Annotated in this window: 91 protein-coding genes and 2 pseudogenes (1 of these 93 running past the window's edge); 47 read left to right on the top strand and 46 right to left on the bottom strand. The window is 39.8% G+C overall.

Annotated elements, in window-relative coordinates; genetic code table 11:
• From R2Q66_RS23185 to R2Q66_RS23170, 4 genes are all read right to left on the bottom strand, one after another.
• Positions 1-4,455, bottom strand: the 5' portion of a protein-coding gene (locus R2Q66_RS23185) for a neuraminidase-like domain-containing protein (RefSeq protein ID WP_316753710.1). The gene continues 4,095 nt to the left of window position 1, outside the view; the window shows 4,455 of its 8,550 coding nt (coding positions 1-4,455); it begins with the start codon at positions 4,453-4,455; its stop codon lies off the left edge, out of view.
• A 21-nt stretch (positions 4,456-4,476) separates the two neighbouring features.
• Positions 4,477-5,277 (bottom strand): hypothetical protein, encoded by an 801-nt coding sequence (locus tag R2Q66_RS23180; RefSeq protein WP_316753709.1) that lies wholly within the window; start codon positions 5,275-5,277, stop codon positions 4,477-4,479.
• A 31-nt stretch (positions 5,278-5,308) separates the two neighbouring features.
• Positions 5,309-12,469, bottom strand: a complete 7,161-nt coding sequence (locus R2Q66_RS23175; protein ID WP_316753708.1) for a SpvB/TcaC N-terminal domain-containing protein — start codon at positions 12,467-12,469, stop codon at positions 5,309-5,311.
• Between the two features lie 882 nt (positions 12,470-13,351).
• Positions 13,352-17,305, bottom strand: a complete 3,954-nt coding sequence (locus tag R2Q66_RS23170) for a hypothetical protein (RefSeq protein WP_316753707.1) — start codon at positions 17,303-17,305, stop codon at positions 13,352-13,354.
• Positions 17,306-17,732: 427 nt separating this feature from the next.
• Here R2Q66_RS23170 and istA (R2Q66_RS23165) point away from each other — a divergent pair, with 427 nt between their 5' ends.
• The 7 genes and pseudogenes from istA (R2Q66_RS23165) to istB (R2Q66_RS23135) all read left to right on the top strand — a co-directional run bounded on the left by istA (R2Q66_RS23165) (position 17,733) and on the right by istB (R2Q66_RS23135) (position 25,947).
• Positions 17,733-19,289, top strand: a complete 1,557-nt coding sequence (gene istA / locus R2Q66_RS23165) for an IS21 family transposase (protein ID WP_316753706.1) — start codon at positions 17,733-17,735, stop codon at positions 19,287-19,289.
• Between the two features lie 10 nt (positions 19,290-19,299).
• Positions 19,300-20,031: an IS21-like element helper ATPase IstB gene (gene istB, locus R2Q66_RS23160; protein ID WP_111634349.1), complete on the top strand. Its 732-nt coding sequence runs from the start codon at positions 19,300-19,302 to the stop codon at positions 20,029-20,031.
• 661 nt (positions 20,032-20,692) lie between these two features.
• Positions 20,693-23,068: a P-loop NTPase fold protein gene (locus R2Q66_RS23155; protein WP_316753705.1), complete on the top strand. Its 2,376-nt coding sequence runs from the start codon at positions 20,693-20,695 to the stop codon at positions 23,066-23,068.
• A 575-nt stretch (positions 23,069-23,643) separates the two neighbouring features.
• Positions 23,644-23,916: a hypothetical protein gene (locus R2Q66_RS23150; protein ID WP_316753703.1), complete on the top strand. Its 273-nt coding sequence runs from the start codon at positions 23,644-23,646 to the stop codon at positions 23,914-23,916.
• Positions 23,865-24,560 (top strand): IS21 family transposase, encoded by a 696-nt coding sequence (gene istA, locus R2Q66_RS23145; protein ID WP_316753701.1) that lies wholly within the window; start codon positions 23,865-23,867, stop codon positions 24,558-24,560. Before R2Q66_RS23150 ends, istA (R2Q66_RS23145) begins: the two co-directional genes overlap by 52 nt.
• The gene (locus R2Q66_RS23140; protein WP_316753699.1) at positions 24,499-25,101 is read left to right on the top strand and encodes a Mu transposase domain-containing protein; all 603 of its coding nucleotides are present in this window, start codon (positions 24,499-24,501) and stop codon (positions 25,099-25,101) included. Before istA (R2Q66_RS23145) ends, R2Q66_RS23140 begins: the two co-directional genes overlap by 62 nt.
• Positions 25,102-25,194: 93 nt before the next feature.
• A pseudogene (gene istB, locus R2Q66_RS23135) lies at positions 25,195-25,947 on the top strand (IS21-like element helper ATPase IstB).
• A gap of 863 nt (positions 25,948-26,810) precedes the next feature.
• Here istB (R2Q66_RS23135) and R2Q66_RS23130 read toward each other — a convergent pair.
• Entirely contained in the window at positions 26,811-27,293 is a 483-nt protein-coding gene (locus R2Q66_RS23130; RefSeq protein WP_316753697.1) for a DUF1573 domain-containing protein, read from the bottom strand.
• A 400-nt stretch (positions 27,294-27,693) separates the two neighbouring features.
• On the opposite strand from R2Q66_RS23130, the gene R2Q66_RS23125 reads away from it, so the two are divergent.
• From R2Q66_RS23125 to lepB, 4 genes are all read left to right on the top strand, one after another.
• Entirely contained in the window at positions 27,694-27,990 is a 297-nt protein-coding gene (locus R2Q66_RS23125) for a hypothetical protein (protein ID WP_316753695.1), read from the top strand.
• Between the two features lie 55 nt (positions 27,991-28,045).
• Complete coding sequence (locus R2Q66_RS23120) at positions 28,046-28,342, top strand: hypothetical protein (RefSeq protein ID WP_316753693.1); 297 nt, start codon at positions 28,046-28,048, stop codon at positions 28,340-28,342.
• 112 nt (positions 28,343-28,454) lie between these two features.
• Positions 28,455-29,582 (top strand): BF3164 family lipoprotein, encoded by a 1,128-nt coding sequence (locus R2Q66_RS23115; RefSeq protein WP_316753691.1) that lies wholly within the window; start codon positions 28,455-28,457, stop codon positions 29,580-29,582.
• On the top strand, positions 29,575-30,477 hold the full coding sequence (gene lepB / locus R2Q66_RS23110) for a signal peptidase I (RefSeq protein ID WP_316753689.1): 903 nt from the start codon (positions 29,575-29,577) through the stop codon (positions 30,475-30,477). The genes R2Q66_RS23115 and lepB overlap by 8 nt, the downstream gene beginning before the upstream one ends.
• Positions 30,478-30,481: 4 nt before the next feature.
• Here the strand turns inward: lepB and R2Q66_RS23105 are convergent, their stop codons facing one another.
• The 14 genes from R2Q66_RS23105 to R2Q66_RS23040 all read right to left on the bottom strand — a co-directional run bounded on the left by R2Q66_RS23105 (position 30,482) and on the right by R2Q66_RS23040 (position 43,392).
• A complete protein-coding gene (locus tag R2Q66_RS23105; protein ID WP_316753686.1) occupies positions 30,482-31,270 on the bottom strand; it encodes a GLPGLI family protein in 789 nt (262 codons plus the stop codon).
• Positions 31,271-34,012 (bottom strand): outer membrane beta-barrel protein, encoded by a 2,742-nt coding sequence (locus R2Q66_RS23100; protein WP_316753683.1) that lies wholly within the window; start codon positions 34,010-34,012, stop codon positions 31,271-31,273. It lies immediately after the preceding gene.
• Positions 34,013-34,181: 169 nt separating this feature from the next.
• On the bottom strand, positions 34,182-35,078 hold the full coding sequence (locus R2Q66_RS23095; protein ID WP_316753680.1) for an HTTM domain-containing protein: 897 nt from the start codon (positions 35,076-35,078) through the stop codon (positions 34,182-34,184).
• Positions 35,079-35,088: 10 nt separating this feature from the next.
• Entirely contained in the window at positions 35,089-35,700 is a 612-nt protein-coding gene (locus R2Q66_RS23090) for a hypothetical protein (RefSeq protein ID WP_316753678.1), read from the bottom strand.
• 299 nt (positions 35,701-35,999) lie between these two features.
• Positions 36,000-36,401 (bottom strand): DUF393 domain-containing protein, encoded by a 402-nt coding sequence (locus tag R2Q66_RS23085; RefSeq protein WP_316753676.1) that lies wholly within the window; start codon positions 36,399-36,401, stop codon positions 36,000-36,002.
• A 1,266-nt stretch (positions 36,402-37,667) separates the two neighbouring features.
• Positions 37,668-37,979 (bottom strand): ATP-binding protein, encoded by a 312-nt coding sequence (locus R2Q66_RS23080; RefSeq protein ID WP_316753674.1) that lies wholly within the window; start codon positions 37,977-37,979, stop codon positions 37,668-37,670.
• A complete protein-coding gene (locus R2Q66_RS23075; protein ID WP_316753762.1) occupies positions 37,916-38,161 on the bottom strand; it encodes a helix-turn-helix domain-containing protein in 246 nt (81 codons plus the stop codon). The genes R2Q66_RS23080 and R2Q66_RS23075 overlap by 64 nt, the downstream gene beginning before the upstream one ends.
• A 152-nt stretch (positions 38,162-38,313) precedes the next feature.
• The gene (locus R2Q66_RS23070; RefSeq protein ID WP_316753672.1) at positions 38,314-38,940 is read right to left on the bottom strand and encodes a DUF5712 family protein; all 627 of its coding nucleotides are present in this window, start codon (positions 38,938-38,940) and stop codon (positions 38,314-38,316) included.
• Between the two features lie 12 nt (positions 38,941-38,952).
• Entirely contained in the window at positions 38,953-39,531 is a 579-nt protein-coding gene (locus R2Q66_RS23065; protein WP_316753670.1) for a BfmA/BtgA family mobilization protein, read from the bottom strand.
• 206 nt (positions 39,532-39,737) lie between these two features.
• A complete protein-coding gene (locus R2Q66_RS23060) occupies positions 39,738-40,100 on the bottom strand; it encodes a hypothetical protein (RefSeq protein WP_316753668.1) in 363 nt (120 codons plus the stop codon).
• Positions 40,101-40,220: 120 nt separating this feature from the next.
• Positions 40,221-40,919 (bottom strand): hypothetical protein, encoded by a 699-nt coding sequence (locus R2Q66_RS23055; RefSeq protein ID WP_316753666.1) that lies wholly within the window; start codon positions 40,917-40,919, stop codon positions 40,221-40,223.
• A gap of 290 nt (positions 40,920-41,209) precedes the next feature.
• Positions 41,210-41,560 carry a DUF6527 family protein gene (locus tag R2Q66_RS23050; protein WP_316753664.1) on the bottom strand — a complete coding sequence of 117 codons (351 nt, stop codon included), beginning with the start codon at positions 41,558-41,560 and terminating at the stop codon, positions 41,210-41,212.
• The gene (locus R2Q66_RS23045; RefSeq protein WP_316753662.1) at positions 41,541-42,722 is read right to left on the bottom strand and encodes a ThiF family adenylyltransferase; all 1,182 of its coding nucleotides are present in this window, start codon (positions 42,720-42,722) and stop codon (positions 41,541-41,543) included. Before R2Q66_RS23045 ends, R2Q66_RS23050 begins: the two co-directional genes overlap by 20 nt.
• Entirely contained in the window at positions 42,697-43,392 is a 696-nt protein-coding gene (locus R2Q66_RS23040; protein ID WP_316753660.1) for a multiubiquitin domain-containing protein, read from the bottom strand. Before R2Q66_RS23040 ends, R2Q66_RS23045 begins: the two co-directional genes overlap by 26 nt.
• A 403-nt stretch (positions 43,393-43,795) precedes the next feature.
• On the opposite strand from R2Q66_RS23040, the gene R2Q66_RS23035 reads away from it, so the two are divergent.
• Positions 43,796-44,149 (top strand): helix-turn-helix transcriptional regulator, encoded by a 354-nt coding sequence (locus tag R2Q66_RS23035; RefSeq protein WP_316753658.1) that lies wholly within the window; start codon positions 43,796-43,798, stop codon positions 44,147-44,149.
• 2 nt (positions 44,150-44,151) lie between these two features.
• Entirely contained in the window at positions 44,152-44,703 is a 552-nt protein-coding gene (locus tag R2Q66_RS23030; RefSeq protein ID WP_316753656.1) for an ImmA/IrrE family metallo-endopeptidase, read from the top strand.
• A 58-nt stretch (positions 44,704-44,761) separates the two neighbouring features.
• Here R2Q66_RS23030 and R2Q66_RS23025 read toward each other — a convergent pair.
• Positions 44,762-45,818: pseudogene (locus R2Q66_RS23025) on the bottom strand (DUF932 domain-containing protein).
• Positions 45,819-46,408: 590 nt separating this feature from the next.
• Here R2Q66_RS23025 and R2Q66_RS23020 point away from each other — a divergent pair.
• Positions 46,409-46,756, top strand: a complete 348-nt coding sequence (locus tag R2Q66_RS23020) for a helix-turn-helix domain-containing protein (RefSeq protein ID WP_062551086.1) — start codon at positions 46,409-46,411, stop codon at positions 46,754-46,756.
• A 188-nt stretch (positions 46,757-46,944) separates the two neighbouring features.
• Positions 46,945-47,313, top strand: coding sequence for a hypothetical protein (locus tag R2Q66_RS23015; RefSeq protein ID WP_316753653.1), 369 nt, complete (start codon positions 46,945-46,947; stop codon positions 47,311-47,313).
• Between the two features lie 15 nt (positions 47,314-47,328).
• Here the strand turns inward: R2Q66_RS23015 and R2Q66_RS23010 are convergent, their stop codons facing one another.
• The 4 genes from R2Q66_RS23010 to mnmE form a co-directional block, all read right to left on the bottom strand.
• Positions 47,329-47,559, bottom strand: a complete 231-nt coding sequence (locus tag R2Q66_RS23010; protein WP_316753650.1) for a hypothetical protein — start codon at positions 47,557-47,559, stop codon at positions 47,329-47,331.
• Between the two features lie 80 nt (positions 47,560-47,639).
• Complete coding sequence (locus R2Q66_RS23005) at positions 47,640-48,833, bottom strand: site-specific integrase (protein WP_316753647.1); 1,194 nt, start codon at positions 48,831-48,833, stop codon at positions 47,640-47,642.
• Between the two features lie 4 nt (positions 48,834-48,837).
• Positions 48,838-49,248, bottom strand: a complete 411-nt coding sequence (locus tag R2Q66_RS23000; RefSeq protein WP_316753645.1) for a helix-turn-helix domain-containing protein — start codon at positions 49,246-49,248, stop codon at positions 48,838-48,840.
• A gap of 478 nt (positions 49,249-49,726) precedes the next feature.
• Positions 49,727-51,094 (bottom strand): tRNA uridine-5-carboxymethylaminomethyl(34) synthesis GTPase MnmE, encoded by a 1,368-nt coding sequence (gene mnmE / locus R2Q66_RS22995; RefSeq protein ID WP_316753643.1) that lies wholly within the window; start codon positions 51,092-51,094, stop codon positions 49,727-49,729.
• A gap of 177 nt (positions 51,095-51,271) precedes the next feature.
• On the opposite strand from mnmE, the gene R2Q66_RS22990 reads away from it, so the two are divergent.
• On the top strand, positions 51,272-52,390 hold the full coding sequence (locus R2Q66_RS22990) for an AI-2E family transporter (RefSeq protein ID WP_316753642.1): 1,119 nt from the start codon (positions 51,272-51,274) through the stop codon (positions 52,388-52,390).
• Positions 52,391-52,485: 95 nt separating this feature from the next.
• Here the strand turns inward: R2Q66_RS22990 and argS are convergent, their stop codons facing one another.
• Both argS and R2Q66_RS22980 read right to left on the bottom strand, forming a co-directional pair.
• Positions 52,486-54,264, bottom strand: a complete 1,779-nt coding sequence (gene argS, locus R2Q66_RS22985; RefSeq protein WP_316753639.1) for an arginine--tRNA ligase — start codon at positions 54,262-54,264, stop codon at positions 52,486-52,488.
• 3 nt (positions 54,265-54,267) lie between these two features.
• Positions 54,268-55,218 carry an arginase gene (locus R2Q66_RS22980; RefSeq protein ID WP_182952596.1) on the bottom strand — a complete coding sequence of 317 codons (951 nt, stop codon included), beginning with the start codon at positions 55,216-55,218 and terminating at the stop codon, positions 54,268-54,270.
• Between the two features lie 102 nt (positions 55,219-55,320).
• On the opposite strand from R2Q66_RS22980, the gene R2Q66_RS22975 reads away from it, so the two are divergent.
• Positions 55,321-56,712, top strand: a complete 1,392-nt coding sequence (locus tag R2Q66_RS22975; RefSeq protein WP_316753636.1) for an arginine decarboxylase — start codon at positions 55,321-55,323, stop codon at positions 56,710-56,712.
• A 149-nt stretch (positions 56,713-56,861) separates the two neighbouring features.
• Here R2Q66_RS22975 and R2Q66_RS22970 read toward each other — a convergent pair whose 3' ends face one another.
• Positions 56,862-57,296, bottom strand: coding sequence for an Hsp20/alpha crystallin family protein (locus R2Q66_RS22970; RefSeq protein WP_316753634.1), 435 nt, complete (start codon positions 57,294-57,296; stop codon positions 56,862-56,864).
• A 75-nt stretch (positions 57,297-57,371) separates the two neighbouring features.
• Between R2Q66_RS22970 and R2Q66_RS22965 the strand changes: the two genes are divergently transcribed.
• Positions 57,372-57,863: an acyl-CoA thioesterase gene (locus R2Q66_RS22965; protein ID WP_316753632.1), complete on the top strand. Its 492-nt coding sequence runs from the start codon at positions 57,372-57,374 to the stop codon at positions 57,861-57,863.
• Positions 57,864-57,915: 52 nt separating this feature from the next.
• Here R2Q66_RS22965 and R2Q66_RS22960 read toward each other — a convergent pair whose 3' ends face one another.
• Entirely contained in the window at positions 57,916-59,313 is a 1,398-nt protein-coding gene (locus R2Q66_RS22960; protein WP_316753630.1) for an FAD-binding oxidoreductase, read from the bottom strand.
• Positions 59,314-59,372: 59 nt separating this feature from the next.
• Positions 59,373-59,750 (bottom strand): dihydroneopterin aldolase, encoded by a 378-nt coding sequence (locus R2Q66_RS22955; RefSeq protein WP_316753628.1) that lies wholly within the window; start codon positions 59,748-59,750, stop codon positions 59,373-59,375.
• Between the two features lie 117 nt (positions 59,751-59,867).
• Here R2Q66_RS22955 and R2Q66_RS22950 point away from each other — a divergent pair, with 117 nt between their 5' ends.
• Entirely contained in the window at positions 59,868-61,058 is a 1,191-nt protein-coding gene (locus R2Q66_RS22950; protein WP_316753626.1) for an acyl-CoA dehydrogenase family protein, read from the top strand.
• A 47-nt stretch (positions 61,059-61,105) separates the two neighbouring features.
• Positions 61,106-61,489 (top strand): SRPBCC domain-containing protein, encoded by a 384-nt coding sequence (locus tag R2Q66_RS22945; protein ID WP_316753624.1) that lies wholly within the window; start codon positions 61,106-61,108, stop codon positions 61,487-61,489.
• Between the two features lie 119 nt (positions 61,490-61,608).
• Here R2Q66_RS22945 and lysA read toward each other — a convergent pair whose 3' ends face one another.
• Both lysA and R2Q66_RS22935 read right to left on the bottom strand, forming a co-directional pair.
• A complete protein-coding gene (gene lysA, locus R2Q66_RS22940) occupies positions 61,609-62,766 on the bottom strand; it encodes a diaminopimelate decarboxylase (RefSeq protein ID WP_316753622.1) in 1,158 nt (385 codons plus the stop codon).
• A gap of 185 nt (positions 62,767-62,951) precedes the next feature.
• Complete coding sequence (locus tag R2Q66_RS22935) at positions 62,952-64,265, bottom strand: aspartate kinase (protein WP_316753620.1); 1,314 nt, start codon at positions 64,263-64,265, stop codon at positions 62,952-62,954.
• Between the two features lie 201 nt (positions 64,266-64,466).
• Between R2Q66_RS22935 and R2Q66_RS22930 the strand changes: the two genes are divergently transcribed.
• A complete protein-coding gene (locus R2Q66_RS22930) occupies positions 64,467-66,200 on the top strand; it encodes a phospho-sugar mutase (protein ID WP_316753618.1) in 1,734 nt (577 codons plus the stop codon).
• Positions 66,201-66,213: 13 nt separating this feature from the next.
• Here the strand turns inward: R2Q66_RS22930 and R2Q66_RS22925 are convergent, their stop codons facing one another.
• The 6 genes from R2Q66_RS22925 to R2Q66_RS22900 form a co-directional block, all read right to left on the bottom strand.
• Entirely contained in the window at positions 66,214-67,227 is a 1,014-nt protein-coding gene (locus R2Q66_RS22925) for a LacI family DNA-binding transcriptional regulator (RefSeq protein ID WP_316753616.1), read from the bottom strand.
• A 31-nt stretch (positions 67,228-67,258) separates the two neighbouring features.
• Positions 67,259-67,696, bottom strand: coding sequence for a response regulator (locus tag R2Q66_RS22920; protein ID WP_316753613.1), 438 nt, complete (start codon positions 67,694-67,696; stop codon positions 67,259-67,261).
• Positions 67,697-67,698: 2 nt separating this feature from the next.
• Positions 67,699-68,799 carry a sensor histidine kinase gene (locus R2Q66_RS22915; protein WP_316753611.1) on the bottom strand — a complete coding sequence of 367 codons (1,101 nt, stop codon included), beginning with the start codon at positions 68,797-68,799 and terminating at the stop codon, positions 67,699-67,701.
• 149 nt (positions 68,800-68,948) lie between these two features.
• A complete protein-coding gene (locus tag R2Q66_RS22910) occupies positions 68,949-70,199 on the bottom strand; it encodes a glutamate-5-semialdehyde dehydrogenase (RefSeq protein ID WP_316753609.1) in 1,251 nt (416 codons plus the stop codon).
• Positions 70,200-70,206: 7 nt separating this feature from the next.
• A complete protein-coding gene (gene proB, locus R2Q66_RS22905; RefSeq protein WP_316753607.1) occupies positions 70,207-71,241 on the bottom strand; it encodes a glutamate 5-kinase in 1,035 nt (344 codons plus the stop codon).
• Positions 71,242-71,449: 208 nt separating this feature from the next.
• Complete coding sequence (locus R2Q66_RS22900; RefSeq protein WP_316753605.1) at positions 71,450-71,860, bottom strand: OsmC family protein; 411 nt, start codon at positions 71,858-71,860, stop codon at positions 71,450-71,452.
• A 214-nt stretch (positions 71,861-72,074) separates the two neighbouring features.
• On the opposite strand from R2Q66_RS22900, the gene R2Q66_RS22895 reads away from it, so the two are divergent.
• Positions 72,075-72,611, top strand: a complete 537-nt coding sequence (locus R2Q66_RS22895) for a GNAT family N-acetyltransferase (RefSeq protein ID WP_316753603.1) — start codon at positions 72,075-72,077, stop codon at positions 72,609-72,611.
• On the opposite strand, the gene R2Q66_RS22890 is transcribed toward R2Q66_RS22895, so the two are convergent.
• The 6 genes from R2Q66_RS22890 to R2Q66_RS22865 all read right to left on the bottom strand — a co-directional run bounded on the left by R2Q66_RS22890 (position 72,608) and on the right by R2Q66_RS22865 (position 81,519).
• Positions 72,608-73,519, bottom strand: a complete 912-nt coding sequence (locus R2Q66_RS22890) for an SDR family oxidoreductase (protein WP_410479447.1) — start codon at positions 73,517-73,519, stop codon at positions 72,608-72,610. The two genes, R2Q66_RS22895 and R2Q66_RS22890, sit on opposite strands and share 4 nt — an antisense overlap.
• Positions 73,520-74,020: 501 nt before the next feature.
• On the bottom strand, positions 74,021-76,462 hold the full coding sequence (locus tag R2Q66_RS22885) for an AsmA-like C-terminal region-containing protein (RefSeq protein WP_316753599.1): 2,442 nt from the start codon (positions 76,460-76,462) through the stop codon (positions 74,021-74,023).
• A 117-nt stretch (positions 76,463-76,579) separates the two neighbouring features.
• Positions 76,580-77,626 (bottom strand): NAD(P)-dependent alcohol dehydrogenase, encoded by a 1,047-nt coding sequence (locus tag R2Q66_RS22880; protein ID WP_316753597.1) that lies wholly within the window; start codon positions 77,624-77,626, stop codon positions 76,580-76,582.
• A gap of 177 nt (positions 77,627-77,803) precedes the next feature.
• Positions 77,804-79,309 (bottom strand): malate:quinone oxidoreductase, encoded by a 1,506-nt coding sequence (locus R2Q66_RS22875; protein WP_316753595.1) that lies wholly within the window; start codon positions 79,307-79,309, stop codon positions 77,804-77,806.
• Between the two features lie 522 nt (positions 79,310-79,831).
• Entirely contained in the window at positions 79,832-80,203 is a 372-nt protein-coding gene (locus tag R2Q66_RS22870) for a nuclear transport factor 2 family protein (RefSeq protein ID WP_316753593.1), read from the bottom strand.
• 449 nt (positions 80,204-80,652) lie between these two features.
• Complete coding sequence (locus R2Q66_RS22865; protein WP_316753591.1) at positions 80,653-81,519, bottom strand: DUF808 domain-containing protein; 867 nt, start codon at positions 81,517-81,519, stop codon at positions 80,653-80,655.
• A 426-nt stretch (positions 81,520-81,945) separates the two neighbouring features.
• Between R2Q66_RS22865 and R2Q66_RS22860 the strand changes: the two genes are divergently transcribed.
• Both R2Q66_RS22860 and R2Q66_RS22855 read left to right on the top strand, forming a co-directional pair.
• Positions 81,946-82,779, top strand: coding sequence for a DUF6266 family protein (locus R2Q66_RS22860; protein ID WP_316753589.1), 834 nt, complete (start codon positions 81,946-81,948; stop codon positions 82,777-82,779).
• 164 nt (positions 82,780-82,943) lie between these two features.
• Positions 82,944-84,311, top strand: a complete 1,368-nt coding sequence (locus R2Q66_RS22855; RefSeq protein WP_316753587.1) for an NAD-dependent succinate-semialdehyde dehydrogenase — start codon at positions 82,944-82,946, stop codon at positions 84,309-84,311.
• 56 nt (positions 84,312-84,367) lie between these two features.
• Here R2Q66_RS22855 and R2Q66_RS22850 read toward each other — a convergent pair whose 3' ends face one another.
• Positions 84,368-84,799: a hypothetical protein gene (locus R2Q66_RS22850; protein ID WP_316753585.1), complete on the bottom strand. Its 432-nt coding sequence runs from the start codon at positions 84,797-84,799 to the stop codon at positions 84,368-84,370.
• A gap of 356 nt (positions 84,800-85,155) precedes the next feature.
• Here R2Q66_RS22850 and R2Q66_RS22845 point away from each other — a divergent pair, with 356 nt between their 5' ends.
• From R2Q66_RS22845 to R2Q66_RS22735, 23 genes are all read left to right on the top strand, one after another.
• Complete coding sequence (locus tag R2Q66_RS22845; RefSeq protein WP_316753583.1) at positions 85,156-85,914, top strand: polysaccharide biosynthesis/export family protein; 759 nt, start codon at positions 85,156-85,158, stop codon at positions 85,912-85,914.
• A 14-nt stretch (positions 85,915-85,928) separates the two neighbouring features.
• A complete protein-coding gene (locus tag R2Q66_RS22840) occupies positions 85,929-88,238 on the top strand; it encodes a GumC family protein (protein WP_316753581.1) in 2,310 nt (769 codons plus the stop codon).
• A gap of 94 nt (positions 88,239-88,332) precedes the next feature.
• Entirely contained in the window at positions 88,333-88,887 is a 555-nt protein-coding gene (locus R2Q66_RS22835) for a UpxY family transcription antiterminator (RefSeq protein ID WP_316753579.1), read from the top strand.
• Between the two features lie 7 nt (positions 88,888-88,894).
• Positions 88,895-90,373: a lipopolysaccharide biosynthesis protein gene (locus tag R2Q66_RS22830; protein WP_316753576.1), complete on the top strand. Its 1,479-nt coding sequence runs from the start codon at positions 88,895-88,897 to the stop codon at positions 90,371-90,373.
• Positions 90,370-91,539: a DegT/DnrJ/EryC1/StrS family aminotransferase gene (locus tag R2Q66_RS22825; RefSeq protein ID WP_316753574.1), complete on the top strand. Its 1,170-nt coding sequence runs from the start codon at positions 90,370-90,372 to the stop codon at positions 91,537-91,539. The genes R2Q66_RS22830 and R2Q66_RS22825 overlap by 4 nt, the downstream gene beginning before the upstream one ends.
• Before the next feature lie 56 nt (positions 91,540-91,595).
• Complete coding sequence (locus tag R2Q66_RS22820; RefSeq protein WP_316753572.1) at positions 91,596-92,453, top strand: glycosyltransferase family 2 protein; 858 nt, start codon at positions 91,596-91,598, stop codon at positions 92,451-92,453.
• Complete coding sequence (locus R2Q66_RS22815) at positions 92,447-93,559, top strand: glycosyltransferase (protein ID WP_316753570.1); 1,113 nt, start codon at positions 92,447-92,449, stop codon at positions 93,557-93,559. Before R2Q66_RS22820 ends, R2Q66_RS22815 begins: the two co-directional genes overlap by 7 nt.
• Positions 93,560-93,575: 16 nt before the next feature.
• The gene (locus tag R2Q66_RS22810; RefSeq protein ID WP_316753568.1) at positions 93,576-94,790 is read left to right on the top strand and encodes a DegT/DnrJ/EryC1/StrS family aminotransferase; all 1,215 of its coding nucleotides are present in this window, start codon (positions 93,576-93,578) and stop codon (positions 94,788-94,790) included.
• Positions 94,791-94,802: 12 nt separating this feature from the next.
• Positions 94,803-95,408 (top strand): sugar transferase, encoded by a 606-nt coding sequence (locus R2Q66_RS22805; RefSeq protein WP_316753566.1) that lies wholly within the window; start codon positions 94,803-94,805, stop codon positions 95,406-95,408.
• A complete protein-coding gene (locus R2Q66_RS22800) occupies positions 95,405-96,496 on the top strand; it encodes a glycosyltransferase family 1 protein (RefSeq protein WP_316753565.1) in 1,092 nt (363 codons plus the stop codon). Before R2Q66_RS22805 ends, R2Q66_RS22800 begins: the two co-directional genes overlap by 4 nt.
• 40 nt (positions 96,497-96,536) lie before the next feature.
• A complete protein-coding gene (locus tag R2Q66_RS22795; RefSeq protein WP_316753564.1) occupies positions 96,537-97,850 on the top strand; it encodes an O-antigen ligase family protein in 1,314 nt (437 codons plus the stop codon).
• Positions 97,847-99,010: a glycosyltransferase gene (locus tag R2Q66_RS22790; RefSeq protein ID WP_316753562.1), complete on the top strand. Its 1,164-nt coding sequence runs from the start codon at positions 97,847-97,849 to the stop codon at positions 99,008-99,010. Before R2Q66_RS22795 ends, R2Q66_RS22790 begins: the two co-directional genes overlap by 4 nt.
• 25 nt (positions 99,011-99,035) lie before the next feature.
• Entirely contained in the window at positions 99,036-100,106 is a 1,071-nt protein-coding gene (locus R2Q66_RS22785) for a glycosyltransferase (protein ID WP_316753560.1), read from the top strand.
• A gap of 22 nt (positions 100,107-100,128) precedes the next feature.
• Entirely contained in the window at positions 100,129-101,979 is a 1,851-nt protein-coding gene (gene asnB, locus R2Q66_RS22780) for an asparagine synthase (glutamine-hydrolyzing) (RefSeq protein WP_316753558.1), read from the top strand.
• 46 nt (positions 101,980-102,025) lie between these two features.
• Entirely contained in the window at positions 102,026-103,024 is a 999-nt protein-coding gene (locus tag R2Q66_RS22775; RefSeq protein ID WP_316753556.1) for an NAD-dependent epimerase/dehydratase family protein, read from the top strand.
• A gap of 12 nt (positions 103,025-103,036) precedes the next feature.
• Positions 103,037-104,005, top strand: coding sequence for a hypothetical protein (locus R2Q66_RS22770; protein ID WP_316753554.1), 969 nt, complete (start codon positions 103,037-103,039; stop codon positions 104,003-104,005).
• A gap of 77 nt (positions 104,006-104,082) precedes the next feature.
• Entirely contained in the window at positions 104,083-105,243 is a 1,161-nt protein-coding gene (locus R2Q66_RS22765) for a glycosyltransferase family 4 protein (protein WP_316753552.1), read from the top strand.
• A gap of 12 nt (positions 105,244-105,255) precedes the next feature.
• On the top strand, positions 105,256-106,281 hold the full coding sequence (locus tag R2Q66_RS22760; RefSeq protein WP_316753550.1) for a GNAT family N-acetyltransferase: 1,026 nt from the start codon (positions 105,256-105,258) through the stop codon (positions 106,279-106,281).
• Complete coding sequence (locus tag R2Q66_RS22755; protein ID WP_316753548.1) at positions 106,278-107,081, top strand: phytanoyl-CoA dioxygenase family protein; 804 nt, start codon at positions 106,278-106,280, stop codon at positions 107,079-107,081. The genes R2Q66_RS22760 and R2Q66_RS22755 overlap by 4 nt, the downstream gene beginning before the upstream one ends.
• A 25-nt stretch (positions 107,082-107,106) precedes the next feature.
• Positions 107,107-108,066: a hypothetical protein gene (locus tag R2Q66_RS22750; RefSeq protein WP_316753546.1), complete on the top strand. Its 960-nt coding sequence runs from the start codon at positions 107,107-107,109 to the stop codon at positions 108,064-108,066.
• Complete coding sequence (locus R2Q66_RS22745; RefSeq protein ID WP_316753544.1) at positions 108,063-109,094, top strand: GNAT family N-acetyltransferase; 1,032 nt, start codon at positions 108,063-108,065, stop codon at positions 109,092-109,094. Before R2Q66_RS22750 ends, R2Q66_RS22745 begins: the two co-directional genes overlap by 4 nt.
• A 10-nt stretch (positions 109,095-109,104) precedes the next feature.
• Positions 109,105-110,994 (top strand): nucleoside-diphosphate sugar epimerase/dehydratase, encoded by a 1,890-nt coding sequence (locus R2Q66_RS22740; RefSeq protein ID WP_316753542.1) that lies wholly within the window; start codon positions 109,105-109,107, stop codon positions 110,992-110,994.
• A 154-nt stretch (positions 110,995-111,148) separates the two neighbouring features.
• Positions 111,149-111,586, top strand: coding sequence for a hypothetical protein (locus R2Q66_RS22735; protein WP_316753539.1), 438 nt, complete (start codon positions 111,149-111,151; stop codon positions 111,584-111,586).
• Positions 111,587-111,608: 22 nt separating this feature from the next.
• Here R2Q66_RS22735 and R2Q66_RS22730 read toward each other — a convergent pair whose 3' ends face one another.
• Together R2Q66_RS22730 and R2Q66_RS22725 are read right to left on the bottom strand one after the other, a co-directional pair.
• A complete protein-coding gene (locus R2Q66_RS22730; protein WP_316753537.1) occupies positions 111,609-112,595 on the bottom strand; it encodes a type IX secretion system membrane protein PorP/SprF in 987 nt (328 codons plus the stop codon).
• The coding region (locus tag R2Q66_RS22725; protein WP_316753535.1) for a gliding motility-associated C-terminal domain-containing protein at positions 112,595-115,343 on the bottom strand (2,749 nt) is incomplete at its 5' end. The genes R2Q66_RS22725 and R2Q66_RS22730, both read right to left, overlap by 1 nt.

The following is a 115,343-nucleotide window of genomic DNA, read 5'->3' as shown; positions in this document are numbered from 1 at the left end:
AATGTTTGGCTTGATGAGTTCATCCTGTTTGAGCTCAGTTTCTAATTCAGTAAAGAATACTGATCTATTGTCTCTTAACTCAGGCTCTAACCAATTTTCTGGATAAAGAAGTACTTTTCTTCCCGCCTCCCAAACCCTATACAAACGCCTTAGGCTTTTCCAGGAGTCTACCGCTTCCTGATTCATAGGAATGGGTTTCGACACATCTCCTTTTAAGAATTCGAGATTCATCAGCACCCGGTCTAAAAATAGTTGTATACTACATATAGCTTGGCGAATGCGTGAGGTCATCACCATGGGCTTCATCTCCACATCGATGAGTAAATGTTCATATAGCCCATTGGCATCAGACCACATTTCTCTCTTTTGAGGATCTGCTTTATTGATGAGATAGCTAACGAGCCTAGCGCGCTGCCTTTCCCTTAATTCATTGCGAAGGGGTTTTATGGCATCAATCCATTCGTTTTGCCCGAACCTCGATTTTACAGCATTTCGAAGTGTTAAAATTGTTTCGGGAACGATATTACCATCAATTAATCTTTTTATGATCTCCGTTTGGGTTCCCAAAGTGGCAATTGCATTTATACAAGCAAATAGTCTTAGGATAAATTCTCCAGTCCTAAAATCAGATCCAAAGGTTACCTTCAATAATCCCGCATCATTTGCCTCATTACTATTGCCTATTAATAATTCGAGTATGGGTTCTTCCCAACCAGTTACTTCCAATAAAATAGCCATCCAGTCCTTCTTATTCTCTGCAGTGAAAACACTAAGAAATTTTTCTGAGACCGGGGCTACAGCGTTTCTAGCCTCGACTATTTTTAGCAAACTCATGAATCCGTTAAAGTCAGCACTCTTAATCGGATCTACGGGCAATGCCAATAAATCAATTATTTTCAGATAGTCTCTATTTTGCAAGATATTTTCAAGTTCTAATTCATTTATTTTAAGTCTATTAATAATATTACCAATCTTTACCATTAGGCTGTAAACTCGAAATAAGGCTGTTACCATTACCTCCTTATTTATGCGCGGTTTGATATCTACAAAAATAGGCTCAAACTCGATTTGCGTACCATAAAGAAAATATGTTTTCAGCAAATCAGAAGACAAATTAACCGAGACAAACTCTTCAATCAAAAACAGTTTACTTCCTGGCCTTTTATAGCTTTCTAAAAGCAGGCTTACAGAATGAAAAGTAAGACCGAGTTGTTCAGAAAATTTTTGAACAATTACTTTTTTTTGCGACTTTTCGCGCAAAGCATTTCCAGTCTCATTGTTCTCGGTCCCCTTTAATTCACCAGCCCGCAATGCCGTACGGAGTTCTGAGAGAAAGGTGCCGATAACGTCATTTGCTGAAGCGATGCCATTTGCTACAGTGGCATGATTAAGAAGGTAACTGACCTCCTTAAATGTAAATGTTGAAGCGGATATTGTATTAAACTGATGTAGAAAACTAAAAAGGAAAGCTGGACCTTTGAACAACTCCGCTCCTATGAGAGTTATAAAACCTATAAAATCATCTAAACTTAATCCTAACCACCTTGCCATGCTCACGTATCGATAAAGCAGGGAAACGTCTTTTAAAGACAACTTAGACCCAATATTTAAAGCTTGCACAAGGAATGTAAACTGCTTAAACGAAATTTCCAGCGCCCCCATTACAGAGGCGACGCTATGTTCATCACTGGCAGGTAAGCCTCTGATATCATTTCGTGTATCGACCAATGCGCGGTTTTTGAAGAGCTTTTCATATAGCGATGGGATTACAGGGTAACCTGAAGAAAAGTAATCAATATACGAACGGGTTCCAATATCGCTCCAAGCAGCAAGCAATTCATCAAGATTTGCTCTAAAAAGTTTCTGAAAGTAGAGGATCTGAGCAATCCTCTGCAGAAGTACCTTGTTCTGGGCCACGTCTCCATTCAGTGGCCCAAAAACTTTGAATAATTTATCCAGATCATACATGCTCAGACCAGACTGTCTATATATTCGAAGAAAACGGTGAATAACCTTTAAATCCACTTCCTCGAGTCCCTTCAGTTCAAGCAAGTTCAATTGACTGGTATCCGGGGGTACGGGTTTTCCATCTTCATCGATGATTTTCGCTACAATTGAAATTTTAGGAGCAGTACCCCTAACCGGATTTATACTCCCGCATAACAACATCGTAAGCATTTCCTTATAGGACATACCTGTTTGCTGAAGAAAAATATCTATCCTTCCGGAGAGTACCGTAACCCAATTGCCGCTAGTGATCGGTTGATTTGGTTTAATCGGGTCTTTAATTGCTTTAAAATTCTGTGGCTTATCAAATCCGTAAAAATTCCAAGAGCCACTAAAAGGTGTGTCATTTCCCGTTTTTTCACCCGTAATAATGCTTCCTTCCTCTGGGGAAAGCACCAGTCGCTCAATGCAATTTGCATAGTCATCAAAAGCGGCAGAATTATCTCGACTTGTGAAAAAGGCAGACATAAGAACGTGTCTAGGCAGTTCTAAATAATCCAGTACAATCCTGGATTCTTCCAAAAGATAGTTGAATGGTAAAGTTACAGGGTAAACTTGTTTTTTAAGCTCTTCATAAGCCGCGTAATTTATATGTTCCGGAGAGCCGGATAATTCAACCTGGCTCCATGTTGTCTGATAAGAAGAGGGTAATGGAACTGACGGATCTTTATGGAGCAATACCTGATTTTCCAAAGCTTCATTGACTAAATCAATATAGGGAAGTAAGGTTTCTGAATTTCCACAAGTAAGGTCGATTGTAAACAGATCCGGCCGACGACGTTTGAGCTCTTCATACAGCTCTCCAGACTTTTGATGGAGAAAGTTCAAGATATCTGCGTAATACGCAGATGGTCCAAGAACAGAGGAACAGTGCTTAGTCTCTATGCCGTCATAACGACCAAACATACTTACCAAATCAAAATCTGCTGAGCTCACCCTATTTATATTATCCGGAATCACGCCCAACGGTACGGAAAGATTGGCCTGATAACTCATCCACAACGCCAATGATTCGGTGTATATCGTACTAGCTTTTCGGTAGACATCTTCCGCAATAATACCTGAGCCTGAAACACCTGTATACCTAGATACAAAGTCACTCTTTGCCAACCCGGAAATAGCAAAAGCAGAATCTAGTCCGTCATATAAAAGCGCATCTATTAGCGTGAGGTCTTTATTCAAAGAAAATAAACGTCTCACCTGGTGAATGACCATTTGAAGAGGCTCATTCACCAAATTTGAGTCATCATCAAGGTGACTAGCTGTACTTTCAAAATCAAAGTAAGGATTTCTTTCGAGAAAGCTCAACAAATCAGCTCTTGTTTGCCCTTTAAAAAATGTTAAATCCTGTTCGGCTAACTGTGCATAAAAAACAGGTGTTGGATAAGAAGATCTCAAAATCGCCTGGACATTTAAGATGTATTTCGGAATTAGATCCACAGCATCCTGAGCTGTTATTTTCTTAATTTCGCTGTAAGTTGATGGCAACGCATGTTTATCCATCCATAAGGTCCATTTTTCTTTCGTCCATGAGGCTATTTCCCTTATTGGATTTCCACTTCTTGCTTTTCCTGCCTGGATCATCAATTGCTTTGTTAGAGTTGATATTCCCCCGGTTATCTTATCTAATTTAAATGCAAGCAGCAGGTCTTCCTTCTTAATGTCATCTATGCCTATAATTTTTAAAGCCTCCCAAAAATCAGTCATTGTGCTGGATTTAAGGTAGACTTTTAATAGTACACGCTGGGATTCGCGATCATCGACTACTAAGGAAAGTATCTTTGAGATATCACCTAGGGCAGCAGGCGCATCCAACCATTCAGTAAACCTATAATTTTCCCAATGGTTAAGATGTCGTTCAATTTCGTCGTCAGTCATTGCCGGAACCTCATTATATCTTATAGCTTCCAAAATACTATTTTTTAACTTGTCCCTATCAACAATTTCAAGCTCAGAAATGTCGCCTGGAAGTCCTCTGTTAAGCCATGCAAAGAAAAGCGCGGCTGGTAAACCAACCTTCGCCTCTAGCTTTTTCGAGCTTACATAACGATCAATTATAGGTATGTCTATCTCAGAAACGCCTTCAATATAAGCTTTGTCCGAATCCACTAATGTCGCCCAGGTATCCCAAGTCGACAGCTCTTTTAGTGCCTCGTGACATAATATGAAGAGAGGCTGTAGCTTATGAGCGTGAAGATCAATTACGTTAACGTTTGCGGCATTAAAGCGCAAATCTGTTGTCATTAAGACCTTACCATGTTCATCCTTAACCTCCAGGATATATGCAGGCAACATCTTTCTATCTTTCAGTTCTATGCTATACCTGCCTTCCCTGGCCTCAACATGACCGAGTTCTGCCATACTGCCAAGTTTTTTCTCATAAAGATGAACCTTAACAACACCACTTTGGATACCCTGATTTTTTAAACTGCCTTCGAATAACATCATATTAATACTGCTTATTTTAGTTTAATAAATAAAATCCACCGTTTGTACTTCAGGTAGAACTGACGCGGTTGGATCTATCAATTTCTGGGTAACTTGCCCATCAACTATCTTGTTTGTAAAAACCTCTTTACCTGGGTCTTCACGCAGTATTATTTCGAAGTCTTTTTGCAAATAGTTATTTGGATTGAACGTAAGAAGGTCTGCAAAACAAATATGCCCTAATGCAACTCCATTAGGATGCCCAGCCAATGCAAGAAAAAGATTTCCATCTATCGCAGGTGCAGGCGTATTCTCGAAATCTGAAAAGATATATTTAAGGATCGTAAAATACTCCGATTCCACTCTTCTGTAAAGTTCAATATTTGTCCGTGTCTGCGATATAATATACTTACAGCCTATCTGCTCTGTAGGGGGGGCATTGTCTTCACTATAGAACTGAGCCAATGACACGGGGAATCCCCCGGTGAATACAATTTCAGTATAAGCCCTCTGGGAAACTGGCAAACTTTGCATCACAGAGGATGCGAGTCCATATTGTTCGCTCCCTTCCAAATACTTGCGTTCATACCTTGATTCATCTGAAACATTGTGGGTTATGATTACTTTGTTCCCTTGGTAATGATATTCGCTAAACCCGTTCATGTCACCAGCGAATTCTGCGCTGGTAATTTTTCCATCTTCATCTCTGTTGACGAGAATTTCCATTATGGGCTCTGGTGGCCCCATATTAATATAAATTTTCTCCAATTCGCCAGAAGCATTATATGCAAACTCGCCAATTAACGTCTCTCCAGCAGTTTTTGTTATTGATTTAATGATCATTTTGTTACGTTTATTTGAAGTATGGAAATTGTTATCTCTGTGGAATTGTTCTCTGAATTTCATTCATTCGATTGTTCCAGTAGTCAAAAAATTGTCTGCGCGTGGCTATGCCAGATCCTCTCGGAATATTGGTTTGCTGCCTTTCTGTTAACGGAGCATTCGGTGCCGCTACGCTGTCGCGCAACAGACTTCGCATACCTCTCACTCCTTGTTGATGGGCCAGGTACATATTTGCCAAGTTGATTGGAACGTTGTTCGCCTCGAGTTCCCTTTGATTTAGTCTCCAGTACAATGCACCAGCCAGAGCATTATATTTCACATCATTTTGTACTCTTTCCCAGGTGATCCCTAGTTTTGACGCCTGTGGAGATCTTGCTAAAAGATCTGCAACCGCTGTCCTTCCCATCTGCATTAGACCAGTATACCCCAATCGGTTTGCACCCACGTTGGCCCTCCCCCCTGACTCTATAATAGCCATCACTGAAAGGTCGCTTACCAAAATGCCTGTAACACGGCTCGCATTCTCTATCGCTTCCCTCGTCTGACTGTCAGCCATCATTCGTTCATACTGGCTTTGTTTTGGTTTTGCAGCAGAATTACTATGAATATCGGTTCCCCCTTTCTCAGCTGACTGGGTTAAATTACCGGAGCCATCCCAAGAGAAATGTACGGTGGGGAAATAAACCATACCATCTACCTTTATAGGTACAGGGCTTTGAATAACATCAAATTTATTGTTCATAAACCTAATCGCATACCTGGTCCCATCCCCTGGCTCCACATGAATGAGTCCACGCTTATTAATGACATCGTAATCTCCACTTAATTCCAGCCTCTTATCCTTTCCAAATCTCTTAGCTAATGCGTCAAGCGCATTGTTAAATACATTTTGCGAATTTTTTAATGAAGTAGCAGGTTTGGTTTTCTTACCGGTGTCGTCAATTGATTTTAAAGGATTATTGTGCACGTATGTATAAGCATTCAGACCATCATTTATTCCGTCAGGATCGGTATTTGCCCAACGGCATAACCAAGGCAAATAGTATCTTGCTCCGTGATATGAAAAGCCGCTTTCCTCATCTCTTTCCTTTCCGGTATACCGATACCGTTTTGCATTTGTCTCCCGTGAAGCATCTGTAATATAAAATGTAGTAGTTCCAAAAGGTCCGTATTCTTCTCTGGAGATAATCTTTCCAGTTTCGTCTAACTCCAATGCTACTGAACCTAAGTGATCTCCATACTGATACCGAAAGAGGGGCTTACTTTGCGTTGCGTTGCGGAATATTAAGGGAATATCGACAATGAGAACAATCCGCTCACCTTCGCTGATTAACAAAGAGTGGCGCTCCGTGACCGTCTCTTCTAATTGATTGATTTCCTTGTAGACTTCAACCCCGCCTAAATAAAGCCTGATATTTTTCGATCCATCTTGTCGCTCGACGACCTTTCTGGTTCTTTGTCCACTTGCATCGTAGCTGTACCAAGCCTTTCCGCCCCCTCGCAAATCGACCTCTCTCAGCTGATCAAGAAAATCATATTTGGTATGACCAAGATGCCCATGGCCATACATATTCCCGTTATTATCAAAGGTATAATTAATCGCTCCGGAACCAGTGATACAACTCATTAACCTGTTTGCGTCTTTTCCATAATTGAAGGATCTCGTCCATCTATTACTTTTTGAGATATGCTGTATTTCCAGCATATTTCCAGCACCATCATATTTATAGTTTTCAACGTAATTGCAAAGCGCACTTGAATCATTCGGATCAATAGTTGAACTTGGAATGAACGGATAATTCCTGTACCCACCTTGTGATTGTCCATAGTTCAGGTTTGTCTGACCGGCATGCTTGCGCCCTGAAACCGAGATAACTTCATATATCGGATCGTAGGTGTATACTGTTCTGGCTCTTACGAGTTCGCCATTATAATGGAGGTCAGGTTGGGAAAAATCAGAACTTTCAATAAGGTTACCTTGAGGATCGTAGGTATACCTCAGATCCTGAAGGCATTCTGTACCATTATCACGAGTAGTAACCAATGATTTTAACCGCAGGCTTAAGTTGTCATATGTGTAAGTCGTTTTGGTGCCATTCGCCAGAAAAACCGATTTTTTTTGTCGTTTTGCATTATAAACTATCTTACTTATGTTTGTTATAGGTGCATTTGCACCTACAGCGAGTGTGAGGGCGTTCAGCAGGCCACCTTCATTATAGCTTACTTGATATTCATTTGGCTGCTCTCCCATTCTGTATGGCAATACCGTCTTAATGGGTCTATTCAAAGCGTCATAATCAGTATTACTATCAAACTGCTCAGGATCCAAAATCACAGCAGCAGTATCTCTCCAATCCACAATTGTGGTGTAATCCTTCACAAATTGTCTAACAGTTTTTAACAGATTATACTTAAAATCATATTCCTGGCAAGTAATGATCCCTGATTGATCAAAGTGCTTATAGACTTTTCCAAGTAGATTTTTCTGAAAAGCAACGTCATATGATAAGGATTCACCATACTGCGTTTTTTCAAAAATGACATCAGATCCCCCCAAATTCCTAAAACTTGAAGTTTCCTTTCGGCCCAAAGCATCATACTGGTATGAAATCCTATTCCCGAGATTATCCCATGAGACTAGTTTTCTTCCCACAGCATCATAGAGCCATCTTTTCCGACCACTATCAAAGCTGGTCTCCTCATATTTCATTCCTATCATGTCGAAAGTTGATCGGATGATTTTTACACCCCTGGCGTTATCACAGGAAAGTTCATTTCCTTGGATGTCATACTCTACAAGTGAGACCTGTTGGACATTGCCTCCCATAGTATCAATATGAGCAAAAGGTCTTCCCAAAGTATCCAGATGATCAATTGAAGGGGTATCATTATGGGCCATAGTTTTCTTAGCTGCCTCTACCTCAGCCGGAGTAGCTGTCGCCGGATCAGGATTGACTATACGCTGGTGATACCAGGAGCTTTCCGCTACCGTATCATTACGATCATAAAGCATTTGTTGCCAAGCGCCCAGATCGACCCTTGAAAACGTTCCGTTGGCATAGTCTGTTCTGATAACTCTACCAAGGGCATCGTATAGGAACTTGGTCTCAGCGCCAGATCTTGCTATTAAATGGTGGAAGTCAAATTCTGCTGCCGTGCTAAAATAAGGTTCATATGTTCGGACAATATTATTCTTGTTATTGACAACTAAGGTCCCTGACGAAAGCCACCTTATTGCTGGTGAGGTATCTGGAATCTTGGTATATGATCCATCCGCATTTGCCCGTAAGGCCTCACCTGGCTCCGCCATAGCCTTCTCCTGTATCGTATTGCCACTACCATCCAGCCAACTATAGATATCCAACCATTTGGCAACTGACGCAGGCCCGGCATGATAATGTGTTTCGCGGACTGATGTTATGTAAAAATCTGGTACTGATCCTGTACGAAACCATTCATTGAAGGTGTACAAAATCACACTTGATGGAAAATCAACGGCATCTTTTATCTCAACCTTACTATGGTCAAATTCATCGCCATTATCAATCTTTAGCTTTCCGAGTATAAATTTCCGGGTAATCCGGCCTATATCATCGAACCTTACGGCAGATAGATTTCCATTCATATCTTCAACCAGGTAAGGGCTGAGTGTCCTGTAATTGAATCTTCTAACAGTGACACTATTATTCAATGGGTCTATAACACGCTCCGGAAACAATGAATACTTATCATATTCGATCTTAGTAATGTTTCCCAATGCGTCAGTTACTTCTACAGGGATGAAGAATCTGTCTTTATCGAATTGTTGACTTCCAGATGAGATCCAGAAATACCCATCCTTCTGCAAATATCCTCCTCTGCTAAAATCCGTTAAAATTGCAACCAAATTATTGACACTTTCCAAATCGCCAAAGTTAGACATGAGAAAGTTTTCGTTAAATGTAGCTTTTATACTCCTATATATTAATCCTTTGGCAGCGATATTGCCAACTGGAAGCGGGGTACACCCATCATCATCGAGGTATTCATGTTCCAGTATTTCCAATACATTTTTATGCATCTGAAGTGAGGACATCGTAAAACAATCCACTTCCAAACTGTTTACAAAAAAAGCCTTAAGTTCCTCAATTGAATAATATTGATCTTCATATTTGAGGCCATTAAGAGAAAAGCCTTTTCGTTGATAGGGCATTGGTGTTCTATGACAGTTTTCGATTGAGATATGGTTGGTGAATCTACACTGTGTATAATGGATCAACAGCTGCTTTTGTGGATCGTGAATTACATCCCCAGCAATATTGCGCCTTGGGTAAGCAACATTCACTTGCAACAAGACGTTACCAAAGCTATCGAACTCTAGATTGGCTATCTGCGCGACCCTTGGATCATCTACTTTACGCTCGTACAAAAATGAGGTCTGGACAATATTTTGAAGTAAAAAAACTCCCTTGGAATATTGGGTACCCGCTACCAACAGTTCCACATTATACTGGAACTGTTCTATAGAGTAGGGAATCTGCTCATTTGGTGCGCCATCAAGGCCATAGACCTCTTTCCTCAAGAGGGATCCCTTTACTGCACGCATGGCATCGTATCGTTGATCAATTTCAATACTACGTGGTAGTTTTGTTCCCAAATCGGCAACCATACTAAATATATCGCGGTTAAAATATTCTTTTTTAAATGCAAAAACAATATCGACACCATCCACAATAGCTCCAGTATGAAACCATAACTTAGTAAGCACTGGCGCTTGGTCACCTAACAATCCTGCCCTATCAACCTCATTATCAATCTGATCCACTCGACCAAATCCACGAAACTCTTTACTAAAATGATCATAGTAGCCATGATGATATTTATACTCCGTTATTGTAGACGAATTTCTTACCTGATCAGTTGTTTTGATCTTAGATACGCATTGAACGGGGAAATGTAGATTAGTAACCCATGGATTATCATTCTTTTTATCTTCTAAGTAATAATATGTAGAAGGCTTATAGGAAATAACTACGTCTATGCCCCTATTATTCTTAAAATTGGTCAGTAAATAAGGTTGCTTTCCGGCGAGTGGGTTACTGTATTTTAGCGGTTCTTTGTTATTGATTGATCGTTTTTTATTAAATATGATACACGGCATACCTGTTCCAAGAAGGTCGGCAATAACTACATCATCTTGATTTGATGATATTCCCGAATGAGGAATATCAATCCCTTTTACAAATTCATTTCCGCTCCTATTTAACCATGTTAAGATAGCATCATTGCCTATGTATAAAAGATCGGCCGTACCCGATCCATCAAGATCATGCAAGATTATACGCGACGGATCAAATTCGTCACCTAGTCTGGGTGAGTTATCCATTAAAATTCCTTCCCCAAAATGACCATATCCCTTATTTGGCCAATAGCGAACCTCACCATCCCTTATTCTGATCAGATCAGTAAGTCCGTCCCCGGTCATATCGGAAAAAAAAGTTGACGATAGTGACTGACCATTACCAGGGGCGTCTTTCCAAGGACTAGTACCAAACCTTATTGATGTCGACCGTGGTGGAGCATATCCCGTTTTCCCCTCAGATGGATACCAGGTTATAATTCTATCGTTAAGCAGGAGAATATCTGGCCGGCCATCTCCGGTAAGATCAATCATTGCTTTTTGAGAAAATTTTTCGTCAACAATAGGGATTTTAGCAAAACTCCGGAAAGCTTCGAAGCCTTTAAGGGGATCTAACTTGAAAAAGCCAGACATATTCTTAGATAAGCTAACAACTTGTTTTTCTCCATTAGCTTCTAAATCGGCCAATTGGGTGTTCAGATTCTTTCCCTTCCCAGGGGATGGTTGTTTACTGAGTAATTCAGCGGGACCAAAATTGCCGTAGCCCCAATTACGCTTGTAATACCAAGCGCCGATCTCTTCTTTAAGCAAGCCTGGCAAACCTTCATTATAAAGATCCGAAAAAAGATCGAGTGACTGATCAAGTTCGTTTAGCTCATTGTTCCAATCATGGTTTTGATAAGTGAATTCTAACGGGGGTATATCTTCTGAACTATAACTTGAGTCGTCATGTTTTGTATAGCCGGTAACTATCACCTTCTCAAGCATATTCAAACCTGAGGCATTAGAATATCTGAATGACAATGACTTGGTCAGGCAAGCCCCTCCAGGTAGTTCGTCAAAATTGTGATAAAAAAGTACCCCCCTGCAAAGTCTAATTACCCTAATCTCAAATCCGGGTAGATAATTTGAAAAAGCATCCTCTCTAACTTTCCATTCGTTTTCTATATTAGACCAAGGTGAATTCATATCACGTTCTCCATAGTCAAATACCGTTTCGAACATCCATTTTTCAGGAATCGGCTTGCCAATTTCATATGGGATAAAATTACCATGGCAGATCCTCTTAAGATAGCTATTCGTAAATCGGCTTGTTCCGGTAATACGACCCGCATTATGCGTTTTTGTGGGGTCCAAACCGACCATATCCTCTTTTCGGTAATCAAAGGCTACGCATCTGCCCTTATCATCGTATGAAAACTCAGGTAGCCATTCAAATATTCGACCCGGTGTTTCGGGATCAATAATTTTAGCCGATTCTCCTTTACCGTAAATAGTTGTGTAGTTTTCATTGGAAATAACCCTCCAATGAAAATCTCCCGATAATTTTTCTGTCCATCTCTCAATCCTTGCAAATAGACCTTCTATTCTTGGCCGATATAATTGAATTTGGTATAGTCCATTAGTATCTTCATGTATATCTGGCAAGGAATTGCCCTTTGGTTCAAATAATATCTCTTCATCATTACCTTGTCGGACAGGAACTAAGTCTTCATATCCCGATAAAATGAAAATATCATTCTCCCCGTATTGCGGTATCCCCTCGGAGGTCTTACGCCTAATAGTTTTTACATCAAGCGACCAACCCATGCCAAAAACACCATTTCCATTGCCGGAATCATAATGAAGTGAAAATGACGGAGTACTTCCCCCAGCGCTGGAGAAAGGAAGGGGAATAGAGACTGAGGCGCTGCCTGTTACTGGATTAATAGATATTTTTTCATCTATTCCACGAATTGATCCACCTCCTTTTGGGATACCAATTGAAGGACTGGATATCTTAAAACCAGAAGACTCCGAACTTGGAGTTGATTTATTGGCTCTGGTAAGATTTGTTTTTGGCAGTTTGGTCATATTTGAGCATTTAGCAAATTAAATTCGCTAGTTGACGTATTTGCTAGCTAACATCAAATCATACTAACCGGAACGACAACCCTCCAATGCCCGCTATAATTCTCTCGTTCAATTCTTTACACAACTTTAAGTTATAAAAAATATTTTGACAATCAGCAAATTATATTCAATTTTAATTAAAATACCTATAAATGGTATATAAACCAATGCCAATTCTGAGAAATATTTGCTGCATCATAATTTGCTCAAAACTTTTCACCTCACATCTGAAAAAATACGATCATATTTGGGAAGCGTTGATTCGAGTCCAAACCTCCTCTTCTACTGTTAAAAAAAACTCAATGGTTATCTCACCCATTCTCAGCGTCATTTAATTGATATTAAGGTGATCTAAATGTAAGTTAAGTGCAGTAATTTAGCCCTATTTACTTAGGGTTATTGGCCTTAAAATCTACTCTAGAGGCGATACAAAAAACATAAAAACCTAGCTATCAAGCGCTCGTATTAATTGATTAACAAAACAGTTTCACCTTTTTTAATCTGTTATTATCTAACTAGTTATGTGGAAAAACTGCTTAATTATCATGTCCCTCTTTTCTATTTCTGTGCTCAGCTTCGAAGTCGAACCAGTGACTAAATGATTATGATTCTTACAATCTATCCCTCCAATATGGAAAAAAATGTCTTCATTTTTAATTTACAGAAACAATATTATCACTTTTCTGAAACTCCACAATTTGACTCAGTTACGTATTTGTAACGGTTTCCATATAAATTCTAAAGGCGTGAACCAGCAGTTATGCTTCGTCATATAGTTTTATAGCGTCATGTGTAATTCAAATAAACCAACTTGACTAATACCAAAAGCGAGAAATGAATTCATTACTTAGTAGTAGCAAGTAGTTTATCTACTCCACTTTCTTTAGCACATACGTAGTTTCTAATTAAGTTCATCATTGGGCTATAATTTAGATAATTATCTGGGAATTCATTTATAAGGAACAACAGTAATTCATCTACATGCTGAGAATCTTTAACAATATTTAGAACTTCTCGTATTGATCTTTTGAATCCCGCATTGGAGTGAATGTGTTTGTTGCATCTTAAAATGATTTTAACTTCCTTCAAATGTTGCTTATTAAAACCTTCATCCAACATCAAAATTAACGCTCTATACGGTTCAGTGTTATTAGAATCAGATAAAATTTCGCTAACAGGAATTGTATCTGGTGGTGTATGATTATAAAATTTAATTTGATATATTAAAAGTTGAAAGAAAGGGCCATATGACACACGCTTACTAGTAATTAACTGAAGGGTGATCAGTTTCTTAAACAAAGGGATAGCACCCAATACGGCCTTACTATATCCCTCTTCAATATAATCCAGATCATTAAATCGAATTCTTAAATCGTTTAAAAACGGGTTTTCATCGTAAAGATCTAGTAAACTGTTCACATCATAAAATTGGTAAAAATTGCTAATCTCAATTCGGAAACTATTTGATTTCCTACTCAAATTTTCAATAATTCCACTTTTTAGAACTTCTTTAAAACCCATCACTTTTGACAGCTTATCTCTCATATCAGCATCAATTTTCGGCCCATACCACGACAAGAAAACTGCCAGAAGTTCTCCACAAGTTTTCCCATGCGTTGGAATGATCTTGTCAGCAAACTCATTGACTCCATTACGGATATCGCTATCTACAAATGAAAAATCAGGTTTATAAAACTTACTTCCAAAAATTAAATCAAAATGATTTCCTTTAAAGCTTCTCATCGCAGATAAATTATTTTGATATTCAGAAAATATTTCTGCGTTTATATCCTCGTTTAGAAATACTTGATCCATTGTAGAATCGATTTTCGATAAATGTCTTCTAACACTCATCCCGTAATTCGGCTCCAAATGATTTATGTAAACATTTAGTTCATGGAAATTTGCATAGATTGGTTCAGATAAAAATCTAAAAATATGTGTCGTCAATTTATTTTCAAGCGAGATAGAAAATGAAAGTAAATCACCAACTAGGGAATTCTTACTTTTTTTAAATTGAGTAAAACTGGAAGAAAATCCATCTACAATTTCCAAATCTAATTCTATAATATCACGACTTAAGATACTGTACGGCCACTTATCTTCGCTTAAATGCAATCCAAATTGCTTAAGGAGATGATAATTATCTCTTAAACCTTGGGTATCTGATAGAATATTTACAATTATTAATTCCCAAATTTTTCCCTTTACATTTATATTCGCAGCAGTAATTACCTTACTGAGGAATCTTTCATAAACACCGTGCATGTAAAATTGTAATAATCTTACTTCTGAATAGGATGAAAACCTTTCAATAAAGTGTAAAACTAGCTCGTTCGGACATACTTTTCGAGAAACAATTCTCATTATATTTCCTAGTTCTTCATCTTGTTTACCAGCTAGCAGAGGGAGAAATTCATTTATTGATACTTTCTCCTGTTCAACTAATAAAGCTACCACTCTCCAACAAGAATCATCTTGTCGTAGCTGGATTCTTGTTTTCAATGCAGGTATTACCCACTTCAATATGATACGATTCGGCAACCTAATTAAGTCGCTATGGCGCATTGTAAATGGTAGTGAAAGTAGTGGTGGTAAAAATTGACTAAATCTATTTTCAATTCCCGGATCATCACGAAAGATACCTTCAATAAGGATATCTAGTGCTAGCCATGAACCTAGTAGACAGGCACTCTTTAATGTTCTTACACCGGGATCCTCATTTCCTCCATTTAGTTCATGGCATATCCCATGAATAGTATCTATCATGTATCCCTTATTTTGTGATATATGGCCAATAACAAATAGTAAAGTGTTACTCCAATAAGAGTTTGTTGAAATAGCTGAAATTCGACTTTTAACATCTTCATCTCTTACATCACGGATATAACCGTTTGCGGCGAAATATTCTTGCAACGACCTAATTGCGAACCCTATCTTTTCATCTTCTATCTGACTTATAAACACTAGCCTATCAATAGAAGCCATACGGATATCGTCAACAAATCCGTCGATCTCTGCTACTTCAATTCCCTTACCTGTTAAATATTCCCTCACGATCAATTCGAAATCGTCTAAACTTATGTTAGCAGCAGGATTTGTGCTTTTCTCAGATACCCTTTGTAAATGAAGTCCAAGTCTATAATGTATTTCTATTACATATCTCGTATTATTTCCCAAAATTTTGGATATATTACGTTGTTTTTCACGATTTAAAATTGTTTCAAAATATTGCTTAAATAAGTCGAATTTATTATTTGGGGGTTCTCCTCCACTGTTAACCAATATTACCATTATAGATGCCTGCAACGGTGATTTCATTACCCTGGAAATCTGCGAATCGTTTAGCGCCTTTTTTAGAATTTTTAACCGGGCCTCACGGGCAGAAAGATCATCGACGGTATTGAAGAGAAGTTTCGTTATATATTTTTCACAGGTTTCCGGATCTAGGTCAGCAATATTTAGATGTTTATATCTCGAATTATCAAACTCTATTGAATATCCTTGGGGACGTGTACTAGCAATAATAATAGCATCGATTTCGAGGCGCCTAACAATTACCTCATTAAAATGAGAAAGCTCACTTAATACTTGTGCCCTATTACTAGAGACAGGAACCTCATCTAGCCCATCAAAAATAAAAAGGCAAGGCAATTTCACAACTAACATTTCAAGTTCTTCAATCTTTAGAAAATCTGATCCTGTTTTTTTTCTAATCATTTGCCTTAAATAACACAAGACTGACACTGGTTCACTTGAATTTCTTTTTACCGTTTCAGAGATCCACGCAGCATAATCCTTGAGAATTATTTTGAATGGTAGACGTATCCAACTTGGTTGAATAGGAGCACTAGCCTTAAAGTCTTCTAAAAAATAATCTATTTCCGGAATTTGTGGCTTATTTTGATCATAGGAGTTTAAGAAATATGCACGATAAATTTGTGTTAGAAATTGAGTCAATGTTGATTTTCCCTGACCCGGACCAGCTTTTAAAACATACCGTCCTGTATATGCTATTTTTCTCCATTTAATTATTCGGTTTCCATCTTTGAGCATTCTATTAACAAAAAGGTCTTCTTCACTTTTCTTTTCATCATAGACTGCCAGATCAATAAACACTTTTTCAAGCATAACTTTGTCTGCAGTTAACTTGCCAGCTTGATCAAGCCTTGACTGGAGATCTTCTAGAAACTCGATTTCTAAATATCTCTGCATTGTTTCTCTAATAAATGAATTTCGATCATTCTTGTCGTTCAACAAATTCAACATCGAATAGAGTACATCACCTGGTAGTATGAATGGCCCATAAGATATGGCGATATCACGATGTCCATTCAGAAGATCTTGTAGATCATCAAATGATATAATTTTGATATTCTTAATTTTGTACTCTATTTGCATTTTTGCTAAAAGTGCAGCTAATTTATCTTGTCCGCCAGTTTTCGCTACTGAACTAAGTCTGACATTAGTAAAAAGGATATAATTGTCTGGATGCCTAACCTCCTGAACTCTAGATTTAAACTTCCTCATTTCTCCTTCAAGTTGCTTCTTCAGCCAAGAAAAGTCGACATTTAGGTTGGAGGATAATTCCGCTTTGAATTTTGCCTGAATAATCCAGTACCCAGACCATTGTTCGGTTTCTGACGGATAGGGTGCCGAACCTTCAAAAGTTGCTTCCCTACCTCCATCTGGCCCCAGTCCGAATGAAGTACATCCTGCTCCAATAATTTTTTTACATAGACTTTGTGAAAGGGATTCAAAGTCTAGCGAATGTAATCTGCTGAGGTCGTAAGTCATTTGAGCATTAATTTAGTTTAGTCTAAAGTATAAAAAAATCACATCATTTAGAGATCCACATGAACTGACTTGGTTTTATATCACACGTAATCAGAACTTCAGCGATTTCCGAATCTTTTCATTTATTTTCTAAATCAAAAAGGGGAAAAATTGACCAAGAAGAACTAAATGGATATTCCGCTCCATAGTACGCCACTCATTCCGGAGTAAAGTCCACCAGTATTCCGCTGGAAAGGTTACCAATTATTCCGCTGCAAAGTCCACCACTTTGCTACCGGACTGATTTTGTTGAGGTCTGACATTCCGACACAAAGTACACCACTTATTCCGCGCCAAAGTTCACCACTAAGCTGAGTTTAACCGCCAATTACTATAAGTTTGGTTTGTAACCAAAACCACTTGCAGTATGGCAAATAAGCTACTTAGTATGCAAAAGATAAGACAGATACTTTTATTTCTTGAGCGCGGTATTTCCCAGCGGGCGATAGAAAAAGAAGTCAAGATTACCAGGAAAACAATTGCCCTCTACTTGCAGAAATTCCTTCAAACAGGAATCGATTTTAAGGAACTACTAAAGCGTTCTGATGAGCAGCTGGAACAGATACTGGGCTTATTAAAGCCTGTTGTTCCGGAGGGTACTGACCCCCGTAAAGTTCATTTCAACAGCCTTATTGAGTATTTTAATAAAGAACTCAGCCGAACTGGCGTAACCCGTTTATTACTTTGGGAAGAATATATTAAAGAATACCCGGCTGGTTTTCAATATTCCAGATTCTGTGAGCTTTTACAGGATCAAATGAAGGTTAATAATGCCGTGATGCATTTCGTTCATTATCCGGCAAAGCTGCTGGAAGTGGACTTTGCCGGCGATATGCTGCACTACGTTGACCCTTCGACAGGCGAACTTATCGCTTGTCCGGTATATGTCGCTGTGCTTCCCTTTAGTGGATACGGCTATGTGGAGGCCTTACCTGATGCCAAACTACCTCAGGTGGTCAAGGCGCTGAACCACACTCTTGATTACTTTGGTGGTGTTCCCCTGGCTGTCAAATCAGACAACATGAGACAGTGGGTGTCTAGAAGTTGTAAATACGAACCAGTATTTACAGATATGCTGGAACAATGGGCAAACCATAATAATATTGCGCTTCTTGCTGCCCGTCCATATAAACCTAAGGACAAACCTTCTGTTGAGAACAATGTCAAGATCACTTACAGACGTATTTATGCGGGCCTGCGCAACCAGCGCTTCCATAGTCTTGCTGAATTAAACGCGGCAATCCTGGAAAAGCTAAACCAGCACCATCAGCTGAACTTCCAGAAGAAGACCTTTAGCAGGCAGGAGTTATTTGCTGGTCATGAAAAAGAACTATTACAACCTTTGGCAGAATCCGGGTATACGATACGCCATTACACCAAAGCGAAAGTTCAAAAGCATTACCATGTACTGGTTGGTGAGGATTGGCACTTTTACTCTGTTCCTTATCGCTACATCGGCAAGGAAGTCCGTATTGCTTATGATGCTGATCACGTGGAAATCTATCATGATAACCAAAGGATCGCTGTACATACCAGGAATTATACCAGTCATGGCTATACCAGTATTAAAGAGCATATGCCTGAAAGACATCAGGCTATTGACAAACAACGTGGCTGGAGTCCTGATTATTACCTGAAAAAGGCAGAAGATAACGGACCTTACACTTTTGAATTCTTCAAAAAAGTGATGGACAGCAGACTGGTCATCGATCAGTCTTACACTTCCTGCCTTGGTTTGCTTCGCCTAATGAGTGCTTACGGCACTATCCGAATGGAGGCCGCCTGTAAAAGAGGCTTAAAGGGAAACAAGTTCAGCTACAGTGTGATCAAAAAAATCCTTGATAACAATATGGATATGCTGGAAGAGGATCCCTCTGCCGAATACCGCATTCCTGTCCATACTAACCTCAGGGGGCTGAGGCCTATAACTAAACAACTTACATAAAACCCACATAATGAATACACAAAACACAGTAGAACAACTTAAAACACTAAAGTTGACTGGCATGGCTAAACGCTATGAGGCAGCACTATCGCTGCCTATACATGAATTGCAGGATGTACATGCACTGATTGCTATCATCACCCAGGCCGAAGTCGAATACCGGGATCATTCCCGCACGCAAAAGTACCTCAAAGCAAGTAAGCTGCGTTATCATGCGCTGCCCGAAGACATACTCTGTAATGCCGAAAGAGGAATTACAAGAGAACAGATCCTAAGGCTCTCTGATGGTATGTTTATCGACAAAGGCGAGAATATACTCATCACAGGGGCCACTGGTTGTGGCAAGAGTTTTCTGGCTTGTGCCTTGGGCCGGAGTGCCTGTCTGTTGGGCTACCGCACCCAATACTTTAGTATGAATAAATTTCTGGATGCTTTAGCTCAAGCTAGGCTTGATGGTTCTTACCTGAAATGGATCAGGGGAATCTCAGCAAATAAGCTTTTGATCCTGGACGACTTTGGGCTAAAAGCACTGAATAATGATGCAAGAATTGCACTGTTGGATATCCTGGAAGACAGATATGGAAATGGCTCGACCATCATTACTTCTCAGTTGCCGGTGGACAGCTGGTACAACTTTATTGATGAGCCAACGCTGGCTGATGCAATAATGGACAGACTGGCAGCTTCTGCGCACAGAATAGCCCTAACGGGCAAATCCTTGAGAAAGAAAAAAAATCATTAAGTTTGAAAAATACCACTCTTACTTAGTGGTGATACGGCCGGTCTGGCTGGCGTACTTTAGTGCGGAACACTGGCGTCATTTCGTCGGAATATCTACTAAAGGCAAAGCAGGCAGAAATATACACTAGACTTCTATCATTTAATCATAGAAGAGATACTTTCAAAGAAATAGATCAGGTTCTGAAAACGTTCGCTGGAAAAGATCAACAAATCTTCAAGAATTTGATCCCTTTTTACTTGTTTTACAGTATTCTCGGAAGTAAGTAACCTAATTAAGTGAATCTCATAATGAAAAATTCAAGAAGTTAAATGCACCCTATATTTCTGATTTTTGTAAAATGTACAGACATTTTAAGAACTCAAGACATGTATCTAGGCAGGCTGCAGAATAAGTTTCATCCTTCGTCATCAAGTAGCCTTTGGATATCCTTACGCCTATAAATCAAGAACCTTCTAACATTAGGAACTTAGAAAATTCCAACGTTCCGTTTATCCAAAGGACTTTAGTGGTTAAACCTAATTTTAAATCAATAAATAAATCATGAGAAATAGATTGAAACCAACTGTCCCACGACTTTATAATTTAATATCTTTGTTACAGTGATATTCAACTATTGTAACATTTAATTAAAAAAATTCACTTAATCGTACTCGAAAATAACATGACAAAATTAACCTCGACTATAAATATTTTACACCAAAAAATCAGAAGCAGGAGGATTGCTGACACCTCAATTTTACTTTTTATCTTTCTAGCGGCAGGGATCCTATTCAATCAGTTTTTCATCAAAAAATTCGACACTTGGGTTACTTTTCCTTTACTTTCAACGATAAAAAGCAGTTTATTCATAGACTGCTTTTGGGTGGTATTCTTTATTGCCATTATTGTTTCTATCATAAACTTCCAAACAAGGCGCTTCCTCTATTCCAGGTATTGGTTTCCCGCCGGATTATTCTTTGTTGTAACTTACCTATATTTCAGGTTCGTCAGTGATCATTACAATTTAGTTGGTTTTGAACTTTTGCAAGGCTTAAAATATGCGGACATATTTACGGTTTTAACATTTCTTGTTACGATCATATGCTATTCTAATAGTAAAAAAAAAGTTAGAGCAACTACAAGCTCAGAGTTGAAACAGGTACAGCGAATGATCCATTCCTATTTAGATATAGAAACCAATTATGCGTTGCTGTTAAACGGAAAAAGAGGAACGGGAAAAACCCATTTCGTCAAAGACAGACTGTTAGATCAAATCAGTAATACGAGACTGGAAGGATCAACAAAAAAATATTACATCCCTATCTATATTTCACTATATGGATTGACGTCGATAGAAGAAATCTATTTACAAATGTCCATGACTCTAACACCCCACCTGAAAAGTGAAACATTACCCAATGATCCCTATCTCTCTAAAATCCTTCTTCGAGGAATGCTCAATATTACGAGTGCGGGTAATATTGACGATTTTTTAAAAGACTTTCAAAAGGCCAGGAAAAATAACATAAGCTTCGGAGACTTTGTTATAATATTTGATGATTTGGATAGGATTTCAAAGGATTTAACTATCAGCGAGCTCATAGGTTTTATTAACTCCATGGTTGAACACGAAAACAATAAAGTGATCATAGTTGCCGACGAAGATGAAGTATTAGACCAACCCCTTTATAAAGAGGTACGTGAAAAGACAATAGGAAGCATAGTGGAATATCCTGAAAGTTTCGAAACAACTTTTGATGAGATTATACTATCAAAGTACAGTATCCCTGCACCGGAATTTCATGAGCACCTGAAACTCGTAAAAGACACCATCCATAATCAATTTCAAATTGGAAAATGTGTTTCTCTACGTACACTTATCTATTTTCTTAACCATTATAAAAAAGTGTATGAATCCTTAGATAACAACCCTAAAAGGGAAACGAGGGAGATTGATGTACAGCAACGGAAAATGAACTTAACTCTCAGATTTACCTGTGCTGTATGTATTGAATTTAAGAGCGGGTTACTCAGCTATCATTCAAAACAAGGCATCGAAGATATGGTAAGCATCAATAAAAAGCTCACAGATGATTTTACTATCCAAATGTGGCGAAAGACCAAAGCTAGGCTCGATAATGAAGCACCTAATGCACTGCCCCTTGAGGAAATGAAATATTCAGAACAGTTTGTAACCAAATATTTTCGGATGTGGGAGTATCACTTTCTGAAATCTGCCTACGATTTTGTCACTGGTGGAAATGAACTTGACCAGATGCTATTAATTTCCGAACTTCAGTTTATTGATGATGCAATTGCACCCCTGTCTGAAGCTGAATCAGTTTACAACGAGCTTTCGATGCCACAAGTATTTGATTTGTCCAATGAAGAATATAAAATACTCAGCGAAAAGATGCTGACTCTTTCGGAGAATGGCGATTATCCATTAAAAAAGTATTTAGACGTATTTGCATACTTAGAACGGTTTCCTGCTATTGCTGAGTATCCATCCAATATACTTGCTGAAAGGTTGACTAATGCACTGAAAGATAATCAATCAAAATTCAGTTATGATTCTGACCTTGATTTCACCTTGCGAGAGGTAAACCGATTTCCAGAAAACTCCGACTGGAAACTGCTAAAAGATACACTTCGGGAGGTAAACAACGCTACTGAAGCTCTAAACGAAGAACGTCGAGCCGAAAACCTATATGATTTGTTCCTATTGGATCCTGATGAATTCTATGATCGCTGCCGCAAAGAGTTTTATGATCGTCCTGTATTCCATACCTGGGACTTCCCAACTTTTTATAATGATTTCCTAAATCTGAAACCTTCTGCAATACCCTCATTTACTTGGTTTATGAGAACCAGATATAAACATGCGGGAAACGAGGACTGGATCGAGAAACACTTTATTGAAGATCTAATCAACAAGCTAAGTACTTCAGAAGAAGAAGTAAATTTTAAACAGATCCTGATCGAGGAACTTAGGGAAACCTTGCATGGCATACTTACATCTTACATCCAAATCAGTTTCGCCGAATCGAGAACTTAGTCCTTCTGTATCCATGTTTAGTGAAAACCCGGCTGTTCTGCTCAATCCATAAACAGCCGGTTTTTAATTCATCTCCTAATGTTGGATATACTCCAAGAGTTTCTTTTTTGCAAACTTGCAGACTTGACTGGTCCTGATTTAAGAATATCGGATACCCATAAAATCTTATTAGGTTAAATCATGGTCTACTATAGTATCTGTCAAAGATAATATATGACTACTAATTTCATCTTGGATATTCCGATTCATCTCTATTTTGAAAGAGGATGCATGGAATTTCGCTTTAAATTCGATTATTCCAAATAGGATTTACTTATAGCTTTCTACAATTTCAATTTGAGTTTTTAGTGAAGTTAGTATTCCGCTAGTTATAGGATTGCGGATAAGGAAAAAAATTTTTTCCTCACACTCTTTAGCTGGATATACCGCTGATATTGACCACCTGATTCCGGTGGAAGGTGACCACCCTATTCCGGGGCAAATTGACCACCCGAACGACCAGCTAATACTGTAGAAGCAACCATCTTTGTAAGGTTTAACTAACCTTCAGGAGCATGGCCAACACTACAATTAGTATGAGTAAGATTAGAAAGATTTTAAGGATGTTTAGCAATGGTCGCAGTATTATGTCGATCTCTGCCCAGGCTGATGCTTCCCGTAACACCGTAAAGAAGTATCTGGCTTCGTTTAAGGAAAGCGGGTTTACCTTTGAGGAGGTTGATGCACTGAGTGACAAAGAACTGGAAGACCTTTTGGGAAAAGCAGGGAACATGCTCCTTCAGGGCGTATTCATTCTTTGCTACGCTGCTTTCCCCATGTTGACAAGGAGCTTAAACGCACCGGTGTAAACCGCCATATATTATGGGCAGAGTACTATAAAGAGTTTCCGGACGGCTATCAGTACAGCCAATTTTGCTTCTATTACAATCAATGGAAGAACCGGGTCAATCCGACCATGCATATTGATCATAAAGCCGGGGATAAGCTATATGTAGATTTTGCAGGCCAAAAGCTCAGTATTACTGATAAGCAGACCGGTGAGATAATTAACGTTGAGGTATTTGTATCGATCCTTGGGGCGAGCCAGCTTACTTATGTAGAAGCTGTTGGTAGTCAGCAAAAAGAGGATTTTATTGCGGCCTGTGAGCATACTCTTCACTATATCGGTGGTGTTCCTGATGCTATTGTGCCTGATAATCTGAAAGCCGCAGTCATCAAAAGCAGCCGTTATGAACCGACACTGAACGAAACATTCTCTGACTTTGCAGATTATTATGGTACAACTATACTGCCCGCACGGGCGTTCCGTCCGCGTGATAAAGCATTAGTAGAAGGTGCCGTTAAGATTATATACACCCGCATTTATGCCCCCTTAAGAAAAGGAGTTTACCACTCTTTGAAGGAACTCAATGATGCCATCAGGCCAATGCTTGAGGAACATAACAACCGGCTTTTACAAGGGCGCAATTACAGCCGCAGGCAACAAGTTTGATGAGATAGAGCGTGAAGCGCTCTGGCCGTTATCTGTCCTGAAGTACGAGCTTAAAAAACAGTTCCATGCCACCGTAATGAAAAATGGCTATGTCTGCCTTGGCCCTGATAAGCATTATTATAGTGTGCCTTACCGGTTTATCGGAAGAAAGATCAAGCTGCTTTATTCCAGTTCTTCTGTAGAGGCATTCTATCACTACGAGCGGATTGCAATGCATAAAAGTGCAAAAGGACTATACCTTTATACCACTGAAAACGACCATCGGGCTTCTACACACCAGTTCGTTGCGGATTGGTCACAGGATAAGTTCCTGGGCTGGGCGTCTTCTATTCATGAGGATGTCAGGCTTTATATCCATCAAATATTCGACCGCAAAAAGCATCCCGAACAGGCATATAAATCCTGCCTGGGCATTCTTGGTTTCTCCCGTAAAGTAGGTAATGAGCGCCTCATCCTAGCTTGCAGGCGGGGTCTGCAGTATGGTGTCTATAATTATAAGACTATTTCATATGATCCTGGAAAAGAAGATGGACCAATATGAAGAGAGCCTGTTCGCTGACGAATTACCGATACCAAACCATGATAATATCAGAGGAGAAGACTACTATAAATAACCTTTAAAACAACCAATGGAATGAACACAAATACATTAGACAAAATGCGGAAGTTAAAGTTCTTCGGCATGTATCATGCTTTTCAAAGCACACTGGAAACAGGCAAAACAGAGGACTATACCGCAGATGAGCTATTGGCACACCTGATAGAGGCGGAATGGGATGACCGCCACAACAGACGGATCGAACGGCAGATCTATTCTGCTAAGTTCCACTATAAAGCCTCCGTATAGGACGTACATTATCACGCAGATCGCAGTATTGATCGTAACCAGATCATGCGACTGGCGGACTGTACATTTATCGAACGCAATGAGAACTTATTAATTACTGGAAGCACAGGCATTGGTAAAAGCTATATTGCTTCGGCTATAGGCTCTCAAGCCTGCACACTTGGCTACAGGGTCTTTTATGCCAGCACACCAAAGCTTTTCTCTAAGCTCAAAATGGCCAAGGCCGATGGTTCGTATCTCAAAGAGGTCGTTAGAATCGAACGGCAGCAGTTGCTGATACTTGATGACTTTGGTATACAGCCTTTTGATGCACAGATCATGGCTGCCCTAATGGAGATTATTGAAGACAGACATGGAAAGGCTTCGCTGATCATTACTTCTCAATTGCCGGTCAGCAAATGGTACGAAGTTATAGGCGAAAAAACAATTGCTGATGCCATCCTGGACCGAATCGTGCATAGTGCACACCGTATTGAACTCAAAGGAGAATCAATGAGAAAAAAAAGAAAAACTGATGTTCAAGAAACTGGCTATCAATAGCCAATTTATTAGCTAACTTTGAAAACGCTTTTACAGCTTTAGCTGCTGTTGTTCGCCAGCGAATTGACTGGTCACTTTGCCACGGAATCAGGTGGTCAACTTCCCCGGAATACCTACACTATATCAACAAGAGAGAAAAGAGCTTATTAAAATTATTGAACAGCTTAATTAAGGATGAGGAAGCTTGGAAAACACAATATGTAGTATTCTCGCCTAATTCTCAAATAACTGCATATTCTGGTTTAACCTAGAAAATCAACACATTAACTTCAAAAGCAATATTTTTCAAATTTATCACTCTTAGTTTTGAATTCTTCATGGCTAAGTTCTAAGCTATGCCCAGGCACGCACATATTTTTTTTAAGGAAAGGTGAGGGATTCCCAACCTTTCCATCAATTCGCTTTCACAATCTCTCAGAGCACATTTATGATTCTACAGAAAGTCCTTTCGCCTCAATCTGCTATTACAATACCAAAACCTAATAACAGCAAGCTTTTTAAAGAGGATATGAAATTCATCGAAAATCTCATTATTTTGCTTATGGATGTAAAAACAGCTGCTAATCTGCAAAAAAAACATAACATACATGACAGTGGCTGATTTTTCCTGATCATCGCTGTCACCAATCCCCGCTATTCATCAAACATTAAAGGTTTTTTTCTACGGCTTCTTCAAAATTTTCATGCACCAGGCTTAAAATCGAATACAGTTAATTAAGTTGGGTATTTTATTCTTCCAGTTCCTTAATATATGTCAGTTTGACTTCCCCCGATTATCTAGTTTTTACTGGCTAGTTTTTGAGAAGGGCCTCAGGTCAGCTTACACATAAGTTCTTGGAATATGTAATTGAATTTAAAAACACTTAATTCCTTGCGACAACATTACCAACAAGCGTAAGTAATTTGATAGAATCTGCTGAATTGGAGAAAACGGTAATCACCTTATTCTGCATTCCAGTAGTGTTACTAGAAAAAACGGCAACTATTGAATCTTGTTGATTAAAAAAGATAGGCTTTTTAGGTATTAACGCAACGGTGCATCCACATGTTGTATTAGCATTTTTTATTATCAGAGGTGTTTTACTCTTATTAGTTAAGAGAAACACATGCCTTATTTCTTCCCCAGTTTTTAACGTACCAAAGTTATATACTGGATTATCTATTTCTAATTTAGATAAGTTTTCTCCTTCAACTTTACTTTCATGCTTCAATACATAGATAGAAGGAGTATCTGGTTTTTCTGCAGATGAGCAACCTACACAAGCAATTAGAGAAAACAGAAGAGCCGATTCCAGTAAGATGCTCGACTTATTCAATAAAAAAAATTTCGAAAAATATAATTTCATAATTATTATTTTATATTAAAACGAACTTAGTAAATAATTATGGTAAATTCATATTATTTTGTTTTTAGGATTATTCAGAAAATCATCAAGTATAAAATGAGGCTTGTGTTGATTACTACTTTTTTCATCTCACAAAAGCAATTAACTTAATAAAACAAAACCGCTTTGAAAATAACAAAATATTTCACAATTAAACACTAAAAAATAATAGTCAAAAAAAAATTAACTGATTATCAATTATTAATATAATTTTAATAATAAACAAACCTTAATATTCAAAACTTAGCATTTTAAATATTGAATTTTTCAAAAAAAATCAAAAGCAGAAATATATAGACTAAATTATTTCTTTTTATAAAAAAAGATCTATACCTTGTTTTTAAATTAAAAATATATAATTATGAAAAAATTATTAAACAAATCAGTATTATTAAAGAGTGGACTTTTGATGTCTGCACTTTTTGTAACAGTTTTAGGCTTTAGTAACCTTAACGGTAATTCAGTAAACAACCAGACAGAAACTAAATTAAGAAATGTTTCAAGAGTAGAATCTTCAAGTCTATTCGCAATTCGCGATGCAAAAGCTTCTCTTGACCTTCCAGCGGTAGCTGAAACAATTAAGTGCGGTGAAAATGCAAGCGGTTGTACCATAACCATGAATGGATCAGCAGGCACAATATCAGGCAAAAAAGATTAACCTAAACCACTTTTTTTTCAAAAAAAACCTTTTAGAATCAAACAATAAATTAATTATGAAAAAATTATTAAGCAAATCAGTATTATTGAAAAGTGGACTATTTATGTCTGCACTAGTTGTAACTGTTTTAGGTTTTAGCAACCTAAATGGAAACCCAGTTAACAACCAGACAGAAGTTAAATTAAGGAATGTTGCAAGAGTAGAATCATCAAGCGCATTTGCAATTCGTGATGCAAAGGCCTCTCTTGATCTTCCTGCAGTAGCTGAAACAGTTAAGTGCGGAGAAAATGCAAGTGGCTGTACAGCAACATTAAATGGAACAGCAGGTACAATAACAGGCAAAAAAGATTAATCATTTTCTTTTTTGAAATAAAAAAAAACAATCATTAATTAAAAAACCCAGACTCACTTCTGGGTTTTTTGTGCAACATATAATCCCCATCAATCTCAAAAAAATAGTCCCCATGGAGTTAAGATCAACCCTTGCACTTACAGTATTATTGAATACTGTATTTTTTTTTACAGGATGCATTAAAAAAAGCAAGCCAGACAATCCAATTAATGATTTCGCTAATATTAAAGAGATAACACTTAAGGGATCAGAAATAAAGTTAGAGAACGATAGCGTTCTTTACGATCCTCGGACAATAGATGTCTTTGATTCCTTAGCCGTCTTTTATGACAATAATGGCTATACGGCATTCAGTTTAATTAATCTAAAAAGCGGCAAACTAGTCAAAAGATTTGCAGAAACTGGGAGTGGAGATTACAAATTCAACATTAATAGTGTTGGACTAAGTCGCGTAAGAAACTCTTCAAACGAGTTCACCGTATACGAAGCTTCTGCTCCTTACAGATTATTCAAATATAATTTGGACAAACTTTTAACTAGCGAGAGTTACCATCCGTACTTAGTATGTAAACTTCCAGCAGAAACCTATTTTATTAACCCCATAATGCAGACAGACTCAACAATTATTGGAAATATCGGTTTTTCGAAGTTAGACAACAAGGTATTTGGGATCTGGAATCTCAATAACAACAAATTAACAACTGGCGTTGATCTGACCAAATCCCCAGATGCCCGCTTTAAAGAATTCTATTACGATGAAAATATTGGATGGACAAAAACTGTTCTCCGTCCGTACCTAGCTTTTAGACCAATGAGCGAGCAGGTTGCTTCATTTTCAACAAAAGGAGCTCTCTTTCAGATTTTTGAAACAACTAATGATAACCCCAAAATTTTATCTGAAAAACTATATTATTTGCCAGAGTTCAATATACTAGATTTGGGAAATAAGTCCTTTAAGTCTAAATTAACTGCAAATAACAGATATGGCTACAATAATATAGCTGTAACAAAAGATTTTATATACACTCTATTTAACGGCAAGCCATCCGAGTCATCAAATCTAGATGTCGTGTCTACAAACATAATCTTAGTCTATGATTGGAATGGAACGCCAGTCAAAAAGATTATATTGGACAAGGATTGCTTTCAAATAGCAATCGATCCACAAAATCCAAAAACGCTATTTACACTAACAGCTTTTAAAAATATTGGCATTCGTAAATTTACTCTCAATGATTAAGCAGCTCATAAAAATCGCTAGTAGAACATTGGCATGGATTGTTGTGTTAGCCTCTTTGACCTTAGTGACTAGGGAATGTTTTTTCGACATCTTTAACATCCCTTCAGACTCAATGGAAAACAAACTAACCACTCAGGATAAGATTATTATAAACAAGACCACACACAGTGGTCTTTTGGCTCCAATATTCATTCAACTCGGGATTAAACCAGCTATTGAGCCTAGCGATATTATCGTTTTCAAATTGGATTCTACAGAGGAATCTTATTACGTAAAACGTTGCATTGCCTTGCCTGGACAAAAAATTGAAGTAAAAAACTCAAAGGTCAGAGTTAATGGACGTAATTTCATAGAAGCCCCCTCTGTTATTCAAAGGTACAAAATATGGTACCGATCATACAGCAAACTACAGCAACTCCTCGCAAATGCAAATATAGATTACCTTAACGGAAACTACCTGAGAAACTCTAGATATTTAATTTTAGATATGAACATGGAATCTTTCAGGAAATTAGATGCAGCAAACGGAATCGACTCAATTCTACTCCAGCCCCCAGCAAATCATTCCATACGCTCATATAAACGTACAAAAGAAAGCTCTGAGCTACTTAACACAACCAATGTGATGATTCCCTACAAAGGGATGCAAATTGCACTAAACGAACAAACCGAAAAAATGTACTTATCATTAATCCATAATTATGAGCAGCCAGAACTCAGGATGGAGAAAAATGGTTATGATTTAAACGGCAACCATTTGACTTCCTATATTTTCAAAAAAGATTACATTTACGTCATGGGAGATAATAGGAATAACTCCAAAGATTCCCGATTTTTTGGTCCTATACCAACATCCAATGTAACTGGGAAGTATCTTTTTAAGATTAGCAAATAGAATTTCAGAATATAGCTCTTCTACGGACAAAATTTTTGAGGATTGAGGATTTTGTATTTACGTCACTTTTTATAACATCATCCAACCCCTTGGCGTCAATAGGTCTTCCAATTCGCTTTACTGATCCTAAAACGTCCTTTTTTACTTCTGGTGAATAGTTTTTCGCAAACCAAGTAATATGTTCATTCGGAAGAGCAACTCCTAAGATCATTCCTGGAAGCCCAACAAACAACTCTGGCCCTCCTTTTGCCAAGATCTGATCTGTATAAAATGCAACAACATAAATAGAATCCGCAATAACTGCATTAGCCCTTCTGCAAAGAAAACCAGCTATCTCCCTTGTTTCACCTGTAATTTTCCATTGGATATTCTTGGCTGAATCAACGACCAGATAGCTAATACCTAAAATGTTCTTTTGACTAATAGTTCTATTCTGATCAAAATTGATCTCCACACTATTCACTGATGCAAACTGAGATAAAAAATCAAACTTAATCTCTGTATTGCTTTTAGGATGGTAATATGACTGCCGGGTATCAAAGTCAAGTACAAAAGTGGTATTCTTAAACTTCGGGAAATTACTTTTGTAATCATCAGCATATTTTTTCATATCAACACTAAAACCTCCATAATAATTATCCAGGTAATAATACGCATTCTCTGTCCTTTCAAATTCTATTTTTCCATTCTCAATAACCCCATCACCCTGAGCAATAGACTGATATGGAAGAAGCATTGCCAAAAACATAAATACAGTCCCTGGCAAACAAATTTCGATTAAGTGTTTCATCATTTATTTTTTAGTTTGATGTTTTTTGAAATTATATACTAATGAAAACATGAAATACCGTTTTATAGTATCATAAGTATTTTGGATAACAAGATTTTGGTTTATAAATCTGTCAAATCCTTTGTTTTGATTTAGGATATCATTAACGGAAACTTTAGCAGTTAAAGAACTGTTCTTAAAAAAGTCTTTTTGAATATACGAGTTCCACACAAAACGACTGAAGTCGTTGGGAAAATTACTCGTTCCTTCCTGGAATAAATAATCAGCTTCAGTATGTATCATCATTTTGAATGGCAAATAAAAGTCAAAATTTGGCCTAGATGTATACCCCCATGATTTATTAACCAATAACGGCTGTAAATTATTATAATTAGAATTGTAAATTAATCCAAAACTAATTCCACAACTATAAATATTTGTTTTCGACTTTCCTACCCCAAAAACTAGCGTGGATACATTTAAGACATTTCTTGATAATCTCGAGTTCACCAAATTCTCAAATTGGTTACCTTGAAAACTCCCATCAATTGTCATAATTATATCACTAATATGCGTCGGGGCTCCAACTGAGAAAGATGCAGAATACCTAATATTCCTTCCATTCTTTAGATTGACATAGGTATAGGAACTTACACCTAGTGAATCCGTATTAACAGATGTAATTATAGGATCATTTACAATAGAAAAACTTCCAACCCCATTTAAGAAGATATCCTTTTCTGTTTTAAAGGCTATATAATTTAATGAAAAACTGTTGGTAAATGACGGAGCTAAACCCTCGTTTCCTATATATGTATTCAACGGATCAATATTATTTATCACTGGCTGTACCTGCTCAAGTGTTGGCAAATTAGAGTATCCATTATACTTCAAAACGATCCCCTCTCGCGAGGAAAAGTCGTAAGAAAATTCGGCAGCAGGAAAATAATTATTAATTTTTCTTTTCAGAACTTTATTCGTTGACAAGTTTTTCTGATCAAAATCTACATGAGAGAAATCAGACCCAGCCTGTAGTCGTATATTATTCTTAGAGTAATAATAATGCATACCCCCTCGAAGACTAAACTGATCTAATCGATAATTATTACTAAACAAACTATTAAATACCCTATCCGCCCCCCCCATAGATTGATCAAAAGTCTTTCTATCGATCGCCTCGGAATTAAACAAACCACCAACATTAACCGAGACACTTGATGACTTAGAAAGGGGTTCAGTATAAACCGCTTTTAAAGTTACCGATGACCTGCGATCATCATTAGTTTTAAATTGATTAAAGTTTGCCGGCCCATCATTTCCTACATTGGAAATGATATTTGTACTCGAACCAAGGACACCAGAGGAATTTGATGTGGTATTGAATAGATTTAAGCCTAAAGATATAGTCCTTCTTTGTTTACGTAATTTTTTTAGGTACAAAATATCTGATGCCCCTGCTTGTTTGTCCCCTGTTGTAGAAAACAATCTTGCATTTGAATTCACAACGCCACCACTTAAATCTAACATTTCTGAAGAATAATCGCTAAAAGTCTTTTTATGGAGCAACCCAACATTTACCTTAAAAGAAACAGTGGAAGTAGAATCCAAAGCCACCCTTAGTTCACCATTTAAATTATTCTTTTGTTGCGTATTATCAAACGTTCTCCTTGAGTTAGTTAAAAATGATGTATTGGGTAGATTTTCCTGAAGACTACTATAGTCATTTCCCTTAATATTCAAATCATTAAAATTATAATTCATATTAATACTCACCTTACCTTCTTTGAATTTATTACTATAATGGCTTCCAGCACCTATAGAAGTAGGCACACCTTTCCCCGTATATTCCCCATTCCAGATATCTAGATCGTAATTATTGTATGAAGCATCGGTACTTCCATCTGAATATTGTTGGCGATCCCTCCTGCTTAACCCCACAGTCCCAGTATTATTGGAAAATGCATGTAAAGCAAATTTTTCATCATTATTGAAGTGGTTATAAAACAATTGCGATTGGTAAAATCCATGGTCACCAAATGCCAATTCAGCCTTACCAAAGGCACCTACTTTATTTCCCTTTTTAAGCTTGAAATTAACTACTTTTGAATCCTTCCCATCATTAATACCGGTAAATGTGGCCTGATCACTTTTCTTATTGAAAACCTGGACCTTATCAATCATATCAGCCCTAAGATTTTTTGTTACCAAAGTAGGATCGTTGCCAAAAAATTCTTCTCCATCTACCAATACTCGATTTATCTGTTTTCCTTGGGCAGTAATATTTCCGTATTTATCTACCTGAAAATTCTGTAATTGCTTCAATAAATCTTCAGCTGTAGCATTAACTTTCAGATTATAAGCCAAGGGATCATATTCAGTTGTATCACCCCTGATTTTTATTGGTATCCTTTTAGCAGTAACAGTTACCGTAGCTAAAAAAATAGCTTCACTGACCAAATTTATATTCCCCAAATCAAGTACACTATCTTTCCCTAAGCTCAACGGCATAAGAAAATCAACATATTTCGGATAAGAGACGATCAAAAAATACTGGCCGTTTGGTACTTTTTTAAATATAAACTTCCCAATGTGCGTTCTTGTATCTGCAAAGATTATTGAATCCGTAGACTTAATCACAACTACCGAAGCGTTGCTCAATTTTAAATTTCTATTGGTATCTTGGACATTTCCGATTATTTTTACTGTCTGCCCTCGGGCTAAAAACGAGTAAAATAAAACCACTATTATTATTATAAAAATTTTCATAGACATTAGATAAATTTGATATTGAGCGCCTCCATTAAAAAACTTCAAATGACATCATATTTTTAACCCACCCAACCTTAAAGTCAAACAATGGGCGGTGGGAACAAGACATCTAACTTTATTCAGCTTGGTACATTCAAAATGTGACAAGCATTAAATTAAACATGCCCTATTTTTCACTTTTATCAAAATTCAAAAAAGCGGCGAGACTCAATAAGATCATTAACAATGAAAAATAGTAAAGACCTAAACAGATCGCAATACCTAAATGCATGGAAATCAAAATAATCAATCCACCTTTATTAAACTTCTTACTGAACATTAAGAAAGGATAGAACAGTTCAATCAGCACAACACTCCATGATATGGCCAAGGCAACTACCGGATAAATAGCCATAACATCGTAATCTATACTAATTAAAAGGTTGTGTTTCAACAAATGAACAGATTGCCAAATCGCCTCTCCACTTCTCCAGTCACTACCTGTTAATTTAACAAATCCTGAGGAAATGTAGATTAAACTCAGATGAAGTTGCAATATCTTTCTATAAGGAGAAGGGTTCACTTGCCGTTTAGAGAATAGTTTTTGATCAATTGCGTATTGCGCGCCAACAGGGAATAAGAAACAATAGAACAAAGCAATAGATGTCAAATTATCAACGCCGTAGCTGTATAACGGAGCTCCTTTGAAGATCACCAAATGAAGAAATAAAAGCAATAAGGCAGACAATCTGCTCAGTAACCCAAAGGTTAAACACAGACACAAAGCCAAATAGATTACCATGATAATCATTAGCATTTCTTTTTCTGACTGATGAGTCCATCCAAACAAAAATTCTGTCACCTGATTTATATTGGGGATGATTTTTGGTTTAAAGGCAAGCATAATCCCTTCTTCAACCAAACCATTCCTCCTATACAGATTATAGAAATCTTTCCAAAGAAATAGAAAATGAAAAAAAGAAAATAAACCGATCGATATCCGGAAAAAAGGAAGAAAAAAAACATCTTCATTCCTTTTCCTAATAAAAAACTTAAAAAAATTCTGGGTGATTTTATTTGTCAATATCATTCATTTAAAAAGTTATGGTTACCAAGTTAATTAGCGTTGGTTTGACCCCTTTATTAAAATCAGACATGCTAGGAAAAACATAGGAAGAAAAATGTAATTGAGAATATTTAGCTAACTGACTTGAATCAGATTGAACTATTTTAAGACCAACCGACTTAGTAAATAACCGATATAATCTATTTCTTTCAGTTGAATCTAGCTTTTTTATGACCCCATTAAAGTTAGTAAGTGAAACTGAATACCTCTGTATCCCCTCATGGGTCTTCAGACTATATGGAAAATACAGTCTATCAATTTCCATTCTTTTTTTATCGTAACGAATGCATTCCAAAGTTGAACTTCTAGCTACCATTGGTGCATAAAAATTATAACTCACATCAGTTCCACTTAATATAGAGTAGTGATAGATTCCCGGAAACCCCGTAACCTTCTTTAAAACACTTTTAACTTCATTTATACTCTTTATTGTTGTCAGATTCTTATCTTTTCCATCAGTTAAAAGGTATTGTATACCAGGAATCGATTCAATAGTTACTACTATAATGATAAGCCCCAGATGGAATAAAGCAAAATAGAACAAAATTAACTTCTTTAGTTTCTTATTTTTGATAATCATTTCATAATGTATTTAATACATTCGCACTCACTCGAAAACACACATATTGACAAAGCAATAAATATGATTCAGCACCTATTGTTTTATTTCCCTTGATCCCGACACACATTAAAGTTCAAAGAATTACAATACAATCGGCATTAAACGCAATTCAGCCCTTTGTAGACTTTCTAAAATAATTACGCTTTATTATGTACCTCCTAACTTCGCTCAAAAATGAAATGTATTTGCTATAATTCAAGCGAATAAAAGACTAACAAATAGCCAGACACCCACACTTGAGGAAATATAAGAACAATTTAAGGAAAGAATCTATCGTTCAACTCGGTTGTCCGTACCCAACAGCTAACACTTCTTCCTAACAATAAATACCTATTTTTCGCGATTAAATCGTAAAGCCTGTCTCTTATAGATTCCGGTAAAACGATAAAACAGTAAAGAACAGGCCAAGCGCCATCCATTTTTTTTAAAATCCTTAAAGCCGCAGTTGATTTAGAGTAAAGTTTATCTCCTTCTAATAACAATATCGAATCCATTTGTTCCAAGTCAACCTTGTACCTACCAAGAACATTTTTTGCATATTCCCCATCAAGAGTAGTAAACCGACATTGGCCCTTTTTATCCCGTTTGATTACAAATTGGACTACATCATTACATAGGTTACAAATCCCATCGAAAAAAATCACTGCTTTGACTATCATATTCAGATTATTATAAAGCAATAATAAGTTATTAATTGAACAATCTCAAATTATAATACAATAATTTTTATCAACACAAAACAATAAAACATAAAAAACAAAAATCAAACAGTTTAAGTTAAAAAACATATATTTATGAAACAACTTTCACTTTGTTTATTGTACATGTTAAATCTTCACAGGCAGCTAGAGAAGCGTTTTTATTGACCAAGAACAAGTGTTTAGCAACTAATTATGTTTATTTTTTCGCTATGGGCGGTTGACCACACTTTTCTCCTTTAGTTTCAGTTCCTTTTCGATATAGGATCTGATATCTTCCATAACATGTTCTCAGGCACGTTTACTCTTCACATAATTACTACAATCATCAGCATAAAACGATAGCCACGTCTTTCCAATTCTCTATCCAGTTTATCCAGAATAATGTTGGAGAGCAACGGGCTGAGTGGGCCGCCTTGAGGAACACTTTTTTACAGGGAATCTGATTGCCTTGAACCTGAATGGTAGCCTGAAGGATACTGTGTACAAGCTTCAACAAGCGTTTGCCGTGCAATTTCTTACCCAGTTCGTTCATCAGACAATCATAGTTTACCGTATCTAAGAATTGTTCCAGATCAAGGTTTACAACATAACTATATCCTGCATTGATGTACTCCATTGCCTTTACTAAGTAATCATTAGCATTCTTTTCTGCACGAAATCCATAGCAGTTTACTGAGAATTAAGAATCGTAAATTTTGATCAGTACCTATGAAAAAGCCTGCGGAATCTTTCTATCCGTGGAAGTAGGAATACCAAATGGACGGACACCTCCATTAGCTGTGGGAATTTTCCCCAGATTCACCGCCATGTGACGGCATTCTGCTTTTCCTAGCTGGCTTTTGACCAATGGCCACTTCTCCCTGACCTCAGTGCCAAAGTCAAGCATCCCGATACCGTTACTCCAGCCTCACCTTTGTTGCTAATCACCCTGTCATAAGCCTGGTACATATTGTTTAAACTGATGATTTCTTCGAATAACTAGTGGAATACATTTTTTTTCCTACTGTTTCGTTGTATTCATCCTCCTTTCAAGATGCCCGCCCAGCGCTCCCTGTTACCTTTCTGCTTCCAGCATATTTCTCGGAGGGCAGCTTAGGTATTCCGGGGAAGTTGACCACCTGATTCCGTGGCAAAGTGACCAGTCAATTCGCTGGCGAACAACAGCAGCTAAAGCTGTAAAAGCGTTTTCAAAGTTAGCTAATAAATTGGCTATTGATAGCCAGTTTATTGAACATCAGTTTTTCTTTTTTTTCTCATTGATTCTCCTTTGAGTTCAATACGGTGTGCAATATGCGCGATTCGGTCCAGGATGGCATCAGCAATTGTTTTTTCGCCTATAACTTCGTACCATTTTCTGACCGGCAAATGAGAAGTAATGATCAGCGAAGTCTTTCCATGTCTGTCTTCAATAATCTCCATTAGGGCAGCCATGATCTGTGCATCAAAAGGCTGTATACCAAAGTCATCAAGTATCAGCAACTGCTGCCGTTCGATTCTAACAACCTCTTTGAGATAAGAACCATCGGCCTTGGCCATTTTGAGCTTAGAGAAAAGCTTTGGTCACTCAGTGCATCAACCTCCTCAAAGGTAAACCCGCTTTCCTTAAACGAAGCCAGATACTTCTTTACGGTGTTACGGGAAGCATCAACCTGGGCAGAGATCGACATGATACTGCGACCATTGCTAAACATCCTTAAAATCTTTCTAATCTTACTCATACTAATTGTAGTGTTGGCCATGCTCCTGAAGGTTAGTTAAACCTTACAAAGATGGTTGCTTCTACAGTATTAGCTGGTCGTTCGGGTGGTCAATTTGCCCCGGAATAGGGTGGTCAATTTGGGACGGAATCAATGGTCACCTTCCACCGGAATCAGGTGGTCAATATCAGCGGTATATCCACCGAGCGATCAAACTGACCAAGCTTTTGGGAATGGGCAGCATTTTTACCTTTAGAGGTATTCATCGGACTTAGTCTGATGCGATTGGTAATGTCCTTGCGGCTCACGATGACTTGAATATGTAACTGTTCTCCGGGCTTGGGGCTTCCCTTTTTTACGGTGCCATCTTTAACCTGTGGATCATTGTAGCTGTAATAACGGAAGTGTTCCAGCTTTGCATACCACAATAAGTCTTTTTCACCATTAACGCCAGGCCTTTTAAAATTACAGGCATATTCATCCATTATCCCTGCAGCATATTCCTTTAAAGCATTCTCCACTCCTATTTCGCCATAAAGCGTTTTGAGGTAACCGATCTCTTTCTGTGAAGGACTAATGTTGATCAGAAAAAACTTAGCATCATCCTTACACAATTTGGCAATATTTTGATCCAGATTGTATTTAACCAGATAAGATGGAATGGCATCGCTTGTACCATTAAACCACAGCTCAGGTTTCAGGTCACTAGAAATTCTATTTTCCTTATCCAGATAATGTACCAGCTCCCCGCAACTGCCTTTATTATTTCCCTTGTCACTGTCAGTAATATTGATATACATAAGTACCTGGGTTTACATAGCAGCTATTTGTTTTCTGGCAAGTTCAACCAGCTCTTCCTTTTCCCTGGTTTTGAAACTTCCCAGATTCTCCCTGTTTTTGATATAGGTATCCAGTATGATCAGGAATTTCTGCTGAAGGATTCTTTTAATTTCCCTATCCTGATACAAAACCTTAATCATCTTTTCGGATTCAGAAATTGCTTTTATCTGGACCTGCTGATTCTCAAGTAAGGATTTGTTTGCCTTCAATACCTGATCATTAAAAAAGCTGACGATTTGCTCCTGATTTTTGATCATGCGTTCCATCTCTACGCGCATAGGAATGAGCAGCACCTTTTCCTGGGACTTAATAAAGCTGGTGTAAGCATCATGGTTTCTGGACAGGGCCTTTCTAAGCTGCTCTTCACCAATATCCAGCGGATCTTTACTGCTACGGTAAAAGTATTCCACCATCTGCACAAAGAGCAGGCTTTGATTTCTTCCGAACTTTTCTGAGAGCTTCAGCAGTTTGTTGTGGGCTGATACCGGAAATCGAATGGATTTCTCTGGTGGCCTGTTCCTTTTGTTGGTTTTATTTGGGGATATATCCATGGATATACTGTTTTATGGGTTTAAGCTAGCCTGGAGCTAGCTGGATATATCTAGAGTATATCCAATACCCCCTCAGCGATAGCGCCAAGGGGGTAAAGTAAGGCTCTGCCTAACTTCCGCTTGCTCCTTTTCTTTAAGGAGAAAAGGCAATCGGATAGCACCAAATTCGCTGCAGTAAATTCAGGTGAGTTGTATGGACATTCGGTTCAGTCACCGACCAGATTCCCCTCAACAACTGCATCTTTTAAAACAGGTTTGCCATTTTGATTGGATTCCACAGTTAGCTGTAACATAGTACCAAAAGAAATAAAACGGATCTCTGTTTCGCCAGCTAAATACAGATCATCTTCCCCAGGTTTCTTGTAAACAGAAAGGCTTATCTTTTTACCGGAATCTTTAATGGTAAAAAAGCAATTGATGGCCATAAAAGTCTTAGACCACAACATAAAGTCTAGCTTAGCCAGGTAATTTCCTGTAGGTACATCTTCTTTGTAGAAGGAATATTTTTTTGGTTCATAGCCAGCTTCTAAAGCTGGAAAGAACCCAATTACAGTGGTTTCTCTATTCATCTTTTAAGTTTTTGTATACCCAAAGTTTGAGTTTTTGAAAACCCTGTTTTCCCATATGGGAGAAATAGTTGCCTGCCCACATCATATTAATGAGGACATGAGTCTTTGTATCTTGAAGGCTTAAATCATCATTTTAACCTCGTTCAAATAACGTACTAGATCAACACGGTAATGCTTTTTCACCCAGAATTGATAGACGTCCCTCAGCACTACTTGCTCAATAATATAAATCAGTAAAACAATCAGAAGCAATAAGACCATAACAGTAGAAAAGAGCCCCCAAAAGCTCTCTAAACTTTCCTTCCCGTTACCTTTGAACAGAAAAGTTATCAAACTTCCTAAAACAATAAAAAATACGGATTTAAAAATCTTATGGGCCCAATAAGGATATCTTGGAACATTGGCTTCACCTGCGAATATGGCAACCAGTTCCTCTATTTTTACTTTAGTCAGCGCCCCACATTCTATAAGTTCCTTCTTTACCAAGATAACCCGTAATCCATAAAAATTATGGAAACTTATGTTTGGGACAAGAACATTATTTTGGATACATAATCTTCGCAAAATGACCATAGAGAACTTGGAAGATCTTAAAAGTAAAGGCCAGGTCATAAGTCCAGTTAACATTGCAAATAATATTGTTATCCAAGTATTAGGTTTTAACATAGGTATACTTGCAAATGTCGCCACAAACAATGCAATCCCAATAAGCGAATATGCAATCAACTCGAGCTTCCACTTAAGTGGAAATGCAATAAAAAACAACTGGAACCAGCTTAATTTAGAATCTAGCTTTGAAATTCTTTGGATCGTTAACATAATTGAGTAAATAATTATTTTTAATAAAATATTAATTTCATAAAAAACTACTTATCTCAACTTTTCCAAACAAAAAGTAATATACCAACACAATGATCTATATATCGCCAAAAAATCGATAATATGTATAGTTGTATCGTCTTTCCATCAGCGAACAATATTTCATTTTTAAAATAAAAGCGGCAGCAGCTTTATTATTTGAATAGCTTAGATAAATAGCAAATTGAGGAGTTGCCCTAGTTCAACTCAATATCTAAACTGGAACGCCACATAGCGTCCCAGTTTAAGTATTATTTTTTTAAACGTCCAAAGAAATAATCTCGTTTCTTTTTACGGTCAGAGGTTTGACCCTTACTGATTTGTTCATCATCCCATTTTTTTGCGTGTCTCACTTTATTTTCTACAATCCAATAATGAGATTTACATTCAAAACTCCAATTACCAATGGAAGGACCTAGAGAGACACTTTCTCCGTTAAAAACTAGCTTCCAATCAGTAGGTGATAATGGAGTGACGACTTCATTACCACAGCCACACACACATTTGTGTATGGCTGTGGTAAATTCAATAGAAATATACAATATACCCTCTTCAATTTTATCGGGTATATATTCAACGAATTTATGCTGTAAGGTCTTCATTGGTAAGTTGTGCTACATTTATGGAATAAGTTGAATGATGCTCTAACTCAAGATCCTGATAAAAACCGCTCATCTTTTTCCATTTTATAACAGCATGCATGGCATTAAGAGCATTTAGATCCGCAATCTGAATATTTGTACGATACTCATTATTATCATCTTCTTCACCGCAAGGGATCCTTAATAACAGATGATCATTTTTTTGAGCTGTAGCAGAGGTAACTCTGGTCATTCCAATTAGCTTTTCACCTACAATATTTACTCCTAGTCCAACATCAATAAAAGGAATTTGCATCATTATTAAATGATCCATCAATAACTTTCTAATGCCATTTTTATCTATACAGATGAAGATATAACTCATTTCGTTCAACAAGTTTAGGTTTTCTGAAGTTAGATAACAGTCATGTGGAATGATATGCTTATGCATATTTGAGTAAATTTCATGATAGTAGTCTACCTTTTGTAGTTTTCTATTTAGTTGTTGGGTTGAAGCTGCGCCAGGAGAACGAAATGCATTGTGTTGAAGGAAATCATCCCCATCCAAAATATGTATCTCGGCACAAGGAGTTTTTGCTACCTGATCCAGGATATAAGCACCTGTACCACCAAGGCCAACAATTGCTACTTTTTGACCATTAAACCGCTGATTTATATTCAGGATATTTGCCCGACTTGAATTGGTATCAACATATTGGAACGGAGTAAACTCTTCAATGCTTTCAACAACAATGAAGGTTTTCTCTGTTACAGTTAGATCCATTGATTTTGCAGGAGCGGATATTACATCTGCATAACGGCTTACCTTGTGGTAATAATCAGAATAACCCTCCGCAGGTTTATTAGAAAAAGAACAATTAACCTCAATCCCCGGTGCAGGGGAATGAGGCGTTGGTATGTAGCTAATAGCAGCAATGATCTTTCCATCTTTATCACACGGATGTTCCCCAATAAAATGCATAATGTGATCATTTGGTCTGGTAGTTTGTGTATTACTTAACAGATTAAGTACCGTTACTAATGTACCAAATTCCACCGCACATCTACTATTGACATATGGTATGTGGTGGATAAATAAATACCCACCCTTTACTTCTACCTCGTATCCTTCGTCTCTTAGACGTTTTAGATCGGAGCTATGATTTATCAGTTGCTGTGACATTGAAGACCATTTTGTTTTTAACATGAACAATATCACCTTTAACCATCGTACCCTCTGGATTTGCTTTTGGACCTCTTTTATAAGTAACAGTATAAATTGTGGTCTCATTTTCAACATAAGTATCAAATGCGAGTGATACAACCTGAGGAAACGAAATGTTTTTTTCACTCCACTGTCTTTCTCGACCATTAACAATAATCTCCGATTGTTTTTCTACTTGTTTTGAATAAAAGTGCTCTATACCAGGACGAGCAAGATTTACTCTTCCGTCGTTTGCAATCAATTCATCCTCCCAAGGTTTCTTTATAGATAGGTAAAGTTCATCTTCCTCATTTATACCCGCAAGAAGCTTAATCTCTAACCCTGTTATGAACTCCCTGTCCCAGGAATATTCCACATTATTAATTGTTAAAAGAAGAATATTCTTTATATAAAAATGTTCAACTTCTGGTCTGGCTAAATTGACTGAAGTGTTGTCTTCGATTAATTCATCCTGCCAAGGGCGTTTAATTGATAAAAACAGTTTTGATTCCAATGATGATGTGTCAGCACCAGCTAACTCCCGGATCTGTGCGCCAGTAATATATTGTGCGTTCCATGCATATTGCTTACCATCTATAGTAAGCTCTAGAGTTCTATCCTCGTTTGAGGTATTATTAAAATTATTCAATGAGTAAAAAATTATGATAAAATATTCTATTGCGCAGCCAAGGCCCAGCCTTGATCTACTTTTTGTTGCTCCATGCAACTTAGTTGAGAATTATTTTTAGCTTAATTATTTCCTTTAAAGTTAATAAATTCAGACTTCAGGAATCAAAAATGCAGTTTGGTCTTGCAATTGTGAATGATGTGCTTATATTTGAGGTGCGAAACACAAATATTGGCGAACAGATAAGCTAATCTGATTGTCATTCAAAAATTGAGACCAGACAGATTCTTTTGTCTGGTTTTTCTTGTATAGGACAAATATAAAAGATGTTTTTGAATTACCACACAAAATCTTACATTTTTTGTGTAATATTTTATAACAAAAACTTTTTTTATGAAGAATTGTTGTATATTTGATACGTTATATGCTTAATAAAGAGGAACAAACGGTATTTTATGAACGAGTTGGAGATTTGATAAAATCTGCAAGAAAGTCTCGGGATATCAAACAGGAAGTACTTGCCAGTGAGGTTGGTATATCCAGAATTTCCCTAGTCAACATTGAAACAGGTAATCAAAAAGTACCTCTACATGTACTATTAGGTATTTCTGATTATCTCAAAATCCCACTTAAGGAATTATTGCCGCATGAACATGTGATAAGTCATGATGTTGATGTAACTATCATAAATAAAATAAAGAAAGAAATAGAAGACACATCCGAATCACAAGAAAAAGTCTTAAAATTTCTTATATCTTTAAAACATAAAAAATCCTAACTATGTCAAGAGCTATTTCTAATCAACGACTACGCCAGATTTCGGATATAACTTATAATATGGTATTAAGTTCTCTACCCATTTCTAGAAAGGTTAATGTAGAAAATATTGCCAAGTTAAATGGTGTTCAGGTTCAGCCAACTGATTTAGGTGAAGACGTTTCAGGTATTTTGGTTGTACAGGAAGATAACGCAGTTATTGCTTATAATCCCTCCCAATTATCACAAAGGACACGTTTCACAATCGCACATGAACTAGGTCACTACATCTTACATCTAGATAATAGTAAAGACACTGTTTTTATAGACAAGGACTTTATTGTAAAATATAGAAGTAACAAAGTTTACTCTGAGGTTGAGCTAAGACAGGAACAAGAAGCGAATGCTTTTGCTGCATCTTTACTTATGCCAAAGGAATTTATATTTGAGGAGTTGGATCAGTTAAACGCAGAAAATTTAACAGAGACACAGTTGATTGAACGTCTTGCAGAAGCCTTCGATGTAAGTATCCCAGCAATGACCTTCAGATTGACGAACTTAAATATTCTTTATTAAAAGAACCTAATTAGAATATAAATGAACAACATAGGGGAAGCTAACCTTCCCCTATTGATTAATTAAGTGCATTGGCTCCCGATTGAGCAAATTCCAAGCACAGATTAAAAGCAGTCTGAGACCTTTTGGCTCCAACGCCATCCATTATGCATTTAAACTTACTTTCATCATCCTTATATCCCCGAACGTTCTGGAAATACCCGGTTACCGCATTATACGCACCATACAATGTTCCTCGGGTACTTTGGTCCTGTTGAGTGGGGCTAGAAAATGTATATTCCATCACACTGCTGACCACGTTATTGTACATAGTAGAAAGCTGTTCCTGCTGATGATCTTCTAAATACTTAAGCGTCTCTTTGTTTGGGGCCATTGCAATTTGCACAAGCCGTTTTACCAAATGATCATTGATCTGGATTTTAGACCAGTGATTGAAAACCTCCTGAAGCTCAACGGCAAACCGGTTGCTTATACCCAGCAGCTGGTGCGCTTGAAGTGTGCCTAATTTTAATACAATTGCTGTGATTATTCATTGCAGCGTTTAAGGTATTCTGACACACAATTCTAACCGGAGTAAAAGCAGCAGTAATGCTACCATAACCGTCATGGGAAGTAGTTAAAAACAAATACTTCTCGATACAATCTTCTTTACCAACACGAATGTAATCAGGAAGTTTAGCCGTTATAAAAATACGCTCACCTTTCCCTAGTGCACCAGCAGTTTCATATAATACTCCATCGCCTCCACCTACGATACTATCAAAAAAAGCAAAAGCATCAATGTTTTGAACTATGGCATAATCTTTACCCACCACTCCAAGCACCTGCTCGGTATCATTACGCACATTTGCGAAATAATCTGGAACCATAATATCCGGCTGCAACTGATCGAAATAGTCATCAGCGTCCGGGTTTTTGATCATCGCCAGATCTTCTCCATTTAAAGTAAATAAAGGTCTTTTCTCTACCGTATAGTCTAAGCCCGCATGGATGATTGCTTCTGCACTTGTCGGATAATCCTCGATCAGTTGACCTAGTTTATGCCAAGCTTTTTCCTTTACTGTAAAGAAACTGTGTTTTTCTGTTTGCTCATTATAATTAAGATGATGTGCCATTGTTGTAGTTGTTAGATTCCTGATAAATGATAAATAATAGATTAGCCTAACGGGGAAATTCTTAATTGAATAGGTGTCCTGCATTGCCCCTTTTTGCAGAATGCTGTAGCCACAGGGCTTCTGATGTTTATTTGCTTCATCGTCAAATCGTTTTAGAAAATCAGTCGGCAGCAGCCTTCTGGCTTTTTGATAAGCCCCCGCTCCTAAACGATTCCATAGCAAGACAAGGCTTTTCAGAAAAAAAACCTCGTGAGCGTAGCGAGCAGGGAAGATTTTTTCCAGAAAACCCGAAGGGTTTAGCCTTTTCGGCTAGGGAATTGTTGAGAAATTTGCCTACAAAAAGCAGGAAGAAATTTTAATCACCAATTGGTAAAAAAAACTATTATTCAACACTATTGATTTCTAAGATGATCGCTCGGAACAATCAGAAACGCAAAATTCAGGTTATTTTAATATCAAGCAGTCCTAGACCTGATATCTCATTATTGATCATGTAATAAAACTTATTTAATTTATCCCACATGGGATCTCTTGCCATTCTAAAAAACCATTATTGTGACGACCATCAGAATAGACATAGACCTCAGCCCATGGAACCATTTAGTTTTGACAAACTCCCGGAAGTCGTTCGTCAGTTATTTGAGAAAATTGAACGAATGGAAGAACTTCTGCATGAATTACAACCCAAAGAACAGCAAGAAAACCAACTGCTCAGCATCACCGAGGCCGCAGAATTCTTAAAAGTATCTGTACCAGCCTTATACACCAAAGTTAGCCGGCAAGAAATCCCTGTCAGTAAACCGGGAAAAAGACTCTATTTCAATAAAACTGAACTAAAAAAATGGATCCTGGCCTCAAGAAGAAAAACTATTTTAGAGCTTAGAACTGAAGCAGCGGAACGCATCAAAATTCGTGACAAGCACAAAAACTTCATTTAATATTTCAAGAACAATCCTCCTACCTATAGTGTTAGACACTAAATCAACGCCCTGCTCAAATGGTATAATTGTTAGGGTAGATAATCGATTAATCCTAATTTGATTTTATAAGCTCTTTAGTTAAAAAGAAAAATAATCGACACTAATTACTAATATTTTTAGCATACTTGTAATCTAATTCTTTAATCATGGCAGCAAGAGCTTTAGCATATACAGACACAATCGATCTTTTACAGTATAAAATCATCACTTACATTCGCCTGAATTCAGCATTAAACTCCAACATTACCTACAAAACCAGATTTGTAGATGTCACTGAACATGCGATAAATTTCAATTTTTATGAATTCAATGAAGCCTATCAAGAGAAATTCATAGAACCTGATTTTGAAGCTTATAGTGCAAAATTCATTGAATTTATCAAACCTGTTTTCCAGGATTTCATCAAAGAAATTCACTATGGTGGCTATACATTCCGGGTCAGTATTAAATTTAATGCGGAAAGGTTTGAAAAAGTATTTTCTGTACTCAGCCCGGGTAATCCCCCAGTAAACTAATTAAAGTCCAGCAAATTACAACCGGTAGCGGAGTTTGATGTTTCTACCTATGGCTTTAAGCAGTCCGGGGTTATCGTTTACAGTTGCATCAACAACATCCCAATCCCCTTTTGAATTACAAACTAGCTGATACTCCCTATCATTCAGGTTAATCTGAATTTCAGCAGTTAGTTTGGTAATTCCCTTGGTAATAATGAGGTAAGTATAATCTTTTTCCTCAAAGTTGATGCGCATGGGTAAGTTCATAATGCAAATATAGCATCGCAAATTAGCTTTTATTGCGCTGCAGGTTATAAACCCTATAAATAGCTATGGACAGGTTAAAACTAATTTTCATTCCGGTGCACAATAAACTTAAAAGATTTCGGAGCTAAGTTTTCATCTCCTTCCATCGCATCAATTTCTTCCGGCATTTTCAACATCACCTTGTCTGCAGCATTACGCTTGGTCTTGTCCACAATTTTTGCATAAATCTCCGTATTCTTAAAAGCCTTATGCCCCAACATTTTAGAAACCGTGTAAATGTCTGTTCCCAATTCCAATTGGAGTGTGGCAAAAGTATGGCGAAAACTATGAAAAGTAATGTTCTTTTTAATGCCAGCACCAGCCAGCCAATGCGTAAAGAAGGCCTTCAATCTGGAATACCTCAACCCTTTAAAAACAAGAATGCTTTCTGTGTTTTGAATCCCCATCATGGAAACTGCCTGATCTGAGATTGGCATCACCTCCGCTGCATCTGTTTTTTCCTGCGAGAACTGAAGTTCATATTTCCCAGCAGTTCCGCGCAGCTCTGACCATTTCAGAGTCGCTACATCAGAAAATCTCAAACCGGTAAGCCCTGAAAAAAGCGAAGCCATTTTCATTAAATCTGAACCAGCAGGAGTTTCTGCTAATTGTTGGAACTCCTCAAGGGTAAGCCTTTCTCTATGCGTCTCTTTAGGTGTAATAGGCTTAACAATCGCATGTAGATCCTGGGGAATTAAACCCCGTTTATAAGCGATTCTTAAAATATGCCTAAACTTAGCGTAATAACTTACAGCAGTATTTTTAGAGATTGGCCTTCCAGTCCTGCTAATACCAGGCCCATTAAGTAAGTAGTTCTTGTAATCCTCACACAAGTAATCATTGAGCTCAGGAAATTTCAAATCATGGCCAGCAAAGGCGATAAAATACCGTACACCCATCCCCCAGTTATCGGAAACTGAGTGTTGCTTTTTGCGAGCTTCTATTTGAAAAAAATCGATAAAGCTAGAGTCTCTCAAGGCATCAGAAATAAAACCAAACCTTCGATTCTGGATATCCAATTGACGTTGTGCACAAATGCTACGGGCCAAAACCATCGTCTCCTTATTGTGTTGCCGCTCCCATTGATCTACAGGGGTATCATAGATATACAATTTAAGCGTTTCAAACCGATGATATTTACCTGATGACGGGTTTTTAAACGGCGGTGAATAATCCAGCATGATGCTTTTTCTGTCATTCATGATAGTTCTGAACCTCATTTTTACTTTAGCCATAACTTTATCTGTTTTGGTTTATAACTCGTTCTAAATCGGATTTCAGTACATAGGAGTACCAGCCACTTTGATATTTTGGAATATTATTTCTTTTTATCAGGGAGTATAAAGCTGCTTCTGAAAAATTGAACTTCTCCTGAGCTTCTCCCATGGAATAGCAATATCTCGGATGAGGCTGCCTCTTAGGCTTCTCGCGTATTTTGACTGGAATTTCTGGTTGTTCGAACATTTTATCAACTTCGGTCCTTTTAATAATGATTTTTCTATCAGAAAGCCGGACTGCCTTTATTCTCCCACTGTAAATGATGTTGTAGATCGTCTTAGTACATATATTGAGTAGTTTAGAAGCCTCCTTAACAGATAAAAATTCTGCAGGCTCCTTATTAACTTCAATCAAAGCTGCAGTTTGCTTCACCTCCAGGTCGGACGCTTTTATCTTAAGATCTCGAACCTTCTGTTTTGCGTGTCTACGATTGCATTTAAGACTACAATAGCGGGTAACAGTAGTCTTTGCAATAAAAGTATTCAGGCAAAATTCACAAATTCTTTTAACGGCAATATTCGAACTCATTGTCTAATTATCTAAAAACCTTTCATGCGTTCTCGAATCCCCCTTTTTCTCCTCAAATCATCGGTGGTTATTTCCCCCCTTATATAGCCCTTTTTAGGGTAATTAAGACGATTTAAGGGGAATTAAGAGGAAATAAGCGCCATAATTTCCCCTCAAATTTTTAGGGCATAAAAAAACGCATTCGAGTTACAAATGCGTTACAAAAGTCAGAAAAACAAAAGCATAAATCCAAAGACATGGACAAAAGAAATCAACATAAATTACTAACAATAAGCTACTTAGTTGTCGTTAGTTGTCGTAATTATGTGGTAATTATCATCGGTTATTTACCGATGCAGAACTTACTAAAGATGTTTTCCAGCAAGTCGTCCGTAGTAACCTTCCCTGTAATTTCCCCTAAATAATAAAGCGCTTGCTTGATATCCATAGCCAGAAAATCTGAAGTCACAGGATTTGTCAACCCTCTGATCACACTATCCAAAGCTGTACGGGTTTTCTGCAAAGCCTCCACGTGTCTGATATTCGTTACCATAGTATGGTTCGACGAAAGCTTATCACCTACAGCCGTATCATACAACAATTGTTTCAATTCTTCAATCTGATGGTTTTCTTTCGCGGAGATAGAAATGAAATTAATATCCGCAGGAAGACCTAATTCCTTCACCCTATCTGTAAACGAAAGGTCGATCTTATTCGCAACTGCGATAAAGGCAACACCTGGTTTATGTAAACGCTGAATATCCTCTCTAATCTCACTCGCAGAAAGATTCACCACATCAAACAAATAAACCAACACGGCCGACTGACTAATCTTCAACATCGTCTTCTCCACCCCTATTGCTTCAATCGTATCCGTAGCTTCTCTGATCCCTGCTGTGTCAATCAATCTGAAGTTTATCCCATTGATATTCAAAACCTCTTCAATCGTATCACGTGTAGTTCCGGCAATCTCACTCACAATCGCACGATCTTCATTCAACAACGCATTTAACAACGTTGATTTTCCTGCGTTTGGTCTGCCGGCGATTACCGTATTAATACCTTCTTTAATTACGTTTCCTAACTCAAAAGAGCGGATTAATTTATTGATCACCAGGTTGATCTTATTGATCAATTCCTGCAACTGATCTCTGTTTGCAAATTCTACATCCTCTTCAGAGAAATCAAGCTCCAGCTCAATCATTGAAGCAAAATGTATCAATTGCTCTCTTAAAACATTCAATTCTGTACTAAAACCACCTCTAAGCTGGTTCATCGCTACGCTATGTGCTGCCTGAGAATCTGATGAAATCAAATCTGCAACCGCTTCTGCCTGCGATAAATCCATACCACCATTCAAAAACGCCCTTAACGTAAATTCTCCGGGTTTGGCTGCCGAAGCACCTTTCCGGATCAATAAAGAAATGATCTGCTGAATAATATAGTTTGAACCATGGCAGCTAATTTCCACCACATTTTCCTTAGTATAAGACTTTGGAGCCACAAATAAAGCGACTACCACCTCATCAATCACTACATCACCGTCCTTAATCAGGCCAAAATGTAAGGTATGAGAATCTTGTTTTAGCAAATCCTTACTAAAAACGGAGTTCGTGATAGAGATCGCATCCTTACCTGAAAGACGAATTACACCGATGGCACCGATTCCCGGTGGTGTAGATAAGGCAACTATGGTTTCATTACTGATCATAAGAAGAAATATTCTGTGTTTCGATTATTTACAAAACTAGCCAAACATTTCATACCTTACCGTGTTTAGTTTTTGAAAAAACAAATAAACTACAAATAAATCCATCCTGACCTATCATTATGAGCTCAAATCTGAGCTTTTAGCATAGATACGGTCTGTTAAATTAGCTCGACACTTATGAAAGACATGCCCCTAACCGTTAAAAGATCCATTGAACTCCTCGGACTCGTTCTTCTGGCAGCCATCCTGGTCATTGGAAAAGACATCATCATGCCTGTGATCATGGCCTTCTTTATCAGCATCATGCTCTTGCCGGTTTTCCGGTTTTTACGGAGATTCAAATTCCCCGAAATAGCAGCCATCATCCTACCAATTCTATTGGTCGTAATATTCGTGGGTTCTATTGTCTGGTTTTTCTCTGCGCAAATAGGCGTTCTCGCTAATGACTTCCCCCAGATCAAAGCGAATGTGAACTCTCATTTGAAAACACTCAGCGAGTGGTTCGGTAAACTCAGCCATATATCCACTACCGAGCAAATGAAATTCATTACCGAAAAAAGTGATGATTTACTCGCTATGGGTGGTAAAGCAGCCAGCGGTGCAGCAGTAACCTTAAGCTCATTATTCGTATTTGTAGGCCTGTTGCCAATCTACATCTACCTGATGCTTTTCTATAAAGACATTTTGCTTCGCTTTGTATTCATGTGGTTCAAGACAGAACATCATCCAAAGGTTAAGGAAGCCATATATGAAACAGAATCAATCATCAAAAACTACCTGGTCGGACTGCTGATTCAGGTAACCTATATGACCATTTTACTTGGCGGAATTCTGTTATTAATCGGCATTAAACATGCCTTACTAATCGGGGTAATTTTTGCCATCCTGAACCTGATCCCCTATGTAGGTGCATTAATCGGAAACATCATCGGCGTTTTGCTCACCCTGACTTCCTCTACAGAATTATGGCCGGTGATCACGGTTCTTGCCGTAATTGCCGGAGTTCAGTTTCTGGACAACAACATCCTAATGCCTAGAATAGTCGGTTCAAAAGTAAAAATAAACGCACTGTTTGCCATCCTCGGAGTCGTCATAGGTGGAAGTATTGCCGGAGTATCCGGGATGTTTCTCTCCATGCCGATCATCGCAGTATTAAAAGTAATATTCGACAGAACTGTCATATTTAGACAATGGGGCGTGTTATTGGGTGACGAAAGGCCTGCAAAAAGTCCAATGACATTTGCCTCCTTCAGGAAAAGTAAAAAAGTACCAACCCATCCCGGAGTTCAGAAATAAATTCCTCAAACAAAATCCTCAGTAAAAGATGCTGTAAAAAACAAAAAGTCCTGAACATTATGCTCAGGACTTTTTGTTATGTGGTAAAGAACAACTTACATTCTTTCCGGAACCGTAATCCCTAAAATTCTCATACCAGATTTAAGAATGCTTGCAGTAACTGCACTCAGATTTAAACGGTGGTGTTTCAAGGCCTCATCTTCTTCTTTCACGATTGGTGGAACCTCATGGTAGAATTTATTGAACATCTTAGCCACCTCATACAAGTAATTAGCCAGACTTGCCGGACTAAACACCTTCGCCGCAGCCACAATCTCTGCCGGGTACTTAGCCAGCAACATGATCATTTCGCGTTCTGTATCCGTGATCACCACTTCAGCAGCACCTTTTGCAGCATCATAACCGGCCTTATTTAACAGCGATTTGATACGGGCATGGGTATACTGAATAAACGGACCTGTATTGCCCTGGAAATCGATAGACTCCGAAGGATCAAATAACAGACGTTTCTTAGGCTCAACCTTTAAAAGGAAATATTTTAAAGCACCTAAACCAATATTGTTATATAAAGCGCTTTTCTCTTCCTCACTAAAATCATTTACTTTTCCTAGTGCTTCAGTTTTTTGTTTCGCAGTCTCGATCATCTCTGCTACAAGATCATCCGCATCTACCACCGTACCTTCTCTTGATTTCATCTTGCCACTTGGCAGATCCACCATGCCGTACGACAAGTGGTGTAAGCCTTTAGCCCAGGTTTTACCTAGTTTCTCTAAAATCAGGAACAATACTTTAAAGTGATAATCCTGCTCATTTCCTACTACATAAATAGACTCATCCATATGGAAATCATCATATTTCATTTGAGCAGTACCCAAATCCTGAGTGATGTACACCGAAGTACCATCAGCACGTAAAACCAACTTCTGGTCTAAACCATCAGCCGTTAAATCGATCCAGACAGAACCATCAGGTTTCTTAAAGAACACGCCTTTCTCCAAACCTTCTTCAACCGTACCTTTTCCTAACAGGTAAGTATTACTTTCGTAATAGTACTTGTCGAAATCAACACCCAGGTTCTTGTAACTCACTTCAAAACCGGCATAAACCCAGCTGTTCATGGTTTTCCAAAGCGTAATCACTGCATCGTCTCCAGCTTCCCAGTCCTGCAACATTTTCTGTGCTTCCAGAATCAGTGGCGCATTTTTCTTCGCCTCCTCTTCCGTCTGACCCGCTTCTTTTAATGCTTCAATTTCTTTTTTATACTCTTTATCAAAGATCACATAGTATTTTCCTACCAGATGATCTCCTTTTAAGCATGAACTTTCAGGAGTTTCGCCATTTCCCCATTTCTGCCAGGCCAACATAGACTTACAGATATGAATCCCACGGTCATTTACCAGATTCACTTTAATCACCTCATGACCGCTTGCTTTAAGCAATTCAGCCACAGAATAACCTAACAGGTTGTTTCTTACGTGTCCTAAGTGAAGTGGTTTATTCGTGTTTGGCGAAGAATATTCTACCATTACCTTTTTACCATTCGGCTTTACCGCGCCAAAATCCGGACTTAAAAGCTCTTGATTGAATAGGTTTAACCAATAGCTATCGGCAACAGATAAATTAAGGAAACCCTTAATCACGTTAAATGCAGTAACTTCTTCAATGTTTTCAACCAGGTATGCGCCAAGTTCTGTAGCCGTTACTTCCGGAGATTTTTTAGAGAAACGCACGATAGGAAACACCACAATGGTGATCTGTCCCTCAAATTCAGCTCTGGTATCTTGTAAACTAACCTGGTTTTCAGGAAGATCCTGACCATATAAATGCTTTACCGCAGCCAATGTTGCAGCGGTGATATGTTGTTCGATATTCATAATTTACTCGTTTCTAAAAGCGTTAGTCGCTTTAATTAAAATTTCAAAGGCGTGTTCTGCCATTTGATTCTCCCTGTCGAGAGTTGGGTTAACCTCCACAATCTCGAAGCAACATACTTTTTGATTGGTGATCAGACCCGACATCAGCTTCCCTGCTTCTCTTTCTGTCAATCCCTGAGCAACCGGTGTCCCCGTTCCTCTGGATGCCGTAGGATCCATAGAATCCACGTCAAATGAAACATAAATGAGATCACAATGATCAAGATAGACCAAAGTATCAATCACCGTCCGTTCTACCCCTCTTTTCCGGACATCAGCCGTCGTAAAGATCTTGACTTTATTTTTCTTCAGCAAGTATTCTTCCGGCTTCTCCATATCCCGCGCAGAAATCAGCACAAGATCGCGATAATTAATCTTAGGTGCTATATTTCCGACGTTTTTTAGCTGATACCAGTAGTTAATTGTTTCCTGATCCAGCTTGTTCACTTTCGACTCCAGATTATCTTCGTCAAGTGCCATCGCTAAGGGCATTCCGTGCATATTTCCGGAGGGTGTAGTGTAGGGAGAATGGATATCTGCATGCGCATCGATCCAGATTACCCCTAATTTCGACTTTGGAAAGGCCGCTTTTATCCCTGCAATCGTGCCCGCTGCCGTACTGTGATCACCTGCTAAAACTACCGGAAACTCTTTCTCCTCCAGGGTAGTTCGCACCTGATCACTCACCCGCTCTATCATCGTCAGTATACCCGAAATCCGCTTCGCATACGGGCTGCCGGTGCCTTCAAGCAACAAATGGTTCTCATTTGGCACCTCTACTGATTTGTGTTTCTTGAAAAATCTACTCCCAAAATCCAACGCTGCAATCTTAATTGCATCCACTCCTAAACTGGCTCCCCGTGTACCGGCGCCGATCTCGGATTTTACCTCAATAATTTTTAAAGTCTTAGTCATAAAAAAAAATACAAGTGTATTTTATAAAGTGATTATCTTTGAGCCGAAAATTAACTCATTTAATTAGCTACCCCTTTAAATAATTGTTCAAAAATATAAAAAATGCAGAGTTACTCCGAATTTCTTGATCTAAGTGTTGGTTTCCCTCAGGAAGGTTACAGCGTTATAGACGACGAATTGTATTTTCAAGATCTCAATCTGATGGAAATGATTGAAACCTATGGTACGCCATTACGTTTCACTTATCTCCCAATGATAACTAAGAAAATCCAACAAGCCAAATTATTATTTCAAACGGCTATCATCAAGAACAATTACCGTGGGGACTATAAGTATTGTTACTGTACTAAAAGTTCGCACTTCAGGCACATTGTTGAAGAAGCCTTAAAGAATGGCATTCACCTGGAAACCTCATCAGCATTTGATATGCCTATGATTGAGGCATTGGAGAAAAAAGGTGCCCTAACCAAAGACATTACGGTAATCTGTAATGGCTTTAAAACTTATCAGTACAAACAATATATCATCGATATGTTGCACGACGGATATAAAAACATCATTCCGGTATTGGATAATAAAGAGGAATTTAACCTTTTTGATGATGAGGTAGAATTAGATACACCTTGTAACCTGGGTATCCGTATCGCTGCTGAAGAGCAACCAGACTCACAGTTTTATACTTCGAGACTAGGCGTACGTATGGAAGATGTTATTGATTTTTACAACAATAAGATCTCTGCAAACCCTAACTTCAGAGTAAAATTATTGCACTTCTTTATCAATTCAGGTATTACAGATTCTCCATACTACTGGAACGAACTTGAAAAATATGTGACTTTATATTGCAAGTTCAAAAAGATCAATCCTGAACTGGATACTTTAGATATCGGTGGTGGTATGCCATTCAAAGACTCTTTAGTATTTGATTTCGATTACGAATACATGGTCAATGAAATCGTAAAAAGGATTAAAGAAATCTGTGCTGAGCACGATGTTGTAGAACCGGATATCATTACTGAATTTGGAAAATACACCGTTGCTGAAGCTTCAGGTATCTTATACAAAGTATTAGGTCGTAAGCAACAGAACGATAGAGAGAAATGGTTAATGCTAGATGGTTCATTCATCACTAACCTTCCAGACGTTTGGGCTTTAAACCAGAAATACATTTTACTTCCGATCAACAACTGGGACGCTGAGTATGAGCGTGTCAACTTAGGAGGAATTACTTGCGATGGTCAGGATTATTACAATCAGGAAGCGCATATGAACAGTGTGTTTATGCCGAAAACACGTAAAGTACAATACCTGGGCTTCTTCAATACCGGAGCTTATCAGGAAGTATTGAGCGGTTACGGTGGTATTCACCATTGCTTGTTGCCTAGTCCTAAGCACGTAATTATTCGCAGAAACAGAGATGAAACTTTCAACTTTGAAGTATTCGGAGAAGAACAAAATAGTAAGCAGGTGCTAAAGATTCTGGGTTACGCATAAGCGATATCCAAATTACTACCAATATTCAAGAGCGTGTCTTTACAAAAGACACGCTCTTTTTTTTTAAAAAAAAGAGGACACACCCACCGGTGCGCCCTCTAACCTTAACCTTAAACCAAACTTATTATGAAAACTCTTCTGTTTCTTAATTAAGAAACTTTTATCTCTTTAGCAGCAGATTTTGATTCATCTTTCTTGCCAATTGTGATGTTTAAAATTCCGTTCACATATTCCGCAGTAATCTTCTCTGCATCAATGCTTTCCGGCAACACAAATGATCTTGCAAAAGAGAAGTAATCAAACTCTTTGCGGGTATAATCTTTTTTCTCGTCTGTTTCAGCTACTTTTTTCTCCGCCCATACAGACAGTGTATCTTTCTTCAGATTAATTTGAAAATCTTCTTTAGTTAAACCAGGCGCAGCTATTTCTATCTTATAATCTGCATCTGATTCCAGGATGTTTACGCCCGGAACTTTGTTAATTGTTAAATTTTTATTTAACGCCTCACTGAACAAAGAATCAAATACGTTGTTAAAATAAGGTGCAGTGTTTCTGGTTCTGTTATTAAATTTTACTAGTGTCATCGCTTATTTCTCCTTTTATTTTATTTTTAATAGTATACTTCGATATAATCAACACTCATACCAAACCCATTATCTATGATTTTCAAGACATTTTGGCGCAACAAAGTAAAAACAACAGACAAAAAGACAGAGATCGTCAATCATTTAGACAGTTTCAAGTATAAAACACAGATTGAAACCCGGTTTGTAGATTTCGACATGATGGGCCATGTGAATAACGCGGTATATTTTACCTACATGGAAATCGCCAGAGTAAAGTACTGGAACGCGGCCGTTAAATGGGACTGGAAGAAAACCGGAGTCGTCATCGCAAAAGCAGAACTCGACTACCATACGCCGATATTTCCAGAGGATAAAATCAGTATGTACGTCCGGACTTCCAGAATAGGTAGCAGCAGTTTCGACCTGGAGTATCTATTGGTGAAACTAGTCCATGGAGAAGAAGTGATCTGTAGCAAAGGAAAAACAGTCTGTGTAGCCTTTGATTATATCAGCAAAAACTCCTCACCTATCCCTGAAGATGAAAAAGCAAAGATGATCTCATTTGAGCAACTGCTTGAGAATTAAAAAAACAATCGTCTTGCAGGTTAACATCTGCAAGACGATTCCATATAAATCCTTAGAAAATCTTTCCAGGATTAAGGATACCTGCGGGATCAAACACCGCTTTAATCCCCCTCATCAGGTTCAGGTGAACCTCCGAATATTTAATAGACATAAAGTCTTTCTGTACCAATCCAATTCCATGTTCACCGGAAATAGTACCACCTAAAGCACTGGTCAACTCAAAAATCTCTACGATACCATCTTTCAGTTTGTGATTCCAGGCTTCGTCAGTCATCCCTCCTTTAATAATGTTCACATGAAGATTTCCATCACCGGCATGGCCATAACACACACTTTCAAATCCATACCTCGAACCGATTTCTTTAATGCCGCTAATCAATTTCGGCAAGGCAGCTCTTGGAACCACCGTATCTTCTTCTTTATAAATAGAATTAGATTTCACCGACTCCGGCATTACCCTCCTCATGCGCCACAATTCCTCCTTTTGCTGTGCCGTATCGGCAAAAAGTACATCTGTACAGCCAAAGCTTTCCAATACCGCGTTGACTTTCTCACAGTCCTTGAAAATGCTATCCATATCATTGCCATCAAACTCAATCAAAAGAAAAGCATTGATACCTTCTTTAAGATCAAATTTAATATCATCGTATTTGATCACCCATTCCACCCCTTTTCGTTCCATGAACTCCAAAGCAGAAGGGATCACCTCAGCACGGAAAATAGCGGATACTGCCGCGCAAGCCTGCTCATTTTCTGCAAAAGAAGCCAGCATCAATACATGCTGTTCAGCCCTTGGAATCAACTTCGTCACAACCTTCGTCACCACCGCAAGCGTACCTTCCGAACCAATCATTAGCTGCGTCAGGTTATACCCGGAAGCATATTTAAGTGTATTTGCTCCCGTCCAGATAATCTCCCCCGTAGGCAAAACCACTTCCAGATTCAAGATATACTCTCTGATGGTGCCATATTTTACCACCCTTGGTCCACCGGAACCATGGGCTACATTGCCGCCAATAAAACAAGAACCCTTACTCGAAGGATCAATCGGATAAAGCAAACCTTTTTCCGTGACCGCATCCATAAACTCCTGCGTAATCACTCCGGGCTCTACCACGGCCTGTAGGTTTTCCGTATCAATTGAAATGATCTTCTTAAAACGCTCCATCGATAACAATACCCCACCAAAAACAGGTAAAGCACCGCCACTCAATCCTGTCCCACCCCCTCTTGGGGTTACAGGAATCAGATACTGGTTACAAAGTTTCAGCAATGCGGATACAGATTCCGTATCGTTTGGTTTAACAACAACTTCAGGATAAAACTTCAAATCTTCAGTTTCATCGTGACAATAAGTACTTAAAGATTCTTCATCAGTAAAAACACTTTCTGCACCAACCGCTGCTTTAATCAAATCCAGCAGTTCGGCAGTTATTTTAGTGTAGTTCATGGTTATATAGGTTTAGGCTTTTTAAAGGAAAAACAGTTATAAATCAGATAAAAACCTGTTTATTGAGGTGCAACATAGCTCAGTTCGACAAAAGAATGGCCGATCTGCCCCGGCATAGCCGGACTCAGTTTCCGGATTCCAACTTTTCCTGTCTGCAGGAAAGCATAAGTATCCAGTACACGGTCCAGAATTCTGCGAACCACAGTTTCCAGCATTTTCTGGGTATTTGCCATTTCTTCCAGCAAAATCGTGTTTAATACTTCATAATTCACCGTATGATTCAAATTTTCTGTATCACCTGTGTGGACAAATGTTACCTCAACATCTACCATGAAATAAATCCCCGTTAACTGCTCCTCCGGATAATATCCGTGAAAAGAATAACATTTTACATCTCTTAACGCAACCGTTTGAATATAGCTTTTAGCATCGCTCATCTGACAAAATTAATTCTTTGAACCGTTATTACCAGCCATTCCTCTAAATTATTAACTTTGAAATAAGCCTGATTAAAAAATCAAGGTCAAAGCACGATACCAAATATCTCCTGAACTATGAATAAATCTGCAAAAAAAGACCTTTACGAAGCTCCTGACTATTATCAGCTGGATGAATTACTGAGTGATGAGCATAAGCTGATCCGTTCTTCTGCAAGAGACTGGGTGAAAAAAGAAGTCAGCCCGATTATTGAAGATTATGCACAAAGGGCAGAATTCCCTAAACACCTGATCAAAGGATTGGGAGAAATTGGCGCATTTGGCCCTACTATTCCAGTAGAATATGGTGGCGCAGGTTTAGATTATATCGCCTATGGCATCCTGATGCAGGAAATTGAACGCGGAGATTCCGGAATCAGATCCACAGCCTCTGTGCAGGGATCACTGGTGATGTACCCGATCTACGCCTATGGCACAGAAGAACAACGCAAAAAATACCTCCCTAAATTAGCCACAGGCGAATTAATGGGCTGCTTTGGATTAACAGAACCTGATCATGGTTCCAATCCTGGTGGCATGGTAACCAATATAAAAGATAAAGGAGACCACTATTTGCTTAACGGCGCAAAAATGTGGATCTCTAACGCGCCTTTTGCCGATATCGCAGTGGTTTGGGCAAAAGACGAATCCGGCAAAATCAGAGGCCTGATCGTAGAACGCGGCATGGAAGGTTTTTCTACGCCAGAAACGCATAACAAATGGAGCTTAAGAGCTTCGGCAACCGGAGAACTGGTGTTCGACAATGTGAAGATTCCTAAAGCAAACATCTTCCCTGACATCACAGGATTAAAAGGCCCCTTAGGCTGCCTGAACCAGGCGCGCTACGGCATCGCCTGGGGCGCATTAGGTGCAGCGATGGATTGTTATGATACGGCGCTACGCTACTCCAAAGAACGTGTACAGTTCGGCAAACCTATTGGCGGATTCCAGTTACAACAGAAAAAACTAGCCGAAATGGTTACCGAAATCACGAAAGCGCAACTTTTAGTCTGGCGTTTAGGGGTACTTAAAAGCGAGAACCGTGCTACCGCAGAACAGATTTCTATGGCCAAAAGAAACAGTGTAGAAATCGCACTGGACATTGCCAGAAATGCACGTCAGATGCTTGGCGGAATGGGAATTACAGGCGAATACTCAATCATGCGACACATGATGAACCTCGAATCGGTAGTCACCTACGAAGGAACACACGACATTCATTTACTGATCACCGGAATGGATGTGACCGGATTAAACGCCTTTAAATAAAGATGATTTTCCCTTTTGAATTGGATATATTTGCATTTTAACAGCACATGAAGACATTTAAAAAATATTACCAGCTACCTGCATCTCCTGAAGAAGTGTATTTAGCCATGACAAAAGCACAAAGCATACAACTCTGGACAGGTGCCGGTGTAGAATTCACAGAAGAACCAGGTACAGAATTTTCATTCTGGGATGGTGATATCGTAGGTAAAAACCTGGAATTCGAATACGGTAAGAAGATCGTTCAACAATGGTATTTCGGAGAAGATAACGAACCTTCTATCGTGACTATCAAACTCCACGAAGATAAAAAAGGTACGTCTTTAGAATATATGCAGACAAATATCCCTGATGAAGACTTCGATGATTTCACTACCGGATTAACTGCCTATTACTTCGGAGGTCTGATCGACTTTTTTGAAGAAGAATAAGGTAATTTTCTGATCATATGATAAATTTCTGATCAAGCGATAATCACTCATAAAAAAAGCTTGTTGAAAGCATGGAATATCCAGCATTTCAACAAGCTTTTTTATTTAATCTATGATAACTATCCTTCTGTATCGTAAACAGAAACGATGTTTTCTCTTAAATTGTAATGCGAAGCCATTACCTCACCATAAGCACCTGTGCTACGGATAGCAATTAGATCGCCACGGAAAGTTTCCGGAAACTCCACTTCTTTACCAAAACAATCGGTACTCTCGCAGATTGGGCCTACGATATCATATTTAATGGAGTCTTCAACACCAATCTTAGAAATATTCTCAATTTTATGATAAGCCTGATACAAAGCAGGTCTCATCAATTCCGTCATACCGGCATCTAAAATGATAAAGTTCTTTTTCTTACCGTTCTTCACATACAGCACTCTGCTGATCAACGAAGCCGCTTGTCCGACAAGTGCTCTACCCAGTTCAAAATGAACCTCCTGGTTAGGTCTGATTTCTAAGAAATCCTGGAATATTTTAAAATAAGCTGCAAAATCAGGAATCTGTTGTTCTGGATTGTGGTAATCAATACCTAAACCACCACCAACATTTAACACCTTCACGATAAATCCGCGTTCTTCAAACCATGCCGCGAACTCATTCACTCTAACGCATAAGTTTTTGTAAACATCAAGATTCGTAATCTGTGAACCGATATGAAAATGCACACCGATAAACTCCAGGTTTGGACTCGCTTTCAACGTATCCACACAAGCAGGTAAATCCCAGGCATTTACACCGAATTTATTCTCATCTAAACCCGTAGTGATGTTATGATGCGTATGTGCATCTACATTTGGGTTGATACGAATCGCGACTCTTGCTACCTTAGCTTTTTTAGCAGCCAGTTCATTAATCACTTCTAATTCCTGAATAGACTCTACATTAAAGCAGAAAATATCCTGATCCAAAGCCTCATTAATCTCTCTGTCCGACTTTCCAACACCTGCAAACACCACTTGATTCTGCCCGAAGCCAACTTCAATCGCCTTGCTCACTTCGCCACCGCTTACACAATCCGCACCAAAACCCACGGCCTTGATCTTTTGTAATACTGCAGGATTGAAATTTGCTTTCATAGCATAGTGCACATGAAAATTATATACCTTTGCCGCCGCTGCACAATCATTCAATGTATTTTGCAACAGGTTTAGGTCGTAATAATAAAAGGGTGTTTCTAAATTCGCGAAACGTGCTATATCTTTTTCGGAAAACATAATGTTCAAGTATCTGATTATATTTTTTGTTGTTGTCCTGGGGTTTATTTATTTCGGCAATTATGTCGATTTCAGAAACAACAAAATGAGTAGAAAAGAGTACGATAGAAGAGTAAAACTCTTTATCGCACTCGTTGTAATTCTTGTTGCCGCTATGATCTGGCTAAGAAAGAGATAAACTCTTCTTATTCAAACAAACGGTTATGTAAGCTTTTTAGAACTTCCGTCTTATCCGACGTATTGATCAGTAAAGAGATGTTGTAATTACTACCTCCGTAAGAGATCATTCTGATCGGAATATGTTTGATTGAATCTAAAACTCTGGATGCAAAACCATGCGCTTGCGCGCTGAAATCACCAACCACACAAACAATACTTTGATCCTTATCAATTTCTACGGTACCGAAAGCATGAAGCTCTTCTACAATTTTATCCAGGTTATCGGTAAAATCAATCGTTAAAGAAACCGCTACTTCAGAAGTAGTGATCATATCGATTGGTGTTTTATAACGTTCAAAAATCTCGAAAACTCTTCTTAAGAAACCATAAGCCAGTAACATACGGCTCGACTGGATCTTAATCGCGATGATACCATCTTTGGCAGCGATAGATTTGATCTTTCCTTTTTCACTTTCCGAAGAAATTAAAGTACCTGCAGCAGAAGGCTCCATCGTATTTAATAACCGCACCGGAATCTTATATTTCTGTGCAGGGAAAACCGACTGTGGGTGTAAAATCTTAGCACCGAAATAAGCAAGCTCCGCAGCTTCATCAAAAGAAAGGTGAGAAATCGGCTTCGTACCTTTAACAATCCTCGGATCATTATTGTGCATTCCGTCAATATCAGTCCAGATCTGAACCTCTTCTGCAAGGATGGCTGCACCAATTAAAGAAGCAGTATAATCACTTCCACCGCGACGTAAATTATCGACTTCACCAAAGCTGTTTCTACAGATAAAACCCTGAGTAATAAACAACTTATTATCTTTATGCTGCTCCAATATTGGCATCAGATGTTTCGTAGTAAAAGGAACATCCGGCTCATTATCTTCGTCAGTTTTCATGAAATCCAATGCAGGAAGTAATACCGAAGGTACACCGATAGATTTCAGGTAAATATGGTATAGGGTAGTCGACAACAGTTCACCCTGTGCCAACACTACTTTTTCTTCAACCGGAGTAAAAATATCATTTACTAAAGAATCCAGGAAACCAAAGTGGTAATCTACTACTTCTTGTCCTTGTTCAAAAAACTCAGCCTCAGGTAATAACTCAATGATAAACTCATTGTAATGTTTGTTCAATGCGCTAATTAGGCTTAACGCGGCCTGTTTATCTTCCTTTAAAAGTTTGCCTGAAATTTCCACTAAACTATTGGTTGTACCAGACACGGCTGATAGGACCACAATTTGCGCTTCGGCCGGATTAACGATATCCAGCAACTTTTTCATACGCTCAGGGCTTCCTACGGAAGTTCCTCCAAACTTTAATATCTTCATTTAATTGAGGTAAGAATTTTATTTTTTGATAAATTGGCTATATACTTGTATAGTGGCCGTGAAATTAAAAAAAACGCCGATAATAAACACTAAATACACAAAATAAAATTTGGAATTCAGCTTTTTAATCCTGTTCTCACAAAACATGGTGAAAGATTACGCGTTTATTCCTGCAAGAGTCAAAAGATAGAACACAATCATATGCAATTAGAAGCAGCAACCCTAAGTACCATCAACCAATGGCTAAATGGTAATTACGACAGTAAAACAAAAGAAGAAATCCAGCAGCTATTAGATAAAGAAGCTTTAACTGAGCTTACCGACTCTTTCTACAGAAGCCTGGAATTCGGAACTGGAGGCCTTCGTGGCATCATGGGCGCCGGATCTAACAGAATCAACAAATATACCATCGGCACAGCCACACAAGGACTTTGCAATTACCTGATCAATAAATACCCGAATGAAAAGATCAAAGTAGCCATTGCGCACGATAGCCGCAATAACTCTGATTACTTTGCCGGAATCACTGCAGACGTATTCTCCGCAAACGGAATCCATGTTTATTTCTTCAAAGAATTAAGACCAACGCCAGAACTTTCCTTTGCCATCAGAGAACTGGGCTGCAAAAGTGGCGTCATGCTAACCGCTTCCCATAACCCTAAAGAATACAACGGTTATAAAGCTTATGGTGCAGACGGCGGACAATTCACTTCTCCTGATGATACCATGGTGATGGATGAAGTAGCCAAAATCAAAAGCATCGATGAGGTTAAATTCAACCGTATAGCAGAAAACATTGAGCTGATCGGAGAGGAAATTGATCAGTTATACCTGGATAAAATCACTGAATTATCAGTATCACCAGAAGCAATTGCACGTCAGAAAGACCTTAAAATCGTTTACTCCCCTATCCATGGTACAGGAATTACATTGGTTCCACAGGCATTGGCGCAATTCGGTTTCACTAATTTAACACTGGTAGAAGAGCAAAGCACTCCGGATGGTAATTTCCCAACCGTTGTTTATCCTAACCCAGAGGAAAAAGAAGCCCTGACTTTAGCGCTTAAAAAAGCAGAAGATATTGATGCAGATCTGGTACTGGCAACAGATCCTGATGCAGACAGAGTAGGTATCGCAGTAAAAAACAACGACGGGCAATTCGTATTGCTGAATGGTAATCAAACAGGTAGTCTTTTGATCAACTATCTTTTGAGTGCATGGGAAGAAAAAGGAAAACTTGACGGTGATCAATACATCGTTAAAACCATTGTGACCACCAATATCATTGAAGAAATCGCTAAAAAGAAAAACGTAACCTTTTATAACACCCTAACCGGATTCAAATTCATCGGACAACTGATGACCAGCCTTGAAGGAAAGAAAACCTTTATCGGTGGTGGCGAAGAAAGTTATGGGTACCTGATTGGTGAACTGGTTAGAGATAAAGATGCCGTAGTTTCCTGTGCATTTATCGCAGAAATGACCGCTTTCTACAAAGACAAAGGCAGTAGCTTATACAATGCCATGTTAGATATGTATGTAGAATACGGTTTGTATAAAGAAGAATTGGTATCCATCACTAAAAAAGGAAAAACCGGTGCAGAAGAAATCAAAGCGATGATGGAGAAATTCAGAAGCAACCCACCTGCAACACTTGGTGGTGCTAAAGTCGCTTTATTGAAGGATTATGAACTGGGCTTTGAAACAAACCTGAGTACTGGTGAAAAAACGAAACTGGACTTCCCTAAATCGGATGTACTACAGTTTATCACTGAAGATGGCAGTATTGTTTCGGCAAGACCATCAGGAACAGAACCTAAAATCAAGTTCTATTGCAGCGTAAACGCGCCATTAAAAGATAAAGAAAGCTTTAAAGCGACTGACGCCTTGTTAGGCGACAAGATTAAAGCGGTAATGAAAGATTTAGAGGCTTAAGCCCCTAAATCTTTTATCTTTCTATAAATTTAGTAGGTAAGGTAACCTTACTTCTTTCAGTTTGGGGTAATGATCGATCCGCAGAAAGCTCCTGGAGAATGATATCAATGATCTTTTCCGCGATTTGTTCTATGGGTTGATCAACCACACTGATTGGAGGGCTATGAATCTTGAAAACATCCTGATCATCGTAAGCCACAATCATAAAACCATCGTCAATTGGTTTCTTAATCTTTTTAAGGAAAAACAAACCTCTTACCGCCAGGTAATTCGTAGAGAAAAACACCGCATCAATTTCCGGATTCTCTTCAAACAAGACTTTTAAGCGCTCATTCGTATCCTCTTCCGTACTATCAAAAGGAATTTTAACCAGTAAATCCTGATTTGCTTCCAGACCATGAACCTTTAATGCCCGCTCATAACCGAGATAACGGTTGTTAATCTGATCTACAGCCACATCAACCGTCACGAACGCAATGTTCTTTCTGCCCTTTTTAATCAGGAATTCTGCAGCAGAATAACCTCCTTCAAAGTTATCCACCACTACATAATTCACATCCAGATCAGGAAGGTTTCTGTCAAAGATGACCACCGGAATTTTATCCGCAAGTAACTGTCTGATGTCTTCCTCAATCCCCGGAACCGGTGCAATGATATACGCATCAACCTTTCTGGACTTGAACATTTCGATCAGGTCCCTGGCCTTAGCAGGATCATTCTCCGTACTGGAATAAGTGATTTTATAGCCTTTTTTATAGGCTTTATCTTCGATACGTCTGGCAATAGCAGAGAAAAATGGATTAGAAATATCCTCCACAATCAAGCCGATTGTCTTGGTATTCCCTGTCCGCAGACTTCTGGCGATCTGATTTGGTTTAAAACCAAGCTCCAGAATGATCAGTTCTACCCGTTTGATCACCTCCTTGCTAATGCGCATCTTTTCGGCTTTGCCGTTTAAGATAAAAGAGACTGTGGTAATGGATACTTCTGCTTTTTTTGCAATATCCTTAATAGATGGAGGTTTCATGCGTAAATTTATTTACCGCCAATCTATAGAATTAATTGTTAATCTCCTCAAAATATTTACCTGCAATTCTCACAAAAGCATCTTCATTTAGAGGTTTATGTAAGTAATTCATAATTTCATGGTCGGCAGAGGCCATTTTCTCATCATCCGGGTTTAGCGAAGTGGTGAGCATTACTACAATTATTTTCGATTTTCTGGACGCCTCAATTTTACGGTATTCCTCCATAAAATCCCAGCCACTCATGCCAGGCATATTGATGTCGAGAAAGATAATCCCAGGTCTCAGTTCCTCCGCATCATGCTCATACTTACCGGAAAACGTCAGGTAATCCAGGGCTTCTCTTGCCGAGGTAATCGACTTAACATCAACTTCTATATTGGTATTCTGAACGATTTTTCGGTGAATATAATTGGTTGGAATGTCATCATCAACAAGTAATACACAATTAAGATCCTTAAATTTTTTCATGCTTATCTATCATTTTTAAGGCTAAAACAAAACGTACTACCTTCATTCAAGGCGGATTTCACACAAATCTCCCCGCCATGGAGCTCTACTATCTTTTTACAGTGGGAAAGCCCGATTCCATGCCCTACATAATCCTCCTGACTATTTAAACGCTGAAAAATCAAAAATATCTTGTTCTTATATTTTTCTTCTATGCCAATACCATTGTCCCTGAACTGAAAAAACCAATGGCAATCTTCATAATGAGCGGTCACCTGAATTTTCAATACCTCCTCTTTCTTCCTGAATTTCACCGCATTGCTGAATAGGTGTTGAAAAAGCTGCTTCAAAGCCAGCTCATAAGCGGGAACACGTGGTAAATTATCGTACACGATTTCAACACCATGCGTTTCTATTTCATTTGAAAATTCCGATTGCAGTCCGACCATTAAATCATTGCAATCCACCAATTCCTTAGGCTCATGGGTTCCTAAGCGCGCATAATCTAACAGCCCTTTGATCAGGTGTTTCATTTTTTCTGCAGATTCCGCAATATAGTTCAGATATAAAGTACCGTTTTCATCAAACAGTTCACCATACTCTTTCTTCAATAAACCTACAAAGTTTTTAACGGTCAGCAGTGGCTCCTGCAAGTCATGGGAAGCGATATAAACAAATTGCTCCAGTTCTTTATTCCGGAACTCCAGCACCCTTGCATACTCTTTTAACGCTTTTTCAGCATTTAGCTTATCGGTCAGGTCACGGGTAAATTTAGAAAAACCGATCACCTGATTATCCTCATCGTATACTGTGGTAATGGTCACATGCGCCCAGAATAGCTCCCCATCCTTCTTCACGCGCCATCCTCTATGCTGTGCTTTTCCATTCTGAATGGCCTCTTCCAACAATTGATCAGGGATTTTGTTGACACGGGCTTCTTCGGTATAAAACAACCGGAAATCCATCCCCACCATATCCTCCGCAGTATATCCTTTAATCTTTTCGGCACCTTTATTCCAGCTGCCCACACATCCATGCTGATCAAGAAATAAAATCGCATAATCCTCGATTTCCCCTAACATTTTCAACAATAAGGGTTGAGGTTGACTTAAATTGTTCTGCATGGAAAAATAAGTAGTTTTTCTTAACAATATTCAAAAGTCAAGCCACGCTGTTTCCTGAGTAAAAACACAGGTAGCGATCCTTTTTTTTGCAACAACCGAAAAAATATTGTCCTTCTTTTTTCCCAAATAGGGAATTGGGGAACTCAAAGTTAATTTCTTATTTGCCCATCCCCTTTTACAATCCATTTTTCGGTAACCAGTTTTTCCAGTGCAAAGGGTCCTCTGGCATGAAGTTTCTGCGTAGAAATTCCAATTTCGGCACCCAATCCGAACACCTGTCCATCAGTAAAGCGCGTAGATGCATTCCAGTACACTACCGCAGCATCCACCTCTTCCAGAAACTGCTCCGCTTCCTCCGTATTTTCCGTAATAATCGCTTCGGAATGCTTCGAAGAATATTCAGAAATATGTGCTATCGCTTCATTTATATTTTCCACGATCTTAACAGAACACTTATAATCAAGAAATTCCCTTCCAAAATCTTTAGGGCTTGCAGCCGATAAATAAGGATATTTCTCCTGATTTAAAATCGCAAAAGCAGGATCATCTGCAAAGATTTCCACGCGATACGCAGCCAGTAAAGGCGCCACTATCTTCAGAAAATCAGCAGCAATCTTTTGATCTACCAATACCGTATCCAGTGCATTACACACGGAGGGGCGGGAAGTCTTCGCATTCTGCACAATTTCAGCTGCTTTAAGCAACTTTGCCGACGAAGCCACGTAAGTGTGACAAACCCCGGCTCCGGTCTCTATAACAGGCACTAAAGCGTTTTTACGCACAAAAGAAATCAGCTCATTGGAACCACGTGGAATAATAACATCAATATATTTCACCGCCTGGAGGATTTCCAGTATATATTTTCTATCCCCTGGCAATTGTTGTACAACGTTTTGATCTAAGCCAAATTCCAGTAACACTCCCTGAATTAAAGAAACTAAAAAGAGATTGGTATGAAAAGCGTCTTGTCCGCCACGAAGCAGACAAACATTGCCGGATCTGAGACATAAGGAAGCCACATCGATGGTTACATTGGGTCTGGATTCGTAAATCACCCCAACTACACCCAAGGCTACTGTTTTCTTTTGAATCAGTAAACCGTTGTCCATTTTTTTACTGGAAATCAATTGATTGGTCGGATCAGGTAAAGCAGCTACATCTTTCAGACTACTGGCCAGACCTAAAATCCGCTCGCTATTCAACAACAAACGATCCTTTTTAGGATCTGAATCTGCCATTTTCTCCAGGTCTTTCAAATTCTCTTCGATAATCTGAGCTGATTTATCCTGGATTACTACTGCTAAACGCTGTAATAGCGCTTGTTTTCCTGCATCATTTAGGGAAGCGATGGAATGCCTGGCTTTCTTAGCGTTAATTAACTGGTTTTCTATAGATTCCATGATTTTCTTATAAGATAACGATATCACTGGCGTTGGCAATTTCCAGATTATGTTGTTTTAAATTGTTTTGAATCGTTGCTGAGGATGCTTTTGCCCTTGCTACCGCAATGATGTTCATTTGAGCATCAACCAGCTCAAATATTTCTCCATTTTCAAAGGCCGCGACAACAGAAACGACGCCAACTGCCAGTAAACTTTTACGATTTCTGATCGCCTCACAAGCCCCTTCATCTACCATCAACCTACCGGTAACCAGACTTCCGCTGGCCAGCCATTTATTTCTGGCGGTCAACGTGCAGTTTCCAGGTGTAAATAAAGTTCCTGTTTTCTCTGCTACCGCATCCAGAATACCGTTCGGTGTTCTGATTCCAAAAATCACGACCTTAATTCCCATTGTAGAAGCCAGGTGGGCGAAAGTAAGTTTAGAAACCATGCCCCCCAATCCGAGGTCAGAAGTTTTCTTATCCGCCAAAGAGAAGACCTCATTATTGATCGAATCAATCTTCTCCACTACTTTTCCTTCTTTATCCAGAACTCCGGGAACAGATGTCCCTAAAAGGATCAACGAAGCACCAAAACCAACGCCTAGCAACGTAGCCAGCTCATCATTATCAGAAAATCTCAATTCCAGATCACTCACCACATCATTCTCATTTGCAATCGGGATTACCCCATTTTTCCACAGTTCCTCGTACGTTTCTTTAAGTTGCAGAAATTGCGTTCTATTGGAAAAATGTCGCCTTTCACAGAGACTTTGTGCCATCTGAATGCCGTAGGGGTAAAAATGTTTCGAATAGGTGTTCAACAATATGGGGTTCCCGATAGCGGCCGCAGCCTTTCTTTCCGCAATTTTCCCTTTATAGTTGTTTAGGTATTGCTTTCCCGCAGCAACAGCCCCGGAAGAAACCAGAATTAACCGGTGTCCTTTCGCCAGCTGGGCAACCTGTGCCGCTACATCAGCAATCACCCCCTCATCCAACTCTCCTTTCGGAGTAGTAATGGAGGCAGTACCTAATTTCAAAACAAGTATCGGCTTATTCATTTCTATGGAATTTGATAATTTCTCCTAAAATAGAAATTTTACCTTATTTCCATTATCAATTCCTTTATTTTCAGCAGGTTTAACCAGTTTTTATAGTTTTTATCTCCACATTTGCGATTAAAACCGGTTTAAAATAAAAAAACTGCCAAAAGCAAGGATTTTGCATCTGACAGTTTTAGCTGTTAATCACTAAAAGACAGCGAGGTACTTATACTAAACTCGCATCCAAAGTAATTTCCATAGCGAAGGCTTTACTCACCGGACAATTGGCTTTCGCTCCTTTTGCAATTTCCTGAAACTGCTCTTCTGTAATACCGGGAATACTTGCTTTTAACACCAAATGAGAACTGCTGATCACGCCACTATCTAAAGAAATAGTCGCTTTAGTTTCCAGGTTATCTGGTGTAAAACCAGCTTCTGTAAGATCCAGACTCAGTTTCATCGTGAAACATCCCGAATGTGCAGCAGCCAGTAGCTCTTCCGGATTGGTGCCAATCCCATCGGCAAACCTGCTGTTAAAAGAGTACTGCGTCTGATCCAAGACCTTGCTATCTGTGCTCAGATGTCCGGCTCCCTCTTTTATTGTGCCATTCCAAACGGCCGTTGCGTTACGTTTCATTTTCAATTGATTTAAATGGTTAATTGACTAAACAGTTATACAGCTAAATAGTTGGTTGATTTTAAGTAACTTACAGTATTCCGGTCAGATTCATCATTTAGCCCAGCTTTCAAGAGTTATGCTTCTTTAACTGTGTGGGTTAAATAAATTGAAACTGTACCCTATTCGCTTAGAATAAAATTGCGAATATTGCTGTTAATTCAATTTAAGCAAAATGTTAAAAGACGTCACCATCATTCCTTCCGACCAAAACGATATCACCCGTATCTTTGAACTTTATGACGATGCGATCGCTTATCAAAAGACCGTATTCAAAAAACACTGGCAAGGATTTGATCGTAGCCTAATTGAAAAAGAGATCAATGAAACCCGACAATGGAAAGTCATCATTGAGGGACAAACGGCCTGCATCTTTGCCATCGATTTTAATGATCCGCTAATCTGGAAAGAAAAAGATGCTGATCCAGCCATCTATATCCACCGTATCGTAACAAACCCGGAATTCAGAGGTCACCATTTTGTGAACCTGATTATTAAATGGGCAAAGGAATATGGTGCTAAAAAAGAAAAGAAATACATCAGACTAGATACCTGGGGCGATAACCCGAAATTGATCGCCTACTATGAAAGATGTGGCTTCAATTATCTAGGGAACATCGTTCCGGAAGCATCAGAAGTATTGCCTAAGCATTATGAAAACATTGTTCTGGCGCTGTTTGAGATCGAAATCCCGACCATTAACAATATTTAAGGCTGTCCACTGCCTCCGGCTGCGCCATAAATCTGACCAGTGGAATAACTTGCGTCAGCAGCAGCCAGTTGCACATAAATAGAACCCAGTTCAGCAGGCTGACCAGGTCTTCCTAAAGGGGTATCCCCACCAAAATTTTTCAATTTTTCTATAGTAGCACCTCCACTCACTTGCAAAGCAGTCCATATTGGCCCCGGCGCAACCCCATTTACCCGAATACCTTTTGGCCCCAGCTGTTTGGCCAGCGACCTCACATAACTGGTATTTGCGGCTTTAGTCTGCGCATAATCAAATAAATCTTCTGAAGGATCTGTAGCTTGAACAGAGGTGGTCGCAATGATCACGGAACCTGGCTTTAGGTGGGGTAAAGCTGCCTTAGTAATCCAGAAGGGTGCATAAATATTGGTCTTCATGGTGGCATCAAAATCCTCAGTGGAAATGTCAAGAATGGAGGCTTTGGCCTGTTGGCGACCTGCATTATTCACCAGTATATCCAAACCGCCCAGACCTTTCACCGCCTCATCCACCAAAAGTTTACAAAAAGCCTCTTCCCGTAAATCACCAGGAATAGCAATGGCCAGACGTCCTTCCGCCTTAATCAAATCGATCACTTCTTTTGCATCCGATTCCTCCGCAGGGAGGTAATTGATGGCCACATCTGCCCCTTCTCTTGCATAAGCAATCGCAGCCGCACGTCCGATACCAGAGTCACCACCAGTAATCAATGCTTTACGACCAAGAAGCCTGTCGGAGCCCTTATAACTAAGCTCTCCATGATCCGGTACCGGATCCATTTTACCGGCAAGCCCGGGCCAGCCTTGCTTTTGTCCTTTAAAAGGAGGTTTAGCATATTTTGTAACTGGATCTTCAAGACCGCTATATACAGAAAAACTATTCAATCCTATCATATCACCAGATTTGTGAAATACTGCTGCTTTCATAATAAATACTTTATTAAATAAATTAAACTCAACACACTGGAAAACAGAATGTTTCAAAATAAATTTTTAATGTTTTTTCAAACAAAGTATAGTATAGAATGTTTTCGCAAGCCAGAAATATTCAATTAGAGATTCTAAAAAAAATAGCAGCAAGATGAAACCGTATATACCTCTAAATGTTATATATAAGTGAATCTGGTCATTTAACCGCGAAAATCATGAAGGCAAATAATAAAAAAAACAAGTTTGATTCCAATGTAAAGACGGCTCTAAAAAGTCGAAATTATTATTTTCATCCGGATGAAGATTTTAGAGAAGATCATACCTGGGGCAAACCCAAGTCAAAAGAATCGTTAAATTCTGACATGCCAAAAAACGAAGATTCCAAAACCAGGAAGCCTTCCTGAAAACGCAATACTGCATGCTCATCTGGCCCATTCCTAAGACTTCCTAAAATCACCAAAAATCTTATTTCCCCTTGTTTCTGTTCTTATTCAGCTTGATCTTGATCTTGCCATCTTCCCCATCCGTTGCCAGTAAATGAAGTACAATCCCTTTCATTCTACGCTCCTGAATTTCCTTCTTATCTGTAATATCGGCATCTTTTTTCGGATTCCTTAATGGTACATCTACTGCAATATTCGTCCCTTTCGCCATAGAATACACCCCTGCCACATCCATATTGAGTATACTCGAATTAATCTGCATCGGGTTAATGGTAATCATCGGGCCTCTAACATCGAACTTACCATTCAGGTTGCTGAAAGTAATATTGTCCAGATCTCTGAAAGGAAAAGCAAATTTCCCGACGCTGATAATCGGTTCAAATTTCAACAGCGCACCTTGTTTCAGATCAAAAGAGATATCACCATTCAAAGAACTGGTGACTAGTTTCCCCTGGTCTGTAACCAGTCCGCCAATGGTAGATTTAGAGAAAAGATATCCTTTCAGATTCTTCGAAGTAAGCGTAGTCATTCCGAAGTTATCAAAAGAATAAAAGAAGCTTTTAACATCAATATTATTCAAAGTCGTGTTGACAAGAAAACGGTTATGATTACCCTTTTGAGTGATGTTACCATTCACCTTCATCGAGCCATTCCCTTGTTTCACACTGATGTTTTTCAAACCAATACCAGCTTCAGAAAGAAACAAATCTGCCATTACATCGGTACCGGTAAATTTATTATAATACACCTTGGCAACACGAAGGTGCATCTCCACCTTACTCTTTTCAAACAGGTTATTTACATCCTCAGAAAAACTGGTGTTCTTCGAATTCTTTTTTGCCGTCCGAACCGGCTTTCTGCTCCCCAGGAAACCTAAGAACTCACCTAAATGTAACTGCGGACTCCTAACCTGCCAGTTCAACAATATTTTCTCCGGATCATTATAATACAAATTCAGGAAGTTACGGATATGGCCATCCATCAAGACAATACTCTTACCGCTCTGCAAACGAATATTCTTAATAAAGAGATCATCAGTTGTAAAATTCAAAGAAACCGCGGTATTGGTAAAGTTCAACTTCCTCGGCACATAACTTACATCCGCATTAACCACATCGATCAGCCCCGTCACCAGCGGCTTGTGCAGTTTAAAGTCGACGATATCCGCCGTATAAGCCAACTTCACAGTTGCTGTACCTTTACCGAATTTCAGCGTTTCCGTACCAATTGCCTTATTCAATTTCACGATATTAAATTTCGATTTAAACACCCCTGTAGCAATCGGCTTCTCCAGATTTTTAATCAGGAAAGTATCAATTGAAAAAGGCATTTCCGTATACGCTCCTTTAAACTGGTATAACTTAATCGCAGAATTCGCATCTGTAAAACCCTTCCCCTTTTCATAGTTATTGGTAAATACCCCTTTAAAATTACAGCTGTCGATCAGCGCACCCGGGGTTTTCAAAATATTGTCATTTACCAAGGCAGTTACGTTAATTTCCGGATCACCACCAGGTCCCATATCACCATTCAGCGTACAGGTTACATTTATCGGTTTTTTCAAATCAAACATCAGCAGTTTCTCCGTAATATTCGGTGCCAGTAAATTGGCCGCATCTTTCCACAAAATCGCAGGTGCCTTAATGTCAATTGTAAAATCGGTATTCTCTTTTGACGTATCAAATTTAGCAGCAATCATAAAAGGATCTTTTCCAATATTCAATTGATTCTCTGCAACCAGGAGAACCCCGGTATTTTCGTCGAAATTGATCTTAAAAGGCCCTTCTAACACCTTATCTTTGATAAAGCTACCTCTTCTCGTATTAAAGGCCATGCTCTTCGCCAATGTCTTTAATTTCAATTGCGCTTCCCATCCGGAAAATGAGTAATCCATTTTTCCTTTCAGCGCATCAACCTCAAAATGAAACAACTTGTGCCCCTTTCTATTGTCGACGATAAAATTCACGTTATCCAAACTAAACTCCTTCAGCTGCGCTTCCGTACTGGCTTTATCCGTTGCCGGTTTTTTCTTCTCTTTTTTGCGGAACACAGCCGTATTGCTATAACCGGCAGTATCGGTATACAGGTCAATTTTAGCATTATTAATTCCTATTTTCTTGATCTCAATGGTACCTCTTAGTAGCGCCATCGTATTCACGGAAACCTCAAAATCCTGTGCTTCCAGCAAAGTATGCTGATGCACTTTCCAAAGGCTATCTTTGATCACTACATTCCGAAGACTGATCGACACCCCTGGAAAACCCTTAAAAAAGGTAGGTTCCATGCTCCCGATGGTCAGCGAGCCATTGAGGTTCTTATTTAACTGTTCCGTAATCGTTGCCAGCAAGGTCTTTTTATTTGCATTTACATACAAACCGAGTCCTGCAAAAATGATTGCAACAAAAGCGACTAAACCAATAAATATCCTGAGTATAATTTTAGACCAGCGAGGCATTTTTTCCATGTGTAAAGAGCTAACGTTTTTAACCCTGCAATTGTTTGGCCACATTTCAGATGAGTCTAAAAACAATAAAACCCGGTAAGCCTAAACTTACCGGGTCAAAAACGTAGAAAAGAACTATTAATCTATCGTAGACATATCAATTACAAAACGATAGCGAACATCACCACTTAAGGTGCGTTCATAAGCCTCATTAATTTGATCCATTCTGATCATTTCCACATCAGAAGTAATGCCATGTTCAGCACAATAATCCAACATTTCCTGAGTTTCTTTAATTCCACCGACCAAAGAGCCGACCAGACTACGGCGACCAAGAATCAAGTGTATCGCCTGCACCTCAGAAGGCGTTGGCGGAACACCCAATAGAATCATCACCCCATTGGTGCGCAACAAAGCAAGGTATTGGTTATAATCATGTTCGGCAGAAACCGTATCAATGATAAAATCAAAGGTATTGGCAAGAGTTTTCATCGTCTCTGCTTCGGTAGTCAACGCAAAGTGATGCGCGCCTAATTCTTCAGCATCCTTCGCTTTTCCTGGCGAGCGACTCAACATCGTCACTTCTGCCCCCATAGAAGCGGCAAGTTTAACGGCCATATGACCTAAACCACCCAAACCAACTACCGCCAGCTTGTCTCCTTTTTTCACATTCCAATATTTCAAAGGAGAATAAGTAGTGATCCCGGCACAAAGCAACGGAGCTACTTTTTCTAAAGGTAATTTATCTGAAACGTTCAATACGAAACCCTGCGTCACTACAATATGAGTAGAATAACCACCGTAAGTAATCGTTTTCTTATCTTGTTCCAAAGAATTATAAGTCTGTGTATGTCCGTTTTCGCAATACTGCTCCTGATGATCCTTACAATTGCTGCAATGACCACAAGAGTCCACAAAGCAACCTACACCTACCGTATCGCCAACTTTGAACTTACTTACATTAGCCCCAACGCGGCTTACTTTACCAACAATTTCATGGCCCGGAACAGTCGGATACATCGTACCTCCCCATTCATTTCTTGCCGTGTGAATATCCGAGTGACATACCCCGCAATATAAAATCTTAATCTCCACATCATCTACCCCTGGCTCACGACGAGTCAACTGGTAAGGTGCTAATGGTTGATCAGCTTTTTGAGCTGCATACGCTTTTACTGAAGTCATATTCTTTGTGATTAGTTTTCTCTATAATATCCAAAACTATCAAAATGTTTTAGTTAAAAAACCCGCCAGGCCATCAAACCGGGGTATGATCAGCTGATTTGACAAAACCATGTATAAAAAAAGGACTTTCGGTTTTTACACCAAAAGTCCTTTCCATTTATATTTTAAATACCGGCCTTATTCTGCGTCGCGCAGGTTTAAAGTTTTCGTGGTATTCGATCTGATTTCTTCTGTCATTTTCACGTTGTTACTCAATGCATGACCATAAGAAGGAATCATAGCACTTAGTTTTTTCTGCCATTCTTTGCTTTTCACCTGATCACTGAAGCAACGCTCCATCAAAGTAATCATGATAGAAACCGCAGTAGAAGCACCTGGCGAAGCACCAAGTAAAGCAGCGATAGAACCGTCAGCAGCAGTAACTACTTCTGTTCCGAATTCTAAAATACCGCCATGTTCTTCATCTTTCTTGATCACCTGAACACGCTGACCAGCAGTTTCCAGCTCCCAATCTTCCATTTTGGCCGTTGGTAAATACTCTCTTAAAGCAGTCATACGGTCTTCCGGAGATTGACGTACCTGGTTAATTAAATATTTTGTTAATGGCAGATTATCTAGTCCGGCAGAAATCATCGGACGGATATTGTTTACTTTAATCGACATAGGAAGGTCCATTAAAGAGCCATTTTTAAGGAATCTTGTAGAAAATCCAGCATAAGGACCAAAAAGTAAGGCTTTCTTACCATCGATCATTCTGGTATCTAAGTGTGGCACAGACATCGGTGGCGCACCAACCGAAGCTTTACCATATACTTTAGCATCATGATTGGCAATGACATCCGGATTGATACATTTCAACCATTGTCCACTTACCGGGAAGCCACCAAAACCTTTACCTTCAGGAATACCCGATTTTTCTAATAGCGGCATAGAGCCACCACCAGCACCGATGAAAACAAATTTCGCTTTCACCACCTGCTTATCACCTGTGTAAAGGTTTTTTACTTTCACATCCCAAAGCCCGTCTTTTTGCTTTAGTTTTTTTACATCATGGGAGAAGTGCATGTTTACACCATCCATTTTCTGAAGTGTATTGAACATCATTCTGGTTAAGGCACCAAAATTCACATCCGTTCCCATGGTCATTCTTGTCGCAGCAACCTTTTCTTCCGGATCACGTTGATCCATCACTAAAGGCATCCACTTTTTCAATTGCTCCGGATCTTCAGAATACTTCATTCCTTCGAAAAGAAGGTTTTCCTGTAACCTGTCGAAACGTTCACGCAAAAACGCAACATTTTTCTCTCCCCACACAAAACTAACGTGTGGAATGCTCTTAATAAATGTTTCGGGTGATCCTACCAGGTTATTATTAACCAGGAAAGACCAAAACTGCTTGGATACTTCAAAAGATTCTGCAATTTCGATAGCTTTTGCAGTTTTTACTGAACCATCCGCTAATTGTGGCGTATAATTAAGCTCACAAAATGCAGAATGCCCGGTGCCGGCGTTATTCCAGGCATCAGAACTCTCTGCCGCAGCAACATCCAGTCTTTCAAAAATTTCTATGGTGATATCCGGCTGCAATTCTTTGAGTAATACACCTAAGGTGGCGCTCATTATCCCTGCTCCAATCAATACAACATCCGCAGTTTTTTCCGAATTACTATTCTTACGAGTCATTTATTTGAATTTTTATGCAAAAATACAATACCTTATCAAATAAACCCTACAAAAACAAGATGTTTTAACAAATATTTACTTCAATTCTTTAAAGTTTTTAAAAACGGCACGAAGAAATGAGGTAAAGCAGCAGGCAATTACCCGGATTTCCGGTTAAATTTTCATGCGTTCTAATTTTATTACCTGTATTGACAGCTCGATTTCTTTTAATCTGGTATAATTCACACAAAGAAAAGTCAGAATATTGATGTTTTACCCGCTCATTTGTTTGTCATTTTTATATGACCTGCCAAATATAATTTGGGACGACTCTCAGTCATACTTAAATCTCGTAAATTGTATCCTTATTAATGACAGATTTGGTCCCGGGATAGCAGAGCGGAGTTACAGTGAAACACTAAGGTAAGCTAACCAGGGTTTAATTCCTTCGGGTGCTGAAGAAGATTGTCGCAGTTTTGCATAAGTACTGTAAAACATCCACATACGCCATATATTGCGGCGGTAAAACCTTACACTGTCATCCTATTCTTCAAAATTATCATAGTAAGAGAAGTCTTTTGTGATTTTTCCATTTTCTATGGTGAATATCACACAAATAGGCAGCGTAAACGCTGAGCCATCAGCAGCGGTTCCAGAAGAAACAAACTCTACAATCACATGGTGATCACCGGAAGGATAAATCTGTACAACTTCATCTTTTAAATTCGGAAAAACACTGTTAAGTTCAGCATATCGCTTACTAATTTCCTTTTTACTTTGCTTAACAACTGATTTGCCTATTGCAGGATCTTTAATTTCAGCGGAATCCGAATACAGATCAGCCATCTTATCCCATTCATGTTTGTTGAAATGATCAAAATACGTTTTAACCAATTCTTGATTTTCAATATTCATATTATCTACTTTTTTATCTTCACATGAAGCCAGGATTCCAGCTATCAATAGGATTAACATTAATTTCCTCATCTATTTTAAATTAAATATAGTTTTAGTATCGACAACACAATGTTAATCAGCAGTGAATCAGGAATATTACAAAAGAAAAACACGCTCATTCAATGGATTAACTAAAACACAAGTTAATAATTAAAATCATTATTGTTAATTATATTAAACAATAAATACGTCGTAAGTTTTAACAAGAAAAAACAGCCTGAATCAGATCAATGAAAAAGCGTCTATAACCGGCTTAATATCTGGCTAACCAGACATCATGTTTCAGACATCAAAAAATTAATTGCCTGGCATATCAGATAGAAAACATCGTAGGAAACGAATAGAAATGCTGTTAGTTATTTTAAATAACTAACAGCCAATTGTAGAAACGGTAAAATTCAATTACTTTATCTCTTCAACAAAGACATCACTTTTTTAGTACCTGTTACCCCTGCAACTACAATTAATCCGGCAACAAATCCCATCAACGCTTCTTTAATCATCGAAGGCATGCCCGGGAACAAATGGTGTAAAAAGTCAATATTATGAACAAAGATTCCGCCGGAAACCAAAATCAAGGCAATGGTTCCAACAACACTTAAAATCCTGATAATCAAAGGCAGTGATTTTACCAATAACTTTCCAATGTTGGCAAAAATTCCTTGATCATTGGAACGTTTGATTAAGTTGTGACCAACATCATCCATTCTTACAATCAATGCAACAATACCGTAAACACCAATGGTAGCCAATAGTGCAACAACGGAAACCGTCAAAATCTGTATCGGTAATGTTTCTGTTAAAACCGTTCCGAGTGCAATAATTACGATCTCTACCGAAAGAATAAAGTCGGTGGTAACAGCCGATTTAACCTTTGCTTTTTCCGCTTCATTAGCATCCTGCTGGACCGCTGCAATCACTTCATGTCCTTCCTTTGGATGGTGAAAAAAGTATTCTACAATCTTCTCCACCCCTTCAAACGCCAGGTAAAATCCTCCTAAGACTAAAATTACTTTTATAGCTATCGGAAAAAACGCACTGAGTATGAGAGCAATGGGAACAATAATAACCTTGTTGATTAAAGAGCCTTTAGTGATTGCCCAAAGCACAGGTAATTCACGGGAAGACAAAAAACCAGTGGCCTTTTCTGCATTTACCGCCAAATCATCACCTAATATGCCTGCTGTTTTTTTCGTCGCAATTTTTGCCGCAACCGACACATCATCCATTAAAGCAGCAATGTCATCTAAAATCGCAAAAATACCTGAAGCCATATTTATTTATTTAATAAGGCCGCAAATTATAAATACGATTTTGAATTATAATAAAAACAGCGGTATATATTTATTTAAAAACAATTAGTCTCCACCGCCAGCAATCAAATCATTCATAGTTAACCTGAACACACAACAGGTTGAGCTTCGATCTACACTATTGTCATAGAAAAACCTTATTGCAGTCAACTTGCCTCCGTACTGACACTTATATTATCAGGGCCTCCTTTCGTCTTCGCTTGGGGGTTGATAGGGCCTAATCAGGCCAACAGCCCTACTAACCTCCTTAAGACCAGCACCTAATTTTCTTTAAATGCTTAAATAAATCTGAGTTCAGTAGCAGGATATCCCGAAGACAATGACTACCTTCCTCGCGTCCACATCGGACAATACCTAACTCAACCTCAACCCCTTAACCTCTCTAATATGGCAATAGCTTCAAACGGCCCACAGGGCCACCTTAACGGAAAAGTAGGCAATCTTGTTTTTTACATGCTCAATGGGCAGCCTGTAGTACGCTTAATCGGCAGAAAAGGGAAACCGAGTACGCTTCAACTGGCCAATTATCAGGAAATGGCCGTCACCACCAAACTACTGAGCAAAATGGGCGGTTTTATTAAACTCGGTTACGGTTTACAGGCCAGAGGAACAGTACATAACGCACACAATCTGGCCACCTCTTACCACAAAAAACAGGCTTTAACCGGCGTATACCCCAATATCAGCATCGATTACAGCAAGGTAAAGGTAAGTCAGGGCCAGATGCCGGAAACCGCAGGTTTAAGAATCGAAAAATTAGCCGGCGGACTGGAGATCAGCTGGGATCCAACAGCTACTCACGATTTACAACACAACGACAGCGTGATGGTCATGATTTGTTGTCCGGAAAGCGGGAAAGACAGGGAATATCTGAACATAGCCAGAAGATCTGAGGGAAAATGTTTCATTCCGATGTATGAGGACGTATTGAACCAGCAAATAGAACCCTATATCGCCTTTATTTCTGCGGATGGAGAAAGGGTATCCGACAGTGTTTATCTGGGGAATTTGAACGGTGCAGGTAAAACCCAAACCGAAAAACAACAGGAAGAAAAATACAAGCAGGTAAAAACCAGGTTAGATCAGCTGGAAAGCAGTTATTTGGGGCAGTTGAAGGAGAACCACGGCCTCCGCAGCAATACCAAGGCTTTTAAATATTTAGAAAAAGAATATAGAACACTTCAAAAACAACTGGAACACTTACCCGGAAAGCCGGGCTAATCACCTGAATAGAAAAATTCATCTATTTTTAGCATAAATATTTTTACAACGACAAAAATTAACTATCTTACCCTATAGTTACAGGAGATTCATGCCCCAAAAATAACAAAACAAATCGCCCTGTTTATTTGCTGTTATAATTAAGATTAAAAAAGCGGAAAAGTATGATATCAGTGAACCCTACGAATGGAAAAACGATCAAAACCTATATAGAAGATACAGAAAAGCAAATCAATGGAAAAATAGAAAAGACACATGCTGCCTGGCTAAAATGGAAAGAAACCCGTTTTTCTGTACGGGCAGAATACCTTAGAAACGCTTCGGCAGTGCTTTTAAAACGAAAAACTGAACTGGCGACCTTAATGGCCAAAGAAATGGGGAAACCGATCCCCGCAGGAATTGCCGAAATTGAAAAGTGTGCAGCAGTGTGCGATTTCTATGCGGCTAACGGGGCTGCCTTTCTAAAAGATGAAATCATCCCCACAGAAGCTAGTAAAAGTTATGTTAGCTTTCAGCCATTGGGCGTTGTATTGGCCGTAATGCCCTGGAATTTTCCCTTTTGGCAATTGTTCCGTTTTCTGGCTCCTGCACTGATGGCGGGGAATGCGGGCGTATTAAAACACGCTTCCAATGTTAGTGGTTGCGCATTGGCGATAGAAGACGTAATCAAAGAAGCTGGCTTTCCTAAAGATATTTTCAGCGTACTCCTGATCAACAGTAAAATGGTGAAACAAGCCATTGCACACCCTTTTATTAAAGCAGTTACCCTGACAGGAAGTACCGAAGCAGGAAAACAAGTGGCACAACAGGCAGGTTTTCATTTGAAAAAAACCGTGCTTGAACTGGGAGGAAGCGACCCTTACCTCGTTCTGGCAGATGCTGATCTCGAGCAAGCTGCTGAAATCTGTATGCAAAGCAGGCTCATCAATAATGGCCAAAGCTGTATTGCCGCAAAAAGATTCATTTTGGTTAAAGAGATAGAAAAAGACTTTTTAAAGATCTTTCTCCGTAAGATGCAGTCCAAAGTGACCGGAGATCCTTTTGACACCCATACTGACCTCGGTCCTATGGCCAGAAAAGACCTGCGCGATGAGTTACACCAACAGGTAACAGACAACATCAAAGCCGGTGCAAAATGTATTCTTGGTGGAGAAATCCCTGATTTTAAAGGCGATCATGCTTTTTATACACCAACAATTCTTACCGGAATAAAAAAAGGAATGCCTGCCTGGCAGGAGGAAATATTTGGCCCGGTAGCTTTAGTATTCAGTGCCAAAGATGAAGAAGAAGCGATCAAAATCGCGAACGATAGTCCTTTTGGATTAGGCGCCGCCGTATTTACAGCCTCCAAAGCACATGGTGAAGAAATTGCTGCAAAGAAACTAAACGCAGGATCCTGCTTTGTCAATAGCCTGGTGAAATCTGATTCGAGATTGCCATTTGGTGGAATCAACCAAAGTGGTTATGGTAGAGAGCTCAGTTCTTTTGGCATCCGCGAGTTTGTGAACATCAAAACGGTATATATTCAGTAAAAACGATACCTATTCTATAAGTCTGAGGTCAAAAGAAACATTTCAACGCAGGGGATTTAGGTTTGGTTCCACCTTGGCAACTGTCCATAAATCCCCTGATAGATTTGCAGAATTTTCGATTTCATCGTTGCCGGTAAATCCTTGTTCTTATGGTCGTAAGTAACATACCAATGAATGTGTAACGCTTCGATGTCCTCGATCATCATTTGAACAGGCCATGAGTTCTTCCGTTCAATCTCCCCAAACTGGAAACCATTCAATAAATTCTCTCGCAGGTCATCTTCTATATCCGTATTGATCTTCAAATCTTTTGATTTTTCCGGCGGACCGGATTTATTAATGTAAACCAGCTCTACCCTCCCCTTTCTTAAAGCATAAACAAGGTATAGCCCATAATAATGAGCTTCTACATTGCAGACTTCTACTAAACTATCGGTTGCCTGAAAAAAGAAATTGCCCTGCTTGTATTTACTCAATTCGTCAAACATAAATCTAAATAGTTTTGAAAACCGATCATTTTTTCAATCGCGTTAACCTAATATAAAAAAATTGGGATCATCTAACAAATTAACCCATTAAAGGAGTAAAATAAATAAACACCTGTTGTACTCTTGTAAATCCGGCCTGTACAAACTGACCATAATACTCCTGGTTTGAGTATTTATCCAGTAATTTTCGAGTATTTACCCGCTCCATTCCGAGTACTTTATTGTTAACAAACCTGCTCAAATTAACAGTTTTCCTACAAATCACAAAAACCATATATAGCTGACTTTTAAATAGATAACTTTAATCTACCTTAAAAAAAAGGAAGAATTAATTGTTATACTTCAGCCGTATCCTCATGAAAAAAAGACCCTACATCCTGGTACTATTTGCCCTGTTGATCAGCGCATGTGTTCCTCAAAGAGACCTGGTTTATTTTAGCGATTTATCTGAGCTCGCAAAAGATCAGATTAACGCAGTTGAGGCAGAAGTTAAGATCCAGCAAGGGGATCTGCTGAGTATTTCAGTAAACAGTTTAAGTCCGGAATCTAATGAATTATTTACCAGAATAACATCAAAAACAAACACGGAAGAGAGCCGAAGCGGGCAGAGTTACAGGGTCGACCATCAAGGGATGGTCACCCTACCCGTGATAGGTAACTTAAAGATAGAAGGAACCACGATTGATGTTGCCAGAAAGTTGATCACCCAGTCACTTAGCCAATTTATGAAGTCGCCGATTGTTGAAGTACAGCTACTAAATTTCAAGGTAACAGTGATTGGGGAAGTCAACCAACCCGCTTCCTTCACCGTAACAGGGACGCAGCTCAATCTGCTGGAAGCCCTTGGTATGGCAGGCGATATGACCGTTTACGGAAAACGTGAAAACGTATTGATCATCAGGCAAACTGATGGCATCCGTAGCATGGTACGTCTAAACCTGAACAAAAAAGATGTTTTCCAGTCGCCCTACTTTCATTTGAAACAAAATGACATCGTCTATGTAGAACCCGACAAAGCAAAAGAAAAAGAATTCAGTCCGAACAACCGTGCCCTGCCTATTATTACGGCTTGTATCTCGGCCGTTGCAGTGCTGATTACCGCTTTAATCCGCTAATAAATCTCAGCATCATGAACAGCAACGCTTCTTTTCAACCGACAAGGCTGCCCGAAGACTTCAAGGTTTCGATCATGAAATACCTGAAATACTGGTATGTCTTTCTAATCAGCATTGTGGTTAGTCTGGCCGCCGCATTTATCTATTTGAACACCGCAACACCAAGCTATAAAGTGAGCAGTACACTATTGGTACAGGACGACAAAAAAGGCGATGGTGAGCTTAAGGGCAGTGCTTTTAACGACCTGAACATGTTTCGTACAGATAAAAAAGTAGACAATGAAATGGAAGTGCTTCGTTCCAGAGACCTGATTTACAAAGTACTAAAAAGCCTTTCTTTAGAAACGTCCTATTTTCAAAAAGACAAATGGAAAGAGAAAGAATTATATGATGCTCAATTGCCGGTCAAAGTAATCGTGATTACGCTGAGTCCAGTTGCTTATGAGAAAAAGATTGCCATAGCCCCATTAAATGACCACAGTTTTTACCTGATCGAAGGAGATCAAAAATGGTCATTTGACTATGGAAAAGAGATTAAAAGAACCGGTTTTCACTTAACCATTGAACGCGGCCCTGCCTCTTGGGAATCTACGGAACCGATCCGCCTTAAATTCAACAACCTATACAATATGGCTGAAAGCTACAGCTTAAAAAAACTCAGCGTTTTACCGGTGATCAAAGATGCCAATACCGTGATCCTCAGTTTACAGGATGCAGTTCCTCAACGTGGAATCGACATTCTGACCACATTGATTAAAACCTATAATGAAGAAAATGTAACCAGAAAAAACATCATTGCAGTCAATACCATCAACTTTATTGACAAGCGACTGGCCTATCTGAGCAAAGATTTGTCCTTCGTAGAACAGGATGTAGAGCGCTATAAACAGGCGCATATGGTGACCGATCTCAGTGCTGATGCCCAGGCAAATGTGATGAAATCCGGAGAATATCAGCAATTAAAAGCCAATTCTGAGGTGCAACTCCGGGTGATTGAGTCTTTGCAAAACTATCTATCTCAACCAGACAACCAGTTCAGCATGGTGCCTAGCTCCTTAACCATCAACAACCTGACCTTAAACGAATTGAGCAGCAAATTCAATGCAGTACAACAGGAAAGGAATCGGATGTTGCGGACTTCAAATCTGAATAACCCATTGGTGCTCAACTTAACAGATCAATTGAATACTTTAAAACAGAATATCGTAGAGAACCTACAAAATATTAAACAAGGGATGATGATTGAACGGAATAACCTGGCTTCGATGTCTTCGCAATTCAACCAGAAAATCCGCTCTGCACCGGTTGTAGAAAGAGGTTTGCTGGAAAGAAGCAGAGAACAGGGTGTAAAAATGAGTTTGTATCATTATTTACTGCAAAAAAGAGAAGAAACCACGCTTTCCTTATCGGGCACGGTGCCCACATCACAAGTGATCGACCAGCCAGCCTATCATTCTATTCAGGTTTCGCCCAAAACGCAGCTGAGTTATCTTTTTGCTTTCTTTTTCGGATGTTTTATTCCCGCAGCAGTTATTTACAGCAAGTCATTCCTCAACAACAAGATCACCGATGCCAAAGACATCGAAGCCTTAACCGGTGTTCGCTTACTGGGCATCTTGAATCACGTTTCTGAAAAGGAAAAGAGAATATTAGAAAATAACAGCAGGACAACCATTTCAGAACTTTTCAGGTACATCAGGAGCAACCTCCATTTTATGAGCTCCGGATTACCTAATCAGGTGTTACTTGTCACCTCCTGTATGCAGGCAGAAGGGAAAACTTTTTTCAGTTTAAATCTGGGAATGACACTTGCAGCAGTTCAAAAGAAAGTGGTGTTATTAGAATTTGACCTGCGAAAACCAGACCTGCTGGAGCGCATGAAAATGAGTCCGGGTCCGGGAATCACGGAATACCTGAAAGGGGAAGAAATCGAGCTGAGAAAACTGCTCCGGCCTTCAGGGATCTCGCCAAACCTGTATATCATTGGTTGTGGACAGCCACCAGATAACCCCTCAGAAATGTTGTTAAATCCGGAAATCGGCGCATTGATCCGTCAGTTAAAAGAAGAATTCGACTATGTGATCATGGATACCTCCCCCGTTGGGCAGGTGGCCGATGCCTTCAGTCTGGCCCACTATGCTGATGCCAGTATTTACCTGGTCCGGTATAATTATACGGACAGATTCCACCTCAACATCCTCCGGGATATCTATGAAAATGGAAAGCTGAACAACCCCATGGTCGTTTTTAATGACGCCAAAAATGACCACAAACAAAGCTACGGATATGGTTATACCAGCTATCCCCTGCGATTAAAAAGTTAACATTCAAGAACCTCTTTTATGCAATAAACACTGCTACTCATGTAACTGAGGTGGCGAAGCTGTACCCAACACACTTTTTTTCAACGTTTTCATTATGGAATTACATGACACACACCATGCGCTATGGCGCAAACAATGGCTGGTGGTTTACACCCGTCCCAGATGGGAGAAAAAGGTAGACCGTTTATTACAAATACAAGGCATAGAATCGTACTGTCCGCTTAGAACAGTAATGAATCAATGGGCAGACCGGAAAAAGCAAGTGGCCCTACCCCTGTTTAACTCCTACGTTTTTGTCCGCATCAATGAACGCGAGGCATATAAAGTAAGGCAAACACTGGGGGTCGTAAACTTCGTTTATTATATGGCCAAACCCGCAGTGATCAAAGATCATGTGATTGAAAAAATAAGAGAATATACCCGCAACTGCCCCGATGTAGAAGTGGTTAGTCTTCAGGAAATCAATAGCGGCGACCGGGTCAGGGTTAAAAAAGGCCTGTTTTTCGATCAGGAAGGAACGGTAATCAGAGTTCAGGGCAAAAATGTGATCCTGGCTTTTGATCATTTGAACTGTGCATTGGTCAGTAATTTCCCCCTCAGCAATGTGATGTTAAACACGATACATACCGGCCCCATCTCCTACAATTAACCGACAGATGAAACGTCCAGCGATCAGGAAAACACATGTTCCGATGGAACTGAGGAAAAGAACGATCATTGGAGTAGCCTGGTCCCTGGGGCAACAGTTCAGCACCAAAATACTGAACTTTTCCATTACCATTTTGCTGGCCAGAATTCTGGCACCGGAAGAATTTGGCCTGATTGCCATGCTGACGGTATTTGTGTCCATAGGTTATGTGCTGATGGATGGTGGATTAACCTCCTCCCTCATCAGAACGCCCCATGCGGATCAAAAAGACTACTCCACCGTCTTTTATTTTAACCTTGCCGGGAGCCTGCTGATTTATGGACTGTTCTTTTTCATCGCCCCCCTGGTTGCCCGTTTTTATGAACAGGAAGCCCTAACGGCCATACTCCGGGTTTATGGAACAGTGTTGATTTTAAACGCTTTTTGTGCCGTTCAGAACACGATTCTGACGAAGGAAATGAATTTCCGGCGACAAACCCAGATACAGCTTCCGGCTGTCATGATTAGCGGTCTGGCGGGTGTTTTTCTGGCAAAAATGGGTTACGGGGTTTGGAGTCTGGTCTGGATGAATGTTTGCAATGCCCTGCTAACCATGCTTCTATTTTGGATCTGTTCTCCATGGCGGCCTTCTCTTTTACTGGACCGGGAGCGCCTCAAAGTGCATTTCAATTTCGGTTATAAGATTGCGCTTTCCAGCATTCTGGACAGCCTGCATCAGAACATCTATACCATGATTATCGGGAAATTCTACCCACTGAACACCCTTGGATTTTATTCCAGGGCCGAAGCAATGAGTCAGTTGCCAATTGTAAATCTTTCTTATGCCATCAATAAAGTCACTTATCCGATGTTTACAGAGATCGTCGAAGATGGTGTGAAACTGAAAATGATCTACCGTAAAATCATGCAACAGGTGATTTTCTGGAATGCACCGATGTTGATTTTCTTAAGCATCATTGCCCATCCGCTGTTCCGGTTTTTACTGGGAGAAAAATGGTTACCGGCAGCTCCTTACTTCCAGCTCCTTTGTCTGGCGGGAATACTATATCCACTCCATGCTTACAACCTGAACATCCTCAAGGTTAAAGGTAGAAGTGATCTTTTCCTCCGACTGGAAATGATCAAAAAAGGAGTAAGTCTGCTGGGGATTATTTCGGTGATTTCCTTTGGGATATATGGTTTACTTTATTTTCAATTGTGTTTCAATTTTTTAGGATACTACCTCAATTCTCTTTACAGTGGGAAGCTGATCAATTATCCGGCAAAAGAACAAATCACAGACCTGCTGCCCATTCTGACCATTGCCATCCTGACCGGTGCTGCCTGGTACTTTCTGGACCACTGGATTTCAGGCATCATCCCACTTAAAGACTGGCTGAGAATCGGGATCACCGGCACACTTTACGGCAGTACATACCTCTTCATCAGCACAGTATTTAAGGTAAGCGCCATAACAGATTTCAAACAATTAATCTTCAGAAAATGATTCCGGTAACCAAACCTTTTCTTCCGCAAATGGAAGATTTCAACCGTTATGTCAGCAGCATTTGGGAGCGTCAATGGCTCACCAATAACGGGCCGCTGGTCAATGAATTAGAGTTAAAACTTCAGGAATACCTGAACATCAAACACCTGCTCTTTGTGGCAAATGGCACACTGGCGCTTCAATTGGCTATTAAAGCATTGGGTGTCCGCGGAGAAGTGATCACCACCGCTTTTTCATATGTCGCAACCAGTAGTAGCATTGCCTGGGAAGGTTGTGTTCCTATTTATGTAGACATCGATCCGGAGACTTTCAACATCGATCCTGCTAAAATTGAAGCCGCAATTACCGGAAAAACCAAGGCTATTGTGGCCACACATACCTTCGGAAACCCCTGTGATATTGATGCGATTCAGGCCATTGCCGACAAGCATAAACTGAAGGTCATTTATGATGCCGCCCATTGTTTTGGCACCATGTATAAGAACAAATCGGTGTTTGCCTATGGCGATATCAGTACGGCTAGTTTCCATGCCACCAAGCTGTTTCATACCATTGAAGGTGGTGCCGTTTTCAGCAAAGACCCCAACCTGCTGAAAATCCTGGCGGGGATGAGAAACTTTGGCCATAATGGTCCGGAAACCTTCGACAAGAGGCCGGGAATCAATGCCAAAAACTGTGAGTTTCATGCCGCAATGGGCTTATGTAATCTGGAACATATGGAAGAAATTCTGGAACGCCGCAGAACACTTTCTTATCATTATTATAAGCGTTTGAAAAACTTTAAAGTCAGCTTTCCAAAGCTGAATGATAATCTGGATTACAATTTCGCCTACTTCCCTGTGCTTTTTGAAACAGAAGAACTCTTGCTGCTCTGCATGAAAAGGCTGGAAGGTTCCAAAATATATTGCAGGCGATATTTTTATCCGCCATTGTCGGCCCTACCTTATGTAATCAAAACAGAACTACCTGTTTGTGAGGACATTTCCAGAAGAATGCTATGCTTACCACTTTACCATACCTTAAATACTTCGGATCTTGACCTGATCTGCCGCATCCTGTGGCGGGTACAGAATTACCAGGAACCCGTGGTGATTAACAAGAGAAAAATCAAAATTGACATTAGCAACCGACACATCAATCCCATCAACGGGCATTCTTTTCCTTAATGATTCCTTTCAGCCTTCTTTTCTCAAATGACAACTTACCTCCTGAAATCTTAAATATGGACACTCAAAAAGACCTGTTGGTCAGCATTTGTTGTATCACGTATAACCATGAAGAATACATTGCTCAGACCCTGGCAAGTTTTCTGATGCAGCGCTATAATTTTCAGCTGGAAATCATTATTGGCGAAGACTATTCTACCGACAATACCGCTAAGATCCTCGACTATTATCAAAAGAAACATCCAGGCCTGATCAGGATTGTACGCGCCGGAGCTAATGTTGGTTCCATCAAGAATCAACTCCTGACGATGAAAGCAGCGAAAGGAAAATATATTGCCATGTGCGATGGAGACGATTTCTGGACCGACCCCCTGAAACTGCAAAAACAGGTAGACTATCTCGAAAGTCATCCGGATTATGGCATTTGTTGTCATTATACCCGGGTAATCAACGAAAAAGGCCAGACCGTTTACCTGCATCCCCGGCCCGAAAGTCTGGAATTTGATTATGAAGATCTCCTGCTGGGGAAAAGAGAAGAAACCAGAATCTGTTCTTTAATGATCAGGAATGACGAAGAAATCAGGTCTATCGGATTACAGGATTGGTATCATAAAAGCTACGGTTCTGACACACTTTTCAAACTATACGCGCTCCGGAGCGGTAAAAAGATTTACGTTATTCCGAAGATAATGGCCTGTTACCGACTCCATAGCGGAGGAATATGGAGTATGATTGATCCGAAATTGAGAAAATCAAGAATGATCAGCGACTTCAATCTGATGATTCATAATTTCAAATACAACGCTTATCAAAAGAAAGCGCTTTTGAAAATCTACCTGTATCAATACCTGCTTTTTGACTTACGTTATTTCCGGTTTAACCAGGCCGCTCAAACCATCCGCTCCTTATGGTAAATCAAACTCCTCAAAAGTTATTATTTGTGATCAATTCTTTACATGGTGGTGGCGCAGAAAGAGTACTTTCCAATCTCGCCAATTACCAGGATCAAAAAGGAAATGAGGTACAAATTGTCTGTCTGAATGCCACGATTCCGGCCTATTGGCTGGCTCCGGATATTGTAGTCCATCACCTGATTGAGGAAGGGCGAAAGCCTGGTTTGCAGCATCGTGTATGGAATGCGGTGTTGGTATTTACCCGGTTATTGTCTTTATTACAAAAAGAAAGGCCATCGGCTGTGGTCGCTTTTATGACCTCCGCTAATTTATGGACTGGCCTAACCTGTAGCATTTTAAACATCCCGTATATCGTATCTGAACGCATTGCCCCTGCTCTAACCATTCAAAAGTTCAATCCCCTCCTGCGCTGGATCACTTATCTTCTCTATAAAGGGGCAAAATCGGTGGTATTACCTTCAAAAAGCATGGCTGAGGGATGGCAGAAAACCAGACATTTTAAGCGACTCAAAAACATTGAAATCATTAACAATTCTATTACCATTTTCCCCAAACCTCAAGACCAGCCAGTCTATCCCCATCGTTTTATTTTGGCGGTAGGCAGGCTCGCCAGTCAAAAAGGCTTTGATGTACTAATCAGCGCATTTAAAAGGGTTGATGAAAGAAACCTACACCTGTTAATTTCCGGTGAAGGTGAGCAACGTGAGGCCCTGGAAGCACAAATTGAAGGCCTCGGATTAAGTCAGCGGATTAAACTGATTGGCTTCCGGGAAAACATCCATGACTATTACCTGCAGGCGGAAATGTTTGTGCTTTCCTCCAGAAATGAAGGTTATCCGAATGCCTTGCTGGAAGCCCTGAGTTTAGGATGCCCCTGCATTGCTACGAATTGCGAATACGGCCCGGCAGACCTGATTGATCACGGAAAAAACGGCCTGTTGATTAAACCTGAAAACATTTACCATCTGGCTGCCGCCATGAATCTCCTCAGTAATGACCCGCTTTTAAAAGCCAAAATAGCTGTCAATGCCAGAAAAATACAGCTGAGTAATGCTATGGAAAACACGGCTGAAAAATGGACAGTGCTATTCCAGCACCTCGACTGACCTTAAACCTTGTCTTATGAAAATCGCCTTTTCTCCCCCATTTATTGACCAGAATGTAATTGACGAAGTGGTAGATACGTTGGAATCCAAATGGATTACTTCCGGTCCGAAAGTGCAGGCATTGGAAGCAGAAATGACAAAACTTAGCCAGTGTAAAACATCAGTCTGCGTAAACTCCTGGACTTCCGGGGCCATTATGATGTTGAAATGGTTTGGTGTTAAAACGGGTGATGAGGTGATTATTCCTGCTTATTCTTACTGTGCGACCGCTTTATGCGTGTTACATTGCGGGGCAACACCGGTCATGGTAGACATTTCAGACGACCTGACGATTGACCCTGCCGCGCTCAAAAAAGCGATTACTGAACATACAAAAGTGGTGATTGCAGTAGATATTGCCGGTTTACCCGCCAAATATCAGGCGATAAAAACGATTCTGGTAAGTCGGCCGGTAAAACAATATTTTCATCCTTCTTCCGAAAAACAGCAGGTATTGGGTAGGATTTTATTGCTGGCTGATGCCGCACATTCTATTGGTGCCAGCTATAACGAACTTCCGGCAGCGCTAAAAAGTGATGTGACGATCTATTCTTTTCATGCCGTGAAAAACATCACTACGGCAGAGGGTGGTTGCATTTGTTTAAACCTTCCCGCTGCTTTCAACCATCAGGAAGAATATAGGTATCTGAAGATATTTGCGCTAAACGGACAGAATAAAGATGCCTACACGAAGTCTAAGGGTGCAAACTGGAAATATGACATCCTTTATCAGGGTTTAAAAATCAACATGCCAGACATTTGTGCGGCGATCGGTCTGGCACAAATCCGGCAATACGAAGACCTGTTATTGCCTTCCAGAAAACACATTGCCCTAAAATATTGCAGCCATTTTAACCGCCATAAATGGTTTATCGCGCCTACACTGAAGGACCAGACCAGAGAGTCTTCTTACCATATTTTCCCCCTCCGCATCCAGGGGATTGATGAAGCAGAAAGAGACGCCATCATCGATCAGCTGGTAGAATTGGGGATCACCGTAAACGTACATTTTATCCCGATGCCTATGCTCAGTTTGTTTAAGCTGCTCGGTTACCGCATCGAAGATTTTCCAAATAGTTACCGCCAATATGCCTGCGAAATCTCCCTTCCCATCTATCCGCAATTGCTGAGGGAAGAAGTTGATTATATCATTAAATCAGTGATCGCAACCGTCAATAACATGTTGAGATAAAAATACAAGCTCATGTCTCCGAAACGAATCTTTGATGCCTCAATTTCTTTTCTGCTCATCTGCTTACTCCTTCCGGTATTTTTCTCGATATCGGTATGGATCTGGCTGGATTCGGACGGAAAAATATTTTATGCTCAGGTTCGCATCGGAAAAAGAAAACAGCCATTCTATGTATTGAAGTTCAGAACCATGCGGGAAGGATCGGATCAAAAAGGGCTGCTAACTGTTGGAGACAGGGATTTTCGGATTACCAGGGCCGGTTACTGGTTGCGAAAATATAAAGTAGACGAGTTGCCGCAATTGTTTAACATCCTGCTTGGAAAAATGAGTTTTGTAGGGCCGAGGCCGGAAGTGAGCAAATATGTAGCGCTATACGACCGCCAACAACAAAGGGTGTTTAGTGTAAAACCGGGCCTCACGGACTGGGCTTCCATCCAGCTCATGAATGAAAGTGAGCTGCTTGCCAATGCCGCTGATCCTGAAAACTTTTACAGAACCACGCTGATTCCCATGAAAATCCAGCTTGCTTTAAAATACATCGATCATCAGAGTTTATGGACAGACCTTAATATCATAATAGACACCCTTAAATGCATTTTAAGAAGTCTACCCCAATGAGAACATTGAAAATCCTTGACTGGCCTGCGCAACGTTTTAACTCCGAAAGTCACCCTTTACATAAATGGAGAACCGGACTTAGAGAAAGCGGCATCCTACTGGAATTTTTTGATGATCACCGAAATGAGAAACTCCGGAACAGTGATTTTCTTTTGATACATTCCCGGTATTTCAGTGCTGGCTGGCAAGACATTCATCAACGCAATGCAGAAAATGAACAGGAGTTATTGTTGTTTCTTTCGGAGGTCAAAAGAAGTACCGGAAAACTGATCTGGTTTGATGCGGCAGATTCCAGTGGATCATTTGATTTCCTGCTGATGGATTTTGTGGATGTCTTTTTGAAAAAACAGTTACTGAAAGACCGGAGCTATTATACCACAACCAGTCAGCAAAACAACCTTCGCATCTGGCTGAATGATTATCCGGAAAACACGAAAACTTATGCCTTTGAACCTTGTCCGAAAGCACACCTTTCCAAACTGAAACTGGCCTGGAATATCGGATTAAATGATTACCGTTATTTTGGTTTTAAAACCGCCAGACTCAGCAATTACCTGAGTTACTACCTGTATCCTTTGCCATTTAGCCCTGTAAAAAAAGCACGTCCCATCGACCTTAGCTTTCGGGGAAAACTCCCTCGACACCAGTCGGATCAAGACCCGGAGGGCGCCTTATCTTTACAGCGCCAACAGGTTTTCCGCTTATTAGCAGAGATAGATCTGATGAAATCCGGAGTAGGGAAACTGACGAAATCCAGGTATTGGGAGGAAATGAGAAAGTCGAAAATCAGTGTGAGTCCTTATGGCTGGGGAGAAATTTGTTACCGGGATTTCGAGACATTTATTGCCGGTGCTATTTTGGTAAAACCCGCTATGGAGCACCTGCAAACCTATCCGGATTTATACCTACCCGGAGAAACTTATGTGCCGCTTCGCTGGGATATGGCGGATCTGGAAGAACAGATTTACCTGATTAAAGACCAATATCCGCATTACTGCCAGATTGCAGAAAACGGGGCATCGCTATACCGAAGTTCCATCCATGATGGCGAAGCATTTATCAATCGTTTATTGGAAATTCTTGAATAACAAGGTTTTCCAAAACACCTCAATTCCGGGAAACAAAATCATGAGAAATCTGAGTATTCTTTTTGTGCTGATTTATTTGTATTCGCTGTGTTTTGGTTTGTTTTTAACCACATCAATCCGCATTCCTATCCCGATAATGGCTGCCTTACCCCTGCTACTTTTCTTTAGAAAAGAACAGATCAAATTGCTATATCTAAAGGAATTACTGATCATTGGAATAGCGATCTTTTTATACGATGTGGTTGGTCTTTCTGAGTTTAAGCCCTTTTTTGCCAGCCTGATCACCATTACTATAGCCGCCTTATTTTTCAATTATTATGTAGGGACACAGGAGAAAAGGTTTAATACGGCGATACTTATATTCTATGGCTGGTTGCTGATCTCGGCGCTGATTATGGTGATTAACCCAGTCTATCCTGAGAAAATCAACAACTTAAGGACCTTATTAATGGGCGAACCCGTGCTTCAAAGTCCTTCAGGTATTGCAATTTATCAGTTTAACTTCGGGTATCAGCTGGCCGCCCTGGTTACTTTCCTTTTTATCGCTACTTATGTTTTCAAGACCTCTGTCTTTCTGAAAACCCTGGTGCTGCTGGTTGCGTTAGTTTTCATTTATCTGGGAATGCAACGCTCCATTTTAGTCGGGTTTTTAGTCACCGCGGTTTTGTTTTTAGGCTTGTATTTTAAATTCAGGTCGGTATTTATCATTGCATTGGCCATACTTGCCGCAGCTTTACTTTATACGGTAGTATTGCGGGATCATTTTGACAGTTACCACAATATTGTGGCGAAGAACGAGCTAAATGATGAGGCCTATAACCGGACTACCCTCAGTGCAGAAAACCTGAGAATCATGACGGAATATCCTTACGGACTGATCTTTTACGGAAAAACATGGAGCGACGTCATTTATAGAAATGAGGTATTTTCTTCGGGTATCACTTCACACAATGCCTACCTGATGTTCCTCACTTATCTCGGACCGTTTTTAGGCCTCTCCTTATTGGCGTTGCTTTACCAGAAAATCGTCCGCATTACGATCGCTGCATTGCGAAGCATCCGTAGACCCGAAAATGCTTTAATGGTCTGTTTATGCTGTTCATTTCTGGGCGTTTCCCTCAATTCTTTATCACACAATTCCTGGTTACTGAGTCCGAATGGCCCTACTGTTTTTCTTTATTTCGCAATTCTCCATTTAGATTTTATGCGGCGTACCCGGCAACATAGTCTGGAGCCTGTTCAGCAACAGGCTATTCCTACCGGTTTCTTCCTGAGAAAACCGATGGGAAACGTAAAAAAACCGAGGGGGAAAATGTATCCGGGTATTCTAACCAATTTCCAAAAGACACCATGATTCCCATCCTTAAAATCACGCATTTGATTGGCTCACTTTCCAAAGGTGGAGCAGAACGTTTTGTAGTTGATTTATGCAATGAGCTGGCAAAAGATTCACATTGTGAGATCACGCTGTTGTCGCTCTGCGGTAATCATCCCGGGGAAAGTTTTTTGAGAGACCTACACCATACCGTCAGGTATCATTCTTTTGATAAGGGTAAAGGATTCAGCTATAAAACCTTGCAGGAACTCAGCACCTGGTTGTCCTTTGATAAGCCTGATATTGTTCATTCTCATTTGAACGGATTTGAATACCTCATTTTGTATCTAATGAAAAGTAGTAAAACTTTGTTTTTTCACACCCTTCATAACATTGCCAGTTCCGAATGTCCTAATTTCCTGGTCAAAGCCTTCCGGAAGCATTGGTATCAAAAGAGAAAAGTGCAACCCATTACGGTTTCGGCAGACGGCAGTCATTCTTTCAAAAATTATTACCGTTTAGATTCAGACCTCATGATTCCCAATGGCCGGACTCTTATCAAACCAGGGGCTTCCTTTAAACATTTACTCTATACCTATCGCCTGGATTCTGACGCTTTCTTATTGGTAAATGTGGCCAGAGTTACCCCGCAAAAGAACCAGGAATTACTGATTAAAGCAGTCCGCTTATTCAATAGCAGGGAACCTAAAAAATGTCAGTTGCTGATTATTGGAGGTATCAAAGATGAAAAACTATATCAGGATTTGCTGGAACTAACAGATTCCGATCCGCAGATCATCTTTTTAGGAGAAAAGGACAACATTGTTGATTATCTGGCATTAGCAGATGCGCTTTGTCTATCCAGTTTATATGAAGGCATGCCGATATCCCTGATTGAGGCTTTTTCTCAGGGTTGCATTCCGGTTTGTAGTCCGGTGCAAGGACTTCGGGAAATGATTCAGCATCAGCATAACGGTTTTTTGAGTAAAGATGAAAGTATAGAAAGTTATTATGAAGCCATCAAAGAGGCGCTTTATCATCCCCATAAAACAGGGATCAGATACCAGTGTAAGCAAACTTTCTGGCTCCATTACCACATCCGGATCGCTGCCCATCATTACCGGAGCTGCTACCATCAAAAGATACATCAGGCCTTGATCAGACAACACAGCCGGATTATTCCACAAAATCAAAATTAAGCTCAACCACAATTAATTCCAGGATATGACGATCCAACGTAAGAGAATTATCCTCCTCAGTCCATCATTGAGCAAGGGGGGTGCAGAAACACAGCTGATAAAAATCGCATCGGAACTACAATCCAGAGGGTTCGAATTGCTGATTATTTCCTTAAAACCCATTAATGAATTCGACATAAGTTTCCGGCAAATGGGCTTAAAGGTAGTCACGTTAAACAACTGGATGAATCAACCTTATCTGAATTGGAAAAAGCTCAAAAGAACATTTTCCTACTATAAACCAGACCTGGTTATTGCCTTTATGTTTGCTGCTATTTTATTTGCCAGAATGCTGAAACGCGAAGGCGGTTTCAAATTGATTTCTTCAATCCGGATTTCGGTAATTCCCGCAAAATGGCATTTACTTATGAAACTATCCAAGGGAATGGACGATGAGGTGGTATTTAATTCTGATGCTGCAAAGGCCAATTTTGAACGGCTAAACCTGGTTAAAAAAGAGAGTAAAGTGATTCACAATTTGGTTGCTATACCTCGTATTTCCATCATTACGGCACAGAAACACGCTGTTTTTACCTGGGTATGTGTGGCACATTTTAGGTGGAACAAAGATTATGTGACCCTATTCGAGGCTATCGCCAGGCACAAACCAGCCTCTTTTCGGGTGGATATTATTGGCGCTTTAAATGAGGCGACCTGGCCGTATCAAATGATACTTGATCTGGGGATAAAGAAACATGTCAGACTATTAGATTTTCAACAAGACCCTTCGCTTTATGTCCGGGCGGCAGATGCCTTTGTCCTTTCTTCTCATTCCGAAGGTATGCCTAATGCACTTATGGAGGCCATGTCCCATGGAAAACCTGTTGTAGCCACTGCGATTGATGGCATTACAGAATTAGTTGCTGAAGCTAAATGCGGTCTGCTGACCAGGAAAAAAAACGCAAAAGATCTTGCTGAAAAAATGAAAGAAATGATGGCGTTTAGTCCGGCAGAAAGGCAGGTCCTCGGCAACAAAGGAAAACTTTACATCGAGCAGAATTTCAATAAAGAAAAGGTGATATCAGAATGGGTTCAGCTCATCAATCAGCTTAGTTAAATCAAAATAACCCTTAAAAACTATGTGCGGAATATTTGGCACTTTAAACTATCCCTTTCCTATAAATGAGCAGCTCATATTTGACGGTTTAGCACACCGGGGCCCCGACGAACAAGGTTCCCAAAGTGTAGACCAGCTAGTTTTGTACCATACGCGATTGGCCATTCAGGACCTCAGTCTGACCGGCAGACAGCCGATGGAATATAACGGTCTATTATTAATTTTCAACGGAGAAATTTACAACCACCTCGAGCTAAGGGAAAAACACGGCCTGGAAGCCAGTTCGACTTCAGACACCAGAACGATTCTGATGATGTTTGAAAAGATGGGGATGAAAATGCTGGAGGAGTTTGACGGGATGTTTGCCTTTGCGCTCTACGACCTGAAAAACCGGAAACTCTACCTCGCAAGGGATCGTGCAGGAAAAAAGCCGCTCTATATTTACCGCAAAGACAACCACTATGTCTTTTCCTCGGAACTGTCCATTCTGGCCCGCATTACCAAACCTGAAATAGACCAGCAGGCTTTGGCTGATTACTTATATCTGGGCTACCATTACAGGGCTTCCACCCCCTATTTAAACATTTCCGAACTCGAAAACGGCCATTATCTGGAGATTGATACTCAACAGCAAAGCCAGCAAGAGGTCGTTTGGTTTAAAATGGAGGCGGGTTATCAAAAGATAAGTAAGCTGAATCAACAAGAAACACTTTTACAGCTTGAGGATCTTTTGACAACTGCGGTTTCCAGACGGCTACACAGCTCAGATCTTCCGGTAGGTTCCTTTTTAAGTGGTGGTATTGACAGCGGACTCGTCACGGCAATAGCCGCAAAACAAGTCGGCCAGCTACATACATTTACGGTTAGGGTACCCGGAAGTTATGATGAATCTGCACTTGCAGCACAGGTTGCACAAAAATATGATACGAATCATACGGTGGTGGATCTGGACTTTTCCAACCTAAAAAACGACATAGAGCACATCATTTCTGCACATGGCGAACCGAATTGCGACAATTCCGCTATCCCGGGTTATTATGTCGCAAAAGCGGCAAAGGCACAGCTCAGCGTAGTCTTAAATGGTGATGGTGCCGATGAATTATTTGGCGGTTACCGTCGCTATGTCCCTTTCCGGCACATTGATTTTTTTAAGCCCAATAACATCACCAGTATCAGTGCTAAAATCTTATCCGGGATTTTACCGATTGCCAATGAAAAACAGAGTTATTACACTTATATCTACCGTTTACTGAAGTTTGCCAGCTATACTGATGTGTTAAAAATCTATTGCTCGGCTTCTTCCGATCTATTCGTCGGGTTTGAAGATATGTTTATCAGGCAACCCTTGATGAAGGCCATTACGACTGACCTACAGACGATTAATAAGCTCCATATCACTCCGCTAAATAAGCTGTTGCTGATGGACTTTCAATCCTTATTGTTTAGCCGTTTATTACCCAAAATGGATATCGCGACCATGGCACATTCACTGGAAGGAAGGAGCCCGTTCTTATCAAAAGAACTGTTGGAGTTTGCACCGGGACTTCCTGATCAATTTAAGATCAATCAGGTGACCACCAAATACATATTACGGGAGCTTGCCCGAAAATATTTACCGGATCAGCTCCTTCATCAACCGAAGCGAGGCTTTGAAATACCCCTCAGAAAATGGGTGGATGAAGAATTAAACCCCATCATCCGCGATTATTTAATGGCAAAATCAACACTCTACGCGAAAATTATCAAAAGAAGTTTTGTGGAGGCTTTACTGGCCAGAAAGATCAACGTTTCGGACGAAAGAAGGGCGAAAATGCTCTTTTGCATTTTCGGAATGGAAGTATGGTACAGCAAGATAATGACATCAGCGCCATGAAAAAACTATCAAACACAGCAAATGAAAACGTCCTCAAATCATATATATGAAAGTATTGGTAACCGGTAGTGCCGGATTTATAGGATTTCACCTCACACTGGCTTTGCTGCGACGCGGAGACCAGGTCATAGGTATTGACAACATCAATGACTACTATGAGCTGAGTTTAAAGTATGCGCGCCTGGAAGAAACAGGAATTTCAGAAAATGCGATTGCTTATGGGAAAGCTGTTCGCAGCCGTAAATATGGACGATATACTTTCCTCAAGCTGGCCCTAAACGACCGGCGGCGCATGGAAGAATTATTTGCCGATCAATCATTTGATATGGTTTGTCATTTAGCGGCTCAGGCTGGGGTAAGGTACAGTTTAACCAATCCACAAGCTTATATAGACTCCAATATCAATGGCTTTATGAATGTGCTGGAAGGTTGTCGGAAACAACAGATTAAACACCTGGTTTATGCCAGTTCTTCCAGTGTTTACGGCTTAAATAAGGAAATGCCATTTTCTACCAGTCAGCCGGCAGACCGCCCCGCTTCCTTATATGCGGCTACGAAAAAAAGCAATGAGCTGATGGCCCATGCCTATAGTCACCTCTTTCATCTTCCCAGCACCGGCCTGCGTTTCTTTACGGTTTATGGCCCATGGGGAAGGCCGGATATGGCACTTTTCCTTTTTACCAGAGCGATTCTCAAAGGAGAACCTTTGAAAGTTTTCAATTACGGTCTGATGAAAAGAGATTTCACTTATATCGATGATATCATTTCCAGAATGCTGTTGTTATTGGATGCTCCGGAACCCACAACCCCCTATCGGGTGCTCAACATCGGCAGAGGAAAGCCCGTTAGCCTCTTCGATTTCATCACTGAGATCGAGAAAAATCTGGGTAAAAAAGCACTGCACCATTACCTGCCCATGCAGGATGGCGATGTGCTCGAAACCTGGGCTGATGTGACAGAACTGGAGGATATATGCGGCCAGCAAGCCTGGGTATCCACCGAAGAAGGGGTGAAAAAATTTATAGACTGGTATCAGAAATACTAAACCCAAAACATCATGTATACTTTGTTAATTTCCCTGCTCATCCTGGCCTACACGGCTAATTACGGAGGTCCGGTTCCTAAAAGGAGTGTTTTGACCGGCTTGTTGAATACGGAGATCATCGGCTTTGCTGCGATGGCTGGCGGAACTACCGGAGGCAGCGGGGGCTGGGAAGTTGAGGTACATGACCTTGCCGGGTTTAAAGCTGCCGCAGCAGCTGATCAGCCCATGGTCATTAAGTTTTCCGGACAAATCAAAGGCAGCGGTTTTATACGGATCAAATCCAACAAAACGATCATTGGCAGCAGTGGTTCTTTGATGGAGGGAATCGGTTTACTCGTTTATGGGCACCACAATGTGATCATTAGAAACATGACGATCCGCAATGTTGTACAGTATTCTAATATTGTGATCAAAGAGGCGGCCCACCATGTTTGGGTAGACCATTGCAGCTTGTCTTCCGACCGTAAGCATGGCTGGTCGCATTACGATGGACTCCTGGATGTGGGCAACAGATCAGATTATATCACTTTATCCTGGAATAAGTTACATGACAATCATAAGGCAATGCTGATTGGTTTCGGGGATGAAAACACAGATGACTTTGGTCATTTAAAGGTGACTGTTTATAAAAATTACTTCTATAATATTTCGGAAAGGCAACCCGGGGTGAGGTTCGGGCAGGTCCATGTGTTCAACAATTACCTGAAAAACAGCAATAGTTACGGGATTGGTTCCACGATGGACGCGACAGTCAGAACTGATCATAATTATTTCGAAAATGTTGCTCATCCCATCCGGACCAATTTCAATAGCAAGCCCGGTTTTGTGGTTGGAGCTACGAACAATTTATATCAGGGTTGCGGCAAAAACATCATCATTACCGGGCTCTGCATCTGGCGGCCTCCTTACGACTATCAGAAAGAATTGTTGCCCACAGCTCAGGTTCCGCTGGCAATTTTCCATGGCGCAGGAGCAAAATAGCGCTATAGCGTCCAAAATACAGGGTTAAGTTCAACTCAATATAAGTTCAAATCAATGTTGTCGGAAAGGAATTAATTATGGAACATAAAAGAAAAAAGATACTGATCATTTGCAATTCTTCCGATACTTTAATGAATTTCCGGGGGAAGCTGATTGAGAGCCTGGTACTACAGCATGAGCTGACGGTATTTTGCCCATTGATTACCCGACTGGAGATTAGAAACTCCTTGCTGAAGCTTGGCGTAATGATCGAAGAGAATCAATTGAAACCGAGCAAAGTCTCCCTGTTTTCTGATTTGAATTACCTGTGCGAACTTTACCGGCTGATCAAAAGAACACGTCCGGACCTGGTTTTCCCCTATGCTTTTAAGCCGGTGATTTACGGAACCCTGGTTGCTAAATATTGTGGGGTGAAAAGGATTACGCCCATGTTAACGGGGCTTGGTTACAACTTCAGTATGGATAATCCGGCTAAAAAATGGTGGAGTATCGTGACCAGAATGCTTTTAAAGCTGGCCCTCCGTTCAGATTCTGCTTTGCGGGTCATTTTTCAAAACAAGGATGATTTAAAACTGCTCATGCACAAACATATCATTGGCAAAGGCACGGCAGCATTTGTGGTGAATGGCTCTGGTGTAGACCTTAATTATTACCAATATAGCAGACCTTCTCCAGGACCTGTCGGTTTTCTAATGATTTCCCGGTTGATCAATGCAAAAGGAATCAGGGAGTATTATGAGGCGGCAAAGCAGATGAAAGCACTTTTTCCGGAAATGCGCTTCAAATTAATCGGCGCCGACAACGACAACGTCGATGCCATTGACCGGAGCTTATACCAGGCGCTGAAATCAGGCGAAGTCCTGGAGTATTACGGGGCAGTTACCGATGTCCGCCCTTATATCAAGGATGCGGCGGTAGTGGTATTGCCCTCTTATTATGGAGAAGGGATTCCGCGTTCGCTGATGGAGGCGATGGCGATGGGCAGAGCCATCATCACCTGCGATCATGTGGGTTGTAAAGAAACGCTGAACCATGGGGATCTGCCCTCTGCAAGGTTTTCCAATGGAATTTTGATTCCAATCAAAGATACCGCAGCATTGGTTGCTGCGATGACTCATTTCCGCCGGCATCCGGAAGATATCATTTCATTCGGGATCAACGGCCGGATACTCGCAAAAGAGAAATTTGACGTCAATATTATCAACGCCCGGATGCTGCATATTCTACAGGATGCTTAAAATTAGCTAATTATGACTTATCAATTGATCACCATCCATCAACATTTTGAATGGGTGTCTCTGGTACAACGTTCCTTACAACATGATTTTTACCATACCTGGCATTATCATTCCCTGGATATGGAGGGAGAACCTTTACTTTTCGTTTATGAGGAACAAGATGTTTTCATTGCCATTCCATTACTCAAAAGAGAAATTGAGGGTACCCATCTATACGACCTGACTTCCGCTTATGGCTATACCGGGCCGATTTCTAACCGGAATCCCGACGATCTGGAGGACAAAGCCATCGCAAACTTTAAGTCCTCTTTTCTGGATTTCATGAAAACAGCGCGTTGTGTCTGTGCTTTTTGCAGGCTCAAGCCCTTTCTCCGCCAGGAGCGTTTACTGGAAAATTTTGGCGGCATTTATCCCAATGGGCAGACGGTGGTGATCGACCTGAAGTTGTCAATTGAGGAGCAGCGACTCAATTACGACCGTAGACTGGCCAGAAAGATCAGACAATTGAGAACTTTAGATTTCGAGATCCGGGAGACTGAGGAAGACAGTGACATCAAAGCTTTTGCGGCGATGTACCTTCAAAATATGCGGCGAAACGGGGCCTCAGAACGGTACTTACACCAGGAGCCCTATTTCCGGAAATTATTAAATACCCTGGAAGGAAATTGTAAACTCATCATGGTGTACTACAACCATAAGCCCATTTGCGGGCACATCATTACCTACGACAAATATTTCATCAGGAATCATTTATCCGCCACGCACAACAGTTATGTCTCCCAGTCTCCAGGCAAATTAATCATCGATGAAATCAGCTTATTTGCGCGGGAAAAGGGCATCCGTTATTACCATCTCGGTGGTGGTTTAAACGGGCAGGCTGATTCCTTATTTCAATTCAAAGCTGCGTTTTCTAACCTGGTGCTCGACGATAAAACCTGGTGTTTTATAGCCGATCCATTGCAGTACCAGGCTTTGGCAAACGAGAGATCAAATGATCATCAATCCTCCTATTTTCCCAGATACAGAAACTCAAAATGAAAAACAGCTATCCTTATCAATTCGAAAACACGAAAGACTTTGACACCGCTATGGACAAATATGGCTGGTTAATTTATGAAGATGTGATCTCTCCGGGGCTTGTCGACATTATTAACCTGGGCTTTGCCAAAGCTTATCGGTTACGAAGGACTATTCAAAAGAAAAACGGCATTGAAGAAGACATGAAAGGAACACTTCACCATTTACTGGAACCCGATAATTTTGGCTTTACGTTTATCAGTCAGCTGTTTTGCGATGCCCAGATCAGGCATTTCCTCCAGGGGAATTACATCCTGAACGGCATAAATGGGGTGATCAATTTAAAGCATGCGACTCCCTATGTCCAAAATGTACACCGCGACATGAGGTCTTTCACTGCTCCGCTGAAGCTGATGATTCAAATGATCGTTTTACTGGATGATTTTACGCTGGACAATGGGGCTACTTTTTTCCTTTCAGGTTCTCATAAGACTCCAGCTAAACCTAATGAGCTGAAATTCTTTGGAAAAGCCGACCGTGCAGTGGCCAGAAAGGGCAGTATTATTCTCTTTGATTCCTTGTTGTGGCATGCTGCAGGGAAGAATTACACCGATGACCCTAGAAGAGCGCTGACCCTCAGCTTTACGGTTCCCTACGTTAAGCAACAGCTGGATTACCCCCGGTTTCTGGGCTATGAAGCCGGAGAAAACTTTTCAGAAGAACTGAGACAGGTGATCGGCTATAACGCCCGGGTGCCGGCAAACTTATATGAATTTTACCAACCTCTACAGCGCAGGATGTATCAATCGGGACAAGGCTGATCCGGGTCCTATAAAACCATAATTTATGTATACAGAAGGAAAAACAATCGGTGGTTACCTGGAATTGCAACTCCCTGAGGGCAAAGAACACTACCCTTCATTTATTCATTTGAACACGGGCAGAAATGCTTTTGAATACCTCTTGCGGATCAAAAAATACAGTCTGGTTTACCTGCCTTATTTCTCTTGTGAGGTGCTGATGGAGCCCCTGCGAAAGTTGAAAATCCCTTATCGTTTTTACCATATTGACCGAAAGCTGGAACCGCTGATTAATTTTGAACCGGAGTTCAATTCCTGTCTGATGTATCCTAATTATTTTGGAATAAAAACGGAGACGGTACGACAGCTTTCCACCCGGGTAGATCATTTGATCATAGACAATTCCCAGGCTTTTTTCCAGTTGCCGGTAACCGGCGTGGATACTTTTTACTCTTGCCGGAAGTTTTTCGGGGTTCCGGACGGGGCCTATTTATACACGGAAAGTAATACACGTTTGTCTTTAGAAAGCGACATTTCTGCTTATCGTTGTTCTCATTTGATCAAAAGCATCGACCTGAGCATAGAAACCGGCTATTACGATTATTTGAAAAACAATATAGGTCTTGGCAATAATGCGATCAAAAAAATGTCGGTATTGAGTAGACGGATGCTTTGCGGGATTGATTATGAAGCTTGCCGCAAGATAAGAAATGAGAATTTTGAACATTTACACACTGCTTTTTCCGGAATCAATGAGCTATCCATTGATTTGAAAAACATTGACGGCCCAATGGCCTATCCTTTACTCCTTCCAGGGAAAGGATTGCGGGCTGCTTTGATTGCAAAAAGGATATTTATAGCCAGTTACTGGCCAAATGTATTGGAATGGACCAGCGAAGAGATGTTCGAAAACTACCTGGCTAACAACCTTCTGGCCCTCCCTATCGACCACCGCTACTCCCGCAGCGACATGGATCAAATCATTCAAATCATCCGCAAATTATGAAAAGAATAATTCAACTATTTGAAAAAGAAGATTGGAAATATTATGTAGGAAATTCCTTGCAACACGACTTTTACCACACCTGGCATTACCATTCGATGGATATGATGGGTGAGCCCTTACTTTTCGTCTATGAAGAAGGGGGAAATTACCTGGCTTTTCCGCTGATCAAAAGAGAGATTCCCGGGGAGGAATATTTCGACCTGACTTCCGTTTATGGGTATACCGGGCCGATTTCTAATCAGAGATTTAAGGTCCTGAGCCCATTGTTTCTGGAGAATTTCAGGATATCATTTCTGGAGTTCTTAAACGAAGAAAAGATCGTTTCAGTTTTTTCCAGGTTACATCCTTTTTTCGATCAATCCTTGTCTATTGCCAAATTAGGTGGCATTCATCCCAATGGGAAAACCGTAGCCATAGATCTGACACTTTCAATTGAAGCGCAGCGACATAAATACCATGGGCGGCTAAGGGGGAAAATCAGTCAATTGAGAAGGAAGGGTTATGTGGTCAGGGAATCGGATTCTATAGACGACATTGATATCTTTGCGCAGATTTACATGGAAAATATGAAGCGGATCAGTGCTTCTGACCACTACCTGTTTCCAGCCTCTTATTTCAGAGACCTTTATCATTCTGACGAGCTAAACAGCAAACTACTATTGGTTTACCTGGGCAACCGGGCCGTATCCGGCGCGTATATTGTTTGTACTAATGAAATCATTCAGGCCCATCTTTTAGGTACACTTACGGCTTATTTACCAGATTCTCCGGCCAAGTTACTCACGGATGAGATCAGTATGTTTGGCCGTACGATGGGTGCAAGATATTTCCATCTTGGTGGGGGCTTAAATTTCAAACACGACTCTCTTTTTGAATGGAAGGCTTCTTTTTCCGATTTGATCCTTGATTTCAACAGCTGGAGATACATTGCTAATCCCGGAGTCTATGAGGCCCTGGTCCAAAAGCTGAACATCAATACAGCCGCCAACATTGACTTCTTCCCATTATATCGATACAAATCCTCCTAAATCCCAATTCATGAAAGCTATATTTCAGGAAAAGATCCATTCCAGATGGCTTATTCTCCTTATTGATCAAATTATTCTCTTTTGGGCCATTGTCATATCCTTACTGTTGCTCCAGCAGGTTTCTGCGACAGCGGTTTGGGGTGTAGTAGAACTCAGTTCGCTCTTTTTATATCATATCATTTCGATCACCGTTTTTATGATCCTGGAGCTTCATACCGGTATCATACGCTATTCGAATACGAAGGATATGGTTAGGGTATTTTTAGCGGTATTCCTCAGTAGCGTCATTTTTGGCTTGTTGAGCAGGATTATCCTGATCTCTGATTTCCAGTTACAGTTGCAATGGTTTTACAAGGTAGTCCTGGTTAACTTTTTCATTTCTTCTTCTTTATTGATCTTATTCAGAATTGGCGTTAAGAGTCTGTTTGCTTTCTTTAAAACCGTAACCCCTGTAAAAAAGCGGGAGCGTTTGTTGATTTTTGGTTCCGACAGCTATTCCATTTTACTCAAACAGACTTTGGAATCTTCTCCGGAAAACGACGTTCAGGTGATGGGATTTGTGGACGACCATCCGGATAAGGTGAACAAATTTATCGAGCAGACAAAAGTTTACCATTCTTCCGCGCTGCCCTTGTTACTATTGAAACATGGTATTGAAAAGTTAGTGATTGGTCATGAGACGCTGTTTGAAGGTTGCAAAAAGAAAGTGATTGAAAGATGTGTGACACTTGGGATCAAGGTGATGATTGTACCGCCATCCAATCAATGGTTATATGGGAAATTACAATTCAACCAGCTGCAGAATTTAAAGATTGAGGATCTGTTGCAACGGGCTCCAATCCTGTTGGAACAACAAAACGTTCAGGAGCAGTTGCGGGGTAAAAGAGTACTGGTTACCGGGGCAGCGGGTTCGATCGGTTCAGAATTGGTTCGGCAACTCCTGGATTATGACCTTGAATTTCTGATTGCCTGCGATCAGGCGGAAACGCCATTGCATGAATTACAGTTGGAAATGGAGGGGCATCCGAAAGGAGATCTGGTTAAAATATTTCTTGGCAGCATACAAAATCAAGGCAGAATGAAAACGCTTTTTGAGCGGTATCAACCGGAGATTGTTTTCCATGCGGCTGCCTATAAGCATGTCCCTATGATGGAAAACCATGCGGAAGAGGCGATTTTAACCAATATCTACGGGACTAAAAACATCGCGGACCTTGCGGTTAGTTATGGAATTGAAAAGTTTGTGATGATTTCTACGGATAAGGCGGTGAAGCCCGGCAACATCATGGGGGCTTCCAAACGGATTGCAGAAATTTACATCCAATCCTTGCAGGAAGGCCGGGGGAAAACTGAATTTATTACCACACGTTTTGGAAATGTTTTGGGCTCCAATGGTTCCGTTATTCCGAGGTTTAAGGCACAAATAGAACGCGGGGGGCCGGTTACCGTGACCCATCCGGAGGTGACCCGATATTTCATGACCATTTCAGAATCTGTACAATTGGTACTTGAAGCTGCTGCAATGGGAAAAGGTGGCGAGATATTTTTGTTCGACATGGGCAGTCCCATCAAGATTGCAGACCTGGCTATTCAAATGATTAAGCTGGCCGGACTTCATCCGGAAAAAGACATTCAAATTGTGTACAGTGGTTTACGTCCGGGTGAAAAGCTGTACGAAGAACTGTTACACCAGGATGAACACTCCATTCCGACCCATCATCCGAAGATAAAAATGGCTAAAACCATCCGGTATAGCCATGCATTTATTGAGAAAGCGATTTCCGAGATTCTTGATTTGAATCAGTTAAATGACCCTTATGATACAATTCGAAAACTTAAATCTATTCTTCCGGAGTTCCGCAGCAACAATTCCAGATATGAGCAATTGGATGGTTCTTAAGGCGTATTCCAATTAATTAAATATTTCATCAGAAAATTTATTTATTTTGAAATTAGCAACTATTTTTATTATCTTGCTGTAAGATTAGTCCCAACTGATCTTATGTTTGAAAATAATAGTGTGCTGGTTTCTTATTAACCTAAACTATTATCTTATGATTTTAATCAACAATGACGGTCTAATTGAGCGCGTAGTGCGCAACAAGATTAGTATTTCAGAGCTTTCGCGTATTTTAGATGTGAGCAGAACTTCTATTTACAATTGGTTTCAACAGAAGCAGATTGGCATTGACGTGGTGTGTAAAATCGGCAGTGCCATAGATCATGATTTTGGAAATGAATTTCCTGAGGCTTTTGCCAAAGAGGGCGATCGAATCATGGAAAATCTAACCAGAGAAAGAATGGAAGATGAACAATACTATAGTAATTCTGTACAGTATTGGATGAAAAAATACATCATTTTATTGGAGAAACACATGGAACTCCTGAACGAAATGAAAAACAAGCCAGTAACTATTCCAGCAGACAATCCAATAGTTCCGGGGCCCATGTTGGGTAGTTCCAAGAATACGAGGTTGCACTATCCCCATTAATTTAAATACCCCCGCACAGCATTTAAAACACCCTCGGACAGATGAAAGACCTTGGAACTTTGCCAAAGGCGAGTCCCATGGTGATCTCATGAGATCCATTTTGGCTACTCCCCAGGATGCTGGTGACATGGTCATAGGAATAACCTAATCTGAAACGCTCATTTACAAAAAACTGGACAATGCCGGAGATAGAATTTTCTTTACTCAGGGAAGACCCCTCCAGGTTTTTCTTCCAGAGATTGAATCCTGTACGGATAGAGCCACCGATCCATATTTTATCACTAATGATGAGCATGGTATTAAAATCGGCACTGGTTGGCCCTCTAAAGTCTTCTTTCAAGAGGATACTGGGTCTGATTCTGATTTCCGGTGAAACATTAATCAATGCCCCGCCCATCAGGTAGGCATGTCGGCTACGAATGATATTTAAAGAAGAAGATTGATTTCTTCGCTGATCCGGTCCGGAAAACAGGTCCAGGGCTGATAGTCCAAGATACCAGTAGTCGGAATTATAAAAGACCCCGAGGCGCAAATCCGGAACGATATTACTTTGATTTCCGAGGGGTATTGCCTCATCTCCGGGCTGAACTGTGGTTAGCAAAGATCCTTTTAAGGCATACTGTGCTGCTCCTACGCCCAATCCAAAACTCAAGCGTTGCGTATCATCATCATTTAACTGTAAGCGGTAAGCATAATTCAGTGTTGCTGAAGTTGCCGATTGTGCGCCGATTTTATCGGTTGTAATTTGCACACCCAATCCCATTTTACGATCCAGCGGATCTAAAATCCCATCAATGGAGGCCGTTGCAGTTTGTGGAGCGCCCTCCATTCCCATCCATTGCGCCCGCAATCCGAGTTGTACAAACCATTCTTCTTTATAGCCTGCATAGGCAGGATTTATACTCAGACTATTAAATATATACTGCGTAAACTGGATATTTTGCTGTGCTGCTACTTTTCCAATTTGCGAGCAGCAGATACAGATCATTATGGTGATCAATTTTCTCATTATCTTTTGATTAAAATCCAGCTTTTACGGTACGTAATCTCGCCTGCTTTTTTAAGTTTGAGCACGTAGAAATAGGTTCCCTCGTTGAGACCCATTCCATCCCATTCCCCTTTATAGTTGTTGTTTTTATACACCTGATCGCCCCAGCGATTGAAGACAGCCAGGTCAACATTTTCATAAGCGGCTATTCCAATGATTTGAAAAGTATCATTTTTACCATCGCCGTTTGGCGTAAACGTATTTGGTATTTCCAGATCCGGTGGGGCTACATTAATGGTCACCATGGCCACATTAGAGGATAATCCTACGGAATCGTTGATCTTATAGCTGAACTTTTCAATCCCTGAGTATCCTTTATTTGGCTGATACAGGATTTTTCCATCTTTATTCATTTGAAGGCTTCCGTTTGAAGGCATCATCTGCACTTCTATCGTACTCACATCTAAAGGAAAAAGACTTGCACGGTCGTTTTTAGCGACGGCAACCATGACTTCCAGGTCTGTTTTGGTCTTTGCATAATCATCTATTGCAGCAGGGTAACGGACCACGTCGATATCTGTAGGGGTATCATTGTCATGGCTTGTGCCAGAGATATCAGAAACGGCCTCCCCGATCTCAGTTTTTCCCTCTACCTCTGCCGTATTTCTCACATTTCCATTCAGTTTTTCATCTTCTGTAACGGTGTAATTTTCCTTATGGATGATGGAAGCACCCGGTGCGATTGTAGTTGGAGATATCAGGATTGATTTACTGATTTTTGGGTCGGACAGGACGAGGTGATGTAAGGTTACGTTTCCGGTATTTCTAATGATAAAGGTGTAGGTAATCGTTTTAAAGTCGTTATTGAAGCGTCCGGTTTTGATTAAGCTAACTTTAGGACGCTGCTGAATAGTTACGTCTGCTTGAGTAGCAAGCAGCGGATGTTCTGTACTTTCTACGGTGACGGTGTTTTGGATCTTAGCGAGGTTAGCTGTTGGCGCCCCATTTTTATCTAAATCTGATTGAGTTACGGTATAGGTTCCTGTATAAATCCAGGTTTCTGATCTTTCGAGAATACCATTACCATTGTCGCCGGTTTTTTGGTTCAGTTGTCCGCCAATTAGTGGGTCGTTAACCATTACATTATGGTGATTTGCCGTTCCGGTATTTTTAACGGTAATGGTATAGTTTATCTTTTCTCCTGCGGCAGAAACAGTTCGGAGGTCTGCGGTCTTGGTAATGGAAAGGCCGATACAAGCTGGAACCTTGATCGTGATTTTAAAAGGAATGCCATCGCAACCGCCATTTAATCCCCTTGGGGTAACGGTATAGGTAACGTCCTGAGGGATTGCTGTTGGGTTGTAAAGGTTGGCATTGATGGTGTTACCCGATCCGTTTTGGGCACCTGTTACCGGAGAATTTACCGTCCAGCTGAAGCTTGAAGGCACGGAGTTCCCTCCTTTTATCGTGTTGTTGATATTTGCTTGTAATGGGTATATAAATGAGGATTGATTGCAAGTTAAAGCAGGTAAGATGTCGTCATGGCCTTTTGGAACAGGACTTACGGTTACTTTCGTTGTGGCGGAAATCGCACTGCTGCAACCCGCTGTATTGGTTACTTTGACCGTATAAATACCGATTTCATTGACGCTGTAACTTTGAGCAGTCGCATTTGGAATTAGGTTTCCGTTTTTGTACCACTGGTTTCCGGTTAGTGCCGATGAGGTTAAAATCACCACTCCACCCTCGCAGAAAGTTGTTTCATTTGATGGGGAGATGTGAGGTAGTTCAGGATATTGAACTTCTGTAACGGTAGTTGGTAAGGAGATCAGACTTACACAACCTTTGTGGTTTGTAAACTGGACGGAGTAGTCGCCCGGGGTGGTTGCGGTGTAAGTATTAGCGGTTTCGCCCGGGATGAGTACGTTGTTTTTATACCATTGGTTGCCACTGATTTCTGAGGAAGTAAGGATGGTATTTCCTCCTTCGCAAAATACGGCATGGTTGGTAGAAGTGATGGTTGGCGGATTCGGAATCGGGTTTTTCGTCAGGGTTACAGGTGCTGATGTTAAGCTGACGCAGTTGTTTAGGGTTACTTGCAAGGTGTACTTCCCGCTTTCGGTAGCGGTGTAGGTTGGTTGATTTGCTCCCTCTATGGCCAGACCTTCTTTGTACCACTGGTTACCTGTATTAGCAGAAGAAGTCAGTGTTGTGCTACTGCCTTCGCAGAATTCTTTATGGATTACGGTAATCACAGGAGTTGTCGGAATCGGGTGAGCGATTAGCACCACTGCCTCAGATACCAGACTCGCGCAGTTATTTAAGGTAACTACCAAAGTGTATTTACCGCTTTCCGTAGCGGTGTAGGTTGATTCCGTTGCTCCCTCTATGGCCAGACCTTCTTTGTACCACTGGTTACCCGTAGCCGAAGAAGAGGTCAGTATCGTATTGCTGCCTTCGCAGAATTCTTTATGGATCGCGGTAATCACAGGAGTCGTAGGAATCGGGTGAGCGATTAGCACCACTGCCTCAGATACCAGACTCGCACAGTTATTTAAGGTAACTACCAAAGTATACTTTCCGCTTTCGGTGGCCGTGTAGGTTTGTTCCGTTGCGCCATCTATGGCCAGGCCTTCTTTGTACCACTGGTTGCCGGTAGCCGAAGATGAAGTCAATATCGTGCTACTACCTTCGCAGAATTCTTTATGGATTGCGGTAATCACAGGAGTCGTCGGAATCGGGTGAGCGATTAGCACAACAGGTGCAGAT

Origin of the sequence: Pedobacter gandavensis (assembly GCF_032677645.1) — a bacterium.
Taxonomy (GTDB): Bacteria; Bacteroidota; Bacteroidia; order Sphingobacteriales; family Sphingobacteriaceae; genus Pedobacter; species Pedobacter gandavensis_A.
This window is presented reverse-complemented; position numbering and strand designations above follow the sequence as displayed.

Coding starts and splice junctions, on each gene's coding strand:
- R2Q66_RS23180 (WP_316753709.1), bottom strand. CDS start 5,277: ATGATCATTAAATCAATAACAAAAACTGCTGGAGAGACGTTAATTGGC.
- R2Q66_RS23175 (WP_316753708.1), bottom strand. CDS start 12,469: ATGACCAAACTGCCAAAAACAAATCTTACCAGAGCCAATAAATCAACT.
- R2Q66_RS23170 (WP_316753707.1), bottom strand. CDS start 17,305: ATGACTTACGACCTCAGCAGATTACATTCGCTAGACTTTGAATCCCTT.
- istA (WP_316753706.1), top strand. CDS start 17,733: ATGCAAAAGATAAGACAGATACTTTTATTTCTTGAGCGCGGTATTTCC.
- istB (WP_111634349.1), top strand. CDS start 19,300: ATGAATACACAAAACACAGTAGAACAACTTAAAACACTAAAGTTGACT.
- R2Q66_RS23155 (WP_316753705.1), top strand. CDS start 20,693: ATGACAAAATTAACCTCGACTATAAATATTTTACACCAAAAAATCAGA.
- R2Q66_RS23150 (WP_316753703.1), top strand. CDS start 23,644: ATGAGTAAGATTAGAAAGATTTTAAGGATGTTTAGCAATGGTCGCAGT.
- R2Q66_RS23130 (WP_316753697.1), bottom strand. CDS start 27,293: ATGAAATTATATTTTTCGAAATTTTTTTTATTGAATAAGTCGAGCATC.
- R2Q66_RS23125 (WP_316753695.1), top strand. CDS start 27,694: ATGAAAAAATTATTAAACAAATCAGTATTATTAAAGAGTGGACTTTTG.
- R2Q66_RS23120 (WP_316753693.1), top strand. CDS start 28,046: ATGAAAAAATTATTAAGCAAATCAGTATTATTGAAAAGTGGACTATTT.
- R2Q66_RS23115 (WP_316753691.1), top strand. CDS start 28,455: ATGGAGTTAAGATCAACCCTTGCACTTACAGTATTATTGAATACTGTA.
- lepB (WP_316753689.1), top strand. CDS start 29,575: ATGATTAAGCAGCTCATAAAAATCGCTAGTAGAACATTGGCATGGATT.
- R2Q66_RS23105 (WP_316753686.1), bottom strand. CDS start 31,270: ATGATGAAACACTTAATCGAAATTTGTTTGCCAGGGACTGTATTTATG.
- R2Q66_RS23100 (WP_316753683.1), bottom strand. CDS start 34,012: ATGAAAATTTTTATAATAATAATAGTGGTTTTATTTTACTCGTTTTTA.
- R2Q66_RS23090 (WP_316753678.1), bottom strand. CDS start 35,700: ATGATTATCAAAAATAAGAAACTAAAGAAGTTAATTTTGTTCTATTTT.
- R2Q66_RS23085 (WP_316753676.1), bottom strand. CDS start 36,401: ATGATAGTCAAAGCAGTGATTTTTTTCGATGGGATTTGTAACCTATGT.
- R2Q66_RS23080 (WP_316753674.1), bottom strand. CDS start 37,979: ATGGCCAAGGCCGATGGTTCTTATCTCAAAGAGGTTGTTAGAATCGAA.
- R2Q66_RS23075 (WP_316753762.1), bottom strand. CDS start 38,161: ATGAGTAAGATTAGAAAGATTTTAAGGATGTTTAGCAATGGTCGCAGT.
- R2Q66_RS23070 (WP_316753672.1), bottom strand. CDS start 38,940: ATGTATATCAATATTACTGACAGTGACAAGGGAAATAATAAAGGCAGT.
- R2Q66_RS23065 (WP_316753670.1), bottom strand. CDS start 39,531: ATGGATATATCCCCAAATAAAACCAACAAAAGGAACAGGCCACCAGAG.
- R2Q66_RS23060 (WP_316753668.1), bottom strand. CDS start 40,100: ATGAATAGAGAAACCACTGTAATTGGGTTCTTTCCAGCTTTAGAAGCT.
- R2Q66_RS23055 (WP_316753666.1), bottom strand. CDS start 40,919: ATGTTAACGATCCAAAGAATTTCAAAGCTAGATTCTAAATTAAGCTGG.
- R2Q66_RS23050 (WP_316753664.1), bottom strand. CDS start 41,560: ATGAAGACCTTACAGCATAAATTCGTTGAATATATACCCGATAAAATT.
- R2Q66_RS23045 (WP_316753662.1), bottom strand. CDS start 42,722: ATGTCACAGCAACTGATAAATCATAGCTCCGATCTAAAACGTCTAAGA.
- R2Q66_RS23035 (WP_316753658.1), top strand. CDS start 43,796: ATGCTTAATAAAGAGGAACAAACGGTATTTTATGAACGAGTTGGAGAT.
- R2Q66_RS23030 (WP_316753656.1), top strand. CDS start 44,152: ATGTCAAGAGCTATTTCTAATCAACGACTACGCCAGATTTCGGATATA.
- R2Q66_RS23020 (WP_062551086.1), top strand. CDS start 46,409: ATGGAACCATTTAGTTTTGACAAACTCCCGGAAGTCGTTCGTCAGTTA.
- R2Q66_RS23015 (WP_316753653.1), top strand. CDS start 46,945: ATGGCAGCAAGAGCTTTAGCATATACAGACACAATCGATCTTTTACAG.
- R2Q66_RS23010 (WP_316753650.1), bottom strand. CDS start 47,559: ATGAACTTACCCATGCGCATCAACTTTGAGGAAAAAGATTATACTTAC.
- R2Q66_RS23005 (WP_316753647.1), bottom strand. CDS start 48,833: ATGGCTAAAGTAAAAATGAGGTTCAGAACTATCATGAATGACAGAAAA.
- mnmE (WP_316753643.1), bottom strand. CDS start 51,094: ATGATCAGTAATGAAACCATAGTTGCCTTATCTACACCACCGGGAATC.
- R2Q66_RS22990 (WP_316753642.1), top strand. CDS start 51,272: ATGAAAGACATGCCCCTAACCGTTAAAAGATCCATTGAACTCCTCGGA.
- argS (WP_316753639.1), bottom strand. CDS start 54,264: ATGAATATCGAACAACATATCACCGCTGCAACATTGGCTGCGGTAAAG.
- R2Q66_RS22980 (WP_182952596.1), bottom strand. CDS start 55,218: ATGACTAAGACTTTAAAAATTATTGAGGTAAAATCCGAGATCGGCGCC.
- R2Q66_RS22975 (WP_316753636.1), top strand. CDS start 55,321: ATGCAGAGTTACTCCGAATTTCTTGATCTAAGTGTTGGTTTCCCTCAG.
- R2Q66_RS22970 (WP_316753634.1), bottom strand. CDS start 57,296: ATGACACTAGTAAAATTTAATAACAGAACCAGAAACACTGCACCTTAT.
- R2Q66_RS22965 (WP_316753632.1), top strand. CDS start 57,372: ATGATTTTCAAGACATTTTGGCGCAACAAAGTAAAAACAACAGACAAA.
- R2Q66_RS22960 (WP_316753630.1), bottom strand. CDS start 59,313: ATGAACTACACTAAAATAACTGCCGAACTGCTGGATTTGATTAAAGCA.
- R2Q66_RS22955 (WP_316753628.1), bottom strand. CDS start 59,750: ATGAGCGATGCTAAAAGCTATATTCAAACGGTTGCGTTAAGAGATGTA.
- R2Q66_RS22950 (WP_316753626.1), top strand. CDS start 59,868: ATGAATAAATCTGCAAAAAAAGACCTTTACGAAGCTCCTGACTATTAT.
- R2Q66_RS22945 (WP_316753624.1), top strand. CDS start 61,106: ATGAAGACATTTAAAAAATATTACCAGCTACCTGCATCTCCTGAAGAA.
- lysA (WP_316753622.1), bottom strand. CDS start 62,766: ATGTTTTCCGAAAAAGATATAGCACGTTTCGCGAATTTAGAAACACCC.
- R2Q66_RS22935 (WP_316753620.1), bottom strand. CDS start 64,265: ATGAAGATATTAAAGTTTGGAGGAACTTCCGTAGGAAGCCCTGAGCGT.
- R2Q66_RS22930 (WP_316753618.1), top strand. CDS start 64,467: ATGCAATTAGAAGCAGCAACCCTAAGTACCATCAACCAATGGCTAAAT.
- R2Q66_RS22925 (WP_316753616.1), bottom strand. CDS start 67,227: ATGAAACCTCCATCTATTAAGGATATTGCAAAAAAAGCAGAAGTATCC.
- R2Q66_RS22920 (WP_316753613.1), bottom strand. CDS start 67,696: ATGAAAAAATTTAAGGATCTTAATTGTGTATTACTTGTTGATGATGAC.
- R2Q66_RS22915 (WP_316753611.1), bottom strand. CDS start 68,799: ATGCAGAACAATTTAAGTCAACCTCAACCCTTATTGTTGAAAATGTTA.
- R2Q66_RS22910 (WP_316753609.1), bottom strand. CDS start 70,199: ATGGAATCTATAGAAAACCAGTTAATTAACGCTAAGAAAGCCAGGCAT.
- proB (WP_316753607.1), bottom strand. CDS start 71,241: ATGAATAAGCCGATACTTGTTTTGAAATTAGGTACTGCCTCCATTACT.
- R2Q66_RS22900 (WP_316753605.1), bottom strand. CDS start 71,860: ATGAAACGTAACGCAACGGCCGTTTGGAATGGCACAATAAAAGAGGGA.
- R2Q66_RS22895 (WP_316753603.1), top strand. CDS start 72,075: ATGTTAAAAGACGTCACCATCATTCCTTCCGACCAAAACGATATCACC.
- R2Q66_RS22890 (WP_410479447.1), bottom strand. CDS start 73,519: ATGATAGGATTGAATAGTTTTTCTGTATATAGCGGTCTTGAAGATCCA.
- R2Q66_RS22885 (WP_316753599.1), bottom strand. CDS start 76,462: ATGGAAAAAATGCCTCGCTGGTCTAAAATTATACTCAGGATATTTATT.
- R2Q66_RS22880 (WP_316753597.1), bottom strand. CDS start 77,626: ATGACTTCAGTAAAAGCGTATGCAGCTCAAAAAGCTGATCAACCATTA.
- R2Q66_RS22875 (WP_316753595.1), bottom strand. CDS start 79,309: ATGACTCGTAAGAATAGTAATTCGGAAAAAACTGCGGATGTTGTATTG.
- R2Q66_RS22870 (WP_316753593.1), bottom strand. CDS start 80,203: ATGAATATTGAAAATCAAGAATTGGTTAAAACGTATTTTGATCATTTC.
- R2Q66_RS22865 (WP_316753591.1), bottom strand. CDS start 81,519: ATGGCTTCAGGTATTTTTGCGATTTTAGATGACATTGCTGCTTTAATG.
- R2Q66_RS22860 (WP_316753589.1), top strand. CDS start 81,946: ATGGCAATAGCTTCAAACGGCCCACAGGGCCACCTTAACGGAAAAGTA.
- R2Q66_RS22855 (WP_316753587.1), top strand. CDS start 82,944: ATGATATCAGTGAACCCTACGAATGGAAAAACGATCAAAACCTATATA.
- R2Q66_RS22850 (WP_316753585.1), bottom strand. CDS start 84,799: ATGTTTGACGAATTGAGTAAATACAAGCAGGGCAATTTCTTTTTTCAG.
- R2Q66_RS22845 (WP_316753583.1), top strand. CDS start 85,156: ATGAAAAAAAGACCCTACATCCTGGTACTATTTGCCCTGTTGATCAGC.
- R2Q66_RS22840 (WP_316753581.1), top strand. CDS start 85,929: ATGAACAGCAACGCTTCTTTTCAACCGACAAGGCTGCCCGAAGACTTC.
- R2Q66_RS22835 (WP_316753579.1), top strand. CDS start 88,333: ATGGAATTACATGACACACACCATGCGCTATGGCGCAAACAATGGCTG.
- R2Q66_RS22830 (WP_316753576.1), top strand. CDS start 88,895: ATGAAACGTCCAGCGATCAGGAAAACACATGTTCCGATGGAACTGAGG.
- R2Q66_RS22825 (WP_316753574.1), top strand. CDS start 90,370: ATGATTCCGGTAACCAAACCTTTTCTTCCGCAAATGGAAGATTTCAAC.
- R2Q66_RS22820 (WP_316753572.1), top strand. CDS start 91,596: ATGGACACTCAAAAAGACCTGTTGGTCAGCATTTGTTGTATCACGTAT.
- R2Q66_RS22815 (WP_316753570.1), top strand. CDS start 92,447: ATGGTAAATCAAACTCCTCAAAAGTTATTATTTGTGATCAATTCTTTA.
- R2Q66_RS22810 (WP_316753568.1), top strand. CDS start 93,576: ATGAAAATCGCCTTTTCTCCCCCATTTATTGACCAGAATGTAATTGAC.
- R2Q66_RS22805 (WP_316753566.1), top strand. CDS start 94,803: ATGTCTCCGAAACGAATCTTTGATGCCTCAATTTCTTTTCTGCTCATC.
- R2Q66_RS22800 (WP_316753565.1), top strand. CDS start 95,405: ATGAGAACATTGAAAATCCTTGACTGGCCTGCGCAACGTTTTAACTCC.
- R2Q66_RS22795 (WP_316753564.1), top strand. CDS start 96,537: ATGAGAAATCTGAGTATTCTTTTTGTGCTGATTTATTTGTATTCGCTG.
- R2Q66_RS22790 (WP_316753562.1), top strand. CDS start 97,847: ATGATTCCCATCCTTAAAATCACGCATTTGATTGGCTCACTTTCCAAA.
- R2Q66_RS22785 (WP_316753560.1), top strand. CDS start 99,036: ATGACGATCCAACGTAAGAGAATTATCCTCCTCAGTCCATCATTGAGC.
- asnB (WP_316753558.1), top strand. CDS start 100,129: ATGTGCGGAATATTTGGCACTTTAAACTATCCCTTTCCTATAAATGAG.
- R2Q66_RS22775 (WP_316753556.1), top strand. CDS start 102,026: ATGAAAGTATTGGTAACCGGTAGTGCCGGATTTATAGGATTTCACCTC.
- R2Q66_RS22770 (WP_316753554.1), top strand. CDS start 103,037: ATGTATACTTTGTTAATTTCCCTGCTCATCCTGGCCTACACGGCTAAT.
- R2Q66_RS22765 (WP_316753552.1), top strand. CDS start 104,083: ATGGAACATAAAAGAAAAAAGATACTGATCATTTGCAATTCTTCCGAT.
- R2Q66_RS22760 (WP_316753550.1), top strand. CDS start 105,256: ATGACTTATCAATTGATCACCATCCATCAACATTTTGAATGGGTGTCT.
- R2Q66_RS22755 (WP_316753548.1), top strand. CDS start 106,278: ATGAAAAACAGCTATCCTTATCAATTCGAAAACACGAAAGACTTTGAC.
- R2Q66_RS22750 (WP_316753546.1), top strand. CDS start 107,107: ATGTATACAGAAGGAAAAACAATCGGTGGTTACCTGGAATTGCAACTC.
- R2Q66_RS22745 (WP_316753544.1), top strand. CDS start 108,063: ATGAAAAGAATAATTCAACTATTTGAAAAAGAAGATTGGAAATATTAT.
- R2Q66_RS22740 (WP_316753542.1), top strand. CDS start 109,105: ATGAAAGCTATATTTCAGGAAAAGATCCATTCCAGATGGCTTATTCTC.
- R2Q66_RS22735 (WP_316753539.1), top strand. CDS start 111,149: ATGATTTTAATCAACAATGACGGTCTAATTGAGCGCGTAGTGCGCAAC.
- R2Q66_RS22730 (WP_316753537.1), bottom strand. CDS start 112,595: ATGAGAAAATTGATCACCATAATGATCTGTATCTGCTGCTCGCAAATT.